Source organism: Bartonella sp. AA56HLJMS, from assembly GCF_042197145.1.
GTDB lineage: Bacteria > Pseudomonadota > Alphaproteobacteria > Rhizobiales > Rhizobiaceae > Bartonella.
The window spans coordinates 1-115343 of sequence record NZ_JBHIRL010000006.1 but is presented as its reverse complement, the minus strand read 5'-3'; the positions used below and the strand labels follow the sequence as shown (position 1 = coordinate 115343).

The window sequence follows — 115343 nt, the reverse complement described above, 5'->3', positions numbered from 1 at the left end:
ATCGGCAGATTTAGATATGGCACGCAATATTGTTTTAAATGCAAAGCTGCGGCGAACAGGGATATGCGGTGCTGTTGAGACAGTTCTCATTGACGGCCAAGCATTAAAAAAATTTCTTCCTGTTTTAACTGCTTTACAGGAAAAGGGGTGTGAAATTCGTGCCACAGAAGATATTGTTTTTCTTATGCCAGATGTCAAATTAGCTTCTGAAGAAGATTGGTCGCATGAATATCTTGATGCTATTCTTTCTGTTAAAACGGTTGAGGGTGTTGAGGGAGCCATTTCTCATATCAAGCGTTATTCATCAGGACATACGGAATCGATTATTGCTGAGGATTTAGAAGTGGTGAAGAATTTTTTTAATCATTTAGATTCAGCTATTTTATTACACAATGCATCTACACAATTTGCTGATGGAGGTGAATTTGGTTTTGGAATGGAAATTGGTATCGCAACAGGAAAAATGCATGCACGTGGTCCCATAGGTGTTGAACAGCTAACATCATTTCAATATCACGTTAAAGGAAATGGTCAGGTTAGAGCTTGAGAACACCATTTTTTCCATGGAAAAATTGTATGCCACATGTTGAAAGATCTAATGTTGTGGGTCTTTTTGGTGGTTCCTTTAATCCACCGCATGCGGGGCATCTTCTTGTTGCAAAAATTGCCATTCGGCGTTTGCATCTTGATCAGTTATGGTGGATGATCTCTCCAGGAAATCCTTTAAAGGATTGTATACAGTTACCCTCTTTAGAGGAGAGAATGCAATTAAGTTTTAAACTTATTGACCATCCAAAAATTCGCTTAACAGGTTTTGAACAGGCTATAGGGAGCAAAGTATCAGTAGATACGATTTTTCATATTCTTACTCATTACAGTGGCGTAAATTTTGTATGGATTATGGGGGCAGATAGTTTTGCGACGATACATCATTGGTATCGATGGCATGATATCGTCTCTATGCTTCCTATTGCGATTATTGATCGTCCTTTAGGCAATCGGTCAGCACTTTCCTCTCCTATGGCACATATTTATCGCCGTTTTCGTTTGGATGAGAGAGAAAGTAAGCGATTACCTTTTATCAAGCCACCAGTTTGGACTTATTTGCATGGACCTTTATCTTTTCAATCTTCAACAAACCTTCGTTTGAAGAAGAATGATTTTTCTTGAACATTTCATAAGATTCTGCTTCTCTTTAGAGAAGTCTCTTTTTTAGATTCCACAACGATAAGAAAGGATATTGATCTGAAAAACATTGCACACAAACACTCTTACGATATTATGCCTTCAAAAGAAAAAAAAGTTTTTTCTGTTAGTGAGAGTCTTGAAGTTATTCTCAAGAGTTTAGAAGATACAAAAGCAGAAGATATTGTTGCTATTGATATTCGAGGGAAGTCATCTTTGGCTGATTATATGGTCATAGCTTCAGCAAATTCGCAGCGTCATGTATCGTCTGTTGCTGATCATTTATTGCATACTTGGAAAGATAGTGGGCAGGGGCTTGCGCGTGTAGAAGGGCTTGCTGGAGGTGACTGGGTATTGATTGATACAGGTGATATTATCGTTCATCTTTTTCGTCCAGAAATTCGTCTTTTTTATAATTTAGAAAAAATATGGATGACGCCGGATTTAAACGATACGGCTTTGCTTCTCTTCGGAGATCATTAAAATGCAAATTTCTATTTTTGCGGTTGGTCGTATGAAAAGTGGGGCGGAGCAAAAATTAGTTCAGCATTATTTGGATCGTTTTTCTAAAATTTCTGGAGATGTAGGCTTTCATTTAAAAAAGTTACAAGAGATACCAGAAAGTCGTGCTCAAACAGTTTATCAACGTATGGAGGAAGAGGGGAGAAAACTTATTGAATTTTTACCTGAAAAATGTCGATTAATTGTGTTAGATGAGCGTGGAGAATCGATTTCGTCAATTTCTTTTTCTGAAAAATTGAGGTGTTATCGTGATGAGGGCATTCGAGATGTCGTCATTGCTTTGGGAGGACCTGATGGGCATAATGAACAAATAAGGAAGCGTGCTGATTTTCTTTTATCTTTTGGTTTGATGACGTGGCCACATCAAATTGCACGTATTCTTCTTACAGAACAACTTTACCGCGCTGTAACAATTGAAAATCATCATCCGTATCATCGTTTTTAATATTTTTGTTCAATTTTTAGCACTTATTTATATGTTTATTAATATTGTTTTAGCTGACACCATTTAAAGCATCTCTAATGTATACGATGAGGTGTCATGGTTTTTGCAAATGAAAAAGCTTCTTCATAGAAAGATGCTATATTTATATGAGGAGTGCGTCATATTTGTCATTCTGCTCTTGAGTATATTTTTTTGCTTTTCTGTATCGCATGCGGAAGATACAATGAGGAGTACGGAAGTCCATAAAGAATTAGGAGAAATTCGCCAAAATATTTCACTTTCGCGTGAGCGTGTTGCTTTTCTTATGCATCAAGTTGAGCATTTAAAAAAAGATCAACGTGTTTTGAGTGATGCACTCATAAAGGCGGCTAAAGAAGAACGTATAGTAGCAGATGATATTGCTAAAAGGGAAGAAAAGCTTAAAAAAATGATAGAAAAGCGGGTACAAGTCTATCAAAGTTTAAAAAATCGTCGTGCTGAATTTGCGGAAGTTCTTGCAATTTTGGAGCGTATGGGATTGAATCCGCCTCCTGCTCTTATGATACAGCCAGAGGACGCGTTGGCTTCTATACGTAGTTCTGTTTTATTAGGTACTGTTATTCCTCAGATGCAAGAGAAAACGCGAGATTTAACAGAAAAACTCAAGGAGTTGACCAATTTGAGTAATTCCATTACTACGGAATATAAGGCATTAAAGACAAAACTGCAAAATCAAGCAGAGCAGCGAAAACGTCTAGAGCTTTTATTAGACCAAAAAAACAAACTACAAAAAAAATCAGAAAAAGAACTTACAGAACAGCAACAAAAAAATATTGCTCTTGCTAAAAAAGCGCAGTCTTTGGAAGAATTGATTTTAGAGCTCGACCGCCAGTCAAAATTTAGCTCTGATGCATCAGTACAGGTACGGAAAAGTTTGCAATTGTTAGAACAGTCCAATTTTGAAAGCCGAAAAGGTTCTTTACTTTTTCCTGTTTCAGGAAAAAGAATACGTCATTCTAATAAAAGTTCGCAGATTACGCGCTTTGGTGAAACGATAGAAACAGAGTCAGGAGCTGTTGTTATATCACCTGTAGATGCTTTTGTTGCTTTTGCTGGGCCATTTCGTTCTTACGGACATTTAATCATTCTCAATGTTGGAAATGGTTATCATATCATTCTTACTGGAATGTCGAGAATTAATGTAAAACAGGGGCAGTTTGTTCTTTCAGGTGAGCCTCTGGGTATAATGGAGATGCAATTTATTTCAAACAGTGTTGCATTGGATATAGGAAAAACTTCTCCAATGCTTTACATTGAGTTTAGAAAGCAGGGAAAACCTGTAAATCCAACTCCTTGGTGGCAGACTGAAAAAATAAGAAGGAGCCAAAATGATTCGTAAAGTTATTCTTTTGGTCGCTGGGGTATTGCTCGGCGCCTGTTCAATGATTATGGTGCAGTCTGTTGCTGCGAATAATGAAGATAATGCATATAAAAAGCTAGCTATATTTGGCGATGTTTTTGAGCGTGTGCGTATGCAATACGTTACAGTTCCAGATGATAAAAAGCTTATTGAAAACGCTATCAATGGCATGCTCACATCACTGGACCCTCATTCATCTTATTTGAATGCTGAAGAAGCCAAGGATATGCGGGATTCTACGAAAGGAGAGTTCGGAGGTCTTGGTATTGAGGTCACTATGGAAAAAAACTTAATTAAAGTTGTTTCACCAATGGATGATACTCCCGCTTCAAAAGCAGGTATTCTAGCAGGAGACCTTATTTCAAAAATTGATGATGTACAAACGAATGGTCAAACATTGAATGAAGCTGTTAATAAGATGCGAGGTGCTCCTGGAACACCAATTACCTTAACAATTATTCGTTCTGGCGTTGATAAGCCATTTGAAGTGAAGATTGTTCGTGATATTATCAAAGTAAAAGCGGTGAAATATCGGGTTGAGGGTGATATTGGATATTTAAGAGTTATCCAGTTTTCTGAACAGACATTAAATAATCTTCTAGCGGCAATTAAAGATATCCAATCTAAAATTCCTGAAGATAAGCTAAAAGGTTACGTCCTTGATTTGCGGCTTAATCCGGGTGGGCTTTTAGATCAAGCTGTTAATGTTTCGAGTGCTTTTCTCAATAAGGGTGAAATTGTGTCGACTCGTGGGCGCAAAAAGAGTGATGTGACAAGATTTGATGCGAAGCCAGGTGATGTCATCAATGGAAAACCGCTCATTGTTCTTATTAATGGTGGTTCAGCAAGTGCTTCTGAAATTGTTGCGGGTGCATTGCAAGATCATCGTCGTGCAACAATTTTAGGGACGCAGTCTTTTGGTAAAGGATCTGTTCAAACAATTATTCCTTTGGGTGAAAATGGGGCTTTACGCTTAACAACAGCACTTTATTACACGCCATCAGGCACTTCTATTCAAGGAACAGGGATTACGCCTGATATTATTGTAGAGCAACCACTCCCTGAAAAATATAAAGGTTATGATGTAAAAGTTGGTGAGTCTGCATTAAAAGGACATATCAAAGGAAAACGAGAAAGTAATAAAGGATCTGGTTCAGCTGCTTTTGTTCCCAAAGACCCTAAAGATGATATTCAATTGAATGAGGCCTATAAACTGTTACGAGGTGAAATGTCAAATGCAGCATTTCCACCAGATCCCAATAAGGATGTATTAAAGTGAGAATTGATATCTATAGCTTGCGATTTTGAGGAATATTAAATGGATGCAGGTATTAATTTGAAGATTCTTCCATATCGCAAATGTGTTGGGATTGTTATCTTTAATCATGAGGGTAAAGTGTGGGTTGGGCGTCGTTTAATGATGCCCATTCATGCAGATATTGAAATATCTCATCGTTGGCAGCTTCCTCAAGGAGGGATTGATGAAAATGAAAAACCATTAGATGCAGCATATCGTGAACTTTATGAAGAAACGGGTATTCGATCTGTGAAGTTGATTAAAGAAGCACAAAATTGGTTCCATTATGATTTTCCACAAGAACTTATTGGGTGCACATTAACAAATAAATATCGTGGGCAAATACAAAAATGGTTTGCTTTCCAGTTTACAGGAAAGCTTTCTGAAATTGCGATTAATCCGCCACCAGATGGCAATAAAGCGGAATTCGATCAATGGAAATGGATTGATCTAGAAACCCTTCCGTTGATTGCTGTTTCTTTTAAAAAGCACGTTTATACGAAAGTTGTCAGCGAATTTCGAGGTAGCCTTAGACCATTATAAAAGCTATATGATTACGGGAAAGCTTTTTTTATTAAGATGCTTTATATTATAATAAATAATAAACATGTTTATCTTTTATGTAAAGAACAGGAATATAAAATGAAAAAGTTATTTAATTTACTTATAGTTTTTACTCTCTTGAGTATTTCATCTGTTGCATTTGCAACAAGTTCAAAGCCTCCTGCATCAAAAGATGCGGCAGCGACATTGCCAAATGGAGCTTCTTCTTTGACTGAAACCTACGGTTTGTGGACTATTAACTGTGGTATACAAGAAGGGAAAAGAATTTGTTTTATGCACCGTCAAGAAGTGAATGAGCAGGGGCGTGTTGTTGTGGCTATGGGCCTTACTCTCGATGCTGAGGGTGTTGTATCTGGTAATTTAACAGTTCCTTTTGGCATTTTGGTTTCTAAGCCTGTTCGTTTACAAGTTGATGAGGGAAAAGCTGTTATCGAAACCGGTATCCGGACTTGTGTACCAGCAGGTTGTGTGGTTCCTGTCGTTTTTGACAAAAATCACGTAGCAGCTTTACGTTCTGGAAAACAGTTAAAGTTGGCGATGACAATTGCTGCTGCAGGTGAACCAGCTTTGAATGATTTATTTGTTCAGCTAGATGGTTTTAGTAGTGCTCTTAATCGTTTGACTGCTTTGCAGAAATAATTTTAAAACTAGAAGCGGCCTTTAAAAGGCCGTTTTTAGTTTGTTTGTTTTTTATAATTAATAATTAAAACGATGAGATTTAAGATTAATCCTATAAGGGATATTCAGATTTTTTGCCGTTTCTTCTATTTTATGTGCTATTTTTAATTTTGATATTTGTTTTCTAACTGCATCGTCATTAAATAGAGAGATGAAGAATTTAGATGTCTGGTTTTTATTCAAGAAAAAAGAGTATTGAAATATAAAACCATTTTTTGATACACAGACCTGCTTTAATGAAGGTTTTCTATACGCTCTTCTGTTTCCTTGATTGAAAGGGATGACGCATGATTTATGCATTGCTTCGAACGATTGATTTGATTTTTGAGATTTATATTGATATTTTAATCGCTAGTGTCATTTTTTCTTGGCTTTATGTCTTTAATATCATAAATTCACGCAATCGCTTTGTTATTTTGATAGGAAGCTTTCTATATCGTCTTACAAATCCCATTCTAAGCCGTATCCGGCAAATTTTACCAAATTTTGGAACAATTGATATTTCACCTATTGTAGTTTTTATTATTATTTATTTTATTCGTACTTTCATGTGGCGTGTTTACGCAAACATGTATGCATAGAAATATTATTTGAGGCGAATACATGTTTTATCAAGTTGATGAAAATAACTTGATTTTGTTTGTATATCTCATTCCTAAATCATCCGTTGACAAAATAATAGGGATTGAATGTAGGGATGGTGAAAAACAATATCTGGTTATACGCCTTCGTGCTGTTCCTGAAGATGGAAAAGCGAATAAAGCTCTCATTAAATTTCTTGCGAAGCAATGGAGAATACCATCTTCTTCTATTTCTCTGAAAAACGGTGCAATATCTCGCTACAAACAACTTTATTTTTCAACACATTTAGAAGAGCTAAAGCAGATATGGCAATCCTTTAGAGATTGCATCTCGTAGAAAAAATAAAGAATAAAGCCTATTTTTAAATAGGCTTTATTTTATTAAAATCGTTATATTTTTTTATTGCGCTCAACAGCTTGCTTAATTAATTCATGCGCAAAGTTTTTATCACGCCATCCTTCAATTTTAGCCCATTTTCCAGGTTCCAGATCTTTGTAATGCTTGAAGAAATGTTCAATTTGTTTAAGTGTAATCTCGGGCAGGTCTGTATAGTCATGAATATTGATATAGCGTTTTGTTAATTTTGGCGTGGGAATGGCAATAATTTTTTCATCTTTACCACCATCATCTTCCATCATTAGAGCTCCGATGGGGCGAACATTGATAACACAACCAGGCATAAGTGGACGGGTATTACAGATAAGGACATCAATAGGATCACCATCATCTGAAAGCGTATGAGGGACAAAACCGTAATTTCCAGGATAAACCATTGATGTATGAAGAAAACGGTCAACAAATAATGCACCCGACTTTTTATCCATCTCATATTTTATTGGTTGCCCACCAAGGGAGACTTCCACAATAACGTTAATATCTTCTGGTGGATTTTTGCCTATGGGTATTTCCTTAATATTCATAGAGACATCCTTTCTGGAATATAGTGAGGCTCAATACAATTAAATATTTTACCAAAGAGATTATGAAATTAACTTGAAATTGATGTACGTGTTTTTTCAAAACGTTTACGTTCATTAGGATCAAGATAGAGTTTGCGGAGACGAATATTTTTAGGGGTTACTTCCACAAGTTCATCATCTTGTATCCACGATAAGGCGCGTTCTAATGTCATTTTAATGGGAGGCGTTAACTTTACGGCCTCATCTTTTCCAGAAGCGCGCATATTGGTGAGTTTTTTCCCTTTTAAGACATTGACTTCTAAGTCATTATCTCTTGAGTGGATGCCAATAATCATACCTTGATAGACTTTCACACCCGCATCGATGATCATAGGTCCACGATCTTCAAGATTAAAAAGAGCATAAGCGACAGATTCACCGTTGTCATTTGAAATCATAACACCATTAACACGACCAGCAATGTCTCCTTTATAAGGTTCATAAGCATGGAAAAGGCGATTCATAATTGCTGTACCACGTGTGTCCGTTAAAAGTTCAGATTGATAACCAATGAGTCCTCGGGTTGGTGCATAAAAGACAAGGCGGACACGATTACCTCCAGAAGGACGTAATTCCACCATTTCGCCTTTACGTTCAGACATTTTTTGTACAACAGTACCGGAATATTCTTCATCAACATCGATAACAACTTCTTCGATTGGCTCAAGAGTTATTCCATTTTCATCTTTTTGCATAACAACACGTGGGCGTGAAACACTAAGTTCAAATCCTTCACGGCGCATATTTTCAATGAGAACTGCAAGCTGTAATTCTCCTCGTCCTGAAACGTAGAAAGAATCTTTATCGGCTGATTCTTCAATTTTAAGAGCAACATTGCCTTCTGCTTCTTTTAACAATCGGTCACGAATGACACGACTTGTTACTTTATCGCCTTCAGTTCCAGCAAGGGGACTATCGTTGACGAGAAAACTCATAGTAACAGTAGGAGGATCAATTGGTTGGGCAGTAAGGGGTTCATTGACAGTATGGTCACAGAAAGTATCAGCAACGGTACCTTTTTGTAGACCTGCAATCGCAACAATATCACCAGCACTTCCTTCTTCAATAGGTTGCCGTTCTAAGCCACGAAACGCTAAAATTTTTGAAATACGCCCAGTTTCTAAAAGTTTTCCATCTTGTCCAAGAACCTTGACATTTTGATTGGGTTTTAAAGAGCCAGAATGAATCCGTCCTGTAATAATTCGTCCCAAAAACGGATCCGCTTCAAGAATAGTTCCAATCATGCGAAACGGTCCTTCTGCTACACTAGGAGAAGGGACATGCTGCGTCACAAGATCAAATAAAGGACCTAATCCCTGATCTTTTGGTCCTTCAGGGGCTTCAGCCATCCATCCATCGCGTCCAGATCCATAAAGAATAGGAAAATCAAGCTGTTCATCGGTTGCATCAAGAGCAGCGAAAAGGTCAAAAACCTCATTGATGACTTCATCAACGCGTGCATCCGGTCGGTCAATTTTATTAATAGCAACAATAGGGCGCAATCCTACTTTCAATGCTTTGCCAACAACAAATTTTGTTTGTGGCATTGGTCCTTCAGCAGCATCAACAAGTACAATGGCTCCATCAACCATATTGAGGATGCGTTCAACTTCTCCACCAAAGTCGGCGTGTCCTGGTGTATCAACAATATTAATTCGAGTATCTTTCCAAACAACAGATGTCACTTTCGCTAGGATTGTAATTCCGCGTTCTTTCTCAATATCGTTTGAATCCATCATACGTTCGCTTGTACGCTGATTATCACGGAAGTTTCCTGATTGCTTGAGAAGCCCGTCTACAAGCGTTGTTTTCCCATGGTCAACGTGGGCAATGATGGCAATGTTACGCAATTGCATAAATTTTCTTCTTTTCGTTTAATGAAATTTCATTTGAGGCAAAGTCTTTACATTCTTTGCCTGACTATTAAAAAACCTTTTACATGTTTTTTTATAATTTTGGAAGATGGAGGCAATATTTTTATGGCAAAACTATTTATCCAAGTCTTTAAGGCTCTATTGAGCTTCGATTTCTGAAGCTTCGTAAAAGTTTTTTATAGTACGTATGTTCTATTCTCGAGCTAAAAATTATCCCAAAAATCACAGTCAATTTGATTTTTATCAATATGACACAAGAAATTTATATGAATTCTTGTAAGAGTAAGTAAGTATAAAGCTAGCGATATTGTGGTTGTTGTTTTGCAAAGAGATTGCTAAAAATCCGGAATATCTCTTAATCCATAGCCAATTTATTGACAACTTTACAATATTTTTATTCTAAATAAAGCTTTTTCTTATTCCATAACTTGTCAATCAAAATCCAGATCTAATGCAACCGTGTATTTGAGGTAAATATTGAGACGATTAAGAATTTTATAAGAAGTTCTAGCTTTTGTATGCCAGATTAGGGCAAGAGTTATATCTGTTTGATTTATTTATGAACCCGGAATACAGTCTTATTTAGAAAGAATATGAAGGCATCCAAAGAAAATTCCCATCTTTGCCGTTAATCCAATTTATGATTTCAAAAGCATCTAAAGTAATATCTTTTAAACCATGGAGATAGTGCATTGCCTTACACTTTTGTTAATTGCACTCTCTAATAGGAGTATGCTTTTCATGCCAAACAGAACACTTTAAACAGAATATACTTTTTGTTGCATATTCATGTACTTAAGAGAGATTACTTAACGTACACTACATCCATTCCATGATAGGGCTCATAAATGATATAACATACGCGAATAGTATACTATTAACGCCTTTGTGAAGAAATATAAAGCCTGTTGAGTATCATCATTATTATTCTTTCTCAGCTGTCAATATTGCGCCAGTTTTTGATACGAGAGAGAGGATATAAGAAGTATTTTATTTTTTCTTGAATAGTTTTTAGCCATACACCGATCTCGTTTGTGACTGGCAAGAAGATGACTTTAATCGATTTAATATGAGAAGCTTTATGATGAGGTAAAATTACGTTATTCGGAGCTGTTATTCAAAAAAATAATAAATTATCTATAGAGCGGTGCGCTAGAAAATAAATAATAAAGCTTATTCTCTTATGGAAAGAATCTTAGGTTACATGACAAGATTTTTCCATAAGTAAGAGTTTTTACTTTACATGTTTAAAGAAGAGTTCCTGACAAAATGAGAGAAGCTACAGAAAAGTAGATTATAATGCCCATGACATCTACTAAAGTTGCCACAAAAGGAGCAGAAGCACTTGCTGGATCAAATTTTAAACCTTTAAGAATAAAAGGCAACATAGATCCAGAAAGAGAACCAAAGGTAACGATTCCAACTAAAGCTGTACCCACTGTTGTCGAAATAGCAATCCAATGTTGGCCATAGTCGTAGATACCTAGTTTTTGCCAAAGAGCAATGCGCGTAACACCAATAATTCCTAGTAAGAGACCAAGGGATAGTCCTGTTGGAATTTCACGAATGATCACTTTCCACCAGTCTTTCAACGTGAGTTCACGTAAAGCCAATGCACGTATAATAAGGGATGTAGCCTGTGAGCCGGAATTTCCTCCTGAGCTCATAATGAGAGGTATGAACAGTGTAAGAATAATCGCTTTTTCGAGTTCTGTTTCGAAATGTTGCATAGCGCTTGCTGTCAGCATTTCACCGATAAAGAGTAAAGCGAGCCAGCCTCCGCGTTTTTTCATCATTTCAGGAAACTTAATTTGCATATAGGGCTTATTAAGTGCTTCCATACCCCCAAATTTATAGGCATCTTCATTCATTTCATCGACCATAGTATCAAGCACGTCATCAACGGTTACAATGCCAATGACATGGTTACTTTCATCAACTACAGGCACAGAGAGAAGATCATGGCGCTGGAAAAGGCGTGCGATATCTTCATGATGTGTGAAAGGTGATATTGTAATGGGCGAGTCATGGGTAGGGACATTAAGAATTTGTTCATCAGGTGAGGCAAGAATAAGGTTACGCAGGGAAACAGCTTTGAGAAGAGTACCTGTTTTGGGGTCAATTACATAGCTGGTATAAACTGTTTCACGTGTTCGCTCGACCTCACGAATGTGATCCAAAGTTTTTTGTATGGTCCAGTTTGAAGGAACGGCTATAAACTCTGTTGTCATCAGTGCTCCTGCTGTATGATCAGGATAACTGGTGAGTTTTTTAAGTTCAGCGCGCGTTAAGGGGTTAAGCAAGGCATAAAGTCGTGTACGGGTTTTCTTATTCATTTCTTGAAAGACGTCTGCAGCAGCATCAGCAGACATGCCGTCAAGAATTTCAACAGCACGATTTATAGGGAGAAGTTCTAGGATGGCAGCAGGTTGCTCAAGCTCTGGTTTATCAAAAAGTTCGATAACATAATCAAGAGGCAGAAGACTAAGAATAGTTACACGTTCCATGATATCGAGGTCATTGATGATATCAATAGAGTCTGCAAAATGCTGGTTCTTTAACTTTTCAGCGAGAGCTTCAGGAGAAAAATTTTTGAAGTCGAAGGCCGTTTTGATTTCAGTCATGATAAAGTACCTCCTGAAGAGTTGGAGAGTTGTAAATCTATATAATAGATGAGATAAAAACAAAAGTTTATGGAAGATTTAAAAAAACTCCCCAACTATATTCCCAATTGTTAATATTTGAAGTAAAGTCAAGGGTAAATTATAAGTTATAAACAAGTTTCTGAATCACTAAAACGAGAATACAGCTTAATTTGAGGATAATATAAAAACGTAAATGTAAAAATCAGTTCTGATTTTACCATCATTTCTTTAATGCAGTTTACGATTTTCAGGTTTTTTATTCAATAGCGTTTTGAAAGGTAGTTTTGAAACTTACGAAATAGTTTTAGTATGTTATCAATTTGTGTCGTAAAGATAATTGTTACAGTTTAAATTTATAATGGAGACATAAAGTATTATGACAAAAGCAGCAGTGCTGGACTGGAAGGGATTTTCAGGTCTTCCTGATTTTTCTTCTATAAGTGACGAAGATTTTAAACCCGCTTTTGAACAGGCACTTCAAGAAGCAGAAGAAGAACTAGAGGCAATTGCGATGGTGCAAGAACCACCAACGCTTGAGAATTTTTTGCAGCCTTTTGAGCTTTGCGGCAAAGCGCTTGATCGTGTCTGTTCAATATTTTTCTTACGCACCAGTGCTCATACGAATGTATTAATTCAACAGCTAGAGCAAGAGTTCGTTGTAAAACTTTCTCGTTATTCTTCAAAAATGATGATGGATGCGCGGATATTTGCGAAAATAGATGTACTTTATAAACAGTCGCAGCTGGGCACATTTGAGAGTGAAACAACACGTGTTCTTGAATTATGGTGGAAAAAGTTTGTTTGTCATGGGGCAAAACTCGATGAAAAAGCTAAGAAACGGCTTTTGGAAATTAATGAAAGACTTGCTTTTTTAAATGCTACTTTTGGACAAAATGTCTTAAATGATGAAGCTGAATGGATTCTGTTTTTAAAACAAACAGACTTATCTGGTTTACCGCAAGATCTCATTGCTTCAATGAAGGAAATTGCGTGTGAAAGAGGCAATGAAGAAGCGTATGCATTAACACTAGCACGTTCGATTGTTGAACCTTTTTTAAAATTCTCTGATCGTCGTGATTTGCGTGAGGTTGCATTCCAAGCTTGGGCTAAACGTGGTGAAAATAATAACAAGAATGATAATAAAACAATTATTGTAGAGATTGTTGCGCTTCGAGATGAGCAGGCTAAATTATTGGGATATAAATCTTTCGCAGATTTGAAGCTCGATAATACTATGGCTAAAAGTGTTGATTCCGTTATGGATTTGCTTATGCCTGTATGGAAGCGCGCAAGAGCGAAAGCTTCTACTGAGCAAATTGACTTACAAAATTTTGCCAACAATCAGGGCAGCAATGAATCTTTAGCTGCTTGGGATTGGCGTTATTATGCTGAAAGACTTCGCACTGAAAAACTTTCTTTCGATAGCGCTGAGATTAAATATTATTTTCAGCTTGATCTTATGATTAAAGCGGCTTTTGGGGTAGCCGAAAAACTCTTTAGCATTACATTTGAAGAAAAAAACGCTGTTACACTTTGGCATCCTGATGCACGTTTGTGGGAAGTAAAAAAGTCTGATGGAAGTCTACTTGGGCATTTTATTGGTGATTATTTTGCGCGTTCTTCAAAACGCTCCGGTGCGTGGATGAGTAGTTTGCAATCACAACATAAATTGGATGGCGGACAAAAGCCTATTATCTACAATGTTTGTAATTTTGCTAAACCACCTAAAGGGGAAGTTGCTCTTTTATCACTTGATGATGCACGTACGCTTTTCCACGAATTTGGACATGCATTGCATGGTTTGCTTTCTGATGTCACATGGCCATCTGTGTCGGGAACATCTGTTTCACGTGATTTTGTTGAGCTACCTTCTCAACTTTACGAACATTGGTTAACAGTACCAGAGATATTAAAATCTTATGCTATACATACAAAAACAGGTCATCCTATGCCACAAGAGTTGATAGATAAAGTCTTAGTAGCACAGACATTTAATGCAGGATTTTCTGCCGTTGAATTTATCTCATCAGCTTTAGTGGATATGGCTTTTCATCAAGGCGAAACAGTCACTGATCCAACAGTGTTTGAACGCCAAGAATTAGAAAAGCTGCAAATGCCTGATACAATTATTATGCGTCATCGTCCCCCACATTTTATGCACGTGTTTGCGGGAGATGGTTATGCATCTGGTTACTATTCTTATATGTGGTCGGAAGTGCTTGATGCTGATGCTTTTCAAGCTTTTGAAGAAACGGGAGATGTTTTTAATTCAGAGCTTGCTGATAAGTTGAAACGTTTTATTTACTCCGCTGGAGGAAGTCGTGATCCAGAGGAGCTTTATAAAGCTTTTCGGGGACGAATGCCTTTACCAGAGGCAATGATTAACAAACGTGGACTATAAGATATAACGGTATGGTTAACACCATGCCGTTTTCATATTATTCGAAAGGTACAGTTGCGATTTATGCAAATTTTCTCTTCATTATAGCTCTGTAAACAGAGTTTTTTATCTTATTCGCTTTTTGTTTATAGAGGAAAATAGATTTTGTATTTTAAATAGACATTATGGGAAAGAAAAATTATCAGCTCGATCTTTTTGATGCCCATTTGGTGGAAACCATGATTTTTTTATAAAACTTGACTTTCTTTTGCCTAAAAGGTGAGTGTTTTTTTGTACCATATCATCGAGGCTCATTGGAAGCTGACGCATAATTTTACTCCGCTCTTGATTCTCTGATTCTTGTATAAGTTTTTGAATAGCTTTATCGGTTGAGTATGAATTTTCATGAGAAAAGGCGTGAAAATTTAAAATATTTTTCAATGGTTTTTCTAAATAAGAGGCAATTTTTTTCTTTCCTTCAGGGGTGAAATGCATGCCATTATTGGTGCGTAATTTGGTTGTTTTTCCATTAATATCATAGCCTGAAAAAGAAAAAATTCCTTCTTCATCACTAAAGCCGCTCCAGATATCGAGAAAATACCCTCCTGCTGTTTCTGTTTCTTGTTTATAGAGCGCATTAAAAATTTTCATTTTTTGTGTCAAAAGGTCATTTCCAAAAGAAGGTTGACCTATCCATATCCATGATTTTCCAGAGGCGTGAAGACTTTCAGTAATTTCGATAATTCTTTGTTTGTAGATGCGTATCCATTCTGACTGATCTGTGTTAATCATGTTATGAGAGACTGTGATGGGTTGATTATCATTTGCACCGATCATCATGATAATAACATCGGGGCTATTTTGGTCAATGAGTTTAGAAATATTGCTTTGCCAAGAATAATAATCCGTTCGAACTAAGCCGGAAGCTGGTATTGTGTTGTTCATGATAACGATATCGCTATTATTTATAAAAAACTTTTTAAGTGCATCGGCAACAGCGGAGGCTGCAAAATCCCCTACAACAAGAATGCGTTTTGCATTCTCATTTTTTAGCTTTTGTATGTTTTTTTGTGTTACGATCTTTTTTTGCGGCTTGTCTATTTTTTGTTCTATAATTTGCGGTGGCTGCTGTGTCTGTTTGTTTTGTTGTGATAACCATTTGAAGAAGTTCGTTGCTTTACTTGGGGATGGCTGTAAGATCCCCACAATAGAAAGTGAAAACAGCAATAATGTCAAGTATATCAGGCGAAAAGAAGACAAAACCTTAGTCTCCATTATTGTTTGCGAAGGAGAAAAAGCACTTGAGATGATGGATATCCATTTTCTTTTAGACCGTAATGCAGCTGAAAAGCTTTGATTGCTTTGCGAGAGGCTGTTCCGATTTGTCCATCAATATCTCCTTTATAATATCCCAATGCACTTAAGCGAGATTGCAGTTCTTTGCACTCTTGGAAGGTAATAGGCTGAAAAGGTCTTTGCCAATCATGCACTAATCCAAGATGTCCAGCAATACGATCAGCAAGAAGGGAAACAGCAAACGCATAACGATCTGCATTATTATAATGTTTCAGAACAAAGAAATTTTTTGTGACTAAAAATATAGGTCCTTTTGCTCCATCTGGATATTTTAATATTGCTTGTTCAGCTGATGTAGGAAGAGGGTGCCCATTTGCGTGTTTTACACCTAATTTTTTCCATTGTTCAAAGGAATACCAGCCTTCAGGAAGGTTTTTCCCCTGCGGCACTTTTACCTCTACTCCCCAAATAAGATTAGGTTGCCAGCCATTTTTGTGGAGAAGGTTAGCAGCAGTAGCCAGAGCATCTGGAACAAAGTTCCAGATATCACGCCGTCCATCTTGATTTATATCAACAGCATAGGCGAGATAACTGCTTGGAATAAATTGTGTATGTCCCAATGCTCCGGCCCAAGATCCAGTGAGTTGAGAGCGTTTAATTTCACCACTTTGTAGAATTTTCATAGCAGCAATCAGCTGTGTATATGCGTATTTTTCGCGTTTTTTATCGGCATAGGCTAGGGTTGCAAGTGAGCGAATGGCATCACGCATTACACTTTTATTGGCTAAAATTTTCCCATAATTGCTTTCCATTGACCAAATAGCAAGCAGAATATTACGGTCAACACCAAAACGTTCTTCAATTTGAAGAAGCCATTTGTTCCATTTTTTTGCTTGGCGCCGTCCTTCCAGAATTGCGATATCATGGACACGATTATCGAAATAGTTCCAGGAAGGAGCAACAAATTCCGGTTGGTATGCGGCGCTTTTTAGAACTTCAGGATCAATGGCATTAACACCTTTAAACGCCATATGAAACGTAGAAGGGGTAATATTGTGAGCAATAGCTATTTTTTTAAATTCTTTAATCCAGTGTTTAAATCCGCTATCAGCATATGAAAGGGATATAAAAAACATAAAAAAAGCAGAAAAAATAACGGCAGAGACAGTGAAAAGAGTTCTCCAAGCTATTGACTTCTCTAAAAAAGAGAAAGTCTTCAATTCTGTTTTTTGCATTTTGAAATCCCCATTAATATTCAATTCATTAGATGTGCAATAACTTTATTTTGTATTTAGTTTAATCGATAATATGATCAAGAAGAGGAAAAAACTGAAATAAATAATTCGTTTTAATCCTTTCAATAAATTCTCAGACTCTTTTTACATTTTGATTGCCCATTATAATGATAATCAAAACAATAAGATATCTTTTTTACCATTTCGTAAAAACATATGATAAATAAAACAAAAAAGTTATATGAATTCATTGAGGAGGGTGAGTGTGCGTAAAATCCGGAAAGCAGTATTCCCAGTAGCAGGTCTTGGTACGCGTTTCCTTCCTGCGACAAAAACGATTCCTAAAGAAATGCTAACAGTTGTTGATAAACCTGTTATTCAATATGTTGTGGATGAGGCGAGGGAAGCTGGTATTGAGCATTTTATTTTTGTGACTGGACGTAACAAAGCAGTCATTGAGGATTATTTTGATGCGCAAGTTGAATTATACATGACACTTGCTGAATGTGGAAAGAAAGAAGATCTTGCACACTTATACCGTTTACAGCCATTACCAGGGTCAACTTCTTTCACTCGGCAACAACAACCTTTGGGATTAGGGCATGCTCTTTGGTGTGCGCGTGAATTAGTTGCAGGGGAACCTTTTGCTTTATTATTACCCGATATGTTGATACAGGCGAAAAAGGGCTGTCTTTCTGAAATGATGAGCCTTTATGAAAAGGTGGGTGGGGGGAATATTATAGCAGTTCAGGAATGCGATCCTAGAGAAACACATAAATATGGTATTGTTGGGAAAGGCAAACAGATTGCAAATGGTTTTGAAATCACAAAAATGGTAGAGAAACCGGCACAAGGAACGGCACCATCAAATTTGTACATCAATGGACGTTATATTTTGCAGCCAGAAATTTTTAATATTCTTTCCACTCAAGAACGGGGAACAGGAAATGAAATTCAATTAACAGATGCTATGATGCGGCTTTCAAATGAGCAAGATTTTTTGGGTTTGCAAGTAAAAGGGCGCACTTTTGATTGCGGTTCTAAAGCTGGTTTTATTGAAGCCAACGTTGCATTTTCTTTGGCACGCGCTGATATGCACAGCCACGTTTCTGCTTCATTGAAAAATTTACTGGAAACCATTAATGTTGAAAAGTGATATAGATCCCTCACTTAATTTTATTGATCGAATTTGATTATGACAATACCGTCTCCTCATATGGCTTTGCAAGGTGCAGTAGCATCAGCGCTTAAAACACTTGCTAGTGAAAAGCAGGGGCTTGAAGCTCTTGAAAAAGCTCTGCTGGAAAGTCTTTCTTCTTCTTTTGAAGCGGCTGTTCAAACTATTAGAAATGCGCGTGGACATGTGGTCATTACTGGTCTTGGAAAAAGTGGTCATATAGGGACAAAAATTGCAGCAACCTTAGCCTCAACTGGAACACCTGCCTTTTTTGTGCACGCTGCAGAAGCCAATCATGGTGATCTTGGTATGATTGGCTCTGATGACGTTATTCTTGCTTTATCATGGTCTGGTGAAACTCAAGAGTTAAGTGGTATTATGAGTTATGCGGCGCGTTTTCGTATTCCCCTTATTGCGATGACATCAAGTAAGCACTCTGTGTTAGGGCGGCAAGCTGATATTGTGCTATTATTACCAAAGATAGAAGAGGCTTGCCCCCATGGTTTAGCCCCTACAACTTCAACAATTATGCAATTGGCAATGGGAGATGCATTAGCGGTTTCTCTTTTAGAAATGCGTGGTTTTACCGCAACGGATTTCAAAATATATCATCCTGGTGGTTCTCTTGGTGCAAGCCTTAAATACGTGTGTGATATTATGCATGAGGGTGATAATATTCCTTTGGTTATGCAGGGAACAGCTATGACTGAAGCGATGAATGTTTTGGTGGAAAAACATTTTGGTTGTGTTGGTGTTGTGAATCAAGAAGGTGAACTAATCGGAATTGTAACTGATGGCGATCTTGCACGTAACATTCATTTTAATTTATCAAAATTTAATGTTGACGAGGTGATGACCAAAGCTCCTAAAGTTGTAAAGCCAAATACACTTGTTGGTGCAGCAACAGCTTTTATTAATGATCATCAGATTGGTGCATTTTTTGTGGTTGAAGATAAAAAACCGATAGGAATTGTTCATTTTCATGATCTTTTGCGCATTGGAGCTGCTTAGATTAAAGTTCCCTATCAAATAAAATGTTATTTTAGGTTGAAATAGATTGCAGGATACAAAGTTACAATTTTATTGTGAGGTGGCTTTACTGATATTTTGTGGAAGAAAATGATTATTTTACGCATTTCATAATGTTTAGAAAATTTTCAGGGTAAAGATTATACCAGCCTCTTTGCGTATTTTAGAGAGGATTTTCTATCAGGAGGAGAAAGGATATCGCCTCCTGCTTAATATGTGTGCTCCCTCTGTTCTTAAGAGAGGTTTCCCTTGTACTTTGTTAAGATTTCCGCTTAAGGAAAAACTGTGCTCCTGTATGTGAGGTGCAGAGAAGTTGTGTGGCGTCATATGACATTGTACAATTGACTCTAGAAATTGTTCCACGGAGAATAGAGCGTATTTCAATTTCTATATTTTGGGCATTGAGATAATTATATGCTCCTTCTGATAGTTTTTCTTCTGTATCTGCTGCATGCGTTTCAAAAACACCATTGTGGAAAGAAGAAATAATACCATTCTCATCAACCCATTTTCCATCAATTCCAGTTGGCATATTTGAGTTATAATATCGCGAAAAGTTACAGGCACTTAACAGCAAGGCGGTAATTGTAAGACATAAAATATGATAGGTATGTTTCATTTATTGCACTCTATTTAGATTATTTTGCTCTCTAGTTTCTATAACATTATTAAATTACCCCATGAGTCAATATGAAAAATTTGATAAAAATCAATGAAAAAGCAAAAAAATGGAAAAAAATGCCTTAATGTTGTATTTAATTGACAGCTTGATGAATTTCGTAAGTGAAACACAAGAGGTAAAATATTTCTTATGGTTTACAACAATTTTTATATTAAGCTGCTAAGTAGTCTCAAAGGAGATTATTGACATTATGGTTGGTCCCATTCTTGTTGCGAGTGAAGATTATGGAAGACGTATAGAACTTTCTTCTATGCTGCGAGGTTTTGGTTATCGTGTCATTGAAGCAGAAAATGGTCTCCGTACGATTGATCTTTTACACAGGCGTAAAAACATTGTGCTTGCACTCCTTGATGTCGTTATGAGTGATTTGAGTGTGAGCGATTTGATTAAAATGATTAGAGTTGCTGGTGTTTCTGTTCCTATTGTCGTTATAGCACAACAAGAGAATCAGCATTTACTCCAGAAAGCTTTAACAGCTGGAGCTATTGATTATTGGATCCATCCAGTAACATTATTACGTGTAAGAGTTACTTTGGATATCCTTGCTCTTATTTCTGCCTTAGAGCATGAGGTTCGAGATATTCGGCGAAAAAAAGAGAATCATTTACGGTTTTCTGATCTTTGCGTAAAAAGTAGAGCTATGCAGATAGTATTAGAACAATCGAGACAAGCAGCAACTTCTTTACAGAATCTTTTGATAGAGGGAGAAGCTGGAACAGGACGTGAGACATTAGCTCGGATTATTCATCATGAGGGATTATTTTCGGAGGGTGTTTTTGTTCGCTTTCAATGTTCAGCCATCGTTGATCCAGAAGAAGAAAATCAGCAGTGGTTTAAAGAATTCCTACCATTGGTTTCTTCTCTTGAAAAAGGGACACTTTGCCTTTGTGATATTGATCGACTTGAGCCCATACAGCAAAAACGGTTTGCTCATTACCTTAAAGAAAGGGAAAGGGATACAAAAGGAGATTTTTTTCCTTTTCGGATCATCGCTATTTCAACATCGCGTTTAAAGGACTTGGTTAATGAGAACTTTTTTTTGCATAGTTTGTTTGAACAATTTTCTCACTTGTCTATTAGCGTTCCTGCTTTACGAGAATTAAGGGATGATTTTCCAGAGATCACACAACGTTTGATTGATCGCATTATCACAGAAACAGGGCGATCACATGTCCATGGTTTAGCAGGCTCTGCTCTTTCCTTGCTTATGCAGTATGATTGGCCTGGCAATAGAAATGAGCTTGAAACCTTTTTATTTCGTGCGATTTTACTCAGTGAAGGACCGTTATTAACTGTTCGAGATTTTCCGCAATTAATGGGAAATTCATTAATGAATGTTCCCAATATCATTGAGGGTAATATGCAAGAAGATAATGAGCAAGAATCGATAAAATTTTTGAATACTGATGGGCATGTACGTACTTTTGCAGAAATGGAGCATGATATTATAGAGAAAGCGATTAAACATTATAAAGGACATATGAGTGAGATTGCGCGTCGCCTTCATATTGGTCGCTCTACACTTTATAGAAAAATGGAAGAATTGAGAGCAATAAGAAATCAAGAACGAAAGTAAATTCATAACAAATTTCTCTTCATGACAAGCAAGCGTTTCAAAAAATAGAGTGAATTTTGATAAAGTCCGTGGGGGAAAGCTGAAGAAAACAATCATTTATTGTAAAATTTATCTATAGTGGATGATTTTGTTGATTTAAATCAAATATAAATTTTATGTGACTATTTTAATCGTTTGTTTCAATTTATACAATTTTAGTTAAGTTTACATTTATTAAAACAGAGAAGCATTTTTAAAAACTTTTAAATACTACCGCTAAAATTTTTGTATCATCAATATTAAATTTATACTCTCTTAAGCAAGAAGTGGCATTTTATCTGCTATACGATTAAGATAAAGTGATTAGTGTTATCGTTTGCATTACTGATGATGTGATAGTTTAAAATAGAAAGTTTGCCCTCTTTGACTCTTTTACAGATTGTTATTGGTTTTGTCCTCTTTTTTTTTATTGCATCTATGTTGGCAATCTACACCTATGGGCGTTTTGTGAAAAATGCTAGGGGAAAATGTTCTTATGCGTTACCTCTTCAGAAAGATGAAACTAAGCTTGATCGTATCGTCAGTCAATTAGCTGAGAAAGAAAATGGATTGGGGATTGATAAAGATGCCCTTTCCCTCATTATCAGCAATTTGGATGCGTTTTGTGTTCGGGCAATAGGAGCTGCAGAGGCTGGGCGTAGCCTTGATCTGATGTATTATATTTGGGATGATGATTTAACGGGGCGCCTATTATTAAGTGAAATAGTTGAGGCAGCTGATCGAGGGGTTCGGGTACGGCTTCTTTTGGATGATATTAATGCTCAGGCACGTGATCCAGCTTATATTGCGCTAGATAAACATCCTCACATTGAGGTGAGAATGTTTAATCCAGGGCGATCGCGTAAAGGTGGTTTACGCCGTGGTTTAGAAATTATATTACGGGCAATTACTGTAACACGTAGAATGCATAATAAAGCTTTTATTGTTGATGGCAGGGTCGCTTTTGTAGGAGGACGTAATCTTGCAGATTCTTATTTTGATGCTGGTAAAGAATCCCATTTTCGAGATTTAGATTTGATGTTAATCGGTCCTTCTGTTAAAAAGGTAGAAAGTATCTTTGATGATTTTTGGAATAGTACTGTTGTTTTGCCAATTCATACTTTGGTTGTTCCTAAAAGCGCAAGTGATCTTAGCTATTGGAAAGATAAATTACGAAAGTTTCGTGATTCCAAAGTTGCAAAAGTTTATTTAGATTATGTCAAAGAGCACATTAACTTTAATTGTTTTATCCAAACAGGAAAGCGGTTATTTTTAGCAGACAAAGTTGTTGTTCTTTCTGACCCTCCAGAAAAAGCATTGCGTAAAAAAGCAAGTAATTGGCTTATGAAGGCACTTTCAAAGGTTATTGGAAATGCCCAAAAAACGGTTCAGATTACGTCACCTTATTTTGTTCCTGGTAAGGTTGGCACGCAGAATTTTAGTAATTTGGTTTCAAAAGGTGTTGATGTCAAAATTCTGACAAATTCTTTAGCAGCTACTGATGTAGCATTAGTGCATGGTGGTTATGTACCTTATCGTAAGGCATTGTTGAAAAGTGGTGTTAATCTTTATGAATTAAAAGCGGAAGGCAATACTCATGGGTTACGATTGTTTCGATCGAGTAAGGCAAGTCTACATGCCAAAGCTTTTTTAATTGATCGTAAAACAGCTTTTATTGGATCTTTAAATTTTGATCCAAGATCAGCATCATTAAATACAGAAATGGGCATTCTTTTTGAATGTGCTCCCATTACAGCAAGATTAGATTTGTTGTTTTCTGAAGAAACCACAGGGGAAATGAGCTATCATCTGCGTCTTGGTGATAATAATCGTATTTATTGGGATTTTATTGAAAATGAAAAAAAATATAGCATTGACTATGAGCCAGAAAGCAATTTTTGGCGTCGCGCATTTGCAAAAATAATAAGTTGGTTACCTATTGAATCACAATTGTAAATTTTTATAAACCACACTTAAAAAAAATATTTATTTTTCTTTTCATTTTGTTTGTAGCATGGCATAATTTTTTGCCAATCTACCATGTATGAGAACCGCAGTTGTATTTTAAAGCTTCTTGCGGTGTTTTATTATAAAAGGAATTTTGATATGGCAAAGATTGTTGAAACGGGGACAGGTGCATTGGCACTGACTTTTGATGATGTACTTTTACAACCCGGTCATTCTCTTGTTATGCCTAGTCAAGTGGATCTCAGTACGCGCATTGCAGCGGATATTAAGCTCAATTTGCCATTGCTTTCTGCGGCAATGGATACGGTAACAGAATCGCGTTTGGCAATTGCTATGGCTCAAGCTGGTGGTCTTGGGGTTATTCATCGTAATATGTCTCCTGCAGAGCAGGCAGAAGAAGTTCGCCAAGTAAAAAAGTTTGAATCTGGTATGGTTGTTAATCCAGTCACCATTGGACCAGATGCAACACTTGAAGAAGCAAAATCTTTGATGCGCTCTCATGGTATTTCCGGTATTCCGGTTGTTGAAAATGGTGCTAAAGGTGAAACTGCTGGACGGCTTGTTGGCATTTTGACAAATAGGGATGTGCGTTTTGCATCGGATCCTAAACAAAAAATTTATGAATTAATGACGCATGAAAATTTAATCACAGTGCGTGAAAATGTTCAACTCAGTGAAGCGAAGTATCTTTTACATCATCATCGTATTGAAAAATTATTAGTTGTGGATGAACAGAATCGTTGTGTCGGACTGATAACAGTTAAGGATATTGAAAAAGCAAAATTAAATCCAAACGCTGCCAAAGATTCACAAGGTCGCTTGCGTGTTGCAGCTGCAAGTAGTGTAGGGAACGATGGGTTTGAGCGGGCTGAACGATTAATTGATGCAGGCGTTGATATTCTAGTAATTGATACTGCACATGGACATTCTCAGCGTGTATTAGACACTGTTGAGCGTATTAAAAAAATGATGTTTTCTCCAGCTATTATTGCTGGTAATGTGGCGACTGCTCAAGCAACACAGGCTTTGATTGACAGTGGTGCGGATGCTATAAAAGTTGGGATTGGTCCTGGTTCTATTTGCACAACGCGAATTGTTGCAGGTGTTGGTGTTCCTCAGCTTGCAGCCATTATGAATGCTGCAGAAGTTGCTGAAAAAGCGGGCATTCCCGTTATTGCTGATGGGGGGATAAAAGCTTCGGGTGATTTTGCTAAAGCCTTAGCAGGTGGGGCTTGTGCTGCTATGATTGGCTCTCTTTTAGCGGGTACAGAAGAAAGTCCTGGCGAAGTCTATCTTTATCAAGGACGATCCTTTAAAGCTTATCGCGGCATGGGATCTGTTGGTGCTATGGCACGAGGATCGGCAGATCGCTATTTTCAAGATGATGTTCGTGATGAACTTAAGTTGGTTCCTGAAGGTGTGGAGGGGCAGGTGGCTTATAAAGGTCCTATAGCATCAGTTCTACATCAGCTTGCTGGTGGACTTCGTGCTTCGATGGGGTATGTTGGAGCAAAAGATCTCGTAGAGTTTCGTGAAAAAGCAACGTTTGTACGTATTACGAATGCGGGACTCCATGAAAGTCATACGCATGATGTTTCTATCACACGAGAGAGTCCAAATTATCGTGGGCCAGTTTAAAGATACAAGAGCCTAATATCATATTGCATAAATATAAAATTTTCCGAGAACAAGAAAGAGAGACTGCGCTTTTTTCTGTTTGTAATTTGGTGTAATAATCCCAAAAAGGAAAGAATTAGAGGTTAAAATTCTAATTCTTTCTGTTAAGACTATATGAAATAAGTTATATAAAATTAGAATTAACTTTTTGTTGTCTTCCGTCCAGTCTTTGACGCACGTTGGCGAGTGTTTGTCTGATCACTTTGGACGGATTTCTTTCCGTTGTTTGAGGGCATTGTATTATGACGGCTTTTAGACGAAGTTGTTTTTCCATTATTATAAGTCATTATTTTCTCCTTTAAAATTGTCTGGCAGTTGCCATTAGAGTAAAAACGGTCATGCCAAATAGTGGTTCCAAGCATTTTCTAAAAAGTTAATTTTTTGTTGAACGTAAGATGAGCTTGTTTAATTTTATGAGAAGATTTTTTCTATTGTTCAGACAATCCTCGTAAACTTTATTTTACGCAAATAAATTAAAGAGTTTGTTTTTTTCGTCATGCATGGCGGAAATAAGTTTTTTATGGATGGCTACGTATCTTTTAGTATAAGAGGTAGAAGGATAAAAAACGAATGGGCAGAAGATGAAAGGAAAAATTTAGATACTCTAAATTGGATCTTATAAAAAAGTATGATCAGATCATTTTAATATTGAATGTAAATTTTTTATGGCGTTGAGAAGGTTTCATTGGCAAGAAGGCGATAATATTATTTTTTTAGATGATTTAAAATTTTATTATTTTAATGGGAGAAATGAATGCGATTAGGTGGGCGTTTGCAAGCAGCAATAGATGTTCTCACAGAGATAGAAATGAAGCATCGCCCAGTAGGAGAAGCTTTAAAGGATTGGGGTCTTTCTCATCGCTTTGCTGGAGCAGGTGATCGTGCAGCTATTGGTACAATCGTTTATGATGTTTTAAGACGACGTTATTCTTTACAATGGCGTATGGAGAGTGATGATATCCGAGATATCGTTTTTGGTGCCTTATTAGATTCTGGAAAAATGACGCTGGAGCAAATTGACGGTGAGTTGGCAGAAGATCGGTTTGCACCGCAGTTATTAGGGGCTAAACAGCGTAAATCGTGGCAAGGTCAGCAATTAGTGGATGCTCCAGACTATATTCGTGGTGATATTCCGCAATGGTGTCAAGCGCATCTGCGTCCTTTATTTGGTAATAATTTGATCACTGAAGCGGCTGCGTTAGCAACGCGTCCTTCTTTAGACCTACGGGTAAATAACCTAAAGGCAACACCAGAAAAGGTGCTGAAAGAATTAGCAAAAACCAAACTTAAATCTTTTCCATGGTTTGGGCAAGCTTTAAGAATTGCACCGATTGAAAAGTTTAATCGTCATCCCAATGTTCAAGTGGAACCAGCTTTTCAAAAAGGATACTTTGAAATACAGGATTTAGGATCTCAAATTGTTGCTCATCTTGTAGAAGCGCAAGAGAGCATACAGGTATTAGATTATTGTGCAGGTGCTGGGGGCAAAACATTAGCTTTAGCTTCCGATATGAACAATCGTGGGCAAATTTATGCTTATGATTCTGATAAAGTACGCCTAGCTCCTATTTTTGATCGTCTTCGACGCGCTGGTGTTCGTAATGTACAAACACGAGCACAAAAAGAAGAATTGAAGCCATTAATAGGCCAGATGGATAGAGTTCTACTAGATGCACCATGTAGTGGGACAGGAACATGGCGTCGTCGTCCAGATGCGAAATGGCGTTTAACATTAGAACAGGTGAAACAACGCCAAACAGAACAGAGGGCTATTTTGAATGAAGCGATAGCTTATCTTAAGCCAAATGGGCGCTTAATCTATATTACCTGTTCTCTTTTTACAGATGAAAATGAGGAACAAATTTCCCATTTCCTTCAACAACATTCTCATTTTTCTCCAATAGATATGCCAGCGCTTTGGCAGAAACATTTTAGTTTTTCTCCTGTGCAACCAGTTTTTTCAAATTATGGACTTACTTTGTCGCCGGCCACAACACAAACAGATGGGTTCTTTTTATCTGTGTTGCAAAAAAAACATTGATCCATATTTTTACACTTTTTATCATAAACTTTACGAGAATAATCTTTTTCTTAAGAAAACAGGCTTGTGAAAAGAGAAAGATTGAATCATAACTCTCATGAGTTTTCTTTTACAATTGTTGATTGGTTTTCTATGAGCATATCACATCCAGACACTGTTCTTATTATTGACTTTGGTTCACAAGTTACACAACTTATTGCACGAAGGGTACGAGCAATGGGAGTGTATTGTGAAATTACTCCTTTTCAATTGGCTTTAGAAGCTGTGCGCCGCATAAATCCTAAAGCTATTATTTTATCAGGGAGTCCTTATTCCGTTATTGATGAGGGCTCTCCGCGTGCTCCAATGGAAATTTTTGAGGCGGGTGTTCCGATTCTGGGTATTTGCTATGGTGAACAAGTCATGTGTATTCAGCTTGGAGGAAAGGTTGAAGCTGGACATGAGCGTGAATTTGGGCGCGCTTTTTTGGAAGTTCAAGAAGAGAGTGCCCTTTTTGATGGAGTGTGGAAAAAAGGTTCTCGTTATCAAGTATGGATGAGCCATGGTGACCGTGTGGCAGCTTTACCGGAAGGTTTTCGTGTCATAGGAACCTCAAAAGGTGCTCCCTATGCGGCTATTGCTGATGAGAAAAGGCATTTTTATGCGGTACAGTTTCATCCTGAAGTTATCCATACACCAGATGGTACAAAACTTTTGCAAAATTTTGTTCATAAGATCTCTGCTATTAAAGGTAATTGGTCAATGGCTTCTTATCGTGAGCAGGCAATTGCGACAATACGACAAACAGTTGGGAAAAGTCGTGTGATTTGTGGTCTTTCAGGGGGAGTGGATTCATCTGTTGTAGCGGTACTCCTTCATGAAGCCATAGGAGATCAACTGACATGTATTTTGGTAGACCATGGGCTGATGCGCAAGAATGAAGCTGAAGAAGTTCTCACGCTCTTTCGTGATCACTATAATATAGAGCTTATTCACGTTAATGCTGCTGATGTGTTTCTTAATGCTTTAAAAGGTGAGACAGATCCAGAAAAAAAACGCAAAACAATTGGTCGCCTTTTTATTGAAGTTTTTGAAGAAGAAACGAAAAAAATAGGAGGTGCAGAGTTTTTAGCACAAGGAACACTTTATCCAGATGTCATTGAGAGTGTGTCTGCTATTGGTGAAACGGTAACCATTAAAAGCCATCATAATGTGGGTGGACTACCAGAACAGATGAAGATGAAACTTGTAGAACCGTTGCGTGAACTCTTTAAGGATGAGGTTCGCTCGCTAGGGCGAGAGTTAGGGCTACCGGAGCAGTTTATTGGTCGCCATCCTTTTCCAGGTCCCGGCCTTGCAATTCGGTGTCCAGGTGCTGTAACACGTGAAAAATTAGAAATTTTACGCGAAGCAGATGCTATTTATCTTGAGGAAATCCGTAAGGCCGGACTTTATGATGAAATTTGGCAAGCTTTTGCTGTTCTTCTTCCAGTTCAAACTGTTGGTGTTATGGGGGATGATCGCACTTATGAATTTGTTTGTGCTCTTCGCGCTGTCACATCTGTAGATGGAATGACCGCTGATTTTTATCCCTATGATATGGCATTTTTAAGTAAGACAGCAGCACGTATTATTAATGAAGTTAGAGGAATTAATCGTGTTGTGTATGATGTAACCTCAAAGCCTCCTGGTACCATTGAATGGGAATAATTGAAATGAAGGATAAGCCTTTTTCAGAATAAAATATGACTGAGGGTTTGATATTCAGAAAAATGTAGAAAAAATATTTAAAAATTATTGTGCATTTTCATGTTGATATAAGTCTTTATCTGAAAATCTGTACGTCAATATATTGAAAAGTGAGAAGTATGAAATTTTGCATGTCTGAGAAAAAAATTGTTGCACACCGTGGAGGAGCTCATCTTTATCCTGAAAATACCCTTTCGGCATTTAATAATGCTATAGCGTTAGGTGTTGATGAAGTTGAATGCGACGTTCATTTGCTAAAAAGCGGTGAGGTGGTTGTCTTTCACGATTTTCATCTAGACCAATTGGTTGGCAAAAAGGGATATATTCACGACATTGATAATGAAACACGCAAACAACTCTGCGTGAAAGGTAGCCGAGAAGCACCTCCCTTATTAGAAGAAGTGCTTGATCTTTTAGCACCAACGAATGTTGCATTGCATCTTGAAATCAAGACATGCGGTGAAGTGGAGCGCGAAACAATATTATCCCAAAAAGCGCTTGCGCTAATAAAAAGCCGAAATTTATCAGAACGGGTTTCTGCTATTAGTTTTGATCCTTTTATCCTTCGTCCTTTTATTGAAGCAGGAATACCATCTGGTCCATGTGTTGATAATTTCGAAGGTGATATGTACCGTCATTTTTCTGAATGGAAGCAATTAGGTTATTCTGATCTAAGTTTAGATGGCTCTATTGTTTCACAGAACTTTATTGAATCAGCTCTTGAGGCTGGTTTTACTGTAGGGGTATGGACAATTAATGGAAAAGCTCGGTTATCATATTGGCTTGATATGCCTGTACATTATATTACGACAGATCAACCTGATCTCGCATTGCAATTGTGTGCACAAAGGTAAAAATACACCTTATAAAAGAAATCCTTGTACGCTTCATAAAGCGAGCTTAATGGAAGAAAACAAGAAATATTTTTTTACACGTAACAATAACACATTAATTTATAATGATAATTAATAGTTTTTCATGTTGAATGAGAATTCTTAACATATAAGGTTTTTTCATTTCAAATCTTTTTACAATGGATCAATCAAAATCATTCACTTGCACATTACAAGTAGGCTTGGTGTGTGGATAAATATCTCGTGAGAAAAGAATAAAAATTTTCATTTAAACACTCTCAAATGCAAGACTTGTTGAAGCATGAGGGTTCATAGAGTGGTGCTGTTTTTCACTTTTTGAAGCATAAGAATGATGGCGTGCAAAAAGTTTTATACACTTTAGTGGAGGGACTTTAATATTCCATTTTATAGAAGCTATCATGAGATATAGATGTATTGAAAGATTTTTTAACAGCATGAAAATTTTGTAAGACAATGCCGTTTTGTTTTGCATGAAGGGCATGACCCCATTATCAGGGAAGGAGGCCATTAAATACTTTAAAATAATTTTCTTCATTTTAAGAAAAAGTCTATTTATCTCTTTGTTCAATGTAGTATCAACACCGTTTTAAGGCATAAATCGAAAGTTATAAGAAAAATAATAAAAGAATAAACAATTCTTTTTAAAAAAGTAAATCCAGATATTAAAATAGTCATTGAATGATATTTACGATCCATATCTTTTTACCAAGTGACTTTGCTTATTTAAGCCATCTCACTTTTTTCAGATAGTTACAAACACGTATTTCGTTAATACATAAGAATGCTTATAAAAGAAAATGAATAAATTTAAACAAATTCATTTGACCTTTTGGTGGTTCCTGTTTAAATGAGAGAATATGTTTCTGAAATAAAACTGTCATAGCATGTTCATGTGTAATACTATAAATTTAGGGGTAGTTTGTATTCCATCACTTCAGAAAGGGTGAACCATGAGTCGTTTTTATCTTTCCATAGCGGCCACGGTTGCTATCATAATGTCTACAGCGGGGGTGACAGTAAGTTTTGCACAGACAAAAATCAGCTTTTGGCATTCTATGAGTGGTGAATTAGGAAAGCAAACTGAAAGTCTTATTAACGATTTTAATGCGAGTCAGTCTGAATATAAAGTTATTTCTTCATATCGCGGTGAGTATGAAGAGGGTTTGATTTCACTCATTGCAGCATTTCGTGGAAAGAAACAGCCAGTGCTCGCTCAAATTTATGACGTTGGTACTGGAACTATGATGGCTGCAAAAGGCGCAATCTACCCATTTTATCAACTTATGGCTGATACAAAACAAGAATTTGATCCTACAGATTATTTCCCTGCTATTAGTGGTTATTACTCCGATGAACAGGGACGTATCGTCTCTATGCCATTTAATATTTCAACACCCATCCTTTATTATAACAAAGATATCTTTAAAAAAGCAGGGCTTGATCCAGAACAGCCTCCTAGAACATGGCAAGATATAGAAAACTTTTCCAAGAAAATTCTTGAGACTAAAGCGGCAACTTGTGGTTTTACAATGGCTTATGCCGCTCAATGGATTGGTATAGAAAATTTTTCAGCGTTGCATAATGTTCCTTTTGGAACGAAGGAAAATGGCTTCAAAGGACTTGATTCAGAACTTGCATTTAATGGACCTTTACAAGTGCGTATGTGGACTGACCTAAAAAAGTGGTCTGATCAAGGTATTTTCCGTTACGGTGGTCCAGCAGGTGCATTAGATTCAACACCAATGTTTATGGCACAAAATTGTGCAATTTTTATGCAATCTTCAGGATCACATGCTGGGATTGTTTCTGAAGCGCAGTTTAATGTGGGGGTTGGAATGCTACCGTACTATAAGGATACAGAAGGAGCACCACAAAATTCAGTTATTGGGGGAGCTTCTATTTGGGCGTTTAAGGGACATACTCCAAAGGAATATGCAGGGGCAGCCGCTTTTCTTAAATTTCTTTCAAAAACAGAAAATCAAGCAAAATGGCATCAGGAAACAGGTTATCTCCCAACCACAAAAGCGACTTATGAATTGAGCAAAAAACAACATTTCTATGAAAAAACACCAGGTGCGGATATAGCTATCAAACAGATTAATCTTAATCCACCAACAGTTAACTCAAAAGGGATAAGATTTGGTAATTTACCACAAATTCGTGCCATTCTTGATCAAGAGTTGGAAGCTGTTCTTAGTGGTTCAAAAACGCCGAAAGATGGTTTAGATGAGACCGTTGAACGTGGAAATAAACTCTTGCGTGAATTTGAAAGATCTAATCATTAATTTCGTTTTATTGTTAAACATTAAAGACTCAACAAAAACGGTTGAGTCCTTTTTGTTTACTTTTTTAAAGTCTCTACATTTAAAGAGCCCTACGAATGCAAGAAAAACATGCATATTTTAAAAATAGTCTACTTTCTTACGGACTGCTTTTTCCTCAGCTTCTTGTGACTTTTTTGTTTTTCTTTTGGCCTGCTGCCCAAGCAATAAAATCATCTTTTGAGCGTGAAGACCCTTTTGGCTTTACAACAACCTTTATTGGTTTTGAGAATTATCTAACCGTTCTTTCTGATCCTACTTATCGGCAATCGCTTCTTACAACCGCAGTATTTTCCATCTCAGTTACTGTCGCTTCAATGACAATATCACTTCTCTTAGCTGTCTGCGTTGATCGTGTCATACGTGCAAAAAAGGCTTATACAATGCTTTTGCTCTGGCCCTATGCTGTTGCTCCAGTATTGGCAGGTATATTGTGGCTGTTTATCTTTCATCCCACCATCGGAATTATCCCTTTTCTTCTCGAGAAAATAGGGGTGCTATGGAATTATCGTATTAATGGCACTCAAGCAATGATTCTTATTGTCATTGCGGCTAGTTGGAAACAAATTTCTTACAATTTTCTCTTTTTTCTTACAGGTCTTCAGTCTGTTCCGCGTTCTCAAATAGAAGCAGCCGCCATTGATGGTGCTGGTCCCTTTAAACGATTTTGGACAGTGGTTTTCCCGCAAATTTCACCAACGACGTTTTTCCTTCTTATTGTCAATGTCAATTATGTTATGTTTGATACTTTTGGTATTATTGATAATACAACTTCTGGAGGTCCTGCGCGTGCAACGAGCATCCTCGTCTATAAAGTATATGACGATGGCTTTAGAAATCAAATAATCGGTGCATCAGCAGCACAATCAACAATATTGATGTTGATGGTTATTGTCTTAACGTTTATCCAGTTTCGCTGGATTGAGCGCCGTGTACAATATTAGGAAACAAATTATGGTTGAAAATCGCCCTGTTTTGAAATTTCTAACCCATATTATTCTCATTGTTGGTATTATCATTATTTGCTTTCCAGTTTATGTTGCTATCATTGCATCAACTCATAGTTCAGCAGCATTTAACTCAGGAACACTTCCTCTTTTGCCTGGGAAATATGCTCTGGAAAATTATAAAACAATCTTTGGTGATGGCCTTGCACAGCTGGGTTTGCCCAACCTCTGGCCACTCTTAATGAATTCATTCATTATGGCTCTTGGGATTAGCGTTGGAAAAATTATTATTTCACTTTTGTCTGCTTATGCAATTATTTACATGCGCTTTCCCTTCCGAAAAACTGCTTTTGTTCTTATTTTTGTTACATTGATGCTCCCTGTCGAAGTTCGTATTCTTCCAACCTATGAGATTGTTGCAAAATTGGGGATGGTTAACACCTATAGTGGAATGATTATTCCACTTATTGCATCTGCAACCGCTACATTTTTATTTCGCCAGTTTTTTTTGACTGTTCCAGATGAACTCTTAGAGGCGGCACGTGTTGATGGTGCAGGTCCAGTTAAATTTTTTAAGGATATTCTTCTTCCTCTTAGTAAAAGCAATATCGCTGCTTTATTTATCATTATGTTCATTTATGGATGGATACAATATCTCTGGCCTCTTATCATCACAACGGATCAAAATCATCGAACGATCCTTATTATTTTAAAACAGCTTATTGTCGAATCACTTCAACATGATCCTCAATGGAATATACTCATGGCAGTATCGGTTGTTGCCATGGTTCCTCCTGTTCTTGTTGTTATCTTCATGCAGCGGCTTTTTATCAAAGGCCTTATTGAAACGGAGAAGTAATTGTGGCCATAATCCAGTTATCAAATATAAAAAAACAGTATGACAACGGCATTCTGGTCATTGATGATTTAAACTTAACTGTTGCCGATAAAGAACTTCTTGTTCTTGTCGGTCCTTCAGGGTGCGGAAAATCGACCTTATTACGTATTATAGCAGGACTTGAACAAGTTACCTCAGGTGAATTATGCATTGATAACGAATGTATCAATGATCGTGAACCAGCTGATCGTGATATCGCTATGGTTTTTCAAAATTATGCCCTTTATCCCCATATGACAGTTCGTGGAAACTTAGAATATGGTCTTAAAAATCGTAAAACTCCTAAAGAAGAAATTAAAAAACGTATCGCACATGCTGCAAAGCTTTTGGAGATAGAACCATTTCTTGATCGTAAACCACGACAATTATCAGGAGGACAACGTCAGCGTGTTGCAATGGGGCGTGTGATTGTACGTCAACCCCGTGTTTTTCTCTTTGATGAACCTCTTTCAAATCTTGATGCAAAATTACGGGCGCAAATGTGTATTGAAATAAAAACACTACAGCGTTCATTAGGAACAACGAGCCTCTATGTTACCCATGATCAACTAGAAGCTATGACATTAGCTGATAGAATAGTCGTTTTGAATAAAGGAGCTATCGAACAAATTGGAACACCAATGGAAATTTACGATACTCCAGCAACAACATTTGTTGCTGATTTTATTGGTTCTCCTCCTATGAATTTTCTTGATCGCCATGTCTTAGAACAACATTTAGGGCATTCATTTTCTTATGGTGAAGAAACTGATCTTTTAGCATTCAGACCTGAAATAATCTTATTGGGCCAACATCCAGATAAAGGGCCTGTCTTTCACACAAAAATTGAGCTTATCAAGCTTATTGGAACAGGTTGCCATGTTTTAACGCGTTGGAATGGTATCATCTTTACGATTGAAATAAAAGAACGCTTGACACACGACTATGGTCAAAAACTAAGTTTCACTGTTGCTCATCAGAATTTTCATACTTTTAATAAAAACACAGGAAAGCGCACAAATAATAAGTAAGCATTAATTGATGTGATACGACTCTCTTTTATGCTGCGTCATGATAATGTTGTGTTTTGACTTTCTCTATTACATTCACAAAATCAGAGTATAACCGATGAGATTAAAAATAAAATTTTAAAAGTTTTGGTAATGGTCCATTGTCACATGATGTTGAGAATATTCGAAACACTCATATAATGAAATCTTGCACTTTTATGGTCTATAAGAAGGATATTATTTTCAAACATCAAACATAATAAAGTTCTTTTCATTGTAGAAAAACATCAAGAGATAATAACCATTTATTAACCATATTTCTTCTCATTTAGAAAGGTACTTTATCAATAAAAAACAATCTATTATTATATATTTCCTGATGTAATAATTTATGTATCTTATAAAGAATGAATAAGAAAAATAGAGAGAGAAAATTATTCATAGATGATGGCACTATGCACCTTATATCTTAACTTTGATCCATTTTAGCATCTATAGGGTATAAATTTTTTCTGTAAAATCAACTTTGTTTTATATCATTGTCACCAATCATGAGGATTGAGTATTATTGGTAACATAATCATAGATCTATGATTTTATGAATTTTTTCTTCTCTCTTTCGTAGAAGATTTTTTAAGGTTTCGTGATAGCATCAATGATGGTATTTACATTATGTTCCATCATATCGAGATAAGTTGCTGCAGGGCCATTTTTGTTTGACAATGCATCAGAATAAAGTGTTCCACCAATTGTTAAACCTGTTTCTTTTGCAATCTGTTTTATGAGACGGGGATTAGAGATATTTTCAACGAATAGGGCAGCTGCTTTATTCGCTTTAATTTGTTGGATAAGCTTGGCTACATCGGCTGCGGTTGCTTCAGCTTCTGTTGAAGCACTTTGAGGGGCAAGGATAGTAAAACCATATTCCTTGGCAAAATAGCCAAACGCGTCATGAGATGTGATAATGATACGTTTATCTTTAGGAATGGCAGCAATTTTTGTTTTCAGGGTATCTTGTGCTATTTTAAGTTTTTGGATGTAGGTTTCGGCATTTTTTTTGTAGCTGGTACAGGATTGTGGATCGATTTTACAAAAAGCAGCAGCGATATTCTTCACATAGATTTTGACATTGGGAATTGTTTGCCAAGCGTGTGGATCAATAACGCTGTGGTGGTGATGGGCATTATGTTCTTGATTTTTCATTTTGAGGGAAGGAATGTTAGCGCTAACTTCGACAAGAAGTGCTTTTGTCCCACTTGCTGTAATGAGGCGATCAATAAATCCTTCTAAATGAAGCCCGTTGATGAAAATAATTTGAGCATTTCTAAGAGCCTGAGCATCATGGGGGGTAGGTTCATAAGTGTGGGTATTCGCATTTGGACCTACAAAAGTGGTCATAGAGATATGGTTGTCTCCTACATTTTTTACGAGATCTGCGAGAATAGAAAAGCTCGCAACAACTTTGATTTTATTGTGTGCAGAAGCAGAAAATGGAGAAAGGGCAAGCAATAAAGCTCCAAGAAGAACAAATTTTTGAGCAAACTTAGGCACATTTTTTTCCTTAAAGTGAGGAGGTATAAAAGAGGTGGGGAAACCATGTTACAATAAAGCCACGTGGACTTATCAAACAGGAAACAAGATAAATAAATCCTGCGGCAATGATGATAGCAGGGCCGGAGGGAAGTGAAAGATGAAAAGAAAGCAGGAGACCACATACGCTAGAAATGATTCCAAAAAGAGTGGAAAGCGCGCAAATAGGGCCTAGCCGTGAAAACCAAAAACGGGCTGTAATGGCTGGAATCATCATAATACCAACGGAAAGTAATGTTCCTAGTGATTGAAAGCCTCCAACCAGATTCAACACCACAAGTCCAAGCAATGAAATATGAATATATTTACTCAATGGAGAGAGTGATTTAAAAAAGAGGGGATCAAAGCTTTCTAAAACGAGTGCACGCCAAAAAATACAAAGGCTGCAGAGTGTAATCAGCATTATAGTAGCGATTAACCAAAGGGCTTGTGCATCAAGTGCAAGAACCGATCCGAATAAGAGATGAAGCAGCTCAATTGTTGAGTCTTTCAGTGAGATAATAATAACACCTGCTGCGAGTGCAATAAGATAAAAGACGGTCATGGATGCATCTTCTTTCTGAAAGCTGTTTCGTGAAATCAAAATGGTTGCTAAAGCAACAATAAGACCAGCGAAGATGCCACCAAGTGTCATAGATATGAGGGAAAAACCACAAATCAGAAAAGCAATTGCAACACCAGGAAGAATGGCATGAGAGATAGCATCTCCTGTCAAGCTCATTCCACGGAGCATCAAAAATACACCAACAGGACAAGCGCTAATAGACAGAAAAATAGAACCGATAAGGGCGTTTTGCATAAATTGGAAATCAACAAAGGGGGCAAGAAAAAATGTATACACGTCTTATAACCTAAGAAAGAGAGGATCATTGATGAGAAGATTTTGTTTTTGTGCGCTAATAGGAAAAGAATTGGATGTGAGAGGTGGCATAACGTGATGAAGGGTGTTGTTTAAAAACTGTGTTGTTTCTCCATAAAAGGCGTTTTGTTGATCAATTTGAATCATTTGGGGGAAAAATTCTTGCACGATGAGAGGGTTATGGAGTGCTGTGAGAATTGTGCGTCCTTGCTGTTGCCAGTATGTGATCAGAGCAAGAAGGTCTTTTTGGGTACTATGATCTACACCATTGAAAGGTTCATCAAGTAAAATAATATTGGCATCTTGTACAATGATACGTGCAAAAAGAGCGCGTTGTAATTGCCCGCCTGATAATGTTTCAAGCGAACGGGGTGCGAGTTCTGTAAGCCCAACCATTTTAAGAGCATTTTGAATCTTAGAATCATAAGGGCGCTGATTCTTCCATAATCCACAAAAAGACCACAGTCCTGTTTTTACAAGCGTTTTCACATCAATTGGAAATGTTTTATCCACATCACATTGCTGAGCAAGATAAGCAATGCGGCTTTTTTTTGGTTTTGTAATTTTTCCTTTAAGAGGTTTAATCAATCCGGCGATGGCTTTTAGCAGTGTCGATTTTCCAGCGCCATTATCACCTGTTATTGCAACCAATGAACCAGCTTTTAACTTTGCTGAAAAGTTCTTTATTGCTATTCTATTCCTATAGCCTAATGTTGTCTTATTGAAGTACAGATCCATATTTTTTACCATCGTTACTTATTATTTTGGAAACTATGTAATAATATAACGTTTGTCAACAAAATGTTATATTATTACATAGTTTTGAGTACTGAAAATTTTAGTGGGAAGATCGTGGAAAATTAAAAATAATAATTGAATTCACCTTGACGAAAGAGAGAGAGTATATACTATATATAGTATCAAAATGATTGGTGATTCTAAATAAGCACAAGAGAGGGTGTTAGTGTGTTTCGTTTGGTATCTAAGTTATTTCCATTATTGTAAAGAGTTTATTGGCCAAAGGTATAGCAGTATTTTTACTGAAGGGTCTCTTTTGGAAGGATTTCCTTTCGTTTTTGTAATTGATTTTTGCCGTAAAAGAGCAAACAGAGCTCTTGAAAAACGGTAGTTTAGAACATTAGTTTTTTAGACAGCAGGAGGGAATTGTAATGCAAGCAAAAGATTGTTTTATAACTAGGGGGCTTTGCCATTTAAGTTGTAGAATAATCGCTTATTCTCATCATAGTGTTTGAAGTTATTTGATGAGGAATTCTGTTATGTTCAGGAAGCTGTGTATTATTTGAAAATAACCACATGTTTTGCGTACAATTTCTATTTTTTGTTATTCTTGAGTACCTATAAAATTATTAGATTGACCTTTCAGGGTTGATTGTTTGGAATTGTGAAAGTTGAAGAAAATGTCGATCACTATTTATAGCAAACCATCTTGTGTCCAATGTGATGCTACACGCCGCGCTTTTGATGCAAAAGGCATTCATTATCGTGTTGTTGATATTTCTTGTGATGAACAAGCATACAGTTTTGTTCAATCTCTGGGGTATCGTCAGGTTCCTGTCGTTGTTTGTGGTGAAAATCATTGGTCTGGTTTTAGACCAGATATGATTAGTGGTCTTTGTGCTTAATGGGGCTTATTGTTTATTATTCGAGTGCAACGGGTAATACAGAACATTTTGTCTCACAGCTTGGGCAACGACTCTTCAAAATTGATAAAAGAAAGCCTTCTGCATTGGTTGGTGAACCTTATGTATTGGTTGTTCCTACATATGCAGATGGTGAAGGAAGAGGGGCCTTGCCGAAAGCCGTTGTCCAGTTTCTTAATGAAGCTGAGAACCGAAAATTAATTCGTGGTGTTATTGGCGGTGGGAATCGTAATTTTGGTCGCTATTATAATCTAGCAAGTAAAATTATTGCTGAAAAATGTTGTGTACCTTGCCTTTATCGTTTTGAGCTGCGTGGAACTGATGAAGACGTTATTTATGTAAAAAAGGGATTGGAAAGATTTTGGAAACAATTGGTATAGGACAATCGCAGAAATCGGATCAGATTACTGATTATCATGCGTTGAATGCGATGCTTAATCTTTATGATGAAAATGGTCATATTCAATTTGATATGGATCGGCTTGCTGCGCGGCAATATTTTCTTCAGCATGTTAATCAAAATACAGTTTTTTTTCATAACCTGAAGGAAAAAATAGATTACTTAATAGAAGAAGGTTATTATGAAAAAGCTTTATTTGAGCTTTATGATTTTTCTTTTATTAAAAAGCTTTTTAAACGTGCTTATGCATTTAAGTTTCGTTTTCCTACCTTTTTAGGCGCATTTAAGTATTATACCAGCTATACACTGAAAACTTTTGATGGGAAACGTTATCTTGAACGTTATGAAGATCGCGTCTGTCTTGTAGCTTTATATTTGGCACAAGGGAATAAAGCTCTTGCTGAAAGTTTTGTGGATGAAATTATTACAGGACGTTTTCAACCGGCAACACCGACATTTTTAAATGCTGGGAAAAAACAACGAGGTGAATTGGTTTCGTGTTTTTTGCTACGTGTTGAAGATAATATGGAATCGATAGGTCGTTCGGTTAATTCGGCTTTGCAGCTTTCAAAACGTGGTGGAGGTGTAGCGCTTTGTTTAACGAATTTGCGGGAAGCAGGGGCGCCAATTAAGCAAATAGAAAATCAGTCCTCAGGTGTTTTACCGGTGATGAAACTCTTAGAAGATTCTTTTTCTTACGCCAATCAGCTTGGGGCACGACAGGGGGCTGGAGCTGTTTATTTGCATGCTCATCATTTAGATATTATGAAGTTTTTGGATACAAAGCGTGAAAATGCTGATGAAAAAGTTAGAATTAAAACGCTTTCGCTTGGTGTCGTTATTCCTGATATTACTTTTGAGCTTGCACGTAATAATGAGGATATGTATCTCTTCTCATCGTATGACATCGAGCGTGTGACAGGTAAGCCCTTTAGCGATATTTCTTTAACGGAGCATTATCGTTCTTTTGTTGATAATGCAAAGATTCGTAAAAAGAAAATAAATGCACGCGTTTTTTTCCAGACATTAGCGGAAATTCAATTTGAGTCCGGTTATCCCTATATTTTATTTGAGGATACTGCTAATCGATCGAATCCGATAGCTGGGCGCATAAGTATGAGCAATTTATGTTCAGAAATTTTGCAGGTGAGTGAGGCGAGTGAACTGGAGACAGATTTAACTTATCGCACGATTGGAAGTGATATATCCTGCAATCTTGGATCCATGAATATTGCCAATGCAATGGAAAGTCCTGATTTTGGACAGACCGTGGAATCTGCTGTTCGTGCTCTTACTGCTGTTTCGGATATGAGCAATATTTCTTGTGTGCCTTCCATTGCGAAAGGCAATACTGAAAGTCATGCGATTGGTTTGGGACAAATGAATTTGCATGGGTTTCTAGCGCGTGAGCAGATCTATTATGGGTCTCCAGAAGCGATTGATTTTACCAATATCTATTTTTATATTGTGACATATCACGCCATACGGGCTTCCAATTTAATTGCGCACGAACGTCAAGAAATGTTTGCAGGGTTTGAAAAATCAGCTTATGCAGATGGACGTTTTTTCGAAAAATATATTGAAAAAGAATGGAAACCGCAATTTCCGCTTGTGCAAGAGCTTTTTGCACGGAATAATATTGTTATTCCAGATCAAAAGGATTGGCAGGAACTCAAAAAATTAGTTATTGAGTATGGGCTTTATAACCGCAATTTGCAGGCAGTTCCACCTACGGGATCTATTTCCTATATTAATCATGCCACTTCTTCCATTCATCCAATTGCTTCAAAAATTGAAATTCGCAAAGAAGGAAAAATTGGGCGCGTTTATTATCCCGCTCCTTATATGGATAATACGAATTTGAATTTTTACCAAGATGCTTATGAGATTGGTCCTGAAAAAATTATAGATACCTATGCTGCTGCAACACAGCATGTTGATCAAGGTCTTTCATTAACATTATTTTTTCCTGATACAGCGACCACACGTGATATTAACCGCGCACAAATTTATGCTTGGAAAAAGGGTATCAAGAGTATTTACTATGTACGATTACGGCAAGTAGCATTAAGTGGAACAGAAGTTGATGGCTGTGTTTCGTGCAGTTTATAGGAGATCATCATATGACAAAGATTACAACCAAAAATCCTGTTGTGTGTGCTGTTAATTGGAATAGATTACATGATGAGAAAGATCTTGAAGTATGGAACCGCTTAACTGGGAATTTTTGGTTACCTGAGAAAGTTCCACTTTCCAATGATATTCCCTCATGGTCAAGCTTAACGGATGAAGAACGCAAGCTAACGATTCGTGTTTTTACAGGACTAACGCTTCTCGATACAATTCAAAACACTGTAGGAGCCATTTCGCTTCTGGCTGATGCGATAACAGAGCATGAGGAGGCAGTTTTGACGAATATTGCCTTCATGGAAGCGGTTCATGCACGTTCTTATTCCTCTATTTTTTCAACCCTTTGTTCGACGGTAGAAGTTGATGATGCGTTTAGATGGTCAGAAGAAAATATTCATTTGCAGAAAAAGGCTAGATTAGTACTTGAGCGTTATGAAGCAAATGATCCACTTAAGAAAAAAATTGCTTCGACTTTGCTGGAAAGCTTTTTATTTTATTCTGGTTTTTATTTGCCCATGTATTGGGCCAGTCGCGCTAAGTTGACCAATACAGCAGATCTTATTCGACTAATCATTCGTGATGAAGCAGTCCATGGTTATTATATAGGTTATAAATTCCAATTGGGCTTTGCAAAGCTTGATGAAGCCAAAAGACAAGAAATTAAAGATTTTGCTTTTAACCTGCTCTTTGATCTTTATAACATCGAGTGCAAATATACTGAAGATCTTTATGATGCGCTTGGATTGACAGAAGATGTTAAAATTTTTCTTCATTATAACGCTAACAAGGCTTTAATGAATTTAGGTTTTGAAGCTCTTTTCCCCCCTGAGGTTTGTCGTGTTAATCCCGCTATTTTGGCAGCTTTATCACCAAACTCTGACGAAAATCATGACTTTTTTTCAGGGGCAGGTTCTTCTTATGTCATTGGCAAGGCGGTTGCTACTACGGATGATGATTGGGAATTTTAATGTTTGCATGCAAATAGAAGTGCGCGGGGTATTCCACTGAGGTCTTTGCGCATTTCTAAACATTGAAAGCCATTTGTTTCAAACAAATTGCATACTTCTTTTTCTTGAGAGTAACCAATTTCAACAGCGATAGTGCCGTTTTCTTTTAAGTAGTTGGCTGCTTCATGGGCGAGCTTTCGATAAAAATCAAGACCATCTTTTCCACCGATAAGAGCGCGCAATGGATCATGTAAGCGCACTTCTTTTGCAAGTTTTTTGATATCTTTTGCGGGAATATAAGGTGGATTGGAAACAATAAAATCAAAGCGACCAGTGACAGAATCAAACCAATCGCTAAGAAGAGGTGTGAAGCGATGTATTACTTCAGCATTTTTTGCATTTTTTGTCGCTGTTTTAAGGGCATCTTCAGAAATATCGACAGCGACTGCATAGGATTGTGGAATTTGTTTAAGAATGGCAATGGCAATGGCGCCACTTCCTGTCCCCATATCAAGGAGTGTTATTTTTCTCGAATTTTCGACATATTTTTTGAGGAAAGGGAGAACAAGATCTATCAACGTTTCTGTATCAGGACGGGGTTCTAACGTCTCTTGAGATAAAGCGAAGGATATGCCATAAAATTCTCGTTCTCCTATAATACGGTAGACGGGTTCACCTGCAATCCGCCGTTGGACAGCGTGTTCTATTTGTGTAATGTGCTCAGAAGATAGAGGCATATCTGGTTTAGAAGTTCTTTCAGCAGCATTTATTCCTGTTATCCATTCAATGAGTATTTTCGCATCAAGATTGGCTTCAGAAATTCCTTTTATGCGCAATTTTTCTTGCATTTGTTGGATGACATTTTTGAAAGAATATTTGTTCAATTATTGTCCATTTCCATCAGGAGTGCTGTTTGATGATCTGAGATGAGTGCATGAATAAGCTCATCAAGATCTCCTTCCAAAATGCGATCAAGCTTATACAGGGTCAGATTAATACGGTGATCCGTGATGCGTCCTTGTGGAAAATTATAGGTACGAATACGTTCTGAACGATCACCAGAACCAACTTGGCTCTTACGGGAAGCTGAACGTTCATTTTCCGCTTTTTGTCGTTCGATATCGAATAAGCGTGCTCGTAAAATTTGAAGGGCTCGTGCTCGGTTTTGATGTTGTGATTTTTCTGCTTGTACGACCATAATTCCTGTTGGAATATGCGTGATACGAACAGCTGAATCCGTTGTATTAACATGCTGTCCTCCTGCTCCAGATGCACGCATTGTGTCGATACGAATATCTTCAGGACGAATATCAATATCAATATCTTCAGCCTCTGGAAGTACAGCAACGGTAGCAGCAGATGTATGGATACGTCCACCTGTCTCTGTTTCAGGGATGCGTTGCACACGATGGACACCTGATTCATATTTCAATTTAGAAAAAACACCTTTTCCTGAAATGCTAGCAATAATCTCTTTATATCCGCCAACTTCCCCCTCACTGAGTGAAATAACTTCTACTTTCCAATGGTGAGCATGGGCATAACGTTCATACATGCGAAAAAGATCACCGGAAAAAAGTGCTGCTTCTGATCCACCCGTTCCTGCTCGAATTTCAATAATAGCGCTTTTTTCATCAGCAACATCTTTAGGCAAAAGCAGAATCTGGAGTTCTTTTTCAAATTGCTCTCCTTTTTTATATAACGATGGTAGCTCTTCTTGGGCAAGATTACGCATCTCGATATCTGTTTGTTTATCGTTGATAATCGTTTCTAATTCTGTAATCTCTTCGTAAAGAGCATTTAATGCGCGTATAGAGGCAATAACAGGTTGTAGTTCTGCATATTCAGAAGCTAATTTGACATATGTTTCAGCATTTGGATTTGTTGTCATTTGGCTTTCAATTATTTCAAAGCGCTTTTCAAGCTGTTTCATACGATCTTGTGGCAAAGAAACCATGATAATATTGGCCTAATTTTTCATAATACAATTTTTATAATATTTTTTTGCAATGATTTTTTGTGATAATATCGGCAATGAATTACCGTATAGCATCATACAAAAAGAGGTAATAAAGCAATTCTTTTTTTTTGCCAATGAAAACTATTATATTTTAAAGGTAAATTTTTATAAAATTTGATTTGCCTGAGGTATTTTATCTAATGATATATAATCATTTTTTTAAGAGTTTTTTTTTCCGTAAAGTTCAAGGCGGTGATGAATAATATCATAGCCAAGGGATTTTGCAATTTCCTCTTGCAGCTTTTCAATAACATCAGAATGAAACTCGATAACTTGTCCTGTTTCTATATCAATGAGATGATCATGATGTTGCCCATCTGCTTGTTCAAAACGAGATGGACCACCACTAAAGCTATGGCGATGAATTGTTCCATTTCCTTCTAATATTTTCATGGTTCGATAAACAGTTGAGAGTGAAATATTCGAATCTATTTTGTTTGCACGCTGAAAAATTTCAAATGCATTAGGATGATCATTTGTATCAGTCAAAATATCAAGAATAACTCGTCGTTGACGTGTTACTCTTAAACCAGCTGTGCGCAATTCTTGCTCATAATTTCGCTTTTTATTCATTTGCATAGTTTGCTTTTCAAACAAAGGCTCCATGACAGTGTTTGTATTTTTTCTCTGAACCGCAAGGACAACGCTCATTACGTCCAACTTTTCCCCATGTGGTTATATCGTTAGGGTCACGATCTTGTGGATTAACAAATCTATTTTCTTGTGATCGTGCCCATAAGGTGGGAGCATTTTCTTGACTTTGATCATTAAAGACAGAAGAAGCAGCATCAGTTTGCTCAGGCATGGCCGGTTCTGTGGGGTGTTGAATGATTTCAAAGCGCATAAGCTTAGAAGTGACAATTCGGCGCAAATTTTTCAACATACTTTGAAAGAGTTCAAATGATTCTGTCTTATATTCATTGAGCGGATCCCGCTGCGCATAACCACGAAAACCAACAACAGAACGCAAATGGTCTAAACTCACCAGATGTTCACGCCATAACGTGTCAATAGTTTCGAGCAATACTGCTTTGTGAAAATAAGCCATAACTTCTGGAGAATATCGTTCAGTACGCTCATTTTCAAGTTTTGTAACAGCATTTGATACACGCTCTAGAATTTGCTCCTCGGCAATTCCATCTTCGTTTGCCCATTCTTCCACTGGAAGCTCAAGATTAAAGAGTTGTTGAAGCTCTTCTTCGAGAGTTTTTGCATCCCATTTTTCAGAATATGTCCCTGATGGAATATAAGCCTCTACGAGATCCTCTACGACTTCATTACGCATTTCAAGGATCATTTCTGATAAATCATCTGCATTCATGACCTCCATACGCTGTTCAAAAATAACCTTGCGTTGATCATTCATGACATCATCATATTTTAGCAGATTTTTACGAATTTCAAAGTTTCGTGCTTCGACCTTTTTTTGTGCTTTTTCAAGGGCTTTATTAATCCATGGATGGATAATAGCTTCATTTTCTTTCAATCCAAGTTTTTGCAGCATACCATCCATACGGTTAGAGCCAAAGATACGCATAAGATCATCTTGAAGAGAGAGAAAGAATTTTGAGCGACCAGGATCGCCTTGGCGACCAGAACGTCCACGAAGCTGGTTATCAATACGACGGCTTTCATGACGTTCAGTAGCGATAACGTAAAGCCCTCCAGCCGCTAAAGCTTTTTCTTTAAGCTTCTGAACATCTTTTTTTATTTCTTCAATTTTAGCTGTCCGCTCTGGACCTTCCGGGATATCCTGTAACTCTTGTCGGATGCGCATTTCAACATTACCACCAAGCTGTATATCCGTACCGCGTCCTGCCATGTTGGTTGCAATGGTGAGAGCTCTAGGAACTCCTGCTTGCGCAATGATATATGCTTCTTGTTCGTGATAGCGAGCATTTAAGACTCTAAAATCGGTAATGCCTTCTTTTCGCAAACGCTCTGCCAATTGTTCTGACTTTTCAATAGAGGTTGTTCCAACAAGAATAGGCTGTTCTTTTTCGTGAGCTTGACGGATATCACGCACAATTGCCCGATATTTCTCTTCTGCTGTTCGATAAATCTCATCATCTTCATCAATACGTTGTATTGGCAAATTTGTAGGGACTTCGACAACGTCAAGACCATAAATATTTCTGAATTCTTCGGCTTCTGTTGTTGCAGTTCCAGTCATGCCAGATAATTTTCTATACATACGGAAATAATTTTGGAAAGTGATGGAAGCAAGTGTCTGGTTTTCTGGTTGAATAGCAACATGCTCTTTAGCTTCTAACGCTTGATGAAGTCCTTCAGAATAACGCCGCCCAGGCATCATTCGCCCTGTAAATTCGTCAATAATAACGATTTCATCATTGCGAACAATATAATCTTTATCGCGAGCAAACAGTTTATGAGCTTTTAGAGCATTATTGACATGATGAACGATAGCGACATTTTCTATGTCATAAAGACTCTCACCTTTAAGATGCCCAGCTTGTTCGAGCATTTTTTCAATTTTTTCAGTACCAACTTCGGTAAAGGTCGTTGTTTTTTGTTTTTCGTCTATTTCATAGTCTTCTGGAGTTAAGGCAGGAATAAATGTATCAATAAGGTTATAGAAGTCAGTACGATCTTCTAGAGGACCAGAAATAATAAGGGGGGTACGGGCTTCATCAATAAGAATCGAATCAACTTCATCAACAATTGCGTAATGATGTCCACGTTGGACCATTTGACTATGATCGAAGGCCATATTATCACGCAAATAATCAAAACCTAGTTCATTATTTGTGGCATAGGTGATGTCGCATGCATAGGCCTCTCGGCGGGCATCACTATCAAGATCATGAAGAATTACGCCTGTTGTAAGCCCTAGAAAACTAAAAATTTTCCCCATTGTTTCAGCATCACGACTGGCGAGATAATCGTTTACTGTCACAACATGAACGCCTTTACCTTCCAATGCATTGAGATAAATTGGTAGAGTTGCCATTAATGTTTTACCTTCACCAGTACGCATTTCAGCTATGCCGCAGTCGTGAAGGACCATTCCACCAATAAGTTGCACGTCAAAAGGACGCATGTCATAAACACGTTTTGCGGCTTCACGAACAGTCGCGAAAGCTTCTGGTAAGAGCAAATCAACACTCTCACCTTCACTAAGACGTTTACGAAAGGCATCTGTTTTTTGGCAAAGCTGCTCATCACTTAATTTTACGAATTGTTCTTCCAAAGCATTAATTTGTGCAACTTTTTGGCGGAGTGCTTTGAGATGTCGCTCATGAGCTGAACCAAAAAACTTACGGGCAAAAACACCTAAACTGACCATCTCTGGCCCTTTCTTTTAATTGTTGTCACTCTTGTTGGGTAATTCATACGCTCTCCCCATACTCTACATTTTCTTCAAATTATCTGATATCATTAGTGACATCATGAAATGCAGATGGTACCATTATACTTGCTGGTGTGCAATTTTTCACTCTAATTGTAAAGTAGAGATAAGAGGCTAAGCGCTTTATGTCAACTTTAAGTATGCTATTTAACTGATACAATACAAAGTAATTTAAGATACAATATGTCATTTTTCTCTATTATCATGTTTTTCATCTGCATTAGATAGGATTGGAGAAACTGAGATAAAAGGATAATTTTATACTTTTTTTAAATAAAATTACTAATTTATTTCTCTATGTTTAAAGATTAAAGTGTTATGGTAAAGAAAATTGGAATCTTGAACCTGCCTTCATTTTTAAGGAGTATATTTATGAAATTTAACTTTATCACGCTTTTTTTAGCATCAACTTTATTGGCAAGTACAAGTTTAGGGGTGAGTGCTCAAGAAGGTTTGAATTCATCGTCGAGTGATTTAAAGACTTTAGAGAAAGCTTCTGAAAAAGCCGTTTCTCCTTCTCATGTTATGGCGGTTATTGATGGGAAAAATATTACAGCAGGCCAATTGGATGATTTAGCGCTTGAAATAAATCCTAATTTAGCACGTTTTCCTGATGAACAACGCCGTATGATGGTTCTAAAAGCTTATTTAGATATGCAGGCCCTCGCAAAAGCAGCAAGAAGCAAAGGTCTTGATAAGACAGAAGCTTACGATAAACGTATGGCAGTCATGCGTGACAATGTTCTTCAACAGCTTTATTTTAAACAGGCGATTGTTGATAAAATATCGGATACTGATTTGGAAGCTCTTTATAAGCAAGAAGTTGCTGCTTTACCTAAAGAGGATGAGGTTAAAGCGCGTCATATTTTGGTCAAAACGAGAAAAGAAGCAGAAGCTATCATTAAGCATTTAAATAAAGGCGAAAATTTTGAAGAGATTGCAAAGAAAAGTTCAACAGATGGTTCTGCTGCCGTTGGGGGTGATCTTGGTTATTTTAGCCATGGTCAAATGGTCAAGCCTTTTGAAGATGCCGCATTTGGTTTGAAAGTTGGCGAATACACAAAACAACCCGTTGAAAGTCCTTTTGGTTGGCATATTATTAAATTAGAAGATCGTCGTGTAAAACAACCGCCTGCATTTGATGATGTTAAAGAGATGTTGCGGACACAGCTGATAAAAAAGCGCTATCAAGAACTGATTGTTGATTTGCGTAGCAAGATAGATGTGAAATACCCTGATCCTAATGTTACAAAAATCATGGAATCGCTTCATCAAAATGGGACGCTACTTCCCGATGAGACATCTGATGAAGAAGATACGGAATAGCTAGGAAAAATAAGTAGATAGCCTCTTTAATAGATAATTTGCTAGGTTAGTTTTGTTCAAAAAGCCTAGCAGTTTTCTATGAGAGGTTATTGATCTGCAATCATTTCATTTTTTTATAGAAAGCATATTGTGGTTTTGAAAATCTCTCCTTTGTCGCCTCAAAAGATCCAAGAGCTTTCTCCATTATCTGGTGTACGGATAGCAACAGCTGAAGCTGGGATTAAATATAAAGATCGTACAGATCTTCTTTTCATCATATTCGATAAGCCAGTGAGTGTGGCCGGTGTTTTTACCCGTTCAAAATGTCCATCTTCCCCTGTAGAGCATTGTCGTGCATCGCTTCCTCATGGGGTTGCGAGGGGTGTTGTTGTGAATTCTGGAAATGCAAATGCTTTTACAGGAAGCAAAGGAAAGCACACAACCGATGCAATTATTTGTGCAGCAGCGAACGCTTTAAAGGTTAGAGAAGATGAAATTTTTATAGCTTCTACGGGTGTTATTGGTGAGCCAATGGATGCATCGGGTATTGTCAATCTTTTACCAAGTATGACAGAGACAGCAGAAGAGGGAAATTGGTTGGAAGCTGCAAAAGCCATAATGACAACGGACACATTTCCAAAACTTGCGACCCGCACTTTTGACTGTGGGGGAGAGCGTGTTACCATTAATGGAATTGCAAAAGGTGCTGGTATGATTGCACCCGATATGGCGACAATGCTGTCATTTGTGGTTAGTGATGCTACCATTTCTTCGGATGCACTCCAATCCATGTTATCAGAGGCAGTTGAGGGTTCTTTCAATTCAATTACTGTTGATAGCGATACCTCAACTTCAGATACGCTTATGTTGTTTGCGACAGGAAAAGAACATTTTCCATGTCTTACAAGTAAATCTGATCCGCGTTATGGGGTTTTTGTGAAACAATTGAGTGCACTTCTGCATGAACTTGCACTACAAGTTGTTTGTGATGGTGAAGGTGCTCGTCATTTAATTGAGGTTAATGTGGTGGGTGCTACAACAAATAATGCAGCTAAAACTATTGCTTTATCAATTGCAAATTCACCGCTCGTAAAAACGGCTATTGCCGGTGAAGATGCGAATTGGGGGCGGGTCGTTATGGCAGTTGGGAAGGCCGGTGTTGAAGTCGATCGTGATCTATTGACGATTTGGTTTGGTGAGCATCGTGTGGCCGTGAATGGCGTACGAGATCCTGAGTATTGTGAAGAGACAATAGGTACTTATATGCAAGGTAAGCACATCACGATTCGTGTTGATATCGGTTTGGGTAAGAGTACGGCGACGGTTTGGTCTTGCGATTTAACAAAAGAGTACGTTATGATCAATAGCGATTACAGAAGTTAATGGATGCACTTTATATTTAACAGTTTATTATTTTTCAGAGCAAATGGGGTATGTGAGCTCTTTTAGGAGCAGAGGGGATATGATAGAAAAGTCAGTTATCTTTATGTTCCCTATTGGGGAGTGATATGTGTATGAAAAGTTCCATTCTTCTTGTTGTTGCATGTGCTCTGTTAGATCAGAATAATCGTGTTTTGCTTACACAGCGTCCTGAAGGAAAATCATTGGCTGGTTTATGGGAGTTCCCTGGTGGCAAGGTTGAGCAAGGTGAAACTCCGGAAGCATCATTGATTCGTGAATTAGAGGAAGAGCTTGGTATTTATGTTCAACCAAATAATTTACACCCTTTAACATTTGCAAGTCATAGCTATAAAACATTTCATCTCTTAATGCCATTGTATCTTTGTGACCATTATGAGGGCGTTGCGCAAGGACGAGAGGGCCAAAATTTAGAATGGGTTTTTATTAATGATCTTGATAAATACCCTATGCCTGATGCTGATAAACCATTGGTTCAGGTATTGAAAAATCACCTTCTTTAATGTGTTATAAGGAGGAAATATTGCTTAAATTATAAATCAATATATTGAGTTATAATGATAATTTATAATTTTTTTATGTTGAATGGGAAAGTCTAGGGTCATAAAAATTTTCTCATTTCAAATCTGTTTTATGTTAAATTAGTCAAAACCATTCTTTTGCACGTTCCAAGCGGGGCGGGTCATGTGGATAAAATTATTTAAGAAAGAAATAAAATACGTGTTGAAAGAATACTCTCCAATAGCCAAGGGTTATCGCAACATTGAGAATTGGCAAAGTGTATAATGATGCCTTTGCACGCTTCATAAGCATAAAAATGGTGGTAGATAATGGATTTATACTTTTCGCGATTATTATTGAGAGATTGTCTTGGATGCACCGAGAGATATTAGGAGTATTTCTTTCATAAGATATCGATAATAGGAAAAATTTCAAAAAATGTTGCTTTTGATTAAGAGGGGCATATCCCTTACGTAATATAGAACGCCATTGTGTTGCATATTTGCGGGGTTGTTTAAAAGAGGCATCTCGCAATATTCCAAAGCCCATTTCGTGCCGGCACTCGTGAATGGTATAATGGTAAAGCTTTATAGGATAAAATCTATTGAGCGCCACTATCTTTACGCTTATGAAGGAGTAAGCTGGTTCCAATGTTAGTTACGATAGCTCTTGGTATTTGAGGGCATTCAGAAGGGATATTTTTCTTTTCGTAATCATTTTTACTTATACATCAATTCCGCTTGTGATGAACAGACAAGCGGCTTTGATTGATCCAACATAAAAACAGATTTGAAATAAAAAATCTTACGATATTTAGAATGCTTGACGCAGAGTGAATGATGGATAATTATCATTATAAATCAATATATTGTAATAATAAAACATTCAATTAATTTTTTATAGGAGGCATGTATGAAGTTTCTTGAATTGGACGGCGTTTTGCGATGGGATATTGATTTTTTTTAGCGATACGCGTAATTGCTTTTTCCAAGGGCTCAATCATAACGTCCATAGAAAAACCATTTGCGTGAATAATATTTGCGTGATCAACCATAATAGCAACATGATCTTTCCAAAAAATTAAATCGCCTCGTTGAAGTTTATCAGTATCTGTAAGAGGACTGCCTATAGTTTCTTGCTGCATATCGGTGTCACGTAAAACTATTTGATCGGTCATCATCATAGAGAGCTGAATGAGTCCCGAACAATCAATTCCAAAACCGCTGACACCACCCCAAAGATAAGGTGTACGGATAAAGGTTTCTGCAACTGTGACATAATCTTCATATACGCGTCCAATGGGGTTGAGATGACTCGTAATGATTGCTGTTCCATTTTCAAGAATAGAATACATTGTGTCACGGACTTCAATTTCATCAACAACACTGACTTTGCTTCCCATAGATAATGGGGATACTATTGGTCCACGTAAGTCAGCGTGTAAATATTTAAATGTGCGTGGTACTGAAACCACATGCGTTTGTTTTATGGTTGATGTACAAAGAACTTTTGTATCAATATAACCAACATAACCATCTTTGAGTGATTGTCCCCACGACATTGTTTCCCCTTGTTCAAAAATGAGAAGTTCTTCTCCGAATAAGCATTCTGTTTGTCTTTCACTTTTTTTACTATTTTCTTTAAAAAGTCCAGCGACCGCTGTATTAACACGTCTTTTTTCACCTTGAACAAAGCGCTGAGCTGTAATTTCTGTTTCAAGACGTTGATCTGCTAGATCATCTCTGAATGCATGAAGTCTTGGGTCTTTAGAGATCATCTTTTTGCTTTCCATTTTGTTATTTCTTACTTTTAAACAAACTCATGAAAGCTGTATTGGTAAGATTTTTATCCTCAAACAAAACTAAGAACACAATTTAAAACGATAGCAACTGTTCTTGAAATTGCAAAATTGTCCATTTTTGTGGATATTTGTGTCAAAATTCATTTTTTAAAAATATTATAAAGGGCACGAATAGTTTGTGCTGATCCACCAACAGGGTATCCTGGTTTTTCTTTTGGAATCCATCCATAAAGGTCAAAGTGCGCAAAATGTTCAGCTTTTTCAACAAAAGAATTAAGAAATAAAGCAGCTGTTATAGAACCAGCAAAGCTGTTTCCAGTTACATTGTTAAGATCAGCAATTGGTGATGATAACATCTCTTGGTAAGGTTTCCAAAGGGGCATTTGCCAAAGAGGATCAAAGACAGCGTGAGCAGATTCAGAAATTTGTTGTGCCCATATTGAATCATTACAATAAAATGCGGGAAGATCTGGTCCTAATGCTATACGCGCTGCCCCTGTTAAAGTAGCCATACAAAGCATGAATTGTGGACTTTCTTCATCACCATAGGCGAGTGCATCGGCAAGGACAAGGCGCCCTTCAGCATCTGTATTACCTACTTCAACACTTAAACCTTTACGACTTTTGAGAATATCACTTGGTCGGTAAGCATTCCCAGAAATTGCATTTTCTACAGCTGGAATCAAAACGCGTAAACGGAAAGGCAATTTTGCATCCATGATAAGTTTAGCCAATCCCAAAACGTTTGCTCCACCCCCCATATCTTTTTTCATAAGCAACATGTTATTGGCTGATTTAATATCGAGACCTCCAGTATCAAAAGTTACGCCTTTGCCCACCAACGTTATTTTAGGATGATGTTCTTGCCCCCAGAGTAACTCAATCAGTCGTGGTGCAGTGCTGCCTGCTCGTCCTACAGCATGAATCATCGGAAAGTTATGGATTAAGAGATCGTCTCCACAAATACTTTTGATATGAGCACCGTAGGTTTTTCCTAGTTTTCGAGCTTCTTTTTCGAGAGTATCAGGGTTCATATCATTGGCTGGAATATTAATGAGATCACGGACGAAAAAGACAGCTTCATAAATTCGTTGGAGCTCATTGAGATCAATCGCCTCATTGACATGGATAGATAATGATTTGAAAGAAGAATTTTGACGATAGCGATTAAATTGATAGCTACCAAATGCCAATCCAAGATAGGTATTTATTTCATCAGAGGTTGTACCTTCTAAATGCCATTGACCAGCAGGAAGCTTTTGAGCAAGCAGTCCTGTGATAAAAGGATCGTTACCATTGCCAATTCCAAATAAAACTTTTTTTAAATGCCCCGTTTCGTGAGGAATAAAGAGTATTTGTCCTGCTTTACCAGTAAAGTCATTAACTTTTATCCATGCTGTTGTTGACGCATCAAGTGATAAGTTGGCAAGAGTTCTTTGGTTTACCAATATGATAGGGCAACTGTTATCGATACGCGTTGAGGTAAAATGAATGTGGTGGTGCATAGTTATGAGATCCTTATAGCCGTCTAAGTGCGACATATTCGACCAAATGATTTTTTCCCTTTCGTAGAATGAGATTGGACCGTGGTCGTGTTGGCAATATATTTTCCTGTAAATTTTTTAAATTAATCGTTTGCCAAAGATCCTCAGCGATTTTTGAGGCTTCTTTTTCATTGAGGTGGGCATAACGATGAAAATAGGATTCAGGATTTTGAAAAGTTGTTTTACGCAAACGTTTAAAGCGCTCCAAATACCAGTGACGAATGACTTCTGTTTCGGCATCGACATAGATTGAAAAATCAAAAAAATCTGATACGAAAGGAATAGCTTTTCCATCTTTAGGAAGATCACTGACTTGTAATACATTAATACCTTCAACAATTAAAATATCAGGACGATCAATGGTAATTGTCTGATTTTCTAGAACATCATAGGTCATATGTGAGTAAAGTGGGGCACGAACATTTCCGATACCTGCTTTTATAGCCGAAAGAAAGCACAGCAGTTTTTTAATGTCATAGGAATCAGGAAATCCTTTACGATTCATACGATTTTTTTGCTGTAAGATTGCGTTAGGATAGAGAAAACCATCCGTTGTGATTAGATCAACTTTAAGACTAGATGTCCAACGTTTCAACAGTTCTTGAAGAATGCGAGCCGTGGTTGATTTTCCTACAGCTACAGAACCAGCAATTCCAATAATAAAGGGCGTTTTTCTACTCTCTTCTTGATGGAGAAACTGCTGACGTTTGTGAAAAAGTTCCTGTACTGCTTCAACATGGCATGATAACAGACGCGATAAAGAAAGATAAATGCGTTGGACTTCTTTAAGATCGATAGGATCATCAATAGAGCGTAAACGCTTAATTTCATCAAAAGTCAAAGTAAGAGGTGTGTCTTCACGAAACTCTGACCATTCTTGTGCAGTAAAAACACGATAGGGTGAATATCGGTCAGAAACGGATTTGACCAGATTATCTTTCTGATTAATTTTTTGTATAGTCGTATCAATCATTTGTATTTGTCGAGATTTTCTTGCAGCAGCAATTGATTAAGAGTAGACAGATGAGCGGCTTTATTTTCAAATAAATTTTGTTTTGCATGCTCTCTTCTTTTAAGATAATGGATCATTTTTCATTAACTTATAGTCCAGTCATTCCAGTTTGCACGGATTTGTGCTAATGAGTGCCCTTGCGCCAAAAAAGTCCATAAAAGTAGACGCGCTTTTACGGCTGATAAATAACCAGACATGAGAGCACCAGAAGCAATCATATCGATTTCGGAGCCTTTATAGCCATAAGTTATACGAGTTGTTGAGCCATTACAACAACGACTAGCAATAATGATTGGTATTTTTTGTGCATATTGTTGTACAAGGTCTGCTTCTTGAAAACTACAGTGCCCCGCACCAAAACCAGCAATAACAACTCCAGCATAATACCCACTTTCAAGGCATAGTTTCATTAATTGTGCACCAGATGATAAAGAGGAATAGAGGAGTGCAATTTGATGATCATGGTTTTGGGGAAGATCAAACGTTGTCGGAAAAAATTTTCGATCATTGAAATAAATAAGTTTTCCCTCTAAAATAGTTCCTAAAACACCTGCAAGACCTGATTGAAATGTTTCGACTTTGACGGTATGGCTTTTATAGAGCCAATAAGGTGAATGAATTGCATCATTTATGACAACGAGAACGCCCCTGTTACGACTTTGTGTGGCTGCTGCGACACGAGTGGCTGCTAAAATGTTTGCGGGGCCATCGGCGCCTGCTTCATGAGGCATGCGCATAGCGCCGGTTATGATGAGTGGTTCGGCTTCTTTCCAATAAAGAGAAAGAAAAAAAGCTGTTTCTTCCAGAGTATCAGTCCCTTGTGTTAAAACAATACCTTCTGCACCAGCGTTTATTTGTTGTTTTGCCCACTTAATTATTTCAAAAAGCATTTGAAACGATAAAGATCCACTTGGTATTTGCATTAATGTTTGTGCATGAATATCAGCAACGTTATTTAAATCAGGAACACTTTTTATGAGGTTATCTGAAGTTAAAGTCGGTTGCATGTGACCAAAACTATCAGCAGTCATTGCAATTGTTCCACCTAAGGTCCCTATGGCTATTTTTTTCATAATTTTCCTCTAAAAAGCACAAACTGTTTATATAAAGCTATTTAGCAGTAATTTACATTGACAACAATGATATCATTTTTCCATTTTCAACAAATTGAGTTATGCTGAATCATTGTGTTTTGCTGTATATGTTCTTAAATAGGACAATAGTAATTGAGTTTTACATTGTATGAAAAGAAATCAATATTAAAAAGTAAAGTTAATATTAAGGAGTTTCCTTATGACAGAACATAAGCCAGACATAATGTATGGTACAACAATTATTACGGTACGAAAAGGTGGACAAGTCGTGATGGCTGGGGATGGTCAGGTCTCTCTTGGACAGACAATTATGAAAGGCAATGCACGTAAAGTGCGTCGTCTTGGAAAGAACGGAGTGGTTATTGCTGGTTTTGCTGGTGCTACGGCAGATGCTTTTACATTACTGGAGAGATTGGAAACAAAGCTTGAACAATATCCTGATCAGCTTATGCGTGCTTGTGTGGAACTTGCAAAAGATTGGAGAACAGATCGCTATTTGCGTCGTCTCGAAGCAATGATGCTCGTGGCTGATAAGAAAGTAACTTTGGCTCTAACAGGGCTTGGTGATGTCTTAGAACCAGAAGATGGGGTTATGGCAATTGGCTCTGGAGGAAATTTTGCTCTTTCAGCAGCGCGTGCACTCATGGATTTGGATTTAGATGCAGAAACTATTGCTCGTAAAGCTATGGCTATTGCCGCTAAAATTTGTGTTTACACCAATGATCATTTTACGATTGAAACATTGGATGCAGAATTATCTTCTTTAGAGAAAGCTATTTAAATGTGTGTTGTATTTTCCCCTCGTGAGACTGTTTCTGAACTTGATCGTTTTATTATTGGCCAAAATGATGCCAAACGCTCTGTAGCTATTGCATTGCGCAATCGGTGGCGTAGGCAACAGCTTGATGAGCCGATGCGTGAAGAAGTTATGCCAAAAAATATTTTAATGATAGGGCCAACAGGTGTTGGTAAAACAGGAATCGCACGTCGATTAGCAAAACTTTCTGGAGCACCTTTTGTGAAAGTAGAAGCGACGAAATTTACTGAAGTTGGTTATGTGGGACGTGATGTTGAGCAAATTATTCGAGATCTTGTTGAAATTGCCATTTCTCTTGTGCGTGAAAAGAAACGGGATGAAATAAAAGAAAAGGCTCACGTGAATGCTGAAGAGCGGGTTTTAGACGCCCTTGTTGGTAAAACAGCAAGTCCTGCTACCCGTGATAGTTTTCGTAAAAAATTGCGTGAAGGTGAATTGGATGAGAAAGAGATTGAAATTGAAGTCGCCGATAATAATAGCAATAGTGCTTCAACCTTTGATATTCCTGGTATGCCTGGGGCACAAATGGGTATTATGAATTTATCAGATATTTTGGGCAAAATGGGCAGTCGTACAAAAGTCCGTAAGACGACAGTAAAGGATTCTTTTAAACCGCTCATTGATGATGAATCTGAAAAACTCCTTGATCAGGAGCAAATTATTCAAGAGGCGCTTCGTGTTGCTGAAAATGACGGTATTGTTTTTATCGACGAAATTGATAAAATTGCAACTAGGGATGGTGGAGCAAGTGTTGCGGTTTCGCGTGAGGGCGTTCAACGGGATCTTTTGCCTTTGGTTGAAGGAACAACAATTGCTACAAAATATGGGCAAATCAAAACAGATCATATTCTTTTTATTGCCTCAGGTGCATTTCATGTTTCCAAGCCATCTGATTTATTACCGGAACTTCAAGGACGTTTGCCCATCCGTGTGGAGCTGAACCCTTTAACAAGGGAAGATTTACGGCGCATTCTAACGGAACCAGAAGCTAGTTTGATTAAACAATATATTGCTCTTATGGCAACAGAAGAGGTTCATTTGGAAATTACCGATGATGCAATTGATGCTTTAGCAGATATTGCTGTAGATTTAAATGCAAGGATTGAAAATATAGGGGCACGTCGTTTGCAAACAGTGATGGAGCGCGTTTTGGATGAGATTTCTTTCACTGCACCTGATAAAGCTGGAACATCGTTTAAAATTGATGCTGCTTATGTGAGAAAATCTATTGGCGAGCTTGCTGCTGATATCGATCTTTCACGTTTTATTCTTTGAAAGTTATTGCTTGTTCTGTTTATCTGCGTGCTTCGATAATTTTGAAACCATGGGCTTGTTCATGTATCAACACTGTGCGGAAAATATTTTTTAATAATGTTTCATAAGGCAGGTGGCGGTTTGCAACAAAAAGCAGACTGCCGCTTGGCTTTAAGCACTTTGCAGCATTTATAATAAAATTTTTTCCTAATGAAACATCTGTTGTTTGTTGTGTGTGAAACGGTGGATTTGAAATGATTGTGTCATATAGATTTGTGATAGGTTCATGTACAAGGTCATGCCAATAAAAATGAATTGGAAAAGGAGCTGTTATGGATTTAAGGTGCTGTTTTGCTGCTCTCAAAGCATTGTAGTCTGCTTCATAAAGGTCGAGAGCGGTGAGTTTTTCACTTCTTTCAAGCGCAACGTGAGAAAGATAACCCCATCCAGCACCAAAATCAGCCGTTTTTCCAGAAATAATTTTGAGCATATAAGAAGCAAGCGCAGCAGATCCTGGATCAATACGTCCGTGTGAGAACATACCAGAAGTGGTTTGAAATTTACCAAAAGTGAGCGGTGGTGAGCGCAATTGCGCAATGTTATGTCTCTCAATTTGTTGAGGAACTTGCAACCAAAATACAAGACCATGATTTTTAGACAATTTATTGGTGATGGGAACAATTGTTTTGACCCATTTCATCATTGAAGCAGCACCAGCAATTTTATCCCCACTGATTACAATCCATCCATTGGGTTTAACGCACTCTAATAAATCAAGAAAACAATTTTGGTTCAAACCACGATATTTGCTCAAATGTAAAAATGCACCATCATAGCTGAAAGTTTTATCTATTTGAGGAGAGCAGTGAAATTGAGTATCGACAAATTTTAAAAAATCTGGTCGCCAAGGCGTAATAACTTTTAAATTTTGTGCCCATTCTGGAGCTGGGATTTCTGTTAAACCAAAACTTAGCCAACACTGGTTTGGATCAGGATACGGGAGTTCATGATTTTCAAAAGGCAAAAATAATAACACATATGACTCTTTCAAAGAAAAATGCCACTCCAATGTTGGGATGGCATTTCATGATACGATAAGAGGAAAAACTTACTCTTCTTTCTTACGGCGGCGCTTATTTTCAGGTTGTTTTTTTTCATCCACGCACTTTTCTTCATTCATCGCTTTATCACTGGTGATTTCCTTTCCGGTTGTTTGATCAACGACCTTCATTGATAACCGAACTTTTCCACGCTCATCAAAGCCCATTAATTTAACCCAAACTTTGTCACCTTCTTTTACAATATCTGTTGTTTTGGTGACGCGTTCTGATGCAAGCTGAGAGATATGAACGAGTCCATCACGAGAACCAAAGAAGTTTATAAATGCACCAAATTCTGCAGTTTTTACAACTGTTCCTTGGTAGATAGCACCAACTTCAGGCTCATCGACAATAGAATGGATCCAACGTTTTGCTGCTTCAATGGTTTTAGCATCAGCAGAAGCAATTTTAATGGTACCATCATCTTCAATATTAATTTTTGCTCCAGTTTGTTCCACGATTTCCCGAATAACTTTACCACCAGAGCCGATAACATCACGGATTTTATCGACAGAAATATTCATAACTTCGATTCGTGGAGAAAATTCACTCAGCTCAGCACGTGCACTGGTTAAAGCTTTCGCCATCTCATTAAGGATATGGATTCGTCCACCTTTGGCTTGTTCAAGCGCGATTTTCATAATCTCTTCGGTAATACCATCAATTTTGATATCCATTTGCAAGGCAGTAATACCATTTTCTGTTCCTGCGACTTTAAAATCCATATCTCCAAGATGATCTTCATCCCCTAAAATATCAGAAAGAACAGCAAAGCGTTCTCCTTCTTTAATCAAGCCCATAGCAATACCAGCAACAGGGCGTGCTAGAGGAACACCAGCATCCATAAGAGCAAGTGAGGTTCCACAAACCGTTGCCATAGAAGAAGAGCCATTGGATTCAGTGATTTCTGAGACAGCACGAATGGTATAAGGAAAAGATTCTTTCGTTGGTAACATGGGGTGAATTGCCCGCCATGCCAATTTGCCATGTCCAATTTCACGACGACCTGGAGAACCAAGGCGTCCCGTTTCACCCACTGAAAATGGTGGAAAATTGTAATGGAGAAGGAATGTTTCCTTATACATTCCTGTCAAAGAATCAACATATTGTTCATCTTCACCAGTTCCCAATGTTGCAACGACAATCGCTTGTGTTTCTCCGCGGGTAAAGAGTGCTGATCCATGTGTGCGGGGTAAAATACTTACTTCTGATTGGATAGGGCGTACGGTAGAAAGATTGCGTCCATCAATCCGCTTTTGGGTATCAAGAATGTTTCCGCGAACAATTTTTGCTTGCAACTGTTTAAATACGGTTGCAATTTGATCTGCACTAAATTGACAGTCTTTTTCTGGTTCTGGCATAAATTTATTGAGGATTTCTGTCTTTAGTGCATCAATTGCAGCATAACGTTCTTGCTTATCAGTAATTGTGTAAGCCTTTCGTATATCCTGTTCTGCCATTTTCTGCATCGCTTTTTCAAGCTCAGAAAGATCTTCAGGAACAAAATCACGAGGATCTTTTGCAGCAACTTCAGCAAGCTTTATAATGGCATCAAGGACAGGTTGAAGGCCTTTGTGACCAAACATTACGGCCCCCAACATGATATCTTCCGGTAATTCTTGTGCTTCTGATTCAACCATCAAAACAGCACTTTCTGTTCCAGCAACAACAAGATCAAGTTTTGATTCAGGCATTTCATCGATATGAGGATTAAGAATATATTGTCCATTACAATAGCCAACGCGGGCACCGGCTATAGGCCCCATGAAAGGAACACCTGACAGGGTCAATGCGGCAGAAGATGCAATCATCGCAAGGATATCGGGATTGTTTTCGAGATCATGCTGTATAACGGAAACAATAACTTGTGTATCATTTTTATATCCCTCAACGAAAAGGGGACGAATTGGGCGATCAATCAAACGTGAAACCAAAGTTTCATTTTCACTTGGTCGACTTTCACGTTTTAAATAGCCCCCAGGTATTCGACCAACAGCATAGGATTTTTCTTGATAATTAACGGTGAGTGGAAAAAAGTCCTGGTCTGGTTTTGGGATTTTGGCCGATACAACGGTAGCTAAGACAATCGTTTCTCCATAGGTAGCAATCACTGCACCATCAGCTTGACGCGCTATTTTCCCTGTTTCAAGGGTGAGCGGACGCCCGGCCCATTCAATTTCTATCTTGTGCGTTTTGAACATTTTTTATCCTTAATGACCAGTGTTTAAATCTTTGATTGCTCACATTCTGGTTTTGCGTAGCATACTTCCAAGATCTGGGGTGGACAACATACTTTTTATCTTTGTTGCAAGAAAAGAGAAGTAAACTGCTTAAATGCGAAACGATGAGCAGTTCTATCCCATAATAACTTATCAGTTTTTAAAATTTTTAATTAAAAGCAACACGTTGAAAAAATGGGTGTTTTTTAAATACCACTTCCATTTTTCTTTTAGCGACGCAAACCTAATTTCTTTATAAGTGTCTGATAACGATTTTGGTCAACTCCTTTAAGATAATCAAGAAGACGCCGACGTTGAGATACCATCTTCAAAAGACCACGACGAGAATGATTATCTTTTTTGTGAGATTTAAAGTGGTTTGTTAAATTAGAAATACGTTCAGAAAGTACAGCAATTTGCACTTCTGGTGATCCTGTATCACCAACTTTGTTTGCGTATTCTGCGACAAGAGCTTTTTTACGTTCAGCTGTAATCGACATCGTATTATCCTTTCCAAAAACGAAGAAACATAAAGCCACCCATAGCCGAGATGTCGTTCAGCAAGGGTCTGTGAGAAAACAGGAAAAGTCGAAGACTCTTACCATTTTCGTTCTTATATAGGAAAGAAGGTTAAAATACTAGTCCTTGACAGCATTTTGAAGTCTTTCTTTAAATAAAAGCTTTTGTTTTGAAATATTGATTTAAATAGAGTTTTATGAGAAGTGTTTTAAACAATTATGCATCCTTTTGATACAAAGATTATGAGCGTGTATGTGGTAACAAAAGTGATAAATACCGTTGGAGGAAAAAGATGCAGAGCATTTCAACATTAAAACTTTTTCGTAATTCGGTATTTCGAAATTTATGGTCATCTACTCTTATTTCTAATTTAGGGGGGCTGATACAGGCTGTTGGAGCAGGGTGGTTAATGGCGTTGATTAGTTCTTCGCATTCCATGGTTGGGCTCGTTCAAAGTGCCACAACATTACCACTTGTTATGTTTTCTTTGATGGCAGGGGCATTAGCTGATAATTTTAATCGGCGTCAAATTATGTTGTGTGCACAGATTATGATGATGGTCATATCGATGAGTTTATCTGTTTTAGCCTATATGGGATTTCTAACACCTTGGCTTTTGTTATGTTTTACGTTTTTGATTGGATGTGGCACAGCTTTTTATAATCCTTCTTGGCAAGCAACGATAGGAGATATTGTGAGCAGGGAAAATATTCCTGCTGCTGTTAGTTTGAATAGTGTTGGCTTTAATTTGATGCGGAGTGTTGGTCCTGCTATTGGTGGTGCCATTATTGCAACTTTAGGGGCATCGGCTGCTTTTTTGTTTAATGCTATAAGCTATATTCCTCTTATTGGTGCGTTGTTTTTCTGGAAGTCGAATTATGAAAACAACTCATTGCCACGAGAAAGGCTGTTAGGAGCTGTCTCAGATGGTTTGCGTTATGTTGCGATGTCACCTAATCTCTTAAGTATTATGGTTCGAGCGTTCCTTTTCGGTATAGGAGCAATTTCGATTTTAGCACTTTTGCCAATTGTTGCACATAAAGTTCTTGGAGGAAGTGCCCTTCTTTATGGTACATTGCTCGGTTGTTTTGGGTTAGGAGCCATGACCGCAGGTATTATTAATGCAGTTGTACGGCATCATTTTCGTTCAGAAACAATTATTGCAAGTGCATTTATTGGTTTTGCCTTTTCTTGCTTTTTATTGGGAATCAGCCGTTCCCTGATTATAAGCCATATTGCTTTATTTCCTGCAGGGTTATGTTGGGTTTTGGCATTATCATTGTTTAATACATCTGTACAACTATCTACACCACGCTGGGTTGTTGCACGTTCTTTAGCACTTTATCAAACGGCATCTTATGGGGGGATGGCTATTGGAAGTGCAATCTGGGGAGTTTTGGCTGATGGTTATTCTCCAACAATTGCTTTGAGCGTTTGTTCTTTATTCTTGATTTTTGGTGCTCTTGCAGGGGTAAAATTTAGAATTCAAGAAATTCCTCAGATAGATTTAAATCCTCTTGATCATTTTAGAGAGCCGGAACTATTACTCGACCTCAAAGCAAGAAGTGGCCCGATCATGATAATGATTGATTACCAAATTCATGAAAATGAACTCGAAGAGTTTCTCAAAGTGATGACGCGTCGACGCCATATTCGATTACGTGATGGTGCGCGTCAGTGGGTCCTTTTACGAGATCTTGAAAGACCTGAATATTGGACAGAGGCTTATCATATGCCAACATGGGTAGATTATTTACGCCATAATCATCGTCGCACAAAAGCGGATGCAGAAGTCAATAAACGTCTGCGTCATTTAAATTGTGCTCCTAACGGTATAAGAGTGCACCGTATGATTGAACGCCAAACAATACCTCAAGCCAATGAGATGCTTTTAAAAGTTTCCTCTGATCATCTCCCTTAGGGTTAAAACAGTTTTTGTAAATATTACATATATTAATATTATTTCGATCAATTTGTTAGCGTAATCATAAAAAAATTGTTGTTTCAATATTTAATGAATTGATTTATAATGGTTATTTTTCATTTTTCATGTTGAGTGATAGATTCTGAAAATCTTAAGCTTTTCTCGTTTCAAATCTATTTAGAGTAAATCAGTCCATATCTTTGCTTGTACATTATAAACGAGGACTAAAGTATGAGTAAAAAACGATTGAAAAAGAAATAAAAAGCCTTTTATGAATCCTTTAAATGCAAGGATTGTTGCGACATTAAGAGGAAAAAGTGTGTGGTGGTGTTAGCTTATAGCACTGACTTAAATTTTGATATGAATACGGTAAATATAGACAATGAAAAGCACCATATTTTTCTTAATTGATAGAGAAAAATATCTTTCCGCAAAAGGTGGTTGGGAAAAGAATCGATTAAATTGTGAAAATCCGCTTTGGTTTAAATAGACCTTTGTCGAGAGTGCCAATAGCAAGAAGTTGTTCCTTATAGAGGACACAAATTTCCTCTTCATCAAGAGCTGCTTTGTGATGATTCAAGAGGATAGAATGGCCTCTTATAATTCTCTGTGCTTGAGTTTCATTAAGGATATAGTGAGGGAGGCAATCCAATGCGGCGCTTGTGTCAATTAAGAGCCCATCGAGTGTTGAGAAGTTTTTTTCAAAAGAACGATTATTCTCATCTGTAGTGTTTTTATTTGGCGGAATGGCCGCTTTTAGTTCCTCCCATGTAATGAGATCTTCTTCATCAAAAGGTGCGACGGCAATACGTCTTAAATCAGCAATATGCCCATAGCAACCGAGATCACGTCCCATATCGCGTGCTAAAGAGCGCACATAAGTTCCTTTTCCGCAGGTTATTTCAAAGACAGAATGCTCTTTAGTAGGCATTTCTAATAACTTGAAAGTTTCTATTTCCACTTCACGGGGCGGAATTTTAACAACTTCCCCTTCACGCGCTAAATCATAGGCACGATTTCCAGCAATTTTGATTGCTGAAAATTGTGGAGGTGTTTGCAAAATAACACCTGTATATTGAGGAAGAAGAGCAAGTATTTCTTCTTGTGTTGGACGTATGAGAGAAGTTTTCGTTATTTCTCCTTCTAAATCATCTGTTGAGCGCTCTTGCCCCCAAGCAATATGAAAACGGTAAGTTTTTTTGCCTTGCATCACGTAAGGGACGGTTTTGGTTGCTTCGCCCAATGCAATGGGAAGGAGACCAGAAGCAAGAGGATCAAGTGTACCCGCATGTCCTGCCTTTTGAGCATGGAAGAGCCATTTGATTTGTGAGACAGCTTCTGTTGATTTCATTCCTTTTGGTTTATCAAATATGACCCAGCCAGAAACAGGACGCCTCTTTTTCTTGTGTTGCCGCGCCATATCTTTAATCCTCATCTGTATCACTATGGTGAAGATCGCGCGCAACCTCAGGCGAGCGAAGGAGGGCATCAATTTTTGAAAAATTATCAAAACTATTATCAAGTCGGAAACGCAGTTCTGGCATATATTTCATTTGTCGCAACGCATGACTGATTTCTCCACGGAGAAAACGACTATGTTTATTGAGGGTATCAACAACATCGGTATGAGAAGCATTTTTAAGAGTGCTGAGAGGTGATACAAAGCAAGTAGCAATTTTTAAATCTGGTGACATGCGTACTTCAGAGACAGAAATAACAATATCTTTTAAGATATCATCAAGCAAAATATCACGCTGTAATATATGCGCTATTGCATGACGTACTTGCTCTGCTACTCTAAGTTGCCGTTGTGATGTCCCTGCATTTTTCATCAAAGTTTTATCCTTGCTACAAGATCTCTTTTTTGACCATTTAGATAAGGAAAAAGAGATATTGTGTATAAAACCTAATAACTTTTCTCATTTCACAACAGAGTAAAGTTATTGGATTATTTTATAATGTGCGATTAATATGTTCGATACGGAAGGTTTCAATGATGTCTCCTGCACGCATGTCTTCATAATTTTCAAAGGCTATCCCACATTCTTGACCACTTTGCACTTCATTGACTTCATCCTTAAAGCGTTTGAGTGTTTTCAGCTTTCCTTCGTGAATAACGATATTATCGCGGATAAGGCGAACACCGGCTCCTCGTTCTATTTTACCTTCTGTAACACGACATCCTGCAACTTTTCCAATTTTTGTAATGTTAAAGACTTCTAGAATTTCAGCATTACCAAGGAAAGTTTCACGCTGTTCTGGTGAGAGTAATCCAGACATAGCAGCCTTGATATCGTCAACAAGATCATAAATGATGTTGTAATAACGAATTTCAATTCCTTGTGTTTTAGCAAAATCACGTGCCTGCTTATTGGCTCGAACATTAAAGCCAATTACAGCAGAGTTAGAAGCTTCTGCAAGAGAAATATCACTTTCGGTAATTCCTCCAGCACCAGAATGTACAATACGCGCACGAACCTCGTCATTTCCGAGTTTTTCCAATGCTGAAGCGATTGCTTCAATTGATCCTTGAACATCTCCTTTTATAATAAGAGAAAAATCCTTAACACCAGTCGTTTGCAATTTTGTCATCATCTGTTCAAGAGAACCACGCGAACCAGTTTGCCGCGCAACAGCTTTATCACGTGCTAATCGTTGCCGATATTCAGAAATTTCACGCGCTTTTGCTTCATGTGTGACAACAGCAAAACGATCTCCGGCTTGTGGTGTTCCTTGCATGCCTAAAATTTCAATTGGTGTAGAGGGAACGGCCTCTTTGACATGGCGGCCATGGTCGTCAATCAAAGCACGTACACGACCCCATTCATTTCCAGCAACTATAATATCAGAAGGGTGTAATGTACCTTTTTGAACAAGAACTGTTGCAACAGACCCACGTCCGCGATCCAATTTGGCTTCAATGATAACGCCCTCTGCAGTTCGTTGAGGATCTGCTTTCAGATCAAGCATTTCAGCTTGAAGAAGGATAGCTTCGAGAAGTTTATCAAGATTTTGACCAGTTTTAGCAGAAACTTCAACGTCCAAAGTTTCTCCGCCCATAGTTTCAACAAACACTTCATGTTGTAGAAGTTCTGTACGCACTTTTTGTGCATTCGCAGCTGGTTTATCAATTTTGTTGATAGCAACAATGATAGGTACACCAGCAGCTTTCGCATGATTGATTGATTCAATCGTTTGAGGCATAACACTATCATCAGCGGCTACAACGAGAACAGCAATATCAGTAACACGAGCTCCGCGTGCACGCATAGCGGTAAATGCAGCATGACCTGGTGTATCAATAAAGGTAATTTTTTGACCGTTTTGTTCTACTTGATAGGCACCAATATGCTGCGTAATACCTCCTGCTTCGCCAGAAACAACATTTGCTTTACGAATAGCATCCAAAAGAGAAGTTTTTCCGTGGTCAACATGGCCCATAATGGTTACAACAGGGGCGCGCTGCTGCATGTTTTGAGGATTATCTATTATATTAAAAATACCTTCTTCTACGTCAGATTCTAAAACACGTTTAACAGTATGGCCAAATTCAACAGCGATGAGTTCGGCAACATCTGCATCAATAACATCGCCAGGTTTCATCATTTGTCCTTGTTTCATCAAGAATTTAATCACATCAACAGAACGCTCAGTCATACGTTGTGCGAGCTCTTGAATGGTAATCGTTTCAGGAAGAACAACTTCGCGAGAAATTTTTTCTCTTGGTTCTTGATTTTGTGCACGCTTAAACTTTTCCTGTCTACGCCGCATTGCAGCCATTGAGCGCCCACGTGCGGTTCCTTCTTCATCCAGTGCACTATTCAGAGTTAGCTTTCCACGTCTCCGCTCATCAGCTCCTTTGACAACTTTGGGTACACGTATTTCTGACTTAGCAGGATTAGCACGTCGACTATGCCGTTCTTCCTCTTTATTGTCATCTATTTTGCGTTTTTCAACCACGGTTGTGTGTTTAGGCGCAATAGGAATATCTGTCTGTTCAATGAGAGGGGGAACAGGTGGAGTCTGTACTGGCAATATTTCTTCTTCTTGTTGGAGATGTATTTCTTTTTCTTTAATTTCTTGCTGTAAAATTTCTTCACGCTCTTTAGCGCGTCTTGCTTCTTCTTCGGCTTGTTCTCGCGTTATTTTTTCTTGGATATGTGCTTCTTCTAACGCGCGAAGTCTCGCTTCCATTTCAGTTGATGAAAGATTGCTTTTGGTCACAGATTCTTGAGGCTTTTTCCCCTCAAAACGCGGTTTAGAACGCTGGGGGGCCACATGCGGCTTTGTAATGGGCTGTAGGGTTTCAGCTTTTTCATCAGGTCGCGTAATTTTACGCCGTTTGGTTTCGACAACGACAGCCTTCGTACGGCCATGACTAAAATTTTGTTTAACCGTGCTCGTTTCCAAGACAGACCTCTTGAGAGTTAGTGTCTTCTTGACGGTTGTTTTGTCGTTGTTATTTTCACTCATTGTACTTCCTTCACGGCTTGTGCCGTCATCTCACTAGACTTACTATGCTTGTCGTCACGATAGCTGATCAATTTACATGTTGTTTTGAGAAATCCTTCAGCAGCTTTTGTGTCCAGTAAGGCCGCGTGCATTACAGGATTAGAGCCAAAAGCCACTCGCATTTCATCACTTGTAAATAAAGATATGGTTTTTATAGTCCGATTTGTTTGTTGTTGTATTGAATGGATGGCCTGTGCAATTTTTCGTTTCCCATCTTCTGTTGCTTCTTTAGCATGAAGTACAAGAATAACTTTACCAGAGCGGATAGCAGCGTCAACCTTTGTTGCTCCCATAACAATTGCTCCCGCTTTTCGTGCCATGGAAAGGCTTGAAAGAGCGGCTTTTAGTAAAAGCGTATCAACAATATGCACAAGATTTGGTGCAACCTCAACATCTGTTTTAAAATTTCTATGAAAAGCTTTCTGTTTGATTGCTTTCTCAATAACAGCGTGATGGGCAGAAATCCAAACGCCACGCCCTGGTAAATTCGCTTTAAGATCAGGAACAATTTGGTTATTGGGACCAATAACAAAACGGATCAGCGTTTGTGCTGAAGCATTTTTTCGGGTCACAATGCAAGTCCGTTCGTTCATTTAAAGTGTATCCACATCCAAATCATCTGTTTTTTCATTTTCTGCAGAATTTTCATCTTCTACAGGACTTTCTGTAACAAGATCAGCTTGGTCTATCCAGCCTGCTTGTACACGTGCGGCTAAAACCATAGCTTCTGCATCTGCGCGTGTAATGTCAAAAGGGGTTAAAATACCAGAAAAATTCTGTGTTTGACCTTCTTTACGTTCTCTCCAACCAGCTAAATCATCAACGGCATAGCCAGCAAAGTCTTCTATTGTTTTTACACCATCTTCACCTACAGCAACCAACATAGCACTTGTCATTCCAGGAAGTGTTCGCAATTCGTCAGAAACTCCAAGCTTTTTGCGTTTTTCATCAAGTTCTTTTTCTTGATGATCAAGATATTCGCGGGCACGACTTTGGATTTCAGCGGCGGTATCATGGTCAAAACCATCAATAGAAGCGATTTCTTCAAGATCAATATAGGCGATTTCTTCAATAGAAGAAAAACCCTCTGATGCCATAACCTGTCCGATCATTTCGTCAACCTCTAAGGCTTCCATAAACAATTTACTCCGTTCAGTAAATTCTTTTTGACGATTTTCAGATTCTTCCTTTTCCGTTAAAATATCAATGTTCCATCCTGTTAGTTGCGAAGCCAAGCGAACATTTTGCCCACGTCGTCCAATAGCAAGGCTAAGTTGATCATCTGGCACAATAACTTCAATCCGTTCAGCATCTTCATCAAGGATGATTTTAGAAACTTCAGCAGGTTGCAGTGCATTAACGACAAATGTTGCCGCATCAGGCGACCAAGGAATAATATCAATTTTTTCGCCTTGTAATTCAGCAACAACAGCTTGTACACGACTTCCTCGCATTCCAACGCACGCTCCAACAGGATCAATGGAACCATCACGTGAAACAACGGCGATTTTAGCCCGTGAACCTGGATCACGAGCAACAGATTTGATTTCTATAATACCATCATAAATTTCTGGTACTTCCATAGTGAAAAGTTTTACCATAAATTGGGGATGTGTGCGTGAAAGGAAAATTTGCGGACCACGCGTTTCACGGTGTACATCATTGACAAAAGCACGAATGCGATCTCCATAGCGGAATGATTCACGAGGAATTAATTCATCACGGCGAACAATAGCTTCACCGCGCCCTAGATCAACGATGACGTTACCATATTCCACACGCTTAACTGTACCAGAAATAATTTCACCAACTTTATTTTTGAATTCTTCATATTGCTGATCGCGCTCTGCATCGCGTACTTTTTGTACAATAACCTGTTTAGCAGATTGTGCTGCGATACGTCCAAAATCCATAGGAGGTAAAAGATCAGCAAAAAAATCACCAATTTTTGCTTCTGCTTGACGTTTGAGAGCATCAGACAAAGTAATTTCCGTTGTATAGTCTTCAACGACATCAACGATTTTAAGCAGGCGCTGTAATTTAATTTCACCTGTTTTAGAATTGATTTCAGCACGAATATTGGTTTCTTGACCATAACGAGAACGTGCTGCTTTTTGAATAGCATCAGCCATCGCAGAAATGACAATTTCACGGTCGATTGACTTTTCACGTGCAACAGCATCTGCAATTTGCAGAATCTCAAGCCTGTTAGCGCTTGTAGCCATCAATTTTCTCCTTCTTTGTGCCACACGATGGGTATTTCCCAGTGATATTATTTTTTGAAATTGAGCGTCTGTATAGAGTCGTTAGCGTTCTCTTCGGCAATGAATTGTTGACTTAAATCTTTATTTTGTTTCAATGCATCGCGAATAAGCTCATCGGTAAGCACTAAATGCGCATTTATGATATCACAAAAGGAAATAGGGGTATACATGGCTTCTCCATAAGCAGCTTTATCAGTGTTTAAAATAAATCCATCTTGCGTGATATTTGTAAGTGTCCCACGAAATTTTCGGCGCCCATCAATTGTTATTTTGGTTTCAATTTTTGCAAGATGCCCTTGCCAATGAAAAAAATCAGATTTTCTTACCAATGGACGATCAATTCCAGGTGATGAGATTTCTAAATGATATTTGCGTTCAATAACATTTTGTACATCAAGGAGGGGAGAAACTGTTCGACTAACAGTTTCACAATCTTCTATGGTCATAGAACCATCGGCACGCTCAACCATAATTTGAAGTGTTAAACCATTTTGACCAAGAAGTTTCACACGAACCAAACGAAAACCTAAAGGTTTAAGTAGTGGTATGACAAGAGCAGCAACCTGTGCTTCGATACCATCTTCTTCAAATAGGCGCGGTTCGTCAAGATTGCTTATTTTTTCAGCTTCGTTCATACATTTTATCCAAGTTAGTTTCATCAGTTTTATGATATTAAAAAAGAGCGGGTCCAACGGCCCACTCTTCATCATAAGACCAAGAATTTAACTATTGATACTCTTAAATTCAAAATTTTTCAAGTTGTTTATGAGAAAAGCGCTTGATCATTTATTTCTTGATAAAGGTAAGATAGGCAGGCGTTCGTCCTTCGCGTAAAGCTTTTGCTTCATAGCGGGTTCCGCTCCATAGTGGATAAGGGAGTTTCCAGTCTTGAGGGCTTTCTGCTTTCCATTCAAAGTGATCATGTTGTGCACAATGGTACAAAGTCCAGTTTACATAACTGTCTATATCGCTAGCAAAGCGCAAAAATTTCCCTATTTTAAGAACACGAGCAAAACGGTTAAGATTTTTTATGTTGATGAAGCGTCGTTTCCAGTGTTTCTTTTTCGGCCAAGGATCAGGATAGAAGAGGTCTATTCCATCAAGCGAGTTATCAGGGAGCCAATCAAGAAGGCGTGTAGCATCATCATTATAGAGGCGAAGACGATTTTGATGGTTTTGATGCTGTTCAAGAGACGATAATATTTTTGCCATGCCATTGATAAAGGGCTCGACGCCGATAAAACCGGTTTTTGGAAAATATTCCATTTCATGAAGTAAATGTTCACCTCCACCAAAACCGATTTCAAGTCGAATTTCTCTTACTTTGCTTGAAAATAAGGATGTAAGGTTTAAGGGAGGAGGGACATTTAAATCAATATTCAAACTGGGGAGAAGCATTTGTATACGTGTAAGCTGACTGTCTCGAAGTTGTTTTCCTTGTCGGCGTCCAAAAAATGCTTCACTCTTACGTATATTATGTTTAATCATGGGATTTGGATCATTGTTTGAAGCGTTTTCACGAGATCAGTTTTTTCCCATGAAAACGAACCATCGTGTTTTGGTTTACGACCAAAGTGACCATAGGCAGCTGTTTTCGCATAAATAGGTTTATTGAGGTCAAGATGTTTTCGAATGCCGGTAGGTGAAAGGTCCATTATTTTGCGGATGGCTTCTTCAATAACCTTTTCATCGACTTTTCCTGTTCCATGAAGATTAAGATAAATAGATAAAGGTTGTGCAATACCAATTGCATAGGAGAGTTGAATGGTGCATCTTTCTGCTAAATGAGCAGCAACAATATTCTTAGCCAGATAGCGTGCCGCATAGGCAGCAGAACGATCAACTTTTGTTGTATCTTTTCCTGAAAAAGCACCGCCTCCATGGGGTGCTGCACCTCCATAAGTATCCACAATAATTTTGCGTCCCGTTAATCCGGCATCGCTTTGAGGGCCTCCAATGACAAATTTTCCTGTTGGGTTAATATACCAACTGCATTGAGCTGCAATGGGAATGTCATGTAAAGCTTGGCGAATGTAAGGCTCAACCACTGTACGTACTTTATTCGAATCCCAGCTTTCATCAAGATGCTGCGTTGAAAGAACAATGGATGTGACCTCTATTGGTTTTCCATTTTTATAACGTATGGTTATTTGGCTTTTAGCATCTGGTCCTAATTTTCCAGTTTCTCCCTCTCCTTTATGACGAGCTGCGGCAAGAAGTTTGAGAATTTTATGCGCATAATAAATTGGCGCAGGCATGAGATCAGGTGTTTCACGGCAAGCATATCCAAACATGATACCTTGATCACCCGCTCCTTCTTCACCATGCCGATCCGTAGCATTATCAACCCCTCTTGCTATATCAGCTGATTGTGGGCGCAAAAGAACATCAATTTTAACAGTTTTCCAATGGAAGCCTGCTTGTTCATAGCCAATGGTACGAATAGCACGGCGCGCTGCTGTACGAAAACGTGTAGGATTAATGAGTGGAAAGCTAGTTTCATCATAGATGAATTCTTTATTTTTATCTTTTTTTAATAGCGTATCGGGAACACGTACTTCACCAGCGATAACAACACGGTTGACACTGACGAGAGTTTCACAGGCAACGCGTACTAACCATGGATCAGTGCCAGTCTTTTCAGCTTCTTTATAGATCATATCAACGATTTCATCGGAAATACGATCACAAATTTTATCAGGATGTCCTTCCGATACCGATTCGCTCGTAAAAAGATAATCTTGATGCGGCATAGGAACTCCTTCAAAAAAGAAAACCAACGATTTAATCAATTGCTTACTAAAGCCGTCACCATTTGCTAATTCTACAGCAAATAGTCAATGCAAATGTATATGAATAAAAGAGAAAAGATATAATTTTAATTTATAACTTATTTGTCAAATCTTCCTCAGAAAGTGCTTTTGCCAAGTCAATAATTTTTCGACGCACTTTAGCATCAGATATATTTGTAAAAGCGCGCATGAGCTGAATCCCTTCGCTGCTAGAACAAAAGTCTATAAAATTGTGTTCACTTTCAGCAAAACCCTCTACTTGTTGGGAGGTAATACCTTTATCAAAAAAGTAAGAAACAGGAACATCCATAATTTCCGCTATCGCTTGAAGACGGCTGGCACCAATACGGTTTGTTCCTTTTTCATATTTTTGGATTTGCTGAAAAGTAATTCCTAATTTTTCACCTAGTTTCTCTTGAGTGAGTCCTAAAATATTACGACGTAAACGGATACGAGTTCCAACATAGATATCTATAGGGTCAGGTTTTTTTCTAGTTTCGGTCATAATGCAACTCTTTATTTCCAGCATTTTTCTTCTAAACCAACATCATATTTATGCGCAGTTGATTTATCATATAATTAAAACAATATGTAATATTTTTTCCCAATATCACTGGTACACGCAACACAATACCGTACAAAGGGCACTTGAATCATTTAAGCTGTTTTGTAAAACCAAAACCAATACGACACAATAGCATAAGGATGAATAAGATAAAAGTAGAGAAAGTTCTGTATTCATTGCTTCCTATAGGGGTAATGGATGATGGAACTTGTGAATCAATAATGCCCACAGCATTTTGTCGAAGAGCTACAACGATTCGTCCATAAGAATCAATAACAGCTGATATGCCATTATTGGCGGCCCGTATGAGGGGGATTCCCAGTTCAACGGCACGAAGCTGTGCTTGTTGAAGATGTTGATAGGGTCCAGGTGTTACACCAAACCATGCATCATTTGTAATATTAATAATTGCTTGAGGCGGGGAGCCTTTGAAAGTCATTTCATGGGGAAATATTGCTTCATAACAAATCAAGGGTAGATAAGAAAATCCGTTTGGCATTGTAACAATTTTGCGCACACTTGCAGCACTATATCCACCAATATTATCAGCAAGGGTACGCAATCCAATTTTTTTCAATAAACTCTGATAAGGAAGATACTCACCAAAAGGAACCAAATGAAGTTTATCGGAAGTATTTAAAATATTACCTTGAGCATTAATGACTGAAATTGTATTAAAATATTGTGTTTGGGAATGAGGTAGATCATTGCTGGCGCGTATTGCTCCAACAATAGCCCATTGTTTAGGTTTTAAAAGAGAGGCAATGCGCATTGTGATAGATGAATTATCATAGAGAAGGTAAGGAACGGAAGCTTCAGGCCATACGATAAAATCGGGTTCTGAATTTTGATCGGTTGTTGGCGTTGCACTTAGCTTCATATGTGCTTCCAACATAGATTCTCGTGTATTATCACGCAATTTTATATTTTGTTGGATGGACGGTTGAACAATGCGCACCCAATAAGCACTTTTTTGATCTTCAGTTGTGTTTTCTATAGTATGAAGACGATAAAACCCAAAACCACAGTGAATGAATATAAGTGATAAGCAAAGAGAAAGTGCCACTTTCTTTTTTTCATCCGTTAATAAAACAGTTGGCAAACTGTAGGCTAAGACAGCAAGAATATTCATTCCGTAAAGTCCTACGATTGCATCAGATTGCATGAACATTGGGGTTGGCATGGCTGTATAGCCAAGAGAATTCCATGGAAATCCTGTGAATAAAAACGCACGCAACCACTCGGATAATCCTAATGCAAAGGCTAAAACAAAAAAGCGTGCTATTCCTTTTGTCCATAATAAACCGACAATGAAACCAGAAAAAAACCAATAAAGAGAAAGGTAGAGTGGAGGGAATAAAATGGCTAATGGGACTGCCCAACCAAAAGAATCTGGATCTGTTAACAAAGCATTGCATAGCCACCAAAGGCCGCAAATAAAATAACTAAAACCAAAGGTTCCACAGCTTAAAGCGTAAGTAAAAAAATGTTTTTTATTGTTTTTGGTGGCCCGTATTGAGTCAAGTAAAACAATAAAGAGAGGGAAAGTTAAAAAGCAAAGAGGTGTTAAATAAAAGGGTGGAAGTGCAAAAGAAGTAAGAGCACCACACAGAAATATCCATGCTTGGCGCTTCCAGCCTGTAACAGAGAACAAAAAAACGATGAAATTGCTTAAAAATGCTGGACTATTCTTTAGGGATGGCATTGTTCTCAAGATTCTCATTTTTGGGAATGCGAAAAATGCGCAATCGTTTAATCCGGCGTTTATCAGCTTCTAAAATACGAAATCTATAGCCAGGTACAGCTTCGACAATTTCACCTTTAGCAGGAATGCGATCAAGAATTGAGACGATCAAACCACCAATAGTATCAACTTCATCACCATATTCCCCTACGATAAAATCAGGACCAAGAGCTTTCTCCACATCTTCTAGTTCAGTTCTTGCATCAACGAGCCATTTATTATTTGGTTCACGTACGATAGCATTGTCGACATTATCATGTTCATCTTCGATATCCCCAACGACTAACTCAACAATATCTTCCATTGAAACGAGACCATCTGTTCCTCCATGTTCATCAATAACTAAAGCCATTTGAGTTCGTGTAGTTTGCATCCGTGTTAATAATTTGCTTGCAAGCATAGAACTGGGAACAAAGAGAACTGTTCGGATCAAATCCAATTCACCGATTGGAGTATGCAAGTCTGTATGGTTTAATTGAAGCAAATCGGATTTTTGTTCGGTTTTTGTTGGGTTGATAATAAAGCGAGTGATGTAGTTAAGAATATCGCGGATATGGATCATGCCGCGCGGATCATCTAAAGTTTCAGCATAAACGGGGATACGAGAATGACCAATTTTTGCAAAACATTTAAGGGTTTCTCCAAGAGAGGTGTTTATTTCTAATGCTTCGATTTCAGAACGAGGTATCATAACATCATCCACGCGTGCTTCACGTAAGCGTAAAATGTTATGCAGCATAGTACGTTCTTCAGGTGAGAAGAGGGCGGCATCTTTTTCATTGTTAGTCGTGAGTGCAACGGTAAGATCATCGCGCAGTGACGTAGATGCACAATTTCGACCCCGTAAGAATGAAAACAAATGATTCATCAGGGAATATTTTTCTGTATGATTCGTCTGCTGAGAGGGGTCTTTTTCATTATTAGAAGATGCTTGATTATTATTTTGTGCATTTATTTTGTTTGCCATGGTTTTGAAATCTTCTAGACTTTCTTTTTTATAATAGATAAATAAGAGGCTTTAAATGGTATGCTGGTAATATTGATTTTAAAAGTTAAATTTTATCATTGATAGACAATTATGCGTAAGGATCTTTTATGGAAAGCTTTTGAAGAATTTCTCTTTCGAGCTTTTCCATTTTATATGCTTCATCATCAGTTTCATGGTCATAACCAAGCAGATGCAAGATACCATGAACAATCATATGTATTAAATGGTCTTGAAATGTTTTTCCTTCTTTCTCTGCTTCGAAAACAACAGTTTCTCGGGCAATAATAATATCACCGAGTATGGGACCAGGTCGATTTCCAACTTTAAGTGGAAAAGCAGGAAAGGATAATACATTAGTAGATTTGTTTTTGTTGCGCCATTGTGCATTGATTTGTGCCATATGTTCATCATCCGTAAAAAGCAGGCTAATCTCGCTTACAACATTTTCCAATGAAACATGATGCATAGTTGCCATTAATGCTTTTTCAGTGATATTATAAAGCATTTTCTCATCATTCCACCCTGCGCTTTTAATCATTATATCAATAATAATCATGATGAATCAAATTCATTTTTTAATGCATCGCATGCGAATGATTTTTTTTTATTTTGTATTTCGGAATCACAATCATAAGCACGAACGATAGCAGCAACAAGTGGGTGGCGTACAACATCTTTTTCATCAAAATGCACAATTGCAATATTTTCTACATTTGAAAGAATGCGAATTGCTTCAATGAGACCTGATTTTTGCCCTGTAGGCAAATCAATTTGGCTTACGTCACCGGTAACAATCATACGTGTTCCTTCTCCAAGACGTGTGAGGAACATTTTCATTTGCATGGGCGTAGTATTTTGTGCCTCATCAAGAATAACAGCAGCATGGGCAAGTGTTCGTCCGCGCATAAAGGCGAGAGGAGCAATTTCTATGACACCAGAGGCTAAAATGCGTTCTATTTTTTCAGCGGGCATCATATCATAAAGAGCATCATAAAGTGGTCGTAAATATGGGTCGACTTTTTCTTTGAGATCACCGGGAAGAAAACCAAGATGTTCTCCAGCTTCAACAGCTGGACGTGAGAGAATAATTCGCTCAATGATACCACGTTCTAGAAGCATTGCAGCATGAGCAACAGCAAGATACGTTTTTCCTGTTCCTGCTGGTCCTACACCAAACACAAGTTCAGTATGCTCCATAGCACTTATGTAAGCGTCTTGTGTTGGAGTTCTTGCATGAATTATTTTTTTATGGGTACTCAACCGAGCTGCTATACGTTTCGTTGCAGATTTGTGTGTTATTGTGTCTTCTTCCTGCTTCTTTGGTATATTTGCCATAGCAATCGCTCCTTTTATATCTGATAAAGTGAGCTCTTGATGTGTTTTGGCACGTTCATAAAGCTGCTGCAATGCATATTGCGCACGTTTTATAACAGAAATATTTCCACGGATTAAGACTTCATTACCACGCGGATGAATACTAAGTTCGAGTTTTTTTTCGATATAAGCGAGATTTTCGTCAAATTTACCAAAAACTGCTTTTGCATATTTATTATTTTCGAAAATCAAAACAACTTGGCTCACATCTGAAGCGCTTGTTTGTTTCAAGGGATCAGCCTTTTCAAGGGACATATTTACTTTTTCTTTAATACGCTTTATTTTTTCGGTTGAAGCTTTCAGCCTATTCTCCATATTTACATAAATATTGCACATTTTGTTAAGTAAACTTTATAAAAGACAATTTTTACAAAAAGTGCACGCTTTAGATGTAATCATTTGCTTTTAAAATAAAAGAGTTTTCCAAAATATTTATTTTTGAACAAGGTATTAGAGGCATGTTTATCTATTTGTCACTTCACCAACAAAACTGTTTGAGCTTGCATTTTTAATATGAATTTCTATCACGCTACCTGTAGAGGCTTCTGTATCGACAACAACAGGTAAAAGCCAAGGGGAACGCCCTACCATTTGCCCTGAGTGACGTCCAGGTTTTTCGATGAGAACGTTCGTTTTTTGATCAATTTTAGAACGCAAAAACGCATTTTGTTGCTCAAGGAGAAGGGCTTGTAAATGTTGAAGTCGGGCATCTTTTACAGATTCATCAACATGATTTTTCATTGTGGCTCCCACTGTTCCAGGACGGGGGGAATATTTAAAAGAATAAGCTGAACTGTACTGTACTTGTTGAATAAGTTTAATGGTTTCTTCAAAGTCTTCATCTGTTTCTCCTGGAAACCCTACAATAAAATCGCCTGAAAAGGCGATATCTGGCCGTGCGGTTCGAATTTTTTCGATAAGATGAAGATAATGAGAGCTTTTGTGTTGTCGGTTCATGGCTTTTAAGATGCGATCTGAACCTGATTGAACAGGAAGATGGAGGTAAGGCATTAACATATCAAGATCTCGATGCGCGGCAATAAGGCTATCATCCATATCACGTGGGTGGCTGGTTGTGTAACGCAAACGCTTTAAACCATTGAGTTTTGCGAGATGATAAAGAAGATCGCCAAGACGCCAAGTTTTGCCATCAGCACTTTGTCCATGCCAACCATTGACATTTTGTCCAAGCAGCGTAATTTCTTTGACACCCGCTTCGATGAGTTGAAGGGCTTCCTCGGTAATTTGCTCGACAGACCGTGATATTTCAGCACCGCGTGTGTAAGGAACAACACAAAAAGTGCAAAATTTATCGCAACCTTCCTGTACTGTTAAAAATGCGCTAACACCTCGTTTTCTTACTGCATGTTTATTATGGGGCGGCAAATGAGCAAATTTATCTTCAACAGCATAGTCTGTTTCGATAATTTTTTTCCCTTGTTTGGCTTTTTCTAACAATTCTGGCAAGCGATGATACATTTGCGGACCAATAACAAGATCCACTGTTGGAGCACGGCGCAAGATTTCACTTCCCTCAGCTTGTGCAACACAACCTGTTACACCAACCATCAGGGGTTTATCAGGTGTGCGCTCTTGACGCATAACGCGCAAACGACCAAGATCAGAATAAAGTTTTTCTGCTGCTTTTTCACGAATATGACAGGTATTAACAAGAATAAGATCGGCATCATTGGGAATTTGTGTTGTCACATAGCCTTGCGAACTGAGGCTATCAGTCATCCGTTGGCTATCATAAACGTTCATTTGACATCCATAGGTTTTGATAAAAACCTTTTTAGGAGCAACAGGAGGCGTATTTTTAGGATTTACTTTATTCATAGCGCATGTGTAAATGTTTTTTACACAAATCTCAATCTATTTGCTTAAAAGTTTTTTGCATGATAATTGCATCACCACGACCATTTTTTGACGCGTAGTAGGCAAGACGTTCAGAAATTTTTTGAAATTCAAAGCGTTGATAAAGGTTCAAAGCAGAAAGATTTGTGGCTTCTACTTCCAAGAATAATTTTATAGCGCCCTTGTCGTGAAGATGGTGAACTGTACGATCGATAAGAAAGGTACCAATTCCTTTTTGACGATAATGAGGATGAACAGCAATTGTGATGATTTCTGCTTCATCAAGGATGAGACGGCATAGGCAAAAGCCTAAAATTTGATCAGAGTGATCAATGAGAAAAGCTTTGTATCCGAAGATAGAGTGATCTGTTAAGAAATTATCAAAAGCTTGTTTTTCCCAAGAAGGGGTAAAACAATGCTGATGAATTTGATGAAGAGAAGCACTATCATTAACTTGTAGCGGAGCAATTCCAAAATTCTTTTTTGTCAATGAAAATTTGGGCATTATTTTTTTTGTGGTAAAGCAAAATTGGTTTGTTGTTTTGCATCAGCGCTGCGTAGATAGAGTGGGCGAGGTGAATTTTTTGATTGTTTGTTTGCAGCAAGATAAGCATAGTTTACAATATCGGCCGCTTCGCAGGGGATTTTTTCTAGGACAATTTTTTCGTATATTTTATGGTTTTTAATATGCTCCACAACGATATCAGCAGCTGGGCCAGTCAGTCGGGTTTTTTTGGGCAAATCTTCGAGGATATTTTCAATTGTTTTTAATCCCGGCTCTCCCAAAGGTGTGAGATCATTATGAAAATTTTGATGGTAGAACATCCCTCTCCCTGCTTCAATGACAACAGTAATTGCCGATGCTGTACTTTTATTGTTTATGACTTGTGCTGCTAACGCTTCAAGAGCACTCACTCCAACAGCAGGTATTTCAAGTGCTAATGCCAAAGCGCGCGCTGTTGCAACACCGACACGTACACCAGTAAATGATCCAGGTCCAATATTGACAGCAATATGCTCAACTTGATCAAGCGTCATATTGGCTTGTTTCATTATTTGTGTAATCTGCCCAATAAGTTTTTCAGCATGTCCTTTGTTCATGCGCTCATTGATACGCGCAATAACAGATTTATGACGAATAAGCGCAACAGCACAATAAATTGAAGCAGTATCTATAGCAAGGATAAGCATAAAAATATTTTAGTTGAATAAAATGATAAATAAAAGTCCTGCTGTATTTTTAATCTTTTCATTATCGTATATTTCATTTGTAAGAAAGTTACTAGTGCGAATAAGCAACAATATCTTTTTATGGGATAGAACGAGATGTTGATTTAATCCTTATTTTTATCACTTTTTGAATGAGTATCTTGAGTATTGTAAGATTCTCTTATTTTAAATCTACTTATGGTGAAACAATTAAAGTTATTAGCTTGTATATTACAAGCGGAGTTAGCGTATGAATCAAAACTGTTGAAGAAAAGAATAAAAACTCCTTTCACGAATCGTTTAAATGTAAGGATTGTCACAACTTTTAAGCTATCAAATAGTACGATGATGCCACTTGTATTACATAGTAAGTAAAAGTAATTTAAAAGAGTAAAAGTTATGACCCCACATTTTTTCCAAATAAGAATATATTTTATCCGTCTTTATATAAAAAACTCAGTGTAATGAGAGCAGATGAAAGAAATGGCATTGTTTTGCATGAGTTATGTATTTCGATACTACCCCGTTGCAAATCATTATGGACTGAAAAGCAAATTTGACAGTTTTCACTTAAATATCAGCTCTTTCAATTTTTTGTATAGAATAATGAGCAGTATTTTAGAACTTTTTCTGGTTTATGAAAGAACTGATTTTAATAATAAGGAGGACTTTGGGTTGATTGCATACTACGTTGAAAAAATAATAATCAATGCACATTTAAAATGTTATATGATTTAAATCATTCAATTGTATCATGATCAGGCTACAAATACCGAGAATAATTATGGAGCAGGTTGAAGCCAAAATGACGCGCCATCCTGCTTTTTTTAGTGATCGGATATCAACACCTAATCCTAGTGCAGCCATTGAGATAACAGTAAACAACTGGGCAATAAATTTGATGGAATTGATAGCCTTTTCAGGGATAAGACCACTTGAGCGAACAAGCATCATGATAATAAAGCCAATGATAAACCATGGGACGAGGGTATGTAAACGCAAGCGTGTTTGTGCTGATCGGCGATAAATGATTGATAGAGTAAAAATAACAGGGCCTAACATGAGAACCCGTACTAATTTGACAATTGTTGCAATTTGAACACTCAGAAAAGAGACAGATGCTGTTGCTGCTAAAACCTGTGGTACAGCATAAACAACCATGCCAGCAAGCACACCATATTGGCTAAATGACAAATTCAGAGATGGATGTAAAAAGGGTAAAAATAAAATAATAAGAATTCCTAAAAGAGCAGTGAAGGCAATTGACGCGGCTACATCGTCATGTTTTGCTTTTATGACAGGTGCAACGGCAACAATAGCTGAATTGCCACAAATAGCATTTCCACAAGCGACCAGCATTGCCAAATGTGTAGAAAGCCCGAAAAGTCGGCCGATGGCAAAGCTCAGGATAATCGTTACGAATATCACGAATATGATACTAGCAAGCAAATTCCAGCCAGCTGAAAGGACTGCGTTAATGCTAATGCTTGCTCCTAGAAGAACGATAGCAATTTCGAGAAGTGTTTTTGCACAAAAGGTGATACCTTTTTGAAAATATGTTGGCAAAGGAAAACAACTACGGATAATCGATCCTAAAAGAATTGCCAAAACAAGGCTTTCAAGCCATGATTGTCCAAAAAGCTGTTTTTCTACGACTTCTAAGCCATAAGCTAAGGCTGATATGAGTAAACATACTAGAATACCAGGACAAAAGTCGTTTAAAAGTGAGAGTTTTTTCTTTATCACTTGAATATTTTCCCTATACAAAGAAATAATAGTAAATAAAACGAGATAACAGGTAAGAGAAAGAATTTTTTAAAGATTTGTTCTTGCTTGTACAGCTGCTGCTAAAGTTCCATCATCAAGATAATCAAGCTCGCCTCCTACAGGAACACCATGAGCAAGTCGCGTAATTTTAACTGGAAAATTAGAAAGCTGATCGGTGATATAGTGAGCAGTTGTTTGACCTTCGACAGTCGCATTGACAGCAAGAATAATTTCCGTAATAGGGTTTTGTACAACACGCTGTATTAAGGTGGCAATGTTGAGTTCGTCAGGACCTATTCCATCTAAGGGGGAGAGTCGTCCACCCAACACATGGTAACGTGCGGCTAAAGTTTTTGCGCGTTCAAGAGCCCACAGATCAGCAATATCCTCAACAACAATGATTGTTGTATCATCGCGGCGCAAATCTGTACAAATTGAACAAGGATCAATGGTATCGACATTTCCACAAACAGAACAAATGCCGACTTTTTCTATAGCTGCTTGTATAGCTGCTCCTAAAGGCTCCAGCAATGTCTCTTTTTTTTTGATAAGATGAAGTGCAGCACGACGCGCTGAACGTGGACCAAGACCTGGTAACCGTGATAAAATCTGAATGAGACGTTCAATCTCAGGTCCTGCAATGTATTTAGACATATTTTTGTCCCACGGAAAAAATCCGTTTCATTAAAATGGAAGCTTGAAACCTGATGGGAGTGGTAGCCCTGCGGTCATACTTTTGGTTTTTTCTTCTATTGCGACTTCGATTTTTGTTCTTGCTTCATTATAAGCCGCCATAATGAGATCTTCAAGAATTTCAGCTTCCTCAGGTTTGAGTAATGAAGGATCAATTTGAATTGCTGTTATAATATTTTTGCCATTTAAAGTGATATTGACGAGACCACCCCCTGCAGTGCCCACAGCTTGCAGATTAGCTATTTCCTCCTGAATCTTCTGCATTTTTTCTTGCATTTCTTTGGCTTTTTTCATCATGCTCATCATTTCACGCATAGGAATAGGTATCCTTATTCATCATTGATATCATTTTTATTTTTAAAAATATCAGCATTTTTAAAGGTATTGGGGAGTAAATCAAGATCATTTTCTTCTTTATTGAGTCGAATATCGACAATTTTTGCTTCTGGGAAATGATTGAGGATTTTTGCGATATCAGGATCTGTTTCTGCATTGGAAAAAAGAGTCTTTTGAATCGCTATACTTTCCTCCTGTAAGGTTGGGCCACCTCCTTCATTAACAAAAGTTATTGTCCAGCGTTTTTCAGTCCATTGAGATATCTTTTTTTCTATATCATGAGCAAGAAATTGTGGGGTATTTTCAGAAAGTCTCAAGGTAATATGCCCAGCTTCAAAAGAAACAGGATGAACAAATTCTTTAACAAGGAGTTTGAAAGGAACGTCATTATGCTGTTCGGCTAATTGAACAATATCGTGCAAAGAATTAATCACGAGAGTTTTAGGTTCAGTAATCTTTTCTGTTGTTTGCGTGACAGAATGCGATAAATTTGCAATCTTTTCAGAAAGATCAGTAGATTGAGAAGTTTCTAGAATTTCTATTACTTCTTGGGCGCTGATTTTGTCATGGTTTTGATTTTTAACTAAATTTTCTGGTTGTAAGGAATGATCTAATTGGTTTTTCAAAGATGTTTTTAAATCTGATTGATCGGCTAATGTATTTGAAATGCTCGAGGAAGCATGGGCTCCGACCATTGTTTCTTTTGTTATATTATTTGCATTTGTAGATTCTTGATGAGAAGAGTTTTTAACCAGTGTGAGAGGCGTTTTTTCTTGCGTAAGCTTTTTTAAAGCCTCATCAAGAGTTGGTAAGTCAGCCGTGTGAGCAAGACGAATTAAAAGCATTTCAGCGGCTTGAAGAGGACGTGCAGTTTGATTAACTTCCTGTAAACCTTTGAGTAACATTTGCCAGTTTCGGGATAAAACAGGAACGGAAAGTTTTTTTGAAAAGTCTAAACTTCTTAAACGTTGTTCTTCAGTCAGAGAAAAATCTTCCACTATTTCTGGTGTAAAACGTAAACGTGTGACCAGATGATTAAAATCGGCTAGTTCTGTTAATATAGTAAGAGGATCAGCACCTGCTTCATACTGACTGCGTAATTCATGTAACGCATTGACAACATCGCCCTTCATGATAAATTCAAAAAGATCAATAATACGTGCTTGATCCGCTAATCCTAACATTGTACGCACCGCAATAGCATTAACATTGCCATTGCTATGGGCGATTGCTTGATCAAAAATGGATAATGCATCACGTGCAGATCCTTCTGCAGCACGGGCAATCATAGAGAGTGCTTGATCTTCTACTTCTACCTTTTCAGATTTCGCAATTTGACGCAAATGTGCACTCAAAGCTTTTGAGTCAATACGTCGTAAATCAAAACGTTGGCAACGCGAAAGAATTGTAATAGGAACTTTGCGAATTTCTGTTGTGGCAAAAATAAATTTCACATGGGAAGGTGGTTCTTCAAGAGTTTTCAATAAACCATTAAAGGCTTGTGTTGAGAGCATATGTACTTCATCTATAATATAAACCTTATAGCGTGCAGAAACAGGACGATAGCGTATTTGTTCAATAATTTCACGAATATCATCAATGCCCGTATGAGAAGCGGCATCCATTTCTATAACATCAATATGGCGTCCTTCGATAATTTGTGTGCAATGTTCACCAAGAGAGTCCAATACAGTTGTTGGTTGGTCAATATCTTTTGTTTTATAATTAAGCGCACGTGCCAAAATACGTGCTGTTGTGGTTTTACCTACGCCACGAATCCCTGTTAACATCCACGCTTGTGCAATACGACCTTTTTCAAAGGCGTTGGTAAGAGTACGCACCATAGCTTCCTGACCAATGAGGTCAGAGAAGTTTTGGGGTCGATATTTACGAGCAAGAACACGATAGGCTGTTTCTACCGGTAAATTTTCCATGAATATTTCCAACTTCGAAGTTATTTATGTGTACATTTTGATAATACAAAAGCATAGATCAATACTGTAGTCTCATATAAAAGGATTTTTTCTTAATCAAATTATTTATGGGACAATTTATTTAAAAACAACAAAATCCCTTTATTTGCTGCATACAAATGCCGCTCTGAAGATTAAAAATACCTCGCTAAAAGACAGCATAAAAAATAATTTCTTCAGCAAAATAGGAGGTTGGAACAATGACCCGTACCAGAACTCGTTGGGGCTGCTTCTTTCCAGACCTGACCCAGTTGGCGAGTAGTTCGTCCACCACCAACCTCCCGAGTTCATATTGTCGATTTGGAATGAAAAATCAAGCTCGGAAACGAAAAATATCCTAAGAACGACAAAGAATTTTCCTTTGCGTTTAATTTATTGACATATAAACAACAAAGAGATTGAGGATTTATCAGTTTTCATAGCAGGAGTTTTTCATATTTATTGGGGATGAAAATATTTTCTTCGTTTAAGATAATCTGAATGTATAATTATAATCATTCGTTCAAACTTGCCTGTAAGAATTTTAGGATAGCTCCGTCTGTTCTAAAATTACGAAGTTGAATCATTAAAATTTGCAACGGCAAAAAAGGAAAATAAAGCATATAGATCGTGCAATGAATTATAATGAGAAATTTAGAGGAAGAATATTGTTTATGAAAATTATAAAATATTGATTCAATGACGTCTCCCCCTTCATACAAAACAGAACACTCTAAACACAATACACTTAAGTTTTACATTTACATGCTTTTACACGAAATATTTTTAACTCTATTTCATCACATCACTTGTAAAGTGTATACATACTGCCGCTGGTATAAGTCCATTGTGCACTACCATCTTTATGTTTAATAAAAGTACAAGCCAGAACCCTTATATTATTTAACAACTCCCAATGTTGCGATCCCTTGCACTTGAGAGGCTTTATAAGAAGCATTTTTATTCCTTTTTTAATCGTTTTTACTCACACATCACTCCCATTTGTAACTTTCAAGGAAATGATTTTAATTGATTCAATATGAGATTTAAGATGGGAGGATCTTACTTTATTTGTGGTTGTAATTCAGTATAAAAAATCGAACTCTTATAATGATAAGTCAATATATTAAATATCTTATAAGAGAACCACCTCATTTCTATAGTGAATGAGAATATCAAATATGTAATATTTTTTCTTTTAACGTATATAAATACTGAGTAGATGTTATCGCTCTTTTTTTGCGTGCTTGTTCTTTTAATTAAAAAACATTGATGTTTATCACAAGATGGATCAATATATGAATTTTCATTATTTGAGAAAAGGTTTCATATATTTTTAAGAGACTGTACTCATGCAAGAGAAGATGCAACATTAAACGCTATAGAAATAAGGGGGTACTGATTTTATAAGCATAAAAATGGTTCTTATTCGATATAAGCGACATTTTATAGTTTCAGATAATTATATTCTTTAATAAGGAGGGAAAAGCGAGATAATTTTTATAAAAAGCTGAATGAGTATGACTTAAAGTGCAGTGAGGAATGCACTTGTAGAGCAAATTTTACTTTTCTGTTTATCTAAGTGATTTGGGTATGGTGTGCTTTATATTACTTAAAATAAAGCAGTTGCGAAGATAGGAGTTACATTCTTATTAAAAAAATAGTTCTGATAGTAGAAAATACAGAACAATTTAAGTTTAGTCTTTTAGTTTTCGCAAAAGTTCTTTAATATCTAACCTTATAAGCAGCTTAAGGTTTGTCATATTAGGATAAAATACCTCTTCAGCGATTAGTTTTAGTAGCTCATTATGCCGTATTTTGAAAAAAACACCTGAAAAAAAGAATAACTCTACTCAAATTTAGATGTTATAGAAATATTGTTAATCATAACCTCCTGTGTCACAATCTGTTCCAACAACTTTTTTGTTCGTAATATTTTTAAAAATATAATGTCCTGACCAAGGAAAACTTATATGAAGAGATTTTATATTTTTTAGGGTAAAGATTTTCTTTTCTTTATCATGGGTTATTTTCTTTTCATCATCAACAAAAATTCTCAATTTGTTTAAATCAGAAGGGGCAGAGTATGATAAAGTAAAGGATACTTTCTTCGGTTTAAAGGTATTACAAGAGTATTCAACTCCTTGCTGGAATGTATAGGATGGTGTGATCACAACACTTTCATCCCGCGCAAAATTCCATTTTTTTTCACCAAAGCCAGCAAATGCAACACTAGAGTAGGCGAGAATATTTGCGGCTAATAATCCTCGCGTGAAGACTTTTTTCATTATCCTCTCCTTTTTTCTAACGTGAGGTGAATCATAAATCAGTTTTTATAAAGATACAAGTTCAAACTTAACGCTAAAATCAGGACTAAGTTGCATTTTCTAGTTTTAAACCATGTTTAGAATGATATTAATCTAAAAGATTCGAATGCTCTATTATGTATAATAATTTGAATTGTTTTGAGAGCTAATTTAGAAGTTCGTTATCTTTATTGGAATATTGTCAGAGGAAATGACTTTTCTCAAGAGGCTCTCTTTAAATATATAAAGGGAAATAGATGGTACAAGCGTTTTTATTTTTGGTTACTGTGTTTTTTTACACTGGTTTTTATACGAGTTGAATTGCGGTTTATCATGATATAATTTGTGAGAAAATATTATGAAAATAATTTATATATTCTATTACGAGCTGTTTTTTCTTCTTCAGTGTTTATGAAGGGTGTTGAGTAGAAAAAACAAGCCCTTTCAAAATGCGTTGCATTATGAAATTTTTACGATGCTTTTTGATATCAACAAAAAATGATAGCAGCTTAATTGCTTTTATATATACGATGTTCGATCGTTTTGTGCTGGATAAGTACCGATAATACGCAGTTCTGCAGAAAAGAAAGATAATTCTTCTAAGGCAAGTTTCATCATCGGGTCTTCAGGATGTCCTTCAATATCAACAAAGAATTGTGTTGCATTGAAATTTCCACCAATTTGATAGCTTTCTAATTTTGTCATATTGATACCATTCGTTGCAAATCCTCCCATAGCTTTATAGAGAGCTGCGGGGACATTGCGCACTCGAAAAAGAAGACTGGTGATGATTTTTTCGCCATTTTGAGGTTTGGGGACATGCCGTTTGGAGCGTGAAAGGATGACAAAACGGGTAATATTATGAGGGTTATCTTCAACATCTCTTTCAAGAATATCAAGTCCATAGAGTTCTGCTGCAATTAAAGGTGCTAAGGCAGCCTGTGAACGTTTAGCATTTTTTTTAATAAATTTTGCAGCTCCAGCGGTGTCAGCAGAAACAACAGGTTTCCAATCGTTGTTTCGTATGATTTTTCGGCATTGTGCAAGGGCATGCGTATGGCTGTGGACGGTTTTAATTTCGTCATGTGTAACGCCGGGCAAAACCATGAGTTGAAAATGGATAGGTAAAAAATATTCATCAATAATATAAAGAGATGACTGCGGTAAAAGATGATGAATGTCTGCAACGCGCCCTGCAAGAGTATTTTCAATAGGGATCATAGCAAGATCAGCTTTCCCGCTTTCCACTAAATTAAGAGCGTCTTCGAAAGTAGCAGAGGGAACAGCATCCATATTGGGGAACATATTGGAGCAAGCAATATGGGAATTAGCGCCGTATTCTCCTTGGAAAGAAATTTTATTGGTTTTTTTAAGTATTTTCATGCTAAAATCTCACAAACTCTATCGAGATCATGTTGTGTGTCTACACCTAAGGGAATTGTATCGACTATTTCCACATCAATACGCATATTGTTTTCTAATGCACGTAATTGTTCAAGTTTTTCACGTTTCTCAAGTGGTGAGGGTTTGAATGATACAAATTTTTCAAGTGCTTCGCGCCTATAGGCGTATATTCCAATATGGTGATAAAGAGGACCATCTCCATAAGGTGCTGTGGCGCGAGTAAAATAAAGAGCACGAAGGCGATTTTGAGAAAGCGGTGTCCCAATGATCTTGACAACATTGGGATCTCTTGTTTCATTTTCTTCAATGATTTGAGCACCCAAGGTTGCAATATCAGTAAAGCTATTTTCTAAAGGGCGTAGTGCACGAATGATTTCACGAGGCATGATTGTTGGTAGGTCACCTTGTATATTTAAAATGGCGTTGTAGCGTTGTTCAGGATCAATGCGTACTAAAGCTTCATAAATACGATCAGATCCAGACTTATGATCACCTCGTGTTATGATATATTCATGCCCATAATCTGCAACAGCTTTAGCGATATCATTATGATCTGTTGCAACGATGGTTCGACCTAATGCGGCTTTTTTTGCTTGTTCTGCGACATGAACAATCATCGGCTTTCCAGCGATTTCAGCGAGAGCTTTTTGAGGAAGACGGGTTGAGCCCATACGGGCAGGAATAAGAATAATTGTTTCAAGAGCCATTGTAAGATTCCCAATGTCATCTGTGATGCATTTATGATGTTGTGTGTTATAAAGAAGATGTTGTGTGTTATAAAGAAAAAGCTTAAACTAAAAATGGTAATAAAATCGTGAACATTTGAGTTTTTATGAATCGCTCGAGATTTATTTATTTTATTTGTGCTTGTTTATGTGTGCTGGTCGCTATTGTGGGGATTTTCACACTCAGCAATATAGTTTACGATCATCCTACATCAGTCCAATATCATCATACAGTTGCCAAGAATGATATATTCCAAGAAAAACAAAAAGCACCTGATGTTTCCCTATCACTAAATAGCCGCCTTCAACAAGGCAATTTTGAAAATGGCCGTAAAATTTTTCGCCAATGTGCCATATGCCACACATCTGGACGCAATGAAGCAGGGCGTGTTGGTCCAGTTCTCTGGGAGATTGTTAACCGCCCTTTGGCATCAGCAGCAGGTTTTGCTTATTCACGGGCATTACGTGCTCATTCTGATCAAAAATGGGATTTTGTAACGTTAGATCGTTATTTACATTCTCCACGTGAAGCTTTTCCTGGGACCATTATGTCTTTTCGTGGAATTAAAAATGACCAAGATCGTGCCGATCTTTTGCTTTATTTACGCAGTTTATCCGATCATCCTGTTCCTTTACCAATGGATAATAATAAAGCGAACGAGCCAAATTAACTTATACCATAGATGTTAATTTGAGAAAGAAGTCTGATTTTTTTGTAATTTTAGTTTCACAGTTTTATAAAAAGAGCTCTTATTGATGTTTTGTTAGGGGGGAACGCCCCTCACGCAAAACAGAACATATTTAACATTGCATATTTACTCGCTTATTTTAAAGAGATCTTTTATAAAAATGCACTCTTTACGCTGTCGTCTGTGGATTGGTTTTCAAGATTTGTGTGCTTCACTTTTTCTACATATACTTGTCTGTGAAATTATTGCTGAAGGATTATCAATTCATGAGCCGCTGCTTTCTGCTTCTGAATGCAATAATTATGTAATTAAAGCTCTCCATGAGGTTTATCTCAATCCTTCTATACACAAATCCCCATGTACTTTTACATCAATTCCCATGTATTTTTCTTATGAACAGAGACAATTGATTGTTCTTATACGTGCAATAATCCTAAGCTGCATTTTATGATGCTCGATGAATAGACGTTTTCTCTTGAGGTTAGAGATGTACGGACAGATCATTGACCTTTTATAGTATCGATCACTAAAATGTGACTTAGATTATTTATTTATAGGTTATGGTTTGAAGTAAGCACTTTCATGTGAAACAATTTTTATGTGTGACTAGTAAAATAGTTGAATAGAGTTCTGCTGATTGTATTTTTATCTACGTCGAAAATTTTTTACACAAGAATATTGATAGCAGCTATGTTCCCAAGAGTCTCTGTCCATTTATAGACGATGACATGAAATTATGCTGATAATCCATTATAGAGAATTATTTTTTCACAAAAGGTTTTCCATATTTGTGATAAATTTAATAGGTTTCATTGGTTACAATGTTTCGATGACTTGCGATAAAATATTAGTATTTCAATATATATTACGAGAGTGCTAAAAATTAGTGGAAGAGAGAACATAATCATGATTCTCCAAGATTCTTAAGAGCTACGGCATTTTCTTTATAATTTGAGCGTTTGTAAGTAATAATATTAAATTGCGCTAATAATCCATTATAGAGAAGAATTTTTCCTACTAATGGCTCTCCGATGTTTGTGATCATTTTAATAACTTCCATTGCTTGTAGGGTTCCAATAACGCCAGGTAAAACACCGATGATTCCAGTTTCAGTGCATGTTGGAATAGTATCGGGAGCAGGAGGCGTGGGAAATAAATCGCGATAGTGAGGATTATTGTCTTTATATGGCATAAGGACGGTTAATGAGCCATTAAAACGTTCTACAGCACCACTTATTAAAGGTTTTTTACATTGGGCAGCGTGATCAGCGAGAAGATAGCGTGTGGTAAAATTATCACTTCCATCAACAATGATGTGGTAAGCATTGAGCAGTTTATCCACATTACTGTTATCTAAGCGTAGGGTGTGTTTTTCAACTACAACATGGGGATTTATTGCTTTTATAGTGGTTTCAGCACTGTCTGTTTTGCTTTTGTTCATTGCACTTGTTTTATGAATAACTTGGCGTTGTAAATTGGAAAGTGAAACAATGTCATTATCGATAATTCCAAGGGTTCCAACACCTGCGGCAGCCAAATAGGTTAAGACAGGAGCACCGAGACCACCAGCGCCCACAACAAGGACACGTGCTTTTTTTAGCTTTTGTTGCCCTGCACCACCAATCTCAGGCAAAATGATGTGGCGTGCATAGCGTTCGATTTCTTCGTTGCTTAATTTTGTATCTGTTTCTTGTGTCATAAATTTTCTCTTGTCATAGTTCTTTTATTGTTTACTAAGTTTATGATGCATAGACCAGTCTGCTTTTAGGATAGGGAGGATTTATTTATGAAAATTGCCATTCAGATGGATCATATTTCAACAGTTCGGATTCAAGGAGATACGACATTTGCACTCGCTTTAGCAGCCCAAGAACGTGGACACTCTCTCTTCCATTATACACCAGATCGTTTATCTCTATACGATGGTTGTGTGATTGCACGACTAGAGCCATTGATTGTACATGATAAAGAGGGAAGCCACTATCGATTAGAAAAGCCTGCTCGTACGGAATTAACAGATATGGATGTGGTTCTTTTACGCCAAGATCCACCTTTTAATCTCAATTATATCACAACAACTCATTTGTTAGAGCGTATTCATCCTAAAACACTCGTTGTGAATGATCCGGCATGGGTACGCAACAGTCCAGAAAAAATTTTTGTTACTGAATTTTCTGATCTGATGCCAGAAACATTAATTACCAAAGATATTGAAGAAATAACAGCTTTTAGAGAGACATTTGGCGATATTATTGTTAAACCACTTTATGGAAATGGGGGTGCTGGTATTTTTTATTTAAAACAAGATGATCGCAATTTAGCATCATTGTTAGAAATGTTTGCAGAAATTTATCACGAACCTTTTATTGTTCAGCGCTATTTAGAGGCAGTACGAAAAGGAGATAAAAGGATTATTTTGCTTGATGGTACACCTGTTGGAGCTATTAATCGAATTCCGACAGAAACAGATGTGCGCTCTAATATGCATGTTGGAGGTCGCGCGGAAAATGTGGAATTAACAAAACGTGATTATGAAATTTGTGAACGCATTGGTCCAGCCTTAAAGGAACGCGGTCTTCTTTTGGTGGGGATTGATGTGATTGGAGATTATATAACAGAAATTAATGTGACGTCTCCTACGGGAATTCGTGAAATTAAACGCTTCTGCGGTACAGATGTTGCTCATTTGTTTTGGGATGTTATTGAGTTCAAGCGTTCAAATGAATTTATTTGACAGAGGACAAAAACATGGTTTTAAAAAAATGATCCATGTTGTTTTTTATATTTGTTATGTTGCAAATGTGAACTAGAATGACCGTATAATATAAATTAAGAGGCTTTGTTTTCAATTTTTAGGGAGTTTATAGATGAACAAAGTATTATCAATTGGAGTGGGATTGATTTTTGCGCTACTGCTGTCAGCAAATGGAGGCAATGCGCGCGATCAAATACAGATTACTGGTTCATCTACAGTTTTACCTTATCAAAAGATTGTTGCTGAAACATTTGGAGAAATTTATCCCCATTTTAAGGTTCCTGTTATCGAATCGGGAGGAACAGGAGCTGGTATTAAGGAATTCTGCCGTGGTATTGGGGAGAACACTGTTGATATTGTTAATGCTTCGCGAGCAATGAAACCGAGTGAATTACAGTCTTGTTTTGATGCTGGTGTAAAAGATGTTGAGGAAATACGTATTGGGTATGATGGCATTGTTTTTGCAACTGATATTAAGGGACCTGATTGGAAATTACAGCCAGTAGATGTTTATAAAGCCCTTGCTGCTCGAATTATTATAGACGGAAAGTTGCAACCGAATAATGTTTTGAAATGGAGTGCAGTCAATAGTGCTCTTCCTGATTGGACGATAGCAGCGTATATTCCTGGGGAGAAGCATGGGACACGTGAAGTTTTTGAGGAAAAATTACTTACTAAGGGGTGTAAAGAGAGTGGGGCAGTTGAAGTGATGAAGTCTTTAGGAATGGATGATAAGGAGATACACACTGCTTGTATTGCGGTACGTAAGGATGGAAAAGCGGTTGATATTGATGGTGATTATTCTGAAACATTTGCGCGTCTAACTTCTAATAAAACAGGGGTTGGTATTTTTGGTTTGTCTTTTTATCAAAATAATGCTGATAAACTAAAGGTTGCCGATATTAACGGTTTTGCGCCAACAGTTGAGACGATTTCTAGTGGACAATATCCGGTTTCTCGTCCGCTTTTTTTCTATATTAAGAAAGCACATTTAGGTATTATTTCAGGTTTGCGAGAGTATGTTGATTTTTTTCTTTCTGATCAAATGATTGGTCCAGAGGGTCCTTTGGCTGAATATGGTTTGATTGTTTCTCCTGAAAAGGAACGTCAAGCACAGCGTTCTGATTTTTCTGCTGGTCGAGTAATGACATTGAAATAATTTGCAGGGAAAATTTGTTGGATTTCTGAGATAGGAAATTTGGGTGCTATTTTTTTATAAAAACTGAAAGATAAAATGCGCATTTCCTTCATTGTTTTGCTATTATTGATTTTTGGATTTTGTGGCTTTTGTATTTCTTATATGCGAGCACGCATTCTTGAATACAGACAACATAAAATGCATTCTCGTGCGTATTATTATGGCTGGTGGACATTTTTGATTACTGTTATTCCAGCTTTTATTTTTTTAATTGTTTGGGATGCTGGGAGTACAATTTATTTAGAATATAATGCCTCTCGAGAGCTGGGGGCGTATAGTGCGCATGTAACAGAGCCTGTAAATCACGATCTACTTTGGGAGACACTTCGAAGTCTCGTCAAAAAGATTCATCGCTTTGAGGGGAATCTTTCTACCGCTTCCTATAAGGAAGTGCAGGCACAATTACTCGCGAAGGGATTGATTTTATCCGATGAAGCATCGGAAGATGTGTTCAAAATAGCACAGTCGTGGGTATTCTCTTCTGAAAAGCTTAAGTTTATAGGTTATGTTTTTCTTTTTGCTATTGCGTCCTTTGGTTTTATCTGTGGAATGATGCAAATTGCGCCTCATCAACGTGCCCGTAATAAGGTTGAATCTTTTATTATTATTGGATTGATTTGTGCATCTATTGTTGCAGTCTTGACAACAATAGCCATTGCGCTTTCTATGCTTTTTCAGACAGTAAGCTTTTTTCAGTCTGTATCCTTTTCAAATTTCTTTTTAGGAACAGTTTGGGATCCGCGTTTTTCCGCGAGCGGTTCCAGCGATGAAGTAGGACAATTTGGTTTAATACCGCTTCTTGCTGGTACGCTTTATATTGCAGTTGTTGCCATGCTTTTTGCTGTACCTATAGGACTATTTTCAGCTCTTTATATGGCTGAGTATGCTTCTACGCGATTGCGAGCAATTGTGAAGCCATTGTTAGAAGTTCTTGCTGGCATCCCAACCATTGTTTATGGTTTTTTTGCTTTGAAGGTTGTGGGACCATTTTTACGAGATCTTTCTGTTTCTCTCTCAGATGGGGTTGGTTTTATTATGGCACAAAGTGTTTTGACCGCTGGAGTTGTGATGGGAATTATGTTGATACCTTTTGTTTCCTCTTTATCGGATGATGTTATTACGGCTGTTCCACGCATTTTACGTGAAGGTTCTTATGGTTTAGGCGCAACGCAATCTGAAACAATTAAAAAAGTTGTTATACCAGCAGCGCTTCCAGGGATTATGGGGGCCATTTTGTTGACGGCATCGCGTGCAATTGGAGAAACAATGATTGTGGTTTTGGCGGCAGGTGTTGCAGCAAACTTAACACTCAATCCTTTCGAAGCAATGACTACGATGACTGTTAAGATTGTTAATCAATTGACCGGTGATTTTGAGTTTAATTCTCCACAAACTCTGGTGGCTTTTGCCTTAGGGATGACGCTCTTTGTTATGACACTTTTGATGAATATTCTGGCTCTTTATATTGTGCGTAAATATCGGGAACAATATGAATGAATGAAGATTTTTTTCCTCGTCGCAATATTAGTCTCAAGCGTCGGTATTGGGCTGAACGTCGTTTTCGTGCCTATGGTTTGATTGCCATTTTTATTGGTTTATTTTTTTTATTTACGCTTTTATGGTCTATCATTAGTCAGGGTTATACAGCTTTTTTTCAAAGTGAAATGACATTATCGATTTATTTGGATGAAAAGATCATTGATCCAAGTGGTCAACGTAAAACAAAACCACAAGTGCTCATGACGGCGAATTATCCACTTCTTGTACGCAATGCTTTAGCGAAGAAACTTAATATCAATCAAAATGATCGAGCCTCTCTTTTGGACGTTAACCGGATGTTTTCAAATGGTGTCCGTGTTCAACTGCGTGAAATGGTGACAAAAAATCCAAAACTGATTGGCACAATGCAAAAAGTTAAAGTTTTGGCATCTGCGGATATTGATTCTGCTTATAAGGGACAGATTGATCTGCGTGTAGCAGAAAAAAACCGTAAAGTTTCTAATCGACAAATAGAATGGATAAAGCGTTTAGCGCATGATGGTACGCTTTATAAAACATTTAATATTGGTTTTTTTACATTTGGCGCTTCAAGTCGTCCTGAGACTGCGGGATTAGGTGTTGCGATCATTGGTTCTCTTTATATGATAGGCATCGTTTTATTAGTTTCCCTTCCGATAGGCATAGCAACGGCTCTTTATTTAGAAGAATATGCACGCAAAAATAAATTTACAGATTTTATAGAGGTTAATATCAATAATCTTGCAGCTGTTCCTTCAATTGTGTTTGGTCTTTTAGGACTCTCTTTTTTTGTTAATTTTTTAGGATTACCACGTTCAGCCTCTTTTGTTGGTGGTCTTGTTTTAGCGCTCATGACTCTTCCCACGATCATTATTGCAACACGTTCTGCTCTGCGTGCTGTTCCTCTCTCTATTCGTTCTGCAGCTTTGGGGTTGGGAGCATCAAAAACACAAATGATTTTTCATCATGTTGTTCCTTTAGCTGCGCCTGGCATTTTAACAGGCACAATTATTGGAGTCGCTCAGGCTTTGGGTGAAACAGCTCCTTTGCTTTTGATTGGAATGGTTGCTTTTGTTGTTAATATTCCTACGACCCCCATGGATCCAGCAACGGCTTTGCCTGTTCAAATTTTTATGTGGGCGGGTGAAGCAGAGCGTGCTTTTGTTGAAAAGACATCAGGTGCTATTATTGTATTGATGATTTTTCTTGCGATCATGAATATTTCTGCGGTTTTTTTACGTCGACGATTTGAACGCCGCCAGTAATTTTAATAAAACAACAGCTTTGATAAGATTTTTGTAAGGTGAATTTTTGTAATGAAGATTAAAATGCGCGGTCAGGATGTGAAGGTTTCTTACGGAGATAAAGAAGCACTCCACGGTATTACACTTGATATTCCTGAACATCAAGTAACTGCTTTGATTGGTCCATCAGGATGCGGAAAGTCAACTTTTTTGCGTTGTTTTAACCGTATGAATGATACAATTGAAGGCGCTAAAACAACTGGTCTTATTACCTTAGATGGGGAGAATATTTATGACACACGGATTGATGTTGTGGAATTGCGCGCTCGTGTTGGAATGGTTTTTCAAAAGCCCAGCCCTTTTCCAAAATCTATATTTGAGAATGTTGCGTATGGTCCACGCATTCATGGTTTAGTTAAAACACGCTCTGAATTGCATGATGTCGTTGAAAAGAGTTTGAGGCAGGCAGGTTTGTTTGAAGAAGTAAAAGACCGCCTTCATGATCTTGGAACAAGTTTATCAGGGGGACAACAACAGCGTTTGTGTATTGCACGTGCTATTGCGGTTAGTCCTGAAGTTATTTTGATGGATGAGCCCTGTTCAGCTCTTGATCCCATTGCAACAGCACGGATTGAAGAGCTTATCGATGCGTTACGGCAAAATTATACAATTGTTATCGTAACGCATTCCATGCAACAGGCCGCACGTGTTTCTCAATATACGGCTATGTTTCATTTAGGGCATTTGGTAGAAGTTGGTGCGACTGAAATGATCTTTACCTCACCAAAAGAGCAACGGACACAAGATTATATTACGGGGCGTTTTGGATAGGTGAATTGAGGAGTGTAAGATATGTCTATGAAACATACTGTCCGTTCTTATGATGCAGAACTAAAATATTTAAGAGTAAGGATTACAGAAATGGGGAGCCATGCAGAAAGGATGATTGAACGTTCTGTCGCATCGGTTGTGAGTAGTGATCTTCAACTTGCAACGACAGTGATTGCCGATGATGTGTTTTTAGATGAAGCAGAACGTGACATTGATGAAAAAGCGGTTGCTATTATTTGCAAACGCCAACCGATGGCTGTCGATTTGCGTGAAATTATTGGAGCCATTCGTATTTCTTCTGATCTTGAACGGATTGGGGATATGGCAAAAAACATTGCTAAAAGGACTGTTGCACTTTCAGAAATACGTCAATCTGCTTCTGTTTATCATGGGCTTGAAACAATTACAGCTTTAGCACTCAATCAATTAAAAGAAGTCTTAAATGCTTATACGAGTCGCCTATTAGAGCGTGTTGACGCGGTGCGTGAGCGTGATGAGAAGATTGATGCTTTGTATACTTCTCTTTTTCGTGAACTTTTGACGTATATGATGGAAGATATGCGCAATATTACGGTTTGTACGCACTTACTGTTTTGTTTAAAGAATATTGAACGAATTGGTGATCATGTTACTAATATTGCTGAAATGCTGCATTATATCATAACGGGTTACCATATGTCCTCTGATCGTCCTCGCGATGACCTTACTTATAAAGTTGGGGTAGGTGAGAAGAAAATAGATTAAAATTTTTCTTATATGTATAAAATAAGTTTGTAGATATATGAGTATTTTCTTACAGTGCAGCTATAGAAAGAATAAGATAACCATCTTATGGAAAAGCACAAAGAAGCAACAAAGAGTTTTTTCAGAGAAGCATGGCAGATTGTTAACTCTTGGTTTGACATATTTGTATATTGGATGATATCATCACTCGTATTGTGGCAGGAGGGGAGTTTTCTAGGGGAATTTCCTTTCAGATCATTTTGTTAAAATTTTATATTAAAGGGGATATCTGTATTATTTTTTCGTATGTAGAAGAAGTGGATAGTGTTACTTTATTGTAATTGAAATGTGTGGGTTATTATAGCCTATATTGAACCATGAAGAATAACAATATCGATCTGTAAATTAAGAGTTTTTTATTTTTTATTTTGCATAGATACTTTTTGATTACCTCTTGTATTAAAATTTTACTGAGTGGTAACAATTAGCTATGTACTTTATTGAGAGATACATTTAAAGCTCATTTCAAGACTTGAATATCTCAGAGATTATAGGAATGTGTTGCATAAGATGAAAAAAAATCGTTGGAATGTTTTTGTTACCTGTTGTGTAGCGCCGTTAGTTGTTGTGGGATGTGCTTCAAGTCATTTAGATGCTGGAAAAATAAATAATAATAAGACAAAAATGGTTACATATCCATTGACAGAGCGTCAATGTCTTATGCGAGCGATGTATTTTGAATCAAATCGCACAAGCCGTGAAGGAATGATTGCCGTTGGAACGGTTGTTATGAATCGTGTTAATTCAACCGCTTATCCTAAGACGATTTGTGGTGTTGTTGGTCAATATAGGCAGTTTGCTCCTGGTGTTTTAACGCGTCCTATGACGGAGAAAGCATCTGTTGCTCGTGTAAGAGAGGCGGCTGATGCCGTTTTACGAGGTGAACGAGATAAGAAAGTTAAACACGCTAAGTTTTTTCATACCGCTGGTTTGTCTTTTCCGTATAAAAACATGCATTATGTTCAGGTTGCAGGGGGAAATGCTTTTTATGAAAAACGATCACGTGATGGAGAACTTCAAGTTCCTACAAATAATCGCCCTTATGATGTTGCTTATGCTTTTGCTCAAGAACGTTCTGGTCATGCGCCAAGCTTTATAGATGAAGGCTTAGAGAGTAGGGGCGTAAAGGCAGAGAAAAGTACATCTCCTTCGACAGAAGTAGCACAGTCCAAGATGGCACATCCTGCGCCTTTTGCTATGGTACAGCTTGATAAAGTTCCTATCCCTGCCTATGCACCTCAACATCTAGCTAGGAAAGAGGAAAATAAAACGATTATGGCTTTACCTTCATCTGATCAGTTAAATGCAATTGTTGCAATGTTAGAAAAACGACACAGGAACTAGTAAGTTTTTCATGACCAAAGAAGGATTATATACCCATTGCGGTTTATGAATTAAGTGAATTTTAGCGATAATGATACGCATAAATATACGTAGAGAAAGCGAACTCAAAGGATCTGAAAAACAATTTATAATATGACGACATAAAGAACGCATTCTATTTAAAGAAGGGTATTGGTAATGTACTTTGATATTCATGAGACAATTTTGCCTGAAATGCTTAATCGTCTTGCAGAAATTACAGTGAAAGTGGGGTTGAATTTACAAGAGGGGCAGGATCTTGTTTTAACTGCTCCAGTTTCAGCGTTACCTTTTGTTCGGCGTATTGCATATCATGCTTATAAGGTTGGTGCTGGTGTCATTACACCAATTTTTAGTGATGATATGTTATCGCTTACACGGTTTGAAAATGCCCATACAGCTAGTTTTGATTGTGCCCCTTCTTGGCTTTATGAGGGAATGGCAAAGGCTTTTGAAAATGGGGCAGCGCGTTTAGCGATTGTTGGTGATAATCCTTTGCTCCTTTCCAATCAGGATTTTGATAAGGTTTCACGTTTAAATAAAGCCACTTCAATAGCTTACCAGCCGGCACTCAAGCAAATATCAAATTTTGCTATGAATTGGTCGATTGTTGCTTATCCAACAGCAGGATGGGCTGAGGCAATGTTTCCTTCTTTACCACTTAATGAGGCGATTAAAAAATTAGCCGATGCAATTTTTTCTGCTTCACGTGTTACAGGAGAAGATCCGGTGCAGGCGTGGACTGTTCATAATGCACATTTGAAGAAACGGTCATTTTGGCTTAATGAGCAGCGTTTTTCTGCCTTACACTTTACAGGGCCAGGGACTGATTTAACTGTTGGTTTGGCAGATGATCATGAATGGCATGGTGGTGCATCCGTTGCTCAAAATGGTGTTATTTGCAATCCGAATATTCCGACAGAAGAAGTTTTCACGACTCCTCATGCTCATAAGGTTGAAGGTTTCGTTCGCTCAACAAAGCCCCTTTCCTATCAAGGAACTCTGATTGATAATATTGAAGTACGTTTTGAAGCCGGGCGTATTGTTGAGGCTCGTGCATCAACAGGCCAAGAAGTTTTACAGCAGGTTTTGCAAAGTGATGAGGGTGCAAGCCGGTTGGGCGAAGTTGCCCTTGTGCCCCATTCTTCACCAATTTCTAAGAGTGGACTCCTTTTTTATAATACCTTATTTGATGAAAATGCTGCATGTCATATTGCTTTAGGGCAGTGTTATTCCAAATGCTTTTTAGATGGGGCATCATTGACGTCAGAAGAGATTGCAGCACGTGGTGGGAATAAAAGTGTCATTCATATTGACTGGATGATTGGTTCTGGTGAAATTGACATAGATGGCATTACCCAAGATGGTGTAAGAGTTCCTGTATTTCGTAAGGGTGAATGGGCTTAATTTTGTTACCATAAAACACGGTCATTTGAGGTGGGGTGGGATGTAAGCTTTATTGATACGTTAAGTATTTTAGAGTGTGTGGTATATATTCAAGGCAGGGTTTGTCCATAAAGCCTTTAGTTAAATGATTCACATGAGTAGGAATCCAAGTAAAATCGACTCATCAAGAATTTGTTTAGTAGATGTAGAGGAAGTCTTCGTTTTTTGAGGGGGGAAGAAGTCAATTTATCAGTGATACGATTGGAAAGTGTATAATTATTGAAGAAGAGTAATGCCTGAGCTTCCTGAAGTAGAGACAGTTCGTCGTGGACTTGAGTCCGTTGTAATTGATGCAAAGATAGTATCTGTCAAACTTAATCGTAGAGATTTGCGCTTTCCTTTTCCTGAGGCTTTTTCTGAGCGCCTTATTGGCAGAACAATTATAGAACTTGGTCGGCGTGCGAAATATTTATTATTTCATCTTTCTCAGGATGAAACGATTTTAAGCCATTTAGGAATATCTGGTTCATGGCGTATAGAGAATGATTTTTTAAGAAAAGCTTGTTCAGCGTCAAGTAAATTAGTTAAACATGATCATTTTGTCATGGATATTCAGACAAAGAATGGTGACGTTTATCGTCTTATTTATAATGATGTGCGTCGCTTTGGGTTTATGCTTTTAGTCGATACGGATAAGCTTTATGAACATCCACTTTTAAATAAGCTAGGTCTTGAACCTATGAGTAATTCGTTTTCTGGTTGTTATTTACAAAAGGCTTTTGTTAATAAAAAAATGTCTCTCAAGGGTGTTTTACTTGATCAGTCTATTGTTGCAGGTCTTGGGAATATTTATGTTTGTGAAGCACTTTGGCGGAGTCGTTTGTCTCCACAACGTGGTGCATTTACATTGGCATCAAAAACGGCACGTGCACGTGAATTTGCAGATTCTTTAGCACAAAATATACGCAATGTGATTTCTGAAGCCATTTTGTCTGGTGGCTCTTCTTTACGTGATTATATGCATATAGATGGTTCGCTTGGTTATTTTCAGCATGCTTTTTCAGTTTATGGACGAGAAGGCAAGCAATGTTTGGAATGTGGAGCGCCTATTATACGCATTTTACAGGCTGGACGTTCAAGTTTTTACTGCTCACAATGTCAAAAATGAATAAGGTGTCTTGCAAAATCTTACAAGAGGCTTAAAGTCATCGCATCTATAATATAATTACACAAGGCTTGAAAGGTTTTTTTTATGCTGAATAAAGTACTAACACATCTTGATGGAAATATAGAGAAGAGCCTTGAACGCCTTTTTTCTCTTTTACGTTTTCAATCGATTTCTACAGACTCGGCTTACAAGGATGCATGTCGTAAAGCAGCTGATTGGTTAGTAGAGGATTTAAAAAGCATCGGTTTTGAGGCTTCACGCCGTGATACGCCGGGGCATCCAATGGTTGTTGGGCATCATCCTGGACCTTCAGATGATTGTTTGCATGTGTTGTTTTACGGACATTATGATGTTCAACCTGTTGATCCATTGAGTTTATGGGAGGATGATCCATTTACACCTTCTTTAAAAGAGAGAGATGGAGAGAAAGTTATTTGTGCTCGTGGAGCTTCAGATGACAAAGGTCAGTTGATGACTTTTATTGAAGCATGTCGTGCATTTAAGAAAGAAACAGGGCAGCTTCCTATTAAAGTTACTGTTTTATTTGAGGGAGAAGAAGAATGTGCTTCTCCTTCCCTTATTCCTTTTTTAAAAGCAAATACAGATGAACTTAAGGCAGATTATGCATTGGTTTGTGACACGTCAATGTGGGATGCGGATACACCATCTATTGCTCTTTCTCTTCGGGGAATTATGGCAGAAGAGATTATTATCACAGCAGCGAATCGTGATTTGCATTCTGGTTATTTTGGAGGAGTAGCAGCTAACCCCATTCGTATTTTAACGAAAATCTTAGCAGGACTTCACGATGAAAATAATAGGGCAACACTTCCTGGTTTTTATGATGGCGTAGAAGAAACACCTCCACAGATTTTACAATCATGGAATGCACTTAATTGTACTGCTGAAAATTTTCTTGGTCCTATAGGACTTTCCGTTCCAGCTGGTGAAAAAGGGCGGAGCATTTTAGAGCTTGTATGGGCACGTCCTACCATGGAAATTAATGGTATTAGTGGCGGCTATGAAGGGGAAGGGATGAAAACAGTTATTGCTTCTCAAGCGAGTGCAAAAGTATCGTGTCGTTTGGTGCATAAGCAAGATCCAGAGAAAATACGCCAAGCGTTGCGTGATTATGTACGTAGCTCAATTCCTGCTGATTGTAAGGTTGAATTTAAGAATCACGGTTCTTCTCCGGCACTTCAGATTTCTGATGATTCATCTTTTATCAAGGAGGCGAAGGATGCCTTATCACAAGAGTGGGAAGTGCCTGCTGTTTTGACAGCCATGGGGGGCTCGATCCCAATTGTAGCAGATTTTCGGTCAATTCTTGGTATGGAAACTCTTTTGGTTGGTTTTGGACTGGCTGATGACCGTATTCATTCTCCTAATGAAAAATATAATTTAAAATCGTTTCATAAGGGGCAGCGGTCTTGGGCGCGTATTCTTGCTGCTTTAGCAAGTAGGAGGGTAAATGGCTGAGATTCGCGTTCATCAAGGTGATTTACCAAACTTAGACAATTATAAAACTGATGCCATTGCGATTGATACCGAGACTTTAGGATTACAACCCTATCGTGATCGTTTATGCGTTGTTCAGCTTTCTTCTGGAGATGGTACTGCCGATATTATACAGATTGCTAAAGGACAAAAGAATGCACCTAATTTGGTCAAGCTTCTTGAAGATAAAGCGGTCGTAAAAATATTCCATTTTGGGCGTTTTGATCTTGCTATTTTAGCACATACATTTGGTGTTATGCCAGAGGCTATTTTTTGTACAAAGATTGCTTCGAAACTCACGCGCACTTATACGGATCGTCATGGTTTGAAAGAAATTTGTAATGAATTGCTGAATGTGAATATTTCTAAACAGCAACAATCTTCGGATTGGGCGGCAGAAACGTTATCACAGGCACAAATTGAATATGCTGCGTCGGATGTGTTATATTTGCATCGTTTAAAGGTTATATTTGAAGAACGTTTAAGACGTGAAGAGCGAGAAAATGTTGCCAAGGCATGCTTTCAATTTTTGCCTATGAGAGCTAGGCTTGATCTTTTAGGATGGGCGGAAGTTGATATTTTTGCGCATAGCTAACTTTAAAATTGGCTTTTAAATGGAGTTAATTATTGATGTGAGAGGACAAAATGCTTGTACATTATGGGCATTTTATCCTCTCATCTTTTCTGATAAGAATTATAATAAATTCTTAAGTGCTATTTCATTTGAAGTTTAGGCAATAAAGGTACTTTTGCGAATTCATATTTTTTATTTTTGTAACAGCTTTTATTTGAAACAAAGCAATTTTGAGGAGAGGCTGAAAACATACGGTAGGTTGGAAGACTTAAATCTCTGAAACCGGTATACAGCCTAATTGGGGGAGAATATGAATGTGTAAATGTAAAAAACCAATCTCATCTTTACCATCATTTTTAATTCTGCTTTACGACTTTCAAAAGTATTTAAAGCAATGTCTGTTAAATAATAGAGATTACGCATTGCCCCATACTTTTGTTTCTCATGTTTTTAATGGATTTACGTTCTTCGTGTAAAACAGAACGCTCTAAACGGAATATATTTGTGTTGCTAATTCATGTGCTTTTTGTAAAGAAACCGACACCCAAGTTCATTTTACGGTGGCGCTCATAAAAGATATAACAATAAAGCTTCCAATACCAATATAAAATCTATTGAACACTACCATCTTTATGCTTATGGAGTAACAAGCCGCTACCATCCACACAACTGTGCCAATTCCCAATGTTGTGTAAGTCCTTAGCACTTGAGACGGTTCATAAGAGGCATTTTTAGTCTTTTTTTTTAGTGTTTTTTATCCACACAGCTCTCACAACTTGTAACGTGCAAACAAATGGTTTTGATTGATTCAACATGAAAAAGATTTGGAATGAGAGAATCTTATGGTATTTAGGATTCTCAGTCAATATGAATAACGCTAAATTATCATTATAAATCAGTATATTATATGAAGTTCGTATAGTTTATTATTTTCAGACGATACTTCGTGCCTTTATTTATTACTCAATAAGTAATTTCTATGTTGGCAGAGCAGGGCAATTTTCTTTTATTTTAAAATTAAAATGCTTCAAAGCTTTGTTTTTTGAGGATTCTCACTTTTTATCTATAAACATGCTATTTTTCTCTAGAAATTTGCAATGAAGACACTAGATAAAATCCATTATGGATATTTAATGAGGTTAAATTTATGAATATAAAATATTTTATTACGGCTTTCGCTACGTTTGCTTCAATCTCTGTAGCTCAGGGTGCTTCTTTCTTGTCTTCTCAAAAGTTAATAGAGGGTATACCTTCTCTTGTTCCTCCTAGAGATCTTTTTTCTAGTGAACAGTTGAGCAAGATCTTCTCTGAAGTTGTTCAAATGGAACTTTCTTGCACGCATAACAACCAATGCATAACAGCAGCTAAGTTAGTACCTGTATCATATTCTGGTAAAAAAAGATTTAAAAAGCCTAAAAAAGGATCAGGAAAAGGAAAACGACCAGACTTATTTGGTCGAAGTCCAATGAGTTATTAAAAAGTAAGAAAACAACATCAAGAGGTCTAACGTATGATCGGGAATTGAAGAGAGGAGATATTTTTATCATTTGAAAAGTGGAGGAGCAGTTGTTCGCAAAGGGTATTATAATTGTGTACGGAGGGGGTGAAGAGTACTATTTGGAAAAGATATGGGGAGGTGGATTTCGGTGTAAGAATACTCTGTATAATGGCAATCGCTCGTTACAAAATTCATGGGTTTGGATAAATATAACCTCCCGATTTTGGGTTACGCTGTTATTCTGTAAATACTGTCATTTAAGCGTAACTATACAGCGCATATAAAACTCCTTGATAAGTGTTTTTAGAGTAGGGCTTGTCCAGAGAGAGCCTTTAGTTAAGTGAATCACATAAATAAGGAGTTAAGAAAATCCTCTCGACAAGAAACTAAGCTGTTTGCAGAGAGGATACTTCATCAAAATCGAGTGAAGCAACAAAAATGTTAAACTTTTGATCTTTGATGGTATGCTTCGACTACAGAATTTATAAAATATTCATTTGTCTATGATTCAAAATATCAGATATTTTTTCTGCCAAATTCATGATTTTTAAAGCAAGGTGTGGTGTGAAAACTTTAAGAAAGATTTCTCGTTTTTTCAGCTTTAAGGAGATTTCTATATAAGTTTTAATGTTTATCATACCGGTTATCTGTCTTTAGGTATTTTTTTCAATTTAGCTAAAAAGAGTATGAAATGATAGCCTACAAATAGGGCTAAAGCTCTGGAAAAGATTTTCTAGAAAGTTAAGCAGAAGCGTAAATATGTCAAAAAGGAATAAATTCCTAAATTAAAAACAAAGAGCAAGCGTGATGAAATTACATGTAATTTTGTTGCAGTTCATGGGGTAGTGAAGATCTTGTTCTGTCGGGTACAAGCATTCTTACAATGATGAAAAAATAATCAAAGAGCTATTCACATTTGGTTATACGAAGGATGAAGCTAAAAACGTTGTTTGTATGAATTTAAATGGAACTGTTACATTTAGCTGCTCTCAATATTGTAACAGTCTTCATTGTTATAATATTGAGAATATTAATAGGAGCCATTCTAGCTTTTAAATAGTTTTATTTATTCACACACTTGCTTGTTTGTGAGGTGCTGGGGGGCTTTAATATAAAAAGGCTTAAGATAAGAGCATCGTCAATATTGCAGACGAATTAATATAAAAGATATTTTTTCATTATAAATCAATATATTATATTTTTATGTCAATAGCACACGCTTTACACGGAGGGTACTGTGGCGCAGTTTTTTTATCAAAATGATAAAGGAGAGAAAACGTGAGGAAAAGAGATCATTTGTGCATGGGCATAGTTTTATTCTCATTTATTACAGATCAAGCAATTAAGGGTACTTTGATTGGCTTTTTGTTTTTTTTATAAGTGTATCATTTTTGCTACAGATATCTGAAGATGGGGCTCTATATGAAACGGTGTGTTCAAATAAATATTCAGCTATGGAGAGAAAATATGAATATGAAATGGTTAATAACAGCTTCTGCTTTCGCTTTTGTTTCAGCTTCAGCAGCACAAGCAGCAGATGTTATTGTTCCCCCAAGACCAACACCTGTTGCTCCCGTTATTGTTGCTCCAACTTTTTCTTGGACAGGTTTTTATGTTGGGGGCCAGATTGGTGGTTTTTCGGGTAAAACGAAAATGGATATTCTCAGTAATGGAAACAAGATTCCAGCGCCTGATGACCTTTTGCCTAAACTATCTGGTTTCATGGGTGGTCTTTATGCAGGTTCCAACGTTGATCTTGGTAATGGCCTTATTCTAGGTGTTGATACAGATATCATGTGGTCTAATAAAGATGACACGAAGACAGGAAAAACATATGTCATTGCCCCAGAACACATCAATTATATTAACAAGGTATTAAAAGACGCTGCAATTAATATTGGTAAAGATGCGCTTAAACCTGGTGCTAAACGAACCCACAGTTTCACTTTTAAAGAAAAGTGGGCTGGTGCAACGCGCGTGCGTATTGGTTTTGCAGCTGAACGCATTATGCCTTATGTTGCTGGTGGTATCGCTTATACACAGCTTCAAGATAGTGCGTTGATTTCAATAACAGATAAAGATTCAGACAAAGTAATCGCTTCTGGTACTCTGTCTGATGAAACAAAGACCCTTGTTGGTTACACCCTTGGTGCTGGTGTTGATTTAGCAATGACCAATAATATTATTGTACGTGCGGAATATCGTTACTCAGATTTTGGGAAAAAGAAATTCTCAAATGATAAATATGAGACTTCTTACAAAACCAATGATTTCCGTGTTGGTGTTGCTTACAAATTTTAACAGATGATAAGTTAAATAACAGAGGCTCTGTCTTTGACAGAGCCTCTGTTATTTTCTGTTGCCATATTATCACACAATACATAATTTATTGTGGATGTGAAAAGATATTATTCAGATTTTCTTAAAAAAAATCATAGACAATAAACAAGAATTACATTTAAAAACCAATAAGTTATTTATATATATATCTTTAGGTTTCTCGTACAAAATCAAGCTATGAAGCGATTTTGTCTGGGATGTGCCCTCCATTTTCTGTGACTGTATCATTTTTACTACAGCTTTTCTTTCTTTAATCTTGTAGCACTGTGCTCATAAATAAATTAGGAGCAAAGTTTATGAATATAAAATCTTTAGTAACAACTTCTGTTATCGCTATAGCAGCAGCTTCTGCAGCACAAGCTGCTGATGTTATCATCCCTCGTGAAACAGCCCCAGCAGTCATCGCAGCAGCCCCTTCATTTTCTTGGACAGGCTTTTATATCGGTGGTCAAGTTGGTAACTTTTCAGGTAAAGTTGATGTAGTTGATTCAGAAACAAAAAAGAAAATTACAGATAAAGACTGGACACCTAAGCCTTCCGGTTTCATGGGTGGTATTTATGTAGGTTCCAACGTAGATCTTGGTAATGGCCTCATTCTAGGTGTTGAAACCGATGCAGTCTGGGCTGACCGCGAAGATTCAAAAGCGCATTCAGCAGTCATTGGGGACGCAGGCCTTCAAACTTTCAAAGATGAGCTTACAGAAGCTAAAGCTACACCTGCTACAGGAAAAACTATTGCTGGTATCGTGGCGACTGACAAACGTGTAGAGGGCACCTCTATAAAAGAAAAATGGTCTGGTGCAACACGCGTTCGTGTTGGTTTTGCAGCAGTTGATCGCATTATGCCTTATGTTGCTGGTGGTATTGCTTATACGCAGCTGCAAGTGGTTGATTCTCTTAAGGCAGCGACAGCTGAAGGTGCCGAAATCGCTTCTGCTAAAGTGTTTGATGAAACGAAAACGATGGTTGGTTTCACTGTAGGTGGTGGTATTGACTTTGCAATGACAGACAATGTTCTGTTGCGTGCAGAATATCGTTACTCAGACTATGGTAAAAAAGCATTTGTAAAGGGCGGGGATAAATTAGCTTACAAAACCAATGATTTCCGTGTAGGTGTTGCTTACAAATTCTAATTTCGTCAACAACGAAATAAACTTCCAAGAGGCTCTGTCTTTGACAGGGCCTCTATTATTTTCTGTTGTTATATTATCACATACCCTATATTTATTAGGGGAGTAAAAGATATTATTTAGATTTTCTTAAAAAGATTTTTATAAATGACAGATAACAATTATGCCATAAAATCAATAATTTACACATACTTGTAACTTACAATTTCTTATGAAACGTGAAGTTATGAAATGACTTTATCTTGCGTCAGCTTTCGTTTCCTATGATTGTATCATTTTACTACAGCGTTTTTTTGTAGTCGTATAATACTGTGCTCGTAAATAAATGAGGAGCAAAGTTTACGAATATAAAATCTTTAGTAACAACTTTTGTTATCGCTATGACTACAGCTTCTGCGGCACAAGCTGCTGATATTGTCATTCCTCGTAAAACAGCTCCAACAGTTATCACAGCTCTTTCGTTTTCTTAGACAGGTTTTTATCTTGGTAGTTAAGTTGGCAACTTTTCAAGTCAAAGTTGATGTATTTGATTTTGAGACAAAAGAAAAAACTTCAGATAAAGATGCACTACCTATGCCTTCCGGTTTCAACGGTGGTATTTATTTAGGTTCCAACGTAGATCTTGGAAATGTTCTCATTCTAGGTGTTGAAACCGATGCAGTCTGGGCAGACCGAGGAGAGACGAAGACGGTCTCAAAGATTCTTGTGATTGATGATTTTAATGATAAATTTAAAGATGCTGGTGTCACATTAGATGAAGATGAAAAGTTTCAAAAGGGTGACACAGCAGTGTATTGCATTGGTTTCAAAGAAAATGGTCTGGTGCAACACGGGTTCGTGTTGGTTTTTCCATCGCTGACAGTATTATGCCTTATGTGGCTGATGGTATTGCTTATGCGCAAATACAGGGTGTTGGTAAAGTTTCAGGAACAAAAAAATTGGCAAATGGGTAAGCCAAGTAAAGAAGTTTCTGCTACAGTATTTGATAAAATAAAAACGATGGAGGGTTTCACCCTTGGTGGTGGTATAGATTTCGCGATGACAGATCATGTTCTGCTTCGTGCGGAGTACCGGTACTCAGACTTTGGTAAGAAGGAATATAAAAAGGATTACCTTAAACTAGGCTACACAACCAATGACTTTCGTGTAAGTATCGCTTACAAGTTCTAATTTCATCAAAAGTGCAATTATGAATAAAAAGTATTAATAAAAAGTTAAATTTTCAAGAGATCTTGACTTTTACAAAACCGCTGTTTTCTGGGGTTTATTTGTGTGATTGTGACATTTTTACTACAGCTTTTCTATTTATAATCTTGTAAGGTCGTTTTATAGTTAATTTAGGAGCAAAATTATGAATACAAAATCTTTAATAGCAACTTCTATTGCCGCTTTAATTTCAGTTTCTGCAGCACAAGCTGCTGATATTATCATCTCTCGTGAAACAGCCCCAGCAGTTATCGCAGCAGCCCCTTCGTTTTCTTGGACAGGTTTTTATCTTGGTGGTCAAGTTGGCAACTTTTCGAGTAAAACTAAAGTAACTATTCCAGGAGCAGACAAAGAACTTTTCAAAAAAGATAACACACCTAGTCCTTCTGGTTTCATGGGTGGCATTTATGCCGGATCTAACGTAGACCTCGGAAATGGTCTCGTTCTCGGTGTTGAAACCGATGCAGTTTGGGCAGACCGTGAAGAATCAAAAAAAGCCCGTGAATTGACTCTTACTGAAAAAGATGCAGCAAATTTTAATGATGCCCTTGAAAAAGCTAAGGTTGAATTAAAAGGTCAGCAACGGTTTGAAAACGGTGACAAGGTAACAGAAACGCACAGTTACAAAGAAAAATGGTCTGGTGCGACACGTGTCCGTATCGGTTTTGCTGCTGTTGACCGTATTATGCCTTATGTTGCTGGTGGTATTGCCTATGCGCAGGTGCAGGGCATTCAATCCGTTGCAGGAAAAGGAGAGAGAGCTAAAGTTGAGCAGAAAGCTGACGGGGATGGAAAAGTGCCAGAGGCAGGGGCTAAGCAAGCCATAGATTTGACTGGTGGCACTTGGGCTGATGACACGAAGACAATGCTTGGTTTCACTATTGGTGGTGGAGTTGACTTTGCAATGACAGACAACGTTCTTTTACGTGCTGAATACCGTTACTCCGATTTTGGTAAAAAGAAATTCGCCAACGATACACGTGAATTCAACTACAAAACCAATGACTTCCGTGTAGGTGTCGCTTACAAATTCTAATTTCGTAAAAATGAAATTATCAGCACAAAAAATACTAAGGCCTCGTTTAACGGGGCCTTTATTTTATTATCTCTCTATTTTATTCCTCTTAATCTCTTCATTTTTAATGGGATCATACTCCTCATGCAAAACAGAACGCCCTAAACGGAATATACTTGTTGTTGTGTATTCACACATTTTTTTTAAATAAATATTTTTCAAAGTACATCAATCTCACTTATGTCTTTGGAAAAGATTTGAATATTTTAGGCTCTGATGTTCAAACAAAGGATAAACTTCTCTTGCAAGCTGAGAGGAATGTTTCGATTGATGCCACACGCAACAGTATGGACAATCAGAATGGGAGTGAAACATCTCATGTTGCCTTGCACAATGGCTCTCATTTAAGTTCTGGAAAAGAGACCACTGTTCTCTCTGGAAAAGATATCCATATGGCTGCTTCCGATATAGATGCCAAGGGTAATGTTGCTCTTGGCGCCCAAGGGGAGGTAACAATAGGGGTAAGAAACGATGAGATGGAGTATCATCTTCGCACCAAAAACACGAAAGTGGACATGCAAGCCTCTCATGCCGTTGGCTCTTCGATAAAATCGGGAGGTGACACCACTGTCATTGCAGGGCAGGATGGCAAACCGCATGATCTTAGCATCACAGGCAGTTCCATTGCGGCTGATGGCAAGGTAGGGCTGAAAGCCAGCAACGATGTCCTGATCAATAATGCAGAGGATAGCTTACATTATGAGATGTCGTATCACAAAGAGGGTGGGGTGTTTAGTAGCAGCAAATCTGAGCATAACAAGATGGATGTGAGCCAAGTTGTGGGGTCAAGCATAACAGGGGGTGAAGGCATTGCCATTGATTCCGGAAACAACACGGAAGTTGTAGCCTCGACGCTCATAGCCGGTAAGGCAGAGGAAACGTCAGGAGAGAAAGCACCAGGAGAACAGAAACAAGCGGATATTACTATTCACTCTGGGGGAAAGATTACTATCAAAGGTGCCCAAGAACACTTGGACCAGCAAGCACAATCGTCATCAAGTGGCTTTTTGCATGAGAAATCGTCCGATACATCTCAATCGCATACCACAACGGTCTCCTCTATCCTTGGGGCAACGGGCAACATCGTGTTAGACGCACAAGGAGAAGCCAAGATTTCTGCTTCTCATCTGCTTTCCGGTCAAGATATCAATGTGAGCGGAGAAAGTGTGACGATTGATGGCATGACAGATCATCATAAAAGCCATTCAGAGGAGCATGAAACAGGTTTTGGTGTGGGATCAGGCAAGGGCTTTGTGTCGATATACGGGAGTGAGGGAAAGACAGAAAATGAAGAGAGTTTTGAGCATCAAGGTTCTTCTCTCAATGCGGATGGTACGATCACCATCACTGCCAAGAAAAAAGATGTGAAAATTGTTGGCTCTGATCTTGCAGGGGAAAATGTTAATCTTACCGCAGCGCATGATGTGAATGTGCTTGTTGGTCATAATAGCCATTCCTCAAGCTCAAAGGAAGAACGTACAGGCTTTGGCATTCAGTTTGAAAAGAGCAACAGCGGTGCTTCTGTAGGTGTTGGAATTGCAAGCGCCAAAGATACGGGCGATCAATGGGAAACCACTTCCACACAATCACACATCACGGCACGCCAAGATGTGCAGATTACTGCTGACAATGATGTGAATTTACAAGCAGCCATTGTTTCGGCGGATCGTGATGTCAACATGGATGCTGGCAATAATATCACCCTATCAGAAAGCTATGATACCTCTAACGCAAAAGAAAAGCATGAAAAGTCTTTTGCTGGTGTGACAACTTCCGTTGATATCGGTGTCCTTGGCACGGTACAAGGCTTAAAAGATTCAGCGGACCGTATGAACAATAAGGATGGCAATAACACCGTTATTAATGGCATACTGACCGGCATGAAAATCAATCACCTCTTTAATAAAGGAGAGAACTTTATTAATTGGCTGACTGGCAATACGGGGGAAAAGGGGAACACAACCAAAGGACTGAGTAGCTCATTAGGAGGGGTGGGGGGCTCCACCAAGGATGCTCTTGCCAATCTGGCTGGCGCATCTGGCAGTGTAACCGTGGGCTTTAAAACTGAGAAAACAGAAGCCTCTGTTCAGACCTCCACAGCGGTGACAGATAGCATAGAAGGCGGACG

The 115343-nt window shown here is 37.6% G+C and carries 95 protein-coding genes, 1 other RNA gene and 1 pseudogene (1 of these 97 running past the window's edge); 51 read left to right on the top strand and 46 right to left on the bottom strand.

The annotated features are described in order from the left end of the window. From ACFINI_RS04860 to ACFINI_RS04815, 10 genes are all read left to right on the top strand, one after another. On the top strand, window positions 1-547 hold the final stretch of the coding sequence (locus ACFINI_RS04860) for a glutamate-5-semialdehyde dehydrogenase (protein WP_375646393.1). The gene continues 710 nt to the left of window position 1, outside the view; 547 of the gene's 1257 nt are visible here — the last part of the coding sequence; its start codon lies off the left edge, out of view; it ends in the stop codon at window positions 545-547. A 29-nt stretch (window positions 548-576) separates the two neighbouring features. Beyond that, window positions 577-1170, top strand: coding sequence for a nicotinate-nucleotide adenylyltransferase (locus ACFINI_RS04855; RefSeq protein ID WP_375646391.1), 594 nt, complete (start codon window positions 577-579; stop codon window positions 1168-1170). 111 nt (window positions 1171-1281) lie between these two features. Beyond that, window positions 1282-1668, top strand: coding sequence for a ribosome silencing factor (rsfS, locus tag ACFINI_RS04850; protein ID WP_375646386.1), 387 nt, complete (start codon window positions 1282-1284; stop codon window positions 1666-1668). A 1-nt stretch (window position 1669) separates the two neighbouring features. Beyond that, window positions 1670-2152, top strand: coding sequence for a 23S rRNA (pseudouridine(1915)-N(3))-methyltransferase RlmH (rlmH, locus tag ACFINI_RS04845; RefSeq protein ID WP_375621159.1), 483 nt, complete (start codon window positions 1670-1672; stop codon window positions 2150-2152). A 133-nt stretch (window positions 2153-2285) separates the two neighbouring features. Further along, complete coding sequence (locus ACFINI_RS04840; protein WP_375646413.1) at window positions 2286-3530, top strand: murein hydrolase activator EnvC family protein; 1245 nt, start codon at window positions 2286-2288, stop codon at window positions 3528-3530. Then, window positions 3520-4830, top strand: coding sequence for a S41 family peptidase (locus tag ACFINI_RS04835; RefSeq protein ID WP_375621160.1), 1311 nt, complete (start codon window positions 3520-3522; stop codon window positions 4828-4830). Before ACFINI_RS04840 ends, ACFINI_RS04835 begins: the two co-directional genes overlap by 11 nt. A 39-nt stretch (window positions 4831-4869) precedes the next feature. Then, complete coding sequence (locus tag ACFINI_RS04830; protein WP_375621161.1) at window positions 4870-5391, top strand: RNA pyrophosphohydrolase; 522 nt, start codon at window positions 4870-4872, stop codon at window positions 5389-5391. A gap of 99 nt (window positions 5392-5490) precedes the next feature. Continuing rightward, a complete protein-coding gene (locus ACFINI_RS04825; RefSeq protein ID WP_273790632.1) occupies window positions 5491-6051 on the top strand; it encodes an invasion associated locus B family protein in 561 nt (186 codons plus the stop codon). A 326-nt stretch (window positions 6052-6377) separates the two neighbouring features. Next, window positions 6378-6671: a YggT family protein gene (locus ACFINI_RS04820; protein ID WP_375646382.1), complete on the top strand. Its 294-nt coding sequence runs from the start codon at window positions 6378-6380 to the stop codon at window positions 6669-6671. 22 nt (window positions 6672-6693) lie between these two features. Next, complete coding sequence (locus ACFINI_RS04815; protein WP_375646378.1) at window positions 6694-7008, top strand: DUF167 domain-containing protein; 315 nt, start codon at window positions 6694-6696, stop codon at window positions 7006-7008. Between the two features lie 53 nt (window positions 7009-7061). Here the strand turns inward: ACFINI_RS04815 and ppa are convergent, their stop codons facing one another. The 3 genes from ppa to mgtE form a co-directional block, all read right to left on the bottom strand. Then, window positions 7062-7592, bottom strand: a complete 531-nt coding sequence (ppa, locus tag ACFINI_RS04810; RefSeq protein ID WP_375646374.1) for an inorganic diphosphatase — start codon at window positions 7590-7592, stop codon at window positions 7062-7064. Window positions 7593-7660: 68 nt separating this feature from the next. Beyond that, window positions 7661-9487, bottom strand: coding sequence for a translational GTPase TypA (gene typA, locus ACFINI_RS04805; RefSeq protein WP_375646369.1), 1827 nt, complete (start codon window positions 9485-9487; stop codon window positions 7661-7663). A gap of 1265 nt (window positions 9488-10752) precedes the next feature. Further along, window positions 10753-12129 (bottom strand): magnesium transporter, encoded by a 1377-nt coding sequence (gene mgtE, locus ACFINI_RS04800; protein ID WP_375646366.1) that lies wholly within the window; start codon window positions 12127-12129, stop codon window positions 10753-10755. A 397-nt stretch (window positions 12130-12526) separates the two neighbouring features. Between mgtE and ACFINI_RS04795 the strand changes: the two genes are divergently transcribed. Then, the gene (locus tag ACFINI_RS04795) at window positions 12527-14551 is read left to right on the top strand and encodes a M3 family metallopeptidase (RefSeq protein WP_375621167.1); all 2025 of its coding nucleotides are present in this window, start codon (window positions 12527-12529) and stop codon (window positions 14549-14551) included. A 162-nt stretch (window positions 14552-14713) separates the two neighbouring features. On the opposite strand, the gene ACFINI_RS04790 is transcribed toward ACFINI_RS04795, so the two are convergent. Together ACFINI_RS04790 and ACFINI_RS04785 are read right to left on the bottom strand one after the other, a co-directional pair. Continuing rightward, window positions 14714-15790, bottom strand: coding sequence for an SGNH family hydrolase (locus tag ACFINI_RS04790; RefSeq protein WP_375621168.1), 1077 nt, complete (start codon window positions 15788-15790; stop codon window positions 14714-14716). Between the two features lie 14 nt (window positions 15791-15804). Further along, the gene (locus tag ACFINI_RS04785; RefSeq protein ID WP_375646362.1) at window positions 15805-17061 is read right to left on the bottom strand and encodes a lytic murein transglycosylase; all 1257 of its coding nucleotides are present in this window, start codon (window positions 17059-17061) and stop codon (window positions 15805-15807) included. A 265-nt stretch (window positions 17062-17326) separates the two neighbouring features. Here ACFINI_RS04785 and ACFINI_RS04780 point away from each other — a divergent pair, with 265 nt between their 5' ends. After that, the gene (locus ACFINI_RS04780) at window positions 17327-18217 is read left to right on the top strand and encodes a UTP--glucose-1-phosphate uridylyltransferase (protein WP_375646359.1); all 891 of its coding nucleotides are present in this window, start codon (window positions 17327-17329) and stop codon (window positions 18215-18217) included. A 39-nt stretch (window positions 18218-18256) separates the two neighbouring features. Further along, a complete protein-coding gene (locus ACFINI_RS04775) occupies window positions 18257-19249 on the top strand; it encodes an SIS domain-containing protein (protein ID WP_375611850.1) in 993 nt (330 codons plus the stop codon). A gap of 277 nt (window positions 19250-19526) precedes the next feature. Here the strand turns inward: ACFINI_RS04775 and ACFINI_RS04770 are convergent, their stop codons facing one another. After that, entirely contained in the window at window positions 19527-19886 is a 360-nt protein-coding gene (locus ACFINI_RS04770; RefSeq protein WP_375611849.1) for a hypothetical protein, read from the bottom strand. Between the two features lie 253 nt (window positions 19887-20139). On the opposite strand from ACFINI_RS04770, the gene ACFINI_RS04765 reads away from it, so the two are divergent. From ACFINI_RS04765 to guaB, 3 genes are all read left to right on the top strand, one after another. Continuing rightward, complete coding sequence (locus ACFINI_RS04765; protein ID WP_375611848.1) at window positions 20140-21525, top strand: sigma-54-dependent transcriptional regulator; 1386 nt, start codon at window positions 20140-20142, stop codon at window positions 21523-21525. A gap of 402 nt (window positions 21526-21927) precedes the next feature. After that, window positions 21928-23499, top strand: coding sequence for a phospholipase D family protein (locus ACFINI_RS04760; RefSeq protein ID WP_375646354.1), 1572 nt, complete (start codon window positions 21928-21930; stop codon window positions 23497-23499). Window positions 23500-23649: 150 nt separating this feature from the next. After that, on the top strand, window positions 23650-25149 hold the full coding sequence (gene guaB, locus ACFINI_RS04755) for an IMP dehydrogenase (protein ID WP_375611846.1): 1500 nt from the start codon (window positions 23650-23652) through the stop codon (window positions 25147-25149). Between the two features lie 179 nt (window positions 25150-25328). On the opposite strand, the gene ACFINI_RS04750 is transcribed toward guaB, so the two are convergent. After that, window positions 25329-25475, bottom strand: a complete 147-nt coding sequence (locus ACFINI_RS04750) for a hypothetical protein (protein ID WP_273722522.1) — start codon at window positions 25473-25475, stop codon at window positions 25329-25331. Between the two features lie 467 nt (window positions 25476-25942). On the opposite strand from ACFINI_RS04750, the gene ACFINI_RS04745 reads away from it, so the two are divergent. From ACFINI_RS04745 to ACFINI_RS04715, 7 genes are all read left to right on the top strand, one after another. Further along, complete coding sequence (locus ACFINI_RS04745; protein WP_375646350.1) at window positions 25943-27229, top strand: RsmB/NOP family class I SAM-dependent RNA methyltransferase; 1287 nt, start codon at window positions 25943-25945, stop codon at window positions 27227-27229. A 132-nt stretch (window positions 27230-27361) separates the two neighbouring features. Continuing rightward, entirely contained in the window at window positions 27362-28918 is a 1557-nt protein-coding gene (gene guaA, locus ACFINI_RS04740; RefSeq protein ID WP_375646410.1) for a glutamine-hydrolyzing GMP synthase, read from the top strand. 170 nt (window positions 28919-29088) lie between these two features. Next, window positions 29089-29811 (top strand): glycerophosphodiester phosphodiesterase, encoded by a 723-nt coding sequence (locus ACFINI_RS04735; RefSeq protein WP_375646346.1) that lies wholly within the window; start codon window positions 29089-29091, stop codon window positions 29809-29811. Between the two features lie 971 nt (window positions 29812-30782). After that, complete coding sequence (gene ugpB, locus ACFINI_RS04730) at window positions 30783-32117, top strand: sn-glycerol-3-phosphate ABC transporter substrate-binding protein UgpB (protein ID WP_375646342.1); 1335 nt, start codon at window positions 30783-30785, stop codon at window positions 32115-32117. A 95-nt stretch (window positions 32118-32212) separates the two neighbouring features. Beyond that, window positions 32213-33097 carry a sn-glycerol-3-phosphate ABC transporter permease UgpA gene (ugpA, locus tag ACFINI_RS04725; protein WP_375611841.1) on the top strand — a complete coding sequence of 295 codons (885 nt, stop codon included), beginning with the start codon at window positions 32213-32215 and terminating at the stop codon, window positions 33095-33097. Window positions 33098-33107: 10 nt separating this feature from the next. Continuing rightward, entirely contained in the window at window positions 33108-33959 is an 852-nt protein-coding gene (gene ugpE / locus ACFINI_RS04720) for a sn-glycerol-3-phosphate ABC transporter permease UgpE (protein WP_375611840.1), read from the top strand. Between the two features lie 2 nt (window positions 33960-33961). Then, a complete protein-coding gene (locus ACFINI_RS04715) occupies window positions 33962-35008 on the top strand; it encodes a sn-glycerol-3-phosphate import ATP-binding protein UgpC (RefSeq protein WP_375621176.1) in 1047 nt (348 codons plus the stop codon). Window positions 35009-35620: 612 nt separating this feature from the next. On the opposite strand, the gene ACFINI_RS04710 is transcribed toward ACFINI_RS04715, so the two are convergent. The 3 genes from ACFINI_RS04710 to ACFINI_RS04700 are packed head-to-tail and all read right to left on the bottom strand — an operon-like array spanning window position 35621 to window position 38174. After that, window positions 35621-36538: a metal ABC transporter solute-binding protein, Zn/Mn family gene (locus tag ACFINI_RS04710; RefSeq protein WP_375621177.1), complete on the bottom strand. Its 918-nt coding sequence runs from the start codon at window positions 36536-36538 to the stop codon at window positions 35621-35623. A gap of 10 nt (window positions 36539-36548) precedes the next feature. Beyond that, window positions 36549-37418, bottom strand: a complete 870-nt coding sequence (locus ACFINI_RS04705; protein ID WP_375630000.1) for a metal ABC transporter permease — start codon at window positions 37416-37418, stop codon at window positions 36549-36551. A gap of 3 nt (window positions 37419-37421) precedes the next feature. Further along, the gene (locus tag ACFINI_RS04700) at window positions 37422-38174 is read right to left on the bottom strand and encodes an ABC transporter ATP-binding protein (protein WP_375646337.1); all 753 of its coding nucleotides are present in this window, start codon (window positions 38172-38174) and stop codon (window positions 37422-37424) included. 680 nt (window positions 38175-38854) lie between these two features. Here ACFINI_RS04700 and nrdH point away from each other — a divergent pair. Genes nrdH through nrdF form a run of 4 tightly spaced genes read left to right on the top strand, consistent with a single transcriptional unit; the run spans window position 38855 to window position 42595 of the window. Further along, a complete protein-coding gene (gene nrdH / locus ACFINI_RS04695; RefSeq protein ID WP_005774163.1) occupies window positions 38855-39079 on the top strand; it encodes a glutaredoxin-like protein NrdH in 225 nt (74 codons plus the stop codon). Beyond that, window positions 39079-39477, top strand: a complete 399-nt coding sequence (nrdI, locus tag ACFINI_RS04690) for a class Ib ribonucleoside-diphosphate reductase assembly flavoprotein NrdI (protein ID WP_375646333.1) — start codon at window positions 39079-39081, stop codon at window positions 39475-39477. Before nrdH ends, nrdI begins: the two co-directional genes overlap by 1 nt. Next, window positions 39459-41609, top strand: coding sequence for a class 1b ribonucleoside-diphosphate reductase subunit alpha (nrdE, locus tag ACFINI_RS04685; protein WP_375646329.1), 2151 nt, complete (start codon window positions 39459-39461; stop codon window positions 41607-41609). Before nrdI ends, nrdE begins: the two co-directional genes overlap by 19 nt. 11 nt (window positions 41610-41620) lie before the next feature. After that, window positions 41621-42595 carry a class 1b ribonucleoside-diphosphate reductase subunit beta gene (gene nrdF / locus ACFINI_RS04680; RefSeq protein WP_273722534.1) on the top strand — a complete coding sequence of 325 codons (975 nt, stop codon included), beginning with the start codon at window positions 41621-41623 and terminating at the stop codon, window positions 42593-42595. On the opposite strand, the gene prmC is transcribed toward nrdF, so the two are convergent. From prmC to secA, 4 genes are all read right to left on the bottom strand, one after another. Beyond that, window positions 42592-43458, bottom strand: coding sequence for a peptide chain release factor N(5)-glutamine methyltransferase (gene prmC, locus ACFINI_RS04675; protein ID WP_375646326.1), 867 nt, complete (start codon window positions 43456-43458; stop codon window positions 42592-42594). The genes nrdF and prmC overlap by 4 nt on opposite strands. After that, on the bottom strand, window positions 43455-44531 hold the full coding sequence (gene prfA, locus ACFINI_RS04670; protein WP_375616452.1) for a peptide chain release factor 1: 1077 nt from the start codon (window positions 44529-44531) through the stop codon (window positions 43455-43457). Before prfA ends, prmC begins: the two co-directional genes overlap by 4 nt. Window positions 44532-44753: 222 nt before the next feature. Then, window positions 44754-45245 carry a Fur family transcriptional regulator gene (locus ACFINI_RS04665; protein WP_375611830.1) on the bottom strand — a complete coding sequence of 164 codons (492 nt, stop codon included), beginning with the start codon at window positions 45243-45245 and terminating at the stop codon, window positions 44754-44756. Beyond that, window positions 45184-47901, bottom strand: coding sequence for a preprotein translocase subunit SecA (secA, locus tag ACFINI_RS04660; protein WP_375613297.1), 2718 nt, complete (start codon window positions 47899-47901; stop codon window positions 45184-45186). Before secA ends, ACFINI_RS04665 begins: the two co-directional genes overlap by 62 nt. A gap of 435 nt (window positions 47902-48336) precedes the next feature. On the opposite strand from secA, the gene ACFINI_RS04655 reads away from it, so the two are divergent. From ACFINI_RS04655 to mutT, 3 genes are all read left to right on the top strand, one after another. After that, the gene (locus ACFINI_RS04655) at window positions 48337-49290 is read left to right on the top strand and encodes a peptidylprolyl isomerase (protein WP_375611828.1); all 954 of its coding nucleotides are present in this window, start codon (window positions 48337-48339) and stop codon (window positions 49288-49290) included. A 129-nt stretch (window positions 49291-49419) separates the two neighbouring features. Further along, on the top strand, window positions 49420-50652 hold the full coding sequence (gene argJ / locus ACFINI_RS04650; RefSeq protein WP_375613298.1) for a bifunctional glutamate N-acetyltransferase/amino-acid acetyltransferase ArgJ: 1233 nt from the start codon (window positions 49420-49422) through the stop codon (window positions 50650-50652). Window positions 50653-50777: 125 nt separating this feature from the next. After that, on the top strand, window positions 50778-51191 hold the full coding sequence (mutT, locus tag ACFINI_RS04645; RefSeq protein WP_375627652.1) for an 8-oxo-dGTP diphosphatase MutT: 414 nt from the start codon (window positions 50778-50780) through the stop codon (window positions 51189-51191). 887 nt (window positions 51192-52078) lie between these two features. On the opposite strand, the gene ACFINI_RS04640 is transcribed toward mutT, so the two are convergent. The 4 genes from ACFINI_RS04640 to ACFINI_RS04625 all read right to left on the bottom strand — a co-directional run bounded on the left by ACFINI_RS04640 (window position 52079) and on the right by ACFINI_RS04625 (window position 56619). Continuing rightward, complete coding sequence (locus tag ACFINI_RS04640; protein ID WP_375646322.1) at window positions 52079-52966, bottom strand: NlpC/P60 family protein; 888 nt, start codon at window positions 52964-52966, stop codon at window positions 52079-52081. A gap of 164 nt (window positions 52967-53130) precedes the next feature. After that, complete coding sequence (locus ACFINI_RS04635) at window positions 53131-54495, bottom strand: M17 family metallopeptidase (RefSeq protein ID WP_375646318.1); 1365 nt, start codon at window positions 54493-54495, stop codon at window positions 53131-53133. Window positions 54496-54508: 13 nt separating this feature from the next. After that, window positions 54509-55507, bottom strand: coding sequence for a type I pantothenate kinase (gene coaA, locus ACFINI_RS04630; RefSeq protein ID WP_273790598.1), 999 nt, complete (start codon window positions 55505-55507; stop codon window positions 54509-54511). A 122-nt stretch (window positions 55508-55629) separates the two neighbouring features. Next, complete coding sequence (locus tag ACFINI_RS04625) at window positions 55630-56619, bottom strand: asparaginase (protein ID WP_273790597.1); 990 nt, start codon at window positions 56617-56619, stop codon at window positions 55630-55632. Window positions 56620-56839: 220 nt separating this feature from the next. On the opposite strand from ACFINI_RS04625, the gene hslV reads away from it, so the two are divergent. Then, a complete protein-coding gene (hslV, locus tag ACFINI_RS04620) occupies window positions 56840-57421 on the top strand; it encodes an ATP-dependent protease subunit HslV (protein ID WP_375611823.1) in 582 nt (193 codons plus the stop codon). Continuing rightward, window positions 57422-58732, top strand: coding sequence for an ATP-dependent protease ATPase subunit HslU (gene hslU / locus ACFINI_RS04615; protein ID WP_375611822.1), 1311 nt, complete (start codon window positions 57422-57424; stop codon window positions 58730-58732). It begins immediately after the preceding gene. A gap of 19 nt (window positions 58733-58751) precedes the next feature. Here the strand turns inward: hslU and ACFINI_RS04610 are convergent, their stop codons facing one another. The 3 genes from ACFINI_RS04610 to rpsO all read right to left on the bottom strand — a co-directional run bounded on the left by ACFINI_RS04610 (window position 58752) and on the right by rpsO (window position 62530). Then, window positions 58752-59747, bottom strand: coding sequence for a class I SAM-dependent methyltransferase (locus tag ACFINI_RS04610; RefSeq protein ID WP_375646312.1), 996 nt, complete (start codon window positions 59745-59747; stop codon window positions 58752-58754). A gap of 72 nt (window positions 59748-59819) precedes the next feature. Further along, window positions 59820-62012 (bottom strand): polyribonucleotide nucleotidyltransferase, encoded by a 2193-nt coding sequence (pnp, locus tag ACFINI_RS04605; RefSeq protein ID WP_375638359.1) that lies wholly within the window; start codon window positions 62010-62012, stop codon window positions 59820-59822. Window positions 62013-62260: 248 nt separating this feature from the next. Continuing rightward, on the bottom strand, window positions 62261-62530 hold the full coding sequence (gene rpsO, locus ACFINI_RS04600; protein WP_375611819.1) for a 30S ribosomal protein S15: 270 nt from the start codon (window positions 62528-62530) through the stop codon (window positions 62261-62263). Between the two features lie 311 nt (window positions 62531-62841). Here rpsO and ACFINI_RS04595 point away from each other — a divergent pair, with 311 nt between their 5' ends. Next, window positions 62842-64470 carry an MFS transporter gene (locus tag ACFINI_RS04595; RefSeq protein WP_375639495.1) on the top strand — a complete coding sequence of 543 codons (1629 nt, stop codon included), beginning with the start codon at window positions 62842-62844 and terminating at the stop codon, window positions 64468-64470. Window positions 64471-64930: 460 nt separating this feature from the next. Here ACFINI_RS04595 and truB read toward each other — a convergent pair whose 3' ends face one another. The 24 genes from truB to ACFINI_RS04475 all read right to left on the bottom strand — a co-directional run bounded on the left by truB (window position 64931) and on the right by ACFINI_RS04475 (window position 90943). Further along, window positions 64931-65893 carry a tRNA pseudouridine(55) synthase TruB gene (gene truB / locus ACFINI_RS04590; protein ID WP_375646308.1) on the bottom strand — a complete coding sequence of 321 codons (963 nt, stop codon included), beginning with the start codon at window positions 65891-65893 and terminating at the stop codon, window positions 64931-64933. A gap of 4 nt (window positions 65894-65897) precedes the next feature. After that, window positions 65898-66305 (bottom strand): 30S ribosome-binding factor RbfA, encoded by a 408-nt coding sequence (gene rbfA, locus ACFINI_RS04585; RefSeq protein ID WP_375639986.1) that lies wholly within the window; start codon window positions 66303-66305, stop codon window positions 65898-65900. 121 nt (window positions 66306-66426) lie between these two features. Next, on the bottom strand, window positions 66427-68946 hold the full coding sequence (gene infB, locus ACFINI_RS04580; RefSeq protein ID WP_375630007.1) for a translation initiation factor IF-2: 2520 nt from the start codon (window positions 68944-68946) through the stop codon (window positions 66427-66429). Continuing rightward, window positions 68943-69578 carry an RNA-binding protein gene (locus tag ACFINI_RS04575; protein WP_375630008.1) on the bottom strand — a complete coding sequence of 212 codons (636 nt, stop codon included), beginning with the start codon at window positions 69576-69578 and terminating at the stop codon, window positions 68943-68945. The genes infB and ACFINI_RS04575 overlap by 4 nt, the downstream gene beginning before the upstream one ends. Beyond that, on the bottom strand, window positions 69579-71210 hold the full coding sequence (gene nusA, locus ACFINI_RS04570; protein ID WP_375639482.1) for a transcription termination factor NusA: 1632 nt from the start codon (window positions 71208-71210) through the stop codon (window positions 69579-69581). 47 nt (window positions 71211-71257) lie between these two features. Further along, complete coding sequence (gene rimP, locus ACFINI_RS04565) at window positions 71258-71908, bottom strand: ribosome maturation factor RimP (RefSeq protein ID WP_375630010.1); 651 nt, start codon at window positions 71906-71908, stop codon at window positions 71258-71260. 127 nt (window positions 71909-72035) lie between these two features. Further along, a complete protein-coding gene (locus ACFINI_RS04560) occupies window positions 72036-72737 on the bottom strand; it encodes a tRNA (guanine(46)-N(7))-methyltransferase TrmB (RefSeq protein WP_375611812.1) in 702 nt (233 codons plus the stop codon). Then, window positions 72734-74002 carry a methionine adenosyltransferase gene (gene metK / locus ACFINI_RS04555; protein ID WP_375613312.1) on the bottom strand — a complete coding sequence of 423 codons (1269 nt, stop codon included), beginning with the start codon at window positions 74000-74002 and terminating at the stop codon, window positions 72734-72736. Before metK ends, ACFINI_RS04560 begins: the two co-directional genes overlap by 4 nt. A 130-nt stretch (window positions 74003-74132) precedes the next feature. After that, a complete protein-coding gene (locus ACFINI_RS04550) occupies window positions 74133-74546 on the bottom strand; it encodes a helix-turn-helix domain-containing protein (protein WP_375611810.1) in 414 nt (137 codons plus the stop codon). Window positions 74547-74694: 148 nt separating this feature from the next. Continuing rightward, window positions 74695-76329: an apolipoprotein N-acyltransferase gene (gene lnt, locus ACFINI_RS04545; RefSeq protein WP_375646303.1), complete on the bottom strand. Its 1635-nt coding sequence runs from the start codon at window positions 76327-76329 to the stop codon at window positions 74695-74697. Further along, complete coding sequence (locus ACFINI_RS04540) at window positions 76292-77317, bottom strand: hemolysin family protein (protein ID WP_375611808.1); 1026 nt, start codon at window positions 77315-77317, stop codon at window positions 76292-76294. Before ACFINI_RS04540 ends, lnt begins: the two co-directional genes overlap by 38 nt. Before the next feature lie 109 nt (window positions 77318-77426). Beyond that, window positions 77427-77894: an rRNA maturation RNase YbeY gene (ybeY, locus tag ACFINI_RS04535; protein WP_375646299.1), complete on the bottom strand. Its 468-nt coding sequence runs from the start codon at window positions 77892-77894 to the stop codon at window positions 77427-77429. Beyond that, window positions 77891-79015 carry a PhoH family protein gene (locus tag ACFINI_RS04530; RefSeq protein WP_375646404.1) on the bottom strand — a complete coding sequence of 375 codons (1125 nt, stop codon included), beginning with the start codon at window positions 79013-79015 and terminating at the stop codon, window positions 77891-77893. Before ACFINI_RS04530 ends, ybeY begins: the two co-directional genes overlap by 4 nt. Before the next feature lie 159 nt (window positions 79016-79174). Then, a complete protein-coding gene (gene miaB, locus ACFINI_RS04525) occupies window positions 79175-80551 on the bottom strand; it encodes a tRNA (N6-isopentenyl adenosine(37)-C2)-methylthiotransferase MiaB (RefSeq protein ID WP_375646296.1) in 1377 nt (458 codons plus the stop codon). Between the two features lie 31 nt (window positions 80552-80582). Further along, window positions 80583-81074 (bottom strand): ribosomal protein S18-alanine N-acetyltransferase, encoded by a 492-nt coding sequence (rimI, locus tag ACFINI_RS04520; protein ID WP_375611805.1) that lies wholly within the window; start codon window positions 81072-81074, stop codon window positions 80583-80585. Next, window positions 81074-81760, bottom strand: coding sequence for a tRNA (adenosine(37)-N6)-threonylcarbamoyltransferase complex dimerization subunit type 1 TsaB (gene tsaB, locus ACFINI_RS04515; protein ID WP_375611804.1), 687 nt, complete (start codon window positions 81758-81760; stop codon window positions 81074-81076). The genes rimI and tsaB overlap by 1 nt, the downstream gene beginning before the upstream one ends. A 735-nt stretch (window positions 81761-82495) precedes the next feature. After that, complete coding sequence (locus ACFINI_RS04510; protein WP_375611803.1) at window positions 82496-83524, bottom strand: YeiH family protein; 1029 nt, start codon at window positions 83522-83524, stop codon at window positions 82496-82498. Between the two features lie 69 nt (window positions 83525-83593). Then, window positions 83594-84199 (bottom strand): recombination mediator RecR, encoded by a 606-nt coding sequence (gene recR, locus ACFINI_RS04505; protein ID WP_273790577.1) that lies wholly within the window; start codon window positions 84197-84199, stop codon window positions 83594-83596. Window positions 84200-84229: 30 nt separating this feature from the next. Beyond that, entirely contained in the window at window positions 84230-84553 is a 324-nt protein-coding gene (locus ACFINI_RS04500) for a YbaB/EbfC family nucleoid-associated protein (protein WP_375606797.1), read from the bottom strand. A 14-nt stretch (window positions 84554-84567) separates the two neighbouring features. Continuing rightward, window positions 84568-86508, bottom strand: a complete 1941-nt coding sequence (locus tag ACFINI_RS04495; protein ID WP_375646294.1) for a DNA polymerase III subunit gamma/tau — start codon at window positions 86506-86508, stop codon at window positions 84568-84570. 223 nt (window positions 86509-86731) lie between these two features. Further along, window positions 86732-86829, bottom strand: an RNA gene (gene ffs / locus ACFINI_RS04490) — signal recognition particle sRNA small type. Between the two features lie 1577 nt (window positions 86830-88406). Next, window positions 88407-88814, bottom strand: coding sequence for a hypothetical protein (locus tag ACFINI_RS04485; RefSeq protein ID WP_375621204.1), 408 nt, complete (start codon window positions 88812-88814; stop codon window positions 88407-88409). Between the two features lie 537 nt (window positions 88815-89351). Next, window positions 89352-90215: a prephenate dehydratase gene (locus ACFINI_RS04480; protein WP_375646290.1), complete on the bottom strand. Its 864-nt coding sequence runs from the start codon at window positions 90213-90215 to the stop codon at window positions 89352-89354. Beyond that, the gene (locus ACFINI_RS04475; RefSeq protein WP_375646286.1) at window positions 90212-90943 is read right to left on the bottom strand and encodes a 3-deoxy-manno-octulosonate cytidylyltransferase; all 732 of its coding nucleotides are present in this window, start codon (window positions 90941-90943) and stop codon (window positions 90212-90214) included. The genes ACFINI_RS04480 and ACFINI_RS04475 overlap by 4 nt, the downstream gene beginning before the upstream one ends. 125 nt (window positions 90944-91068) lie before the next feature. Here ACFINI_RS04475 and ACFINI_RS04470 point away from each other — a divergent pair, with 125 nt between their 5' ends. Further along, the gene (locus ACFINI_RS04470) at window positions 91069-91632 is read left to right on the top strand and encodes a c-type cytochrome (RefSeq protein ID WP_375646283.1); all 564 of its coding nucleotides are present in this window, start codon (window positions 91069-91071) and stop codon (window positions 91630-91632) included. A gap of 922 nt (window positions 91633-92554) precedes the next feature. Here ACFINI_RS04470 and ACFINI_RS04465 read toward each other — a convergent pair. Next, the gene (locus ACFINI_RS04465; RefSeq protein ID WP_375646279.1) at window positions 92555-93349 is read right to left on the bottom strand and encodes a molybdopterin-synthase adenylyltransferase MoeB; all 795 of its coding nucleotides are present in this window, start codon (window positions 93347-93349) and stop codon (window positions 92555-92557) included. An 87-nt stretch (window positions 93350-93436) separates the two neighbouring features. On the opposite strand from ACFINI_RS04465, the gene gshB reads away from it, so the two are divergent. From gshB to ACFINI_RS04380, 17 genes and pseudogenes are all read left to right on the top strand, one after another. Then, window positions 93437-94384, top strand: coding sequence for a glutathione synthase (gene gshB / locus ACFINI_RS04460; protein WP_375646276.1), 948 nt, complete (start codon window positions 93437-93439; stop codon window positions 94382-94384). A gap of 133 nt (window positions 94385-94517) precedes the next feature. Beyond that, the gene (locus tag ACFINI_RS04455) at window positions 94518-95564 is read left to right on the top strand and encodes a substrate-binding domain-containing protein (RefSeq protein ID WP_375613323.1); all 1047 of its coding nucleotides are present in this window, start codon (window positions 94518-94520) and stop codon (window positions 95562-95564) included. A gap of 75 nt (window positions 95565-95639) precedes the next feature. Continuing rightward, a complete protein-coding gene (gene pstC, locus ACFINI_RS04450; protein ID WP_375646273.1) occupies window positions 95640-97100 on the top strand; it encodes a phosphate ABC transporter permease subunit PstC in 1461 nt (486 codons plus the stop codon). Beyond that, a complete protein-coding gene (gene pstA / locus ACFINI_RS04445; RefSeq protein WP_375611793.1) occupies window positions 97097-98386 on the top strand; it encodes a phosphate ABC transporter permease PstA in 1290 nt (429 codons plus the stop codon). The genes pstC and pstA overlap by 4 nt, the downstream gene beginning before the upstream one ends. Before the next feature lie 51 nt (window positions 98387-98437). Then, window positions 98438-99196 (top strand): phosphate ABC transporter ATP-binding protein PstB, encoded by a 759-nt coding sequence (pstB, locus tag ACFINI_RS04440; RefSeq protein WP_375611792.1) that lies wholly within the window; start codon window positions 98438-98440, stop codon window positions 99194-99196. A 21-nt stretch (window positions 99197-99217) separates the two neighbouring features. Further along, complete coding sequence (gene phoU, locus ACFINI_RS04435; protein WP_375611791.1) at window positions 99218-99940, top strand: phosphate signaling complex protein PhoU; 723 nt, start codon at window positions 99218-99220, stop codon at window positions 99938-99940. A gap of 549 nt (window positions 99941-100489) precedes the next feature. Next, the gene (locus ACFINI_RS04430; protein ID WP_375621211.1) at window positions 100490-101323 is read left to right on the top strand and encodes a cell wall hydrolase; all 834 of its coding nucleotides are present in this window, start codon (window positions 100490-100492) and stop codon (window positions 101321-101323) included. Between the two features lie 177 nt (window positions 101324-101500). Continuing rightward, window positions 101501-102748 carry an aminopeptidase gene (locus tag ACFINI_RS04425; RefSeq protein ID WP_375639437.1) on the top strand — a complete coding sequence of 416 codons (1248 nt, stop codon included), beginning with the start codon at window positions 101501-101503 and terminating at the stop codon, window positions 102746-102748. Between the two features lie 271 nt (window positions 102749-103019). Next, a complete protein-coding gene (gene mutM / locus ACFINI_RS04420; RefSeq protein ID WP_375646271.1) occupies window positions 103020-103895 on the top strand; it encodes a bifunctional DNA-formamidopyrimidine glycosylase/DNA-(apurinic or apyrimidinic site) lyase in 876 nt (291 codons plus the stop codon). Between the two features lie 84 nt (window positions 103896-103979). Next, window positions 103980-105374 carry a M20/M25/M40 family metallo-hydrolase gene (locus ACFINI_RS04415; RefSeq protein ID WP_375611787.1) on the top strand — a complete coding sequence of 465 codons (1395 nt, stop codon included), beginning with the start codon at window positions 103980-103982 and terminating at the stop codon, window positions 105372-105374. Beyond that, window positions 105367-105987: a ribonuclease D gene (locus tag ACFINI_RS04410; RefSeq protein WP_375611786.1), complete on the top strand. Its 621-nt coding sequence runs from the start codon at window positions 105367-105369 to the stop codon at window positions 105985-105987. The genes ACFINI_RS04415 and ACFINI_RS04410 overlap by 8 nt, the downstream gene beginning before the upstream one ends. 1126 nt (window positions 105988-107113) lie before the next feature. Continuing rightward, window positions 107114-107443 carry a hypothetical protein gene (locus ACFINI_RS04405; RefSeq protein ID WP_375646269.1) on the top strand — a complete coding sequence of 110 codons (330 nt, stop codon included), beginning with the start codon at window positions 107114-107116 and terminating at the stop codon, window positions 107441-107443. 1488 nt (window positions 107444-108931) lie between these two features. Beyond that, complete coding sequence (locus tag ACFINI_RS04400; RefSeq protein ID WP_375621215.1) at window positions 108932-109765, top strand: outer membrane protein; 834 nt, start codon at window positions 108932-108934, stop codon at window positions 109763-109765. 335 nt (window positions 109766-110100) lie between these two features. Beyond that, entirely contained in the window at window positions 110101-110937 is an 837-nt protein-coding gene (locus tag ACFINI_RS04395) for a porin (RefSeq protein ID WP_375639432.1), read from the top strand. Window positions 110938-111417: 480 nt separating this feature from the next. Then, the gene (locus tag ACFINI_RS04390; protein WP_375646267.1) at window positions 111418-112104 is read left to right on the top strand and encodes an outer membrane protein; all 687 of its coding nucleotides are present in this window, start codon (window positions 111418-111420) and stop codon (window positions 112102-112104) included. A gap of 181 nt (window positions 112105-112285) precedes the next feature. Then, window positions 112286-113176 carry an outer membrane protein gene (locus ACFINI_RS04385; protein ID WP_375638376.1) on the top strand — a complete coding sequence of 297 codons (891 nt, stop codon included), beginning with the start codon at window positions 112286-112288 and terminating at the stop codon, window positions 113174-113176. 215 nt (window positions 113177-113391) lie between these two features. Next, window positions 113392-115343, top strand: a pseudogene (locus tag ACFINI_RS04380) (hemagglutinin repeat-containing protein); the annotation flags it as partial.

Bases quoted from the DNA above. Each gene is read 5' to 3' on its own strand.
- ACFINI_RS04855 (WP_375646391.1), top strand. From the start codon at position 577: ATGCCACATGTTGAAAGATCTAATGTTGTGGGTCTTTTTGGTGGTTCC.
- rsfS (WP_375646386.1), top strand. From the start codon at position 1,282: ATGCCTTCAAAAGAAAAAAAAGTTTTTTCTGTTAGTGAGAGTCTTGAA.
- rlmH (WP_375621159.1), top strand. From the start codon at position 1,670: ATGCAAATTTCTATTTTTGCGGTTGGTCGTATGAAAAGTGGGGCGGAG.
- ACFINI_RS04840 (WP_375646413.1), top strand. From the start codon at position 2,286: ATGCTATATTTATATGAGGAGTGCGTCATATTTGTCATTCTGCTCTTG.
- ACFINI_RS04835 (WP_375621160.1), top strand. From the start codon at position 3,520: ATGATTCGTAAAGTTATTCTTTTGGTCGCTGGGGTATTGCTCGGCGCC.
- ACFINI_RS04830 (WP_375621161.1), top strand. From the start codon at position 4,870: ATGGATGCAGGTATTAATTTGAAGATTCTTCCATATCGCAAATGTGTT.
- ACFINI_RS04825 (WP_273790632.1), top strand. From the start codon at position 5,491: ATGAAAAAGTTATTTAATTTACTTATAGTTTTTACTCTCTTGAGTATT.
- ACFINI_RS04820 (WP_375646382.1), top strand. From the start codon at position 6,378: ATGATTTATGCATTGCTTCGAACGATTGATTTGATTTTTGAGATTTAT.
- ACFINI_RS04815 (WP_375646378.1), top strand. From the start codon at position 6,694: ATGTTTTATCAAGTTGATGAAAATAACTTGATTTTGTTTGTATATCTC.
- ppa (WP_375646374.1), bottom strand. From the start codon at position 7,592: ATGAATATTAAGGAAATACCCATAGGCAAAAATCCACCAGAAGATATT.
- typA (WP_375646369.1), bottom strand. From the start codon at position 9,487: ATGCAATTGCGTAACATTGCCATCATTGCCCACGTTGACCATGGGAAA.
- mgtE (WP_375646366.1), bottom strand. From the start codon at position 12,129: ATGACTGAAATCAAAACGGCCTTCGACTTCAAAAATTTTTCTCCTGAA.
- ACFINI_RS04795 (WP_375621167.1), top strand. From the start codon at position 12,527: ATGACAAAAGCAGCAGTGCTGGACTGGAAGGGATTTTCAGGTCTTCCT.
- ACFINI_RS04785 (WP_375646362.1), bottom strand. From the start codon at position 17,061: ATGCAAAAAACAGAATTGAAGACTTTCTCTTTTTTAGAGAAGTCAATA.
- ACFINI_RS04775 (WP_375611850.1), top strand. From the start codon at position 18,257: ATGACAATACCGTCTCCTCATATGGCTTTGCAAGGTGCAGTAGCATCA.
- ACFINI_RS04770 (WP_375611849.1), bottom strand. From the start codon at position 19,886: ATGAAACATACCTATCATATTTTATGTCTTACAATTACCGCCTTGCTG.
- ACFINI_RS04765 (WP_375611848.1), top strand. From the start codon at position 20,140: ATGGTTGGTCCCATTCTTGTTGCGAGTGAAGATTATGGAAGACGTATA.
- guaB (WP_375611846.1), top strand. From the start codon at position 23,650: ATGGCAAAGATTGTTGAAACGGGGACAGGTGCATTGGCACTGACTTTT.
- ACFINI_RS04750 (WP_273722522.1), bottom strand. From the start codon at position 25,475: ATGACTTATAATAATGGAAAAACAACTTCGTCTAAAAGCCGTCATAAT.
- ACFINI_RS04745 (WP_375646350.1), top strand. From the start codon at position 25,943: ATGCGATTAGGTGGGCGTTTGCAAGCAGCAATAGATGTTCTCACAGAG.
- guaA (WP_375646410.1), top strand. From the start codon at position 27,362: ATGAGCATATCACATCCAGACACTGTTCTTATTATTGACTTTGGTTCA.
- ACFINI_RS04735 (WP_375646346.1), top strand. From the start codon at position 29,089: ATGTCTGAGAAAAAAATTGTTGCACACCGTGGAGGAGCTCATCTTTAT.
- ugpB (WP_375646342.1), top strand. From the start codon at position 30,783: ATGAGTCGTTTTTATCTTTCCATAGCGGCCACGGTTGCTATCATAATG.
- ugpA (WP_375611841.1), top strand. From the start codon at position 32,213: ATGCAAGAAAAACATGCATATTTTAAAAATAGTCTACTTTCTTACGGA.
- ugpE (WP_375611840.1), top strand. From the start codon at position 33,108: ATGGTTGAAAATCGCCCTGTTTTGAAATTTCTAACCCATATTATTCTC.
- ACFINI_RS04700 (WP_375646337.1), bottom strand. From the start codon at position 38,174: ATGGATCTGTACTTCAATAAGACAACATTAGGCTATAGGAATAGAATA.
- nrdH (WP_005774163.1), top strand. From the start codon at position 38,855: ATGTCGATCACTATTTATAGCAAACCATCTTGTGTCCAATGTGATGCT.
- nrdI (WP_375646333.1), top strand. From the start codon at position 39,079: ATGGGGCTTATTGTTTATTATTCGAGTGCAACGGGTAATACAGAACAT.
- nrdF (WP_273722534.1), top strand. From the start codon at position 41,621: ATGACAAAGATTACAACCAAAAATCCTGTTGTGTGTGCTGTTAATTGG.
- prfA (WP_375616452.1), bottom strand. From the start codon at position 44,531: ATGGTTTCTTTGCCACAAGATCGTATGAAACAGCTTGAAAAGCGCTTT.
- ACFINI_RS04665 (WP_375611830.1), bottom strand. From the start codon at position 45,245: ATGAGCGTTGTCCTTGCGGTTCAGAGAAAAAATACAAACACTGTCATG.
- secA (WP_375613297.1), bottom strand. From the start codon at position 47,901: ATGGTCAGTTTAGGTGTTTTTGCCCGTAAGTTTTTTGGTTCAGCTCAT.
- ACFINI_RS04655 (WP_375611828.1), top strand. From the start codon at position 48,337: ATGAAATTTAACTTTATCACGCTTTTTTTAGCATCAACTTTATTGGCA.
- mutT (WP_375627652.1), top strand. From the start codon at position 50,778: ATGTGTATGAAAAGTTCCATTCTTCTTGTTGTTGCATGTGCTCTGTTA.
- ACFINI_RS04640 (WP_375646322.1), bottom strand. From the start codon at position 52,966: ATGATCTCTAAAGACCCAAGACTTCATGCATTCAGAGATGATCTAGCA.
- ACFINI_RS04635 (WP_375646318.1), bottom strand. From the start codon at position 54,495: ATGCACCACCACATTCATTTTACCTCAACGCGTATCGATAACAGTTGC.
- coaA (WP_273790598.1), bottom strand. From the start codon at position 55,507: ATGATTGATACGACTATACAAAAAATTAATCAGAAAGATAATCTGGTC.
- ACFINI_RS04625 (WP_273790597.1), bottom strand. From the start codon at position 56,619: ATGAAAAAAATAGCCATAGGGACCTTAGGTGGAACAATTGCAATGACT.
- hslV (WP_375611823.1), top strand. From the start codon at position 56,840: ATGACAGAACATAAGCCAGACATAATGTATGGTACAACAATTATTACG.
- hslU (WP_375611822.1), top strand. From the start codon at position 57,422: ATGTGTGTTGTATTTTCCCCTCGTGAGACTGTTTCTGAACTTGATCGT.
- pnp (WP_375638359.1), bottom strand. From the start codon at position 62,012: ATGTTCAAAACGCACAAGATAGAAATTGAATGGGCCGGGCGTCCGCTC.
- rpsO (WP_375611819.1), bottom strand. From the start codon at position 62,530: ATGTCGATTACAGCTGAACGTAAAAAAGCTCTTGTCGCAGAATACGCA.
- ACFINI_RS04595 (WP_375639495.1), top strand. From the start codon at position 62,842: ATGCAGAGCATTTCAACATTAAAACTTTTTCGTAATTCGGTATTTCGA.
- truB (WP_375646308.1), bottom strand. From the start codon at position 65,893: ATGGCGCGGCAACACAAGAAAAAGAGGCGTCCTGTTTCTGGCTGGGTC.
- rbfA (WP_375639986.1), bottom strand. From the start codon at position 66,305: ATGAAAAATGCAGGGACATCACAACGGCAACTTAGAGTAGCAGAGCAA.
- infB (WP_375630007.1), bottom strand. From the start codon at position 68,946: ATGAGTGAAAATAACAACGACAAAACAACCGTCAAGAAGACACTAACT.
- ACFINI_RS04575 (WP_375630008.1), bottom strand. From the start codon at position 69,578: ATGAACGAACGGACTTGCATTGTGACCCGAAAAAATGCTTCAGCACAA.
- nusA (WP_375639482.1), bottom strand. From the start codon at position 71,210: ATGGCTACAAGCGCTAACAGGCTTGAGATTCTGCAAATTGCAGATGCT.
- rimP (WP_375630010.1), bottom strand. From the start codon at position 71,908: ATGAAACTAACTTGGATAAAATGTATGAACGAAGCTGAAAAAATAAGC.
- ACFINI_RS04560 (WP_375611812.1), bottom strand. From the start codon at position 72,737: ATGATTAAACATAATATACGTAAGAGTGAAGCATTTTTTGGACGCCGA.
- metK (WP_375613312.1), bottom strand. From the start codon at position 74,002: ATGCCGCATCAAGATTATCTTTTTACGAGCGAATCGGTATCGGAAGGA.
- ACFINI_RS04550 (WP_375611810.1), bottom strand. From the start codon at position 74,546: ATGACCGAAACTAGAAAAAAACCTGACCCTATAGATATCTATGTTGGA.
- lnt (WP_375646303.1), bottom strand. From the start codon at position 76,329: ATGAGAATCTTGAGAACAATGCCATCCCTAAAGAATAGTCCAGCATTT.
- ACFINI_RS04540 (WP_375611808.1), bottom strand. From the start codon at position 77,317: ATGGCAAACAAAATAAATGCACAAAATAATAATCAAGCATCTTCTAAT.
- ybeY (WP_375646299.1), bottom strand. From the start codon at position 77,894: ATGATTATTATTGATATAATGATTAAAAGCGCAGGGTGGAATGATGAG.
- miaB (WP_375646296.1), bottom strand. From the start codon at position 80,551: ATGAATAAAGTAAATCCTAAAAATACGCCTCCTGTTGCTCCTAAAAAG.
- rimI (WP_375611805.1), bottom strand. From the start codon at position 81,074: ATGCCCAAATTTTCATTGACAAAAAAGAATTTTGGAATTGCTCCGCTA.
- tsaB (WP_375611804.1), bottom strand. From the start codon at position 81,760: ATGCTTATCCTTGCTATAGATACTGCTTCAATTTATTGTGCTGTTGCG.
- recR (WP_273790577.1), bottom strand. From the start codon at position 84,199: ATGTCTAAATACATTGCAGGACCTGAGATTGAACGTCTCATTCAGATT.
- ACFINI_RS04500 (WP_375606797.1), bottom strand. From the start codon at position 84,553: ATGCGTGAAATGATGAGCATGATGAAAAAAGCCAAAGAAATGCAAGAA.
- ACFINI_RS04495 (WP_375646294.1), bottom strand. From the start codon at position 86,508: ATGGAAAATTTACCGGTAGAAACAGCCTATCGTGTTCTTGCTCGTAAA.
- ACFINI_RS04485 (WP_375621204.1), bottom strand. From the start codon at position 88,814: ATGAAAAAAGTCTTCACGCGAGGATTATTAGCCGCAAATATTCTCGCC.
- ACFINI_RS04480 (WP_375646290.1), bottom strand. From the start codon at position 90,215: ATGAAAATACTTAAAAAAACCAATAAAATTTCTTTCCAAGGAGAATAC.
- ACFINI_RS04475 (WP_375646286.1), bottom strand. From the start codon at position 90,943: ATGGCTCTTGAAACAATTATTCTTATTCCTGCCCGTATGGGCTCAACC.
- ACFINI_RS04470 (WP_375646283.1), top strand. From the start codon at position 91,069: ATGAATCGCTCGAGATTTATTTATTTTATTTGTGCTTGTTTATGTGTG.
- ACFINI_RS04465 (WP_375646279.1), bottom strand. From the start codon at position 93,349: ATGACACAAGAAACAGATACAAAATTAAGCAACGAAGAAATCGAACGC.
- gshB (WP_375646276.1), top strand. From the start codon at position 93,437: ATGAAAATTGCCATTCAGATGGATCATATTTCAACAGTTCGGATTCAA.
- ACFINI_RS04455 (WP_375613323.1), top strand. From the start codon at position 94,518: ATGAACAAAGTATTATCAATTGGAGTGGGATTGATTTTTGCGCTACTG.
- pstC (WP_375646273.1), top strand. From the start codon at position 95,640: ATGCGCATTTCCTTCATTGTTTTGCTATTATTGATTTTTGGATTTTGT.
- pstA (WP_375611793.1), top strand. From the start codon at position 97,097: ATGAATGAAGATTTTTTTCCTCGTCGCAATATTAGTCTCAAGCGTCGG.
- pstB (WP_375611792.1), top strand. From the start codon at position 98,438: ATGAAGATTAAAATGCGCGGTCAGGATGTGAAGGTTTCTTACGGAGAT.
- phoU (WP_375611791.1), top strand. From the start codon at position 99,218: ATGTCTATGAAACATACTGTCCGTTCTTATGATGCAGAACTAAAATAT.
- ACFINI_RS04430 (WP_375621211.1), top strand. From the start codon at position 100,490: ATGAAAAAAAATCGTTGGAATGTTTTTGTTACCTGTTGTGTAGCGCCG.
- ACFINI_RS04425 (WP_375639437.1), top strand. From the start codon at position 101,501: ATGTACTTTGATATTCATGAGACAATTTTGCCTGAAATGCTTAATCGT.
- mutM (WP_375646271.1), top strand. From the start codon at position 103,020: ATGCCTGAGCTTCCTGAAGTAGAGACAGTTCGTCGTGGACTTGAGTCC.
- ACFINI_RS04415 (WP_375611787.1), top strand. From the start codon at position 103,980: ATGCTGAATAAAGTACTAACACATCTTGATGGAAATATAGAGAAGAGC.
- ACFINI_RS04410 (WP_375611786.1), top strand. From the start codon at position 105,367: ATGGCTGAGATTCGCGTTCATCAAGGTGATTTACCAAACTTAGACAAT.
- ACFINI_RS04405 (WP_375646269.1), top strand. From the start codon at position 107,114: ATGAATATAAAATATTTTATTACGGCTTTCGCTACGTTTGCTTCAATC.
- ACFINI_RS04400 (WP_375621215.1), top strand. From the start codon at position 108,932: ATGAATATGAAATGGTTAATAACAGCTTCTGCTTTCGCTTTTGTTTCA.
- ACFINI_RS04395 (WP_375639432.1), top strand. From the start codon at position 110,101: ATGAATATAAAATCTTTAGTAACAACTTCTGTTATCGCTATAGCAGCA.
- ACFINI_RS04385 (WP_375638376.1), top strand. From the start codon at position 112,286: ATGAATACAAAATCTTTAATAGCAACTTCTATTGCCGCTTTAATTTCA.